The sequence below is a fragment of the Actinoplanes sp. NPDC051851 genome (assembly GCF_040681165.1).
In the GTDB taxonomy this organism is placed as follows: domain Bacteria; phylum Actinomycetota; class Actinomycetes; order Mycobacteriales; family Micromonosporaceae; genus Actinoplanes.
In genome coordinates, this window is the sequence record NZ_JBFAYF010000019.1 from 1 (window position 1) to 114,456 (window position 114,456).

Annotated in this window: 99 protein-coding genes and 5 pseudogenes; 53 read left to right on the forward strand and 51 right to left on the reverse strand. The window is 71.6% G+C overall.

Annotated features, from left to right (window positions below):
* Window positions 1-89: 89 nt before the first annotated feature.
* Complete coding sequence (locus tag AB0M08_RS19620; RefSeq protein ID WP_364494882.1) at window positions 90-755, reverse strand: TasA family protein; 666 nt, start codon at window positions 753-755, stop codon at window positions 90-92.
* Window positions 756-780: 25 nt separating this feature from the next.
* Window positions 781-1,464 carry a signal peptidase I gene (locus AB0M08_RS19625; RefSeq protein ID WP_364494885.1) on the reverse strand — a complete coding sequence of 228 codons (684 nt, stop codon included), beginning with the start codon at window positions 1,462-1,464 and terminating at the stop codon, window positions 781-783.
* A 95-nt stretch (window positions 1,465-1,559) separates the two neighbouring features.
* Between AB0M08_RS19625 and AB0M08_RS19630 the strand changes: the two genes are divergently transcribed.
* The 8 genes and pseudogenes from AB0M08_RS19630 to AB0M08_RS19665 all read left to right on the forward strand — a co-directional run bounded on the left by AB0M08_RS19630 (window position 1,560) and on the right by AB0M08_RS19665 (window position 9,476).
* The gene (locus tag AB0M08_RS19630; RefSeq protein WP_364494888.1) at window positions 1,560-3,785 is read left to right on the forward strand and encodes a LamG domain-containing protein; all 2,226 of its coding nucleotides are present in this window, start codon (window positions 1,560-1,562) and stop codon (window positions 3,783-3,785) included.
* 53 nt (window positions 3,786-3,838) lie between these two features.
* A pseudogene (locus AB0M08_RS19635) lies at window positions 3,839-3,958 on the forward strand (response regulator transcription factor); the annotation flags it as partial.
* A complete protein-coding gene (locus AB0M08_RS19640; protein ID WP_364495168.1) occupies window positions 3,959-4,813 on the forward strand; it encodes a HAMP domain-containing protein in 855 nt (284 codons plus the stop codon). It begins immediately after the preceding pseudogene.
* A gap of 55 nt (window positions 4,814-4,868) precedes the next feature.
* Complete coding sequence (locus AB0M08_RS19645) at window positions 4,869-6,278, forward strand: DUF2079 domain-containing protein (protein WP_364494891.1); 1,410 nt, start codon at window positions 4,869-4,871, stop codon at window positions 6,276-6,278.
* A gap of 35 nt (window positions 6,279-6,313) precedes the next feature.
* Window positions 6,314-7,084: an ATP-binding cassette domain-containing protein gene (locus AB0M08_RS19650; protein WP_364494894.1), complete on the forward strand. Its 771-nt coding sequence runs from the start codon at window positions 6,314-6,316 to the stop codon at window positions 7,082-7,084.
* Window positions 7,081-7,827, forward strand: coding sequence for an ABC transporter permease (locus AB0M08_RS19655; protein ID WP_364494897.1), 747 nt, complete (start codon window positions 7,081-7,083; stop codon window positions 7,825-7,827). Before AB0M08_RS19650 ends, AB0M08_RS19655 begins: the two co-directional genes overlap by 4 nt.
* A gap of 13 nt (window positions 7,828-7,840) precedes the next feature.
* Window positions 7,841-8,605 carry a MerR family transcriptional regulator gene (locus tag AB0M08_RS19660; protein WP_364494899.1) on the forward strand — a complete coding sequence of 255 codons (765 nt, stop codon included), beginning with the start codon at window positions 7,841-7,843 and terminating at the stop codon, window positions 8,603-8,605.
* A 112-nt stretch (window positions 8,606-8,717) separates the two neighbouring features.
* On the forward strand, window positions 8,718-9,476 hold the full coding sequence (locus AB0M08_RS19665; protein WP_364494902.1) for a glycerophosphodiester phosphodiesterase family protein: 759 nt from the start codon (window positions 8,718-8,720) through the stop codon (window positions 9,474-9,476).
* Here AB0M08_RS19665 and AB0M08_RS19670 read toward each other — a convergent pair.
* The 3 genes from AB0M08_RS19670 to AB0M08_RS19680 are packed head-to-tail and all read right to left on the reverse strand — an operon-like array spanning window position 9,449 to window position 11,531.
* The gene (locus AB0M08_RS19670; RefSeq protein ID WP_364494905.1) at window positions 9,449-10,150 is read right to left on the reverse strand and encodes a response regulator transcription factor; all 702 of its coding nucleotides are present in this window, start codon (window positions 10,148-10,150) and stop codon (window positions 9,449-9,451) included. The genes AB0M08_RS19665 and AB0M08_RS19670 overlap by 28 nt on opposite strands.
* The gene (locus AB0M08_RS19675) at window positions 10,150-11,340 is read right to left on the reverse strand and encodes a histidine kinase (RefSeq protein WP_364494908.1); all 1,191 of its coding nucleotides are present in this window, start codon (window positions 11,338-11,340) and stop codon (window positions 10,150-10,152) included. The genes AB0M08_RS19670 and AB0M08_RS19675 overlap by 1 nt, the downstream gene beginning before the upstream one ends.
* The gene (locus tag AB0M08_RS19680) at window positions 11,337-11,531 is read right to left on the reverse strand and encodes a hypothetical protein (protein ID WP_364494911.1); all 195 of its coding nucleotides are present in this window, start codon (window positions 11,529-11,531) and stop codon (window positions 11,337-11,339) included. The genes AB0M08_RS19675 and AB0M08_RS19680 overlap by 4 nt, the downstream gene beginning before the upstream one ends.
* 243 nt (window positions 11,532-11,774) lie before the next feature.
* On the opposite strand from AB0M08_RS19680, the gene AB0M08_RS19685 reads away from it, so the two are divergent.
* The 3 genes from AB0M08_RS19685 (at window position 11,775) to AB0M08_RS19695 (ending at window position 15,581) form a co-directional block, all read left to right on the forward strand.
* Complete coding sequence (locus AB0M08_RS19685) at window positions 11,775-12,476, forward strand: HAMP domain-containing sensor histidine kinase (protein WP_364494912.1); 702 nt, start codon at window positions 11,775-11,777, stop codon at window positions 12,474-12,476.
* Between the two features lie 169 nt (window positions 12,477-12,645).
* Window positions 12,646-13,815: a P-loop NTPase fold protein gene (locus tag AB0M08_RS19690; protein ID WP_364494915.1), complete on the forward strand. Its 1,170-nt coding sequence runs from the start codon at window positions 12,646-12,648 to the stop codon at window positions 13,813-13,815.
* Window positions 13,812-15,581, forward strand: a complete 1,770-nt coding sequence (locus tag AB0M08_RS19695; RefSeq protein ID WP_364494918.1) for a hypothetical protein — start codon at window positions 13,812-13,814, stop codon at window positions 15,579-15,581. Before AB0M08_RS19690 ends, AB0M08_RS19695 begins: the two co-directional genes overlap by 4 nt.
* A 110-nt stretch (window positions 15,582-15,691) precedes the next feature.
* Here AB0M08_RS19695 and AB0M08_RS19700 read toward each other — a convergent pair whose 3' ends face one another.
* From AB0M08_RS19700 to AB0M08_RS19710, 3 genes are all read right to left on the reverse strand, one after another.
* Complete coding sequence (locus tag AB0M08_RS19700) at window positions 15,692-17,782, reverse strand: hypothetical protein (protein ID WP_364494920.1); 2,091 nt, start codon at window positions 17,780-17,782, stop codon at window positions 15,692-15,694.
* A 233-nt stretch (window positions 17,783-18,015) separates the two neighbouring features.
* Entirely contained in the window at window positions 18,016-18,219 is a 204-nt protein-coding gene (locus tag AB0M08_RS19705) for a cold-shock protein (RefSeq protein ID WP_184995226.1), read from the reverse strand.
* A gap of 216 nt (window positions 18,220-18,435) precedes the next feature.
* Window positions 18,436-18,990, reverse strand: a complete 555-nt coding sequence (locus AB0M08_RS19710) for a HutD family protein (protein ID WP_364494922.1) — start codon at window positions 18,988-18,990, stop codon at window positions 18,436-18,438.
* A gap of 188 nt (window positions 18,991-19,178) precedes the next feature.
* Between AB0M08_RS19710 and AB0M08_RS19715 the strand changes: the two genes are divergently transcribed.
* From AB0M08_RS19715 to AB0M08_RS19725, 3 genes are all read left to right on the forward strand, one after another.
* Window positions 19,179-20,093 (forward strand): phosphotransferase, encoded by a 915-nt coding sequence (locus AB0M08_RS19715; protein ID WP_364494925.1) that lies wholly within the window; start codon window positions 19,179-19,181, stop codon window positions 20,091-20,093.
* 92 nt (window positions 20,094-20,185) lie between these two features.
* The gene (locus tag AB0M08_RS19720) at window positions 20,186-22,060 is read left to right on the forward strand and encodes an ABC transporter ATP-binding protein (protein WP_364495171.1); all 1,875 of its coding nucleotides are present in this window, start codon (window positions 20,186-20,188) and stop codon (window positions 22,058-22,060) included.
* Between the two features lie 32 nt (window positions 22,061-22,092).
* A complete protein-coding gene (locus AB0M08_RS19725; protein WP_364494927.1) occupies window positions 22,093-22,575 on the forward strand; it encodes a GNAT family N-acetyltransferase in 483 nt (160 codons plus the stop codon).
* 600 nt (window positions 22,576-23,175) lie between these two features.
* On the opposite strand, the gene AB0M08_RS19730 is transcribed toward AB0M08_RS19725, so the two are convergent.
* Entirely contained in the window at window positions 23,176-24,099 is a 924-nt protein-coding gene (locus AB0M08_RS19730; protein WP_364494930.1) for a hypothetical protein, read from the reverse strand.
* Window positions 24,096-25,142, reverse strand: coding sequence for an FAD-binding oxidoreductase (locus AB0M08_RS19735; RefSeq protein ID WP_364494932.1), 1,047 nt, complete (start codon window positions 25,140-25,142; stop codon window positions 24,096-24,098). The genes AB0M08_RS19730 and AB0M08_RS19735 overlap by 4 nt, the downstream gene beginning before the upstream one ends.
* A gap of 154 nt (window positions 25,143-25,296) precedes the next feature.
* On the opposite strand from AB0M08_RS19735, the gene coaD reads away from it, so the two are divergent.
* Window positions 25,297-25,728 (forward strand): pantetheine-phosphate adenylyltransferase, encoded by a 432-nt coding sequence (gene coaD / locus AB0M08_RS19740; RefSeq protein WP_364494934.1) that lies wholly within the window; start codon window positions 25,297-25,299, stop codon window positions 25,726-25,728.
* Here coaD and AB0M08_RS19745 read toward each other — a convergent pair.
* Entirely contained in the window at window positions 25,719-26,309 is a 591-nt protein-coding gene (locus AB0M08_RS19745; protein ID WP_364494937.1) for a WHG domain-containing protein, read from the reverse strand. The two genes, coaD and AB0M08_RS19745, sit on opposite strands and share 10 nt — an antisense overlap.
* A complete protein-coding gene (locus tag AB0M08_RS19750) occupies window positions 26,302-27,132 on the reverse strand; it encodes an alpha/beta hydrolase (RefSeq protein WP_364494940.1) in 831 nt (276 codons plus the stop codon). Before AB0M08_RS19750 ends, AB0M08_RS19745 begins: the two co-directional genes overlap by 8 nt.
* Before the next feature lie 312 nt (window positions 27,133-27,444).
* Between AB0M08_RS19750 and AB0M08_RS19755 the strand changes: the two genes are divergently transcribed.
* Genes AB0M08_RS19755 through AB0M08_RS19765 form a run of 3 tightly spaced genes read left to right on the forward strand, consistent with a single transcriptional unit; the run spans window position 27,445 to window position 30,822 of the window.
* Entirely contained in the window at window positions 27,445-27,819 is a 375-nt protein-coding gene (locus tag AB0M08_RS19755; RefSeq protein WP_364494942.1) for a PadR family transcriptional regulator, read from the forward strand.
* A gap of 2 nt (window positions 27,820-27,821) precedes the next feature.
* Window positions 27,822-29,177 carry a permease prefix domain 1-containing protein gene (locus tag AB0M08_RS19760; protein WP_364495174.1) on the forward strand — a complete coding sequence of 452 codons (1,356 nt, stop codon included), beginning with the start codon at window positions 27,822-27,824 and terminating at the stop codon, window positions 29,175-29,177.
* Window positions 29,178-29,226: 49 nt separating this feature from the next.
* On the forward strand, window positions 29,227-30,822 hold the full coding sequence (locus tag AB0M08_RS19765; RefSeq protein ID WP_364494944.1) for a phospholipase D-like domain-containing protein: 1,596 nt from the start codon (window positions 29,227-29,229) through the stop codon (window positions 30,820-30,822).
* Between the two features lie 89 nt (window positions 30,823-30,911).
* Here AB0M08_RS19765 and AB0M08_RS19770 read toward each other — a convergent pair.
* The 4 genes and pseudogenes from AB0M08_RS19770 to AB0M08_RS19785 all read right to left on the reverse strand — a co-directional run.
* Window positions 30,912-31,688, reverse strand: a pseudogene (locus AB0M08_RS19770) (class I SAM-dependent methyltransferase); the annotation flags it as partial.
* A 72-nt stretch (window positions 31,689-31,760) separates the two neighbouring features.
* Complete coding sequence (locus tag AB0M08_RS19775; protein ID WP_364494947.1) at window positions 31,761-32,744, reverse strand: LacI family DNA-binding transcriptional regulator; 984 nt, start codon at window positions 32,742-32,744, stop codon at window positions 31,761-31,763.
* Window positions 32,745-32,911: 167 nt separating this feature from the next.
* Window positions 32,912-33,664, reverse strand: a complete 753-nt coding sequence (locus tag AB0M08_RS19780; RefSeq protein WP_364494950.1) for a phosphatase PAP2 family protein — start codon at window positions 33,662-33,664, stop codon at window positions 32,912-32,914.
* 19 nt (window positions 33,665-33,683) lie between these two features.
* Window positions 33,684-34,157, reverse strand: a complete 474-nt coding sequence (locus AB0M08_RS19785) for a hypothetical protein (RefSeq protein WP_364494953.1) — start codon at window positions 34,155-34,157, stop codon at window positions 33,684-33,686.
* 154 nt (window positions 34,158-34,311) lie between these two features.
* Between AB0M08_RS19785 and AB0M08_RS19790 the strand changes: the two genes are divergently transcribed.
* Window positions 34,312-34,902, forward strand: coding sequence for a DUF4291 domain-containing protein (locus AB0M08_RS19790; protein WP_364494955.1), 591 nt, complete (start codon window positions 34,312-34,314; stop codon window positions 34,900-34,902).
* Window positions 34,903-34,942: 40 nt separating this feature from the next.
* Here the strand turns inward: AB0M08_RS19790 and AB0M08_RS19795 are convergent, their stop codons facing one another.
* From AB0M08_RS19795 to AB0M08_RS19820, 6 genes and pseudogenes are all read right to left on the reverse strand, one after another.
* Window positions 34,943-35,821 carry a hypothetical protein gene (locus AB0M08_RS19795; RefSeq protein ID WP_364494958.1) on the reverse strand — a complete coding sequence of 293 codons (879 nt, stop codon included), beginning with the start codon at window positions 35,819-35,821 and terminating at the stop codon, window positions 34,943-34,945.
* 128 nt (window positions 35,822-35,949) lie between these two features.
* Window positions 35,950-36,396 carry a hypothetical protein gene (locus tag AB0M08_RS19800; RefSeq protein ID WP_364495176.1) on the reverse strand — a complete coding sequence of 149 codons (447 nt, stop codon included), beginning with the start codon at window positions 36,394-36,396 and terminating at the stop codon, window positions 35,950-35,952.
* Between the two features lie 7 nt (window positions 36,397-36,403).
* Window positions 36,404-36,706 (reverse strand): annotated as a pseudogene (locus tag AB0M08_RS19805) (LLM class flavin-dependent oxidoreductase); the annotation flags it as partial.
* 112 nt (window positions 36,707-36,818) lie between these two features.
* Window positions 36,819-36,965, reverse strand: coding sequence for a hypothetical protein (locus tag AB0M08_RS19810; protein WP_364495191.1), 147 nt, complete (start codon window positions 36,963-36,965; stop codon window positions 36,819-36,821).
* A gap of 88 nt (window positions 36,966-37,053) precedes the next feature.
* Window positions 37,054-37,386, reverse strand: a pseudogene (locus AB0M08_RS19815) (ABC transporter permease subunit); the annotation flags it as partial.
* Complete coding sequence (locus AB0M08_RS19820) at window positions 37,313-38,368, reverse strand: ROK family protein (RefSeq protein ID WP_364494961.1); 1,056 nt, start codon at window positions 38,366-38,368, stop codon at window positions 37,313-37,315. The pseudogene AB0M08_RS19815 and the gene AB0M08_RS19820, both read right to left, overlap by 74 nt.
* 150 nt (window positions 38,369-38,518) lie before the next feature.
* On the opposite strand from AB0M08_RS19820, the gene AB0M08_RS19825 reads away from it, so the two are divergent.
* The 3 genes from AB0M08_RS19825 to AB0M08_RS19835 are packed head-to-tail and all read left to right on the forward strand — an operon-like array spanning window position 38,519 to window position 39,941.
* Complete coding sequence (locus AB0M08_RS19825; protein ID WP_364494963.1) at window positions 38,519-38,854, forward strand: hypothetical protein; 336 nt, start codon at window positions 38,519-38,521, stop codon at window positions 38,852-38,854.
* A gap of 12 nt (window positions 38,855-38,866) precedes the next feature.
* Window positions 38,867-39,409 carry a hypothetical protein gene (locus AB0M08_RS19830; protein WP_364494966.1) on the forward strand — a complete coding sequence of 181 codons (543 nt, stop codon included), beginning with the start codon at window positions 38,867-38,869 and terminating at the stop codon, window positions 39,407-39,409.
* Window positions 39,402-39,941, forward strand: coding sequence for a hypothetical protein (locus tag AB0M08_RS19835; RefSeq protein WP_364494969.1), 540 nt, complete (start codon window positions 39,402-39,404; stop codon window positions 39,939-39,941). The genes AB0M08_RS19830 and AB0M08_RS19835 overlap by 8 nt, the downstream gene beginning before the upstream one ends.
* Here the strand turns inward: AB0M08_RS19835 and AB0M08_RS19840 are convergent.
* Window positions 39,919-43,428 (reverse strand): trypsin-like peptidase domain-containing protein, encoded by a 3,510-nt coding sequence (locus tag AB0M08_RS19840; protein ID WP_364494972.1) that lies wholly within the window; start codon window positions 43,426-43,428, stop codon window positions 39,919-39,921. The genes AB0M08_RS19835 and AB0M08_RS19840 overlap by 23 nt on opposite strands.
* A 179-nt stretch (window positions 43,429-43,607) precedes the next feature.
* Here AB0M08_RS19840 and AB0M08_RS19845 point away from each other — a divergent pair, with 179 nt between their 5' ends.
* Together AB0M08_RS19845 and AB0M08_RS19850 are read left to right on the forward strand one after the other, a co-directional pair.
* Window positions 43,608-44,117 (forward strand): flavin reductase family protein, encoded by a 510-nt coding sequence (locus tag AB0M08_RS19845; protein WP_364494975.1) that lies wholly within the window; start codon window positions 43,608-43,610, stop codon window positions 44,115-44,117.
* A gap of 81 nt (window positions 44,118-44,198) precedes the next feature.
* On the forward strand, window positions 44,199-50,837 hold the full coding sequence (locus tag AB0M08_RS19850) for a hypothetical protein (RefSeq protein ID WP_364494978.1): 6,639 nt from the start codon (window positions 44,199-44,201) through the stop codon (window positions 50,835-50,837).
* On the opposite strand, the gene AB0M08_RS19855 is transcribed toward AB0M08_RS19850, so the two are convergent.
* A complete protein-coding gene (locus AB0M08_RS19855) occupies window positions 50,825-54,583 on the reverse strand; it encodes a CHAT domain-containing protein (protein WP_364494980.1) in 3,759 nt (1,252 codons plus the stop codon). The two genes, AB0M08_RS19850 and AB0M08_RS19855, sit on opposite strands and share 13 nt — an antisense overlap.
* 528 nt (window positions 54,584-55,111) lie before the next feature.
* On the opposite strand from AB0M08_RS19855, the gene AB0M08_RS19860 reads away from it, so the two are divergent.
* The 3 genes from AB0M08_RS19860 to AB0M08_RS19870 are packed head-to-tail and all read left to right on the forward strand — an operon-like array spanning window position 55,112 to window position 60,160.
* Window positions 55,112-55,840: an HAD family phosphatase gene (locus tag AB0M08_RS19860; protein WP_364494983.1), complete on the forward strand. Its 729-nt coding sequence runs from the start codon at window positions 55,112-55,114 to the stop codon at window positions 55,838-55,840.
* Window positions 55,841-55,851: 11 nt separating this feature from the next.
* Window positions 55,852-59,862: a SpoIIE family protein phosphatase gene (locus AB0M08_RS19865; protein WP_364494986.1), complete on the forward strand. Its 4,011-nt coding sequence runs from the start codon at window positions 55,852-55,854 to the stop codon at window positions 59,860-59,862.
* Window position 59,863: 1 nt separating this feature from the next.
* The gene (locus AB0M08_RS19870) at window positions 59,864-60,160 is read left to right on the forward strand and encodes an STAS domain-containing protein (protein ID WP_364494989.1); all 297 of its coding nucleotides are present in this window, start codon (window positions 59,864-59,866) and stop codon (window positions 60,158-60,160) included.
* A gap of 102 nt (window positions 60,161-60,262) precedes the next feature.
* On the opposite strand, the gene AB0M08_RS19875 is transcribed toward AB0M08_RS19870, so the two are convergent.
* Both AB0M08_RS19875 and AB0M08_RS19880 read right to left on the reverse strand, forming a co-directional pair.
* Window positions 60,263-60,967 carry a helix-turn-helix domain-containing protein gene (locus AB0M08_RS19875; RefSeq protein ID WP_364494991.1) on the reverse strand — a complete coding sequence of 235 codons (705 nt, stop codon included), beginning with the start codon at window positions 60,965-60,967 and terminating at the stop codon, window positions 60,263-60,265.
* A 58-nt stretch (window positions 60,968-61,025) separates the two neighbouring features.
* Window positions 61,026-62,564, reverse strand: coding sequence for an amino acid permease (locus AB0M08_RS19880; RefSeq protein ID WP_364494993.1), 1,539 nt, complete (start codon window positions 62,562-62,564; stop codon window positions 61,026-61,028).
* A gap of 413 nt (window positions 62,565-62,977) precedes the next feature.
* On the opposite strand from AB0M08_RS19880, the gene AB0M08_RS19885 reads away from it, so the two are divergent.
* Window positions 62,978-65,029 (forward strand): translation factor GTPase family protein, encoded by a 2,052-nt coding sequence (locus AB0M08_RS19885; protein ID WP_364494996.1) that lies wholly within the window; start codon window positions 62,978-62,980, stop codon window positions 65,027-65,029.
* Window position 65,030: 1 nt separating this feature from the next.
* Here AB0M08_RS19885 and AB0M08_RS19890 read toward each other — a convergent pair whose 3' ends face one another.
* Window positions 65,031-65,636 carry a hypothetical protein gene (locus AB0M08_RS19890; protein WP_364494999.1) on the reverse strand — a complete coding sequence of 202 codons (606 nt, stop codon included), beginning with the start codon at window positions 65,634-65,636 and terminating at the stop codon, window positions 65,031-65,033.
* Between the two features lie 347 nt (window positions 65,637-65,983).
* Entirely contained in the window at window positions 65,984-66,499 is a 516-nt protein-coding gene (locus AB0M08_RS19895) for a hypothetical protein (protein WP_364495001.1), read from the reverse strand.
* Window positions 66,500-66,556: 57 nt separating this feature from the next.
* Between AB0M08_RS19895 and AB0M08_RS19900 the strand changes: the two genes are divergently transcribed.
* Window positions 66,557-67,900, forward strand: coding sequence for a BTAD domain-containing putative transcriptional regulator (locus AB0M08_RS19900; protein WP_364495179.1), 1,344 nt, complete (start codon window positions 66,557-66,559; stop codon window positions 67,898-67,900).
* A 112-nt stretch (window positions 67,901-68,012) separates the two neighbouring features.
* Here AB0M08_RS19900 and AB0M08_RS19905 read toward each other — a convergent pair whose 3' ends face one another.
* The 5 genes and pseudogenes from AB0M08_RS19905 to AB0M08_RS19925 all read right to left on the reverse strand — a co-directional run bounded on the left by AB0M08_RS19905 (window position 68,013) and on the right by AB0M08_RS19925 (window position 71,820).
* Window positions 68,013-68,159: a hypothetical protein gene (locus AB0M08_RS19905; RefSeq protein ID WP_364495003.1), complete on the reverse strand. Its 147-nt coding sequence runs from the start codon at window positions 68,157-68,159 to the stop codon at window positions 68,013-68,015.
* 2 nt (window positions 68,160-68,161) lie between these two features.
* The gene (locus AB0M08_RS19910; RefSeq protein ID WP_364495005.1) at window positions 68,162-69,289 is read right to left on the reverse strand and encodes an LLM class flavin-dependent oxidoreductase; all 1,128 of its coding nucleotides are present in this window, start codon (window positions 69,287-69,289) and stop codon (window positions 68,162-68,164) included.
* Window positions 69,290-69,377: 88 nt separating this feature from the next.
* Window positions 69,378-69,593, reverse strand: a complete 216-nt coding sequence (locus AB0M08_RS19915) for a LysR substrate-binding domain-containing protein (RefSeq protein WP_364495182.1) — start codon at window positions 69,591-69,593, stop codon at window positions 69,378-69,380.
* Between the two features lie 259 nt (window positions 69,594-69,852).
* Window positions 69,853-69,978, reverse strand: a pseudogene (locus AB0M08_RS19920) (LysR family transcriptional regulator); the annotation flags it as partial.
* A gap of 96 nt (window positions 69,979-70,074) precedes the next feature.
* Window positions 70,075-71,820, reverse strand: coding sequence for a DUF5605 domain-containing protein (locus AB0M08_RS19925; protein ID WP_364495007.1), 1,746 nt, complete (start codon window positions 71,818-71,820; stop codon window positions 70,075-70,077).
* 86 nt (window positions 71,821-71,906) lie between these two features.
* Between AB0M08_RS19925 and AB0M08_RS19930 the strand changes: the two genes are divergently transcribed.
* The gene (locus tag AB0M08_RS19930; RefSeq protein ID WP_364495010.1) at window positions 71,907-73,100 is read left to right on the forward strand and encodes a serine hydrolase domain-containing protein; all 1,194 of its coding nucleotides are present in this window, start codon (window positions 71,907-71,909) and stop codon (window positions 73,098-73,100) included.
* Here AB0M08_RS19930 and AB0M08_RS19935 read toward each other — a convergent pair.
* On the reverse strand, window positions 73,072-73,692 hold the full coding sequence (locus AB0M08_RS19935) for a TetR/AcrR family transcriptional regulator (RefSeq protein ID WP_364495012.1): 621 nt from the start codon (window positions 73,690-73,692) through the stop codon (window positions 73,072-73,074). The two genes, AB0M08_RS19930 and AB0M08_RS19935, sit on opposite strands and share 29 nt — an antisense overlap.
* A 32-nt stretch (window positions 73,693-73,724) precedes the next feature.
* Window positions 73,725-74,159 carry a hypothetical protein gene (locus AB0M08_RS19940; RefSeq protein WP_364495015.1) on the reverse strand — a complete coding sequence of 145 codons (435 nt, stop codon included), beginning with the start codon at window positions 74,157-74,159 and terminating at the stop codon, window positions 73,725-73,727.
* 134 nt (window positions 74,160-74,293) lie between these two features.
* Between AB0M08_RS19940 and AB0M08_RS19945 the strand changes: the two genes are divergently transcribed.
* The 4 genes from AB0M08_RS19945 to katG all read left to right on the forward strand — a co-directional run bounded on the left by AB0M08_RS19945 (window position 74,294) and on the right by katG (window position 78,248).
* The gene (locus AB0M08_RS19945; RefSeq protein ID WP_364495018.1) at window positions 74,294-74,692 is read left to right on the forward strand and encodes an ester cyclase; all 399 of its coding nucleotides are present in this window, start codon (window positions 74,294-74,296) and stop codon (window positions 74,690-74,692) included.
* A 23-nt stretch (window positions 74,693-74,715) separates the two neighbouring features.
* Window positions 74,716-75,465 (forward strand): hypothetical protein, encoded by a 750-nt coding sequence (locus tag AB0M08_RS19950; RefSeq protein WP_364495021.1) that lies wholly within the window; start codon window positions 74,716-74,718, stop codon window positions 75,463-75,465.
* A gap of 111 nt (window positions 75,466-75,576) precedes the next feature.
* Window positions 75,577-76,035 carry a Fur family transcriptional regulator gene (locus AB0M08_RS19955; RefSeq protein ID WP_364495023.1) on the forward strand — a complete coding sequence of 153 codons (459 nt, stop codon included), beginning with the start codon at window positions 75,577-75,579 and terminating at the stop codon, window positions 76,033-76,035.
* Window positions 76,032-78,248, forward strand: coding sequence for a catalase/peroxidase HPI (gene katG / locus AB0M08_RS19960; RefSeq protein WP_364495025.1), 2,217 nt, complete (start codon window positions 76,032-76,034; stop codon window positions 78,246-78,248). The genes AB0M08_RS19955 and katG overlap by 4 nt, the downstream gene beginning before the upstream one ends.
* A gap of 80 nt (window positions 78,249-78,328) precedes the next feature.
* Here the strand turns inward: katG and AB0M08_RS19965 are convergent, their stop codons facing one another.
* Window positions 78,329-79,093: an endo alpha-1,4 polygalactosaminidase gene (locus AB0M08_RS19965; protein ID WP_364495185.1), complete on the reverse strand. Its 765-nt coding sequence runs from the start codon at window positions 79,091-79,093 to the stop codon at window positions 78,329-78,331.
* Between the two features lie 269 nt (window positions 79,094-79,362).
* On the opposite strand from AB0M08_RS19965, the gene AB0M08_RS19970 reads away from it, so the two are divergent.
* Together AB0M08_RS19970 and AB0M08_RS19975 are read left to right on the forward strand one after the other, a co-directional pair.
* Window positions 79,363-80,961, forward strand: a complete 1,599-nt coding sequence (locus tag AB0M08_RS19970; protein WP_364495028.1) for a hypothetical protein — start codon at window positions 79,363-79,365, stop codon at window positions 80,959-80,961.
* Between the two features lie 25 nt (window positions 80,962-80,986).
* Window positions 80,987-82,306, forward strand: coding sequence for a right-handed parallel beta-helix repeat-containing protein (locus AB0M08_RS19975; protein WP_364495030.1), 1,320 nt, complete (start codon window positions 80,987-80,989; stop codon window positions 82,304-82,306).
* 55 nt (window positions 82,307-82,361) lie between these two features.
* Here AB0M08_RS19975 and AB0M08_RS19980 read toward each other — a convergent pair whose 3' ends face one another.
* The gene (locus tag AB0M08_RS19980) at window positions 82,362-82,757 is read right to left on the reverse strand and encodes a hypothetical protein (RefSeq protein ID WP_364495032.1); all 396 of its coding nucleotides are present in this window, start codon (window positions 82,755-82,757) and stop codon (window positions 82,362-82,364) included.
* 188 nt (window positions 82,758-82,945) lie between these two features.
* Here AB0M08_RS19980 and AB0M08_RS19985 point away from each other — a divergent pair, with 188 nt between their 5' ends.
* Complete coding sequence (locus AB0M08_RS19985) at window positions 82,946-84,031, forward strand: hypothetical protein (RefSeq protein WP_364495035.1); 1,086 nt, start codon at window positions 82,946-82,948, stop codon at window positions 84,029-84,031.
* A gap of 154 nt (window positions 84,032-84,185) precedes the next feature.
* Complete coding sequence (locus AB0M08_RS19990; protein ID WP_364495037.1) at window positions 84,186-84,926, forward strand: methyltransferase domain-containing protein; 741 nt, start codon at window positions 84,186-84,188, stop codon at window positions 84,924-84,926.
* A 41-nt stretch (window positions 84,927-84,967) separates the two neighbouring features.
* Here AB0M08_RS19990 and AB0M08_RS19995 read toward each other — a convergent pair whose 3' ends face one another.
* Window positions 84,968-86,119: a transposase gene (locus AB0M08_RS19995; protein WP_364495040.1), complete on the reverse strand. Its 1,152-nt coding sequence runs from the start codon at window positions 86,117-86,119 to the stop codon at window positions 84,968-84,970.
* A 23-nt stretch (window positions 86,120-86,142) separates the two neighbouring features.
* On the opposite strand from AB0M08_RS19995, the gene tnpA reads away from it, so the two are divergent.
* The gene (tnpA, locus tag AB0M08_RS20000; protein ID WP_364495043.1) at window positions 86,143-86,574 is read left to right on the forward strand and encodes an IS200/IS605 family transposase; all 432 of its coding nucleotides are present in this window, start codon (window positions 86,143-86,145) and stop codon (window positions 86,572-86,574) included.
* A gap of 187 nt (window positions 86,575-86,761) precedes the next feature.
* Here the strand turns inward: tnpA and AB0M08_RS20005 are convergent, their stop codons facing one another.
* The gene (locus tag AB0M08_RS20005; protein WP_364495046.1) at window positions 86,762-87,562 is read right to left on the reverse strand and encodes an LPXTG cell wall anchor domain-containing protein; all 801 of its coding nucleotides are present in this window, start codon (window positions 87,560-87,562) and stop codon (window positions 86,762-86,764) included.
* A gap of 139 nt (window positions 87,563-87,701) precedes the next feature.
* On the opposite strand from AB0M08_RS20005, the gene AB0M08_RS20010 reads away from it, so the two are divergent.
* Window positions 87,702-88,085 carry a hypothetical protein gene (locus AB0M08_RS20010; RefSeq protein ID WP_364495048.1) on the forward strand — a complete coding sequence of 128 codons (384 nt, stop codon included), beginning with the start codon at window positions 87,702-87,704 and terminating at the stop codon, window positions 88,083-88,085.
* Here the strand turns inward: AB0M08_RS20010 and AB0M08_RS20015 are convergent.
* Window positions 88,072-88,323, reverse strand: a complete 252-nt coding sequence (locus tag AB0M08_RS20015) for a hypothetical protein (protein ID WP_364495051.1) — start codon at window positions 88,321-88,323, stop codon at window positions 88,072-88,074. The genes AB0M08_RS20010 and AB0M08_RS20015 overlap by 14 nt on opposite strands.
* Window positions 88,324-88,744: 421 nt before the next feature.
* Between AB0M08_RS20015 and AB0M08_RS20020 the strand changes: the two genes are divergently transcribed.
* A complete protein-coding gene (locus AB0M08_RS20020) occupies window positions 88,745-89,173 on the forward strand; it encodes a DUF6174 domain-containing protein (RefSeq protein WP_364495054.1) in 429 nt (142 codons plus the stop codon).
* Between the two features lie 69 nt (window positions 89,174-89,242).
* Here AB0M08_RS20020 and AB0M08_RS20025 read toward each other — a convergent pair whose 3' ends face one another.
* Entirely contained in the window at window positions 89,243-89,749 is a 507-nt protein-coding gene (locus tag AB0M08_RS20025; protein WP_364495057.1) for a hypothetical protein, read from the reverse strand.
* An 86-nt stretch (window positions 89,750-89,835) separates the two neighbouring features.
* On the opposite strand from AB0M08_RS20025, the gene AB0M08_RS20030 reads away from it, so the two are divergent.
* Window positions 89,836-90,822, forward strand: a complete 987-nt coding sequence (locus tag AB0M08_RS20030) for a WYL domain-containing protein (RefSeq protein ID WP_364495060.1) — start codon at window positions 89,836-89,838, stop codon at window positions 90,820-90,822.
* 89 nt (window positions 90,823-90,911) lie between these two features.
* Here AB0M08_RS20030 and AB0M08_RS20035 read toward each other — a convergent pair whose 3' ends face one another.
* Window positions 90,912-92,462, reverse strand: coding sequence for a helix-turn-helix domain-containing protein (locus AB0M08_RS20035; protein WP_364495062.1), 1,551 nt, complete (start codon window positions 92,460-92,462; stop codon window positions 90,912-90,914).
* Window positions 92,463-92,555: 93 nt separating this feature from the next.
* Between AB0M08_RS20035 and AB0M08_RS20040 the strand changes: the two genes are divergently transcribed.
* From AB0M08_RS20040 to AB0M08_RS20070, 7 genes are all read left to right on the forward strand, one after another.
* Entirely contained in the window at window positions 92,556-94,424 is a 1,869-nt protein-coding gene (locus tag AB0M08_RS20040) for a siderophore-interacting protein (protein WP_364495065.1), read from the forward strand.
* Between the two features lie 8 nt (window positions 94,425-94,432).
* Window positions 94,433-95,419 (forward strand): ABC transporter substrate-binding protein, encoded by a 987-nt coding sequence (locus tag AB0M08_RS20045; protein ID WP_364495068.1) that lies wholly within the window; start codon window positions 94,433-94,435, stop codon window positions 95,417-95,419.
* Complete coding sequence (locus tag AB0M08_RS20050) at window positions 95,416-96,462, forward strand: iron chelate uptake ABC transporter family permease subunit (protein ID WP_364495071.1); 1,047 nt, start codon at window positions 95,416-95,418, stop codon at window positions 96,460-96,462. Before AB0M08_RS20045 ends, AB0M08_RS20050 begins: the two co-directional genes overlap by 4 nt.
* Window positions 96,459-97,502 (forward strand): iron chelate uptake ABC transporter family permease subunit, encoded by a 1,044-nt coding sequence (locus AB0M08_RS20055; RefSeq protein ID WP_364495074.1) that lies wholly within the window; start codon window positions 96,459-96,461, stop codon window positions 97,500-97,502. Before AB0M08_RS20050 ends, AB0M08_RS20055 begins: the two co-directional genes overlap by 4 nt.
* 61 nt (window positions 97,503-97,563) lie before the next feature.
* On the forward strand, window positions 97,564-98,763 hold the full coding sequence (locus AB0M08_RS20060; protein WP_364495077.1) for an alpha/beta hydrolase-fold protein: 1,200 nt from the start codon (window positions 97,564-97,566) through the stop codon (window positions 98,761-98,763).
* A complete protein-coding gene (locus tag AB0M08_RS20065; protein ID WP_364495080.1) occupies window positions 98,760-100,493 on the forward strand; it encodes an ABC transporter ATP-binding protein in 1,734 nt (577 codons plus the stop codon). The genes AB0M08_RS20060 and AB0M08_RS20065 overlap by 4 nt, the downstream gene beginning before the upstream one ends.
* Window positions 100,490-102,235, forward strand: a complete 1,746-nt coding sequence (locus tag AB0M08_RS20070) for an ABC transporter ATP-binding protein (RefSeq protein WP_364495082.1) — start codon at window positions 100,490-100,492, stop codon at window positions 102,233-102,235. The genes AB0M08_RS20065 and AB0M08_RS20070 overlap by 4 nt, the downstream gene beginning before the upstream one ends.
* Before the next feature lie 3 nt (window positions 102,236-102,238).
* On the opposite strand, the gene AB0M08_RS20075 is transcribed toward AB0M08_RS20070, so the two are convergent.
* The 5 genes from AB0M08_RS20075 to AB0M08_RS20095 form a co-directional block, all read right to left on the reverse strand.
* On the reverse strand, window positions 102,239-102,712 hold the full coding sequence (locus AB0M08_RS20075) for a hypothetical protein (RefSeq protein WP_364495084.1): 474 nt from the start codon (window positions 102,710-102,712) through the stop codon (window positions 102,239-102,241).
* A gap of 40 nt (window positions 102,713-102,752) precedes the next feature.
* The gene (locus AB0M08_RS20080) at window positions 102,753-103,262 is read right to left on the reverse strand and encodes a GNAT family protein (protein WP_364495086.1); all 510 of its coding nucleotides are present in this window, start codon (window positions 103,260-103,262) and stop codon (window positions 102,753-102,755) included.
* Window positions 103,263-103,374: 112 nt separating this feature from the next.
* Complete coding sequence (locus tag AB0M08_RS20085; protein ID WP_364495088.1) at window positions 103,375-103,869, reverse strand: hypothetical protein; 495 nt, start codon at window positions 103,867-103,869, stop codon at window positions 103,375-103,377.
* 74 nt (window positions 103,870-103,943) lie between these two features.
* Complete coding sequence (locus AB0M08_RS20090) at window positions 103,944-104,813, reverse strand: helix-turn-helix transcriptional regulator (RefSeq protein ID WP_364495090.1); 870 nt, start codon at window positions 104,811-104,813, stop codon at window positions 103,944-103,946.
* A gap of 48 nt (window positions 104,814-104,861) precedes the next feature.
* Complete coding sequence (locus AB0M08_RS20095) at window positions 104,862-105,125, reverse strand: hypothetical protein (RefSeq protein WP_364495092.1); 264 nt, start codon at window positions 105,123-105,125, stop codon at window positions 104,862-104,864.
* A gap of 214 nt (window positions 105,126-105,339) precedes the next feature.
* Here AB0M08_RS20095 and AB0M08_RS20100 point away from each other — a divergent pair, with 214 nt between their 5' ends.
* Both AB0M08_RS20100 and AB0M08_RS20105 read left to right on the forward strand, forming a co-directional pair.
* Window positions 105,340-105,567 (forward strand): hypothetical protein, encoded by a 228-nt coding sequence (locus AB0M08_RS20100; protein ID WP_364495094.1) that lies wholly within the window; start codon window positions 105,340-105,342, stop codon window positions 105,565-105,567.
* An 81-nt stretch (window positions 105,568-105,648) separates the two neighbouring features.
* Entirely contained in the window at window positions 105,649-106,416 is a 768-nt protein-coding gene (locus AB0M08_RS20105; RefSeq protein ID WP_364495097.1) for an SIMPL domain-containing protein, read from the forward strand.
* A gap of 9 nt (window positions 106,417-106,425) precedes the next feature.
* On the opposite strand, the gene AB0M08_RS20110 is transcribed toward AB0M08_RS20105, so the two are convergent.
* The 4 genes from AB0M08_RS20110 to AB0M08_RS20125 form a co-directional block, all read right to left on the reverse strand.
* Window positions 106,426-108,474 carry a cyclic nucleotide-binding domain-containing protein gene (locus tag AB0M08_RS20110; RefSeq protein ID WP_364495099.1) on the reverse strand — a complete coding sequence of 683 codons (2,049 nt, stop codon included), beginning with the start codon at window positions 108,472-108,474 and terminating at the stop codon, window positions 106,426-106,428.
* A gap of 301 nt (window positions 108,475-108,775) precedes the next feature.
* A complete protein-coding gene (locus tag AB0M08_RS20115; RefSeq protein ID WP_364495101.1) occupies window positions 108,776-110,734 on the reverse strand; it encodes a S53 family peptidase in 1,959 nt (652 codons plus the stop codon).
* Window positions 110,735-110,998: 264 nt separating this feature from the next.
* Entirely contained in the window at window positions 110,999-111,511 is a 513-nt protein-coding gene (locus AB0M08_RS20120; protein WP_364495103.1) for an SRPBCC domain-containing protein, read from the reverse strand.
* A gap of 192 nt (window positions 111,512-111,703) precedes the next feature.
* A complete protein-coding gene (locus AB0M08_RS20125; protein ID WP_364495106.1) occupies window positions 111,704-112,435 on the reverse strand; it encodes a haloacid dehalogenase type II in 732 nt (243 codons plus the stop codon).
* Window positions 112,436-112,538: 103 nt separating this feature from the next.
* On the opposite strand from AB0M08_RS20125, the gene AB0M08_RS20130 reads away from it, so the two are divergent.
* Both AB0M08_RS20130 and AB0M08_RS20135 read left to right on the forward strand, forming a co-directional pair.
* Complete coding sequence (locus AB0M08_RS20130) at window positions 112,539-113,432, forward strand: alpha/beta hydrolase fold domain-containing protein (RefSeq protein WP_364495108.1); 894 nt, start codon at window positions 112,539-112,541, stop codon at window positions 113,430-113,432.
* 371 nt (window positions 113,433-113,803) lie between these two features.
* Window positions 113,804-114,253 carry a DUF6232 family protein gene (locus AB0M08_RS20135; RefSeq protein ID WP_364495111.1) on the forward strand — a complete coding sequence of 150 codons (450 nt, stop codon included), beginning with the start codon at window positions 113,804-113,806 and terminating at the stop codon, window positions 114,251-114,253.
* The last annotated feature ends 203 nt before the right edge of the window (window positions 114,254-114,456 follow it).

The window sequence follows — 114,456 nt, forward strand, 5'->3', positions numbered from 1 at the left end:
CCCTTGCCCCGGCCGCGTCGGCCCGGGGTCCCGGCCCGGGGTGGGCAACCCTCCTCCCGGGGGCGCCGGCTGCCGGGGTCATCGATCGATCAGCGCTGGGCCTCCCAGGTGACGCCGAACTTGATGCCGTCGCCCTGCACCGAGTCGGTCACGCCGGACGGGAGCGCGTAGGTGAACCGGAAGACGCGCCACTTGTCCTTGCCGATGGCCGGCGCGCTGAGCGTGGTGGTGGCGTATGCGTTGTTCCCGCTGATCAGGGACCGGATGCTGGCCGCCGCCGTGACGTCGCTGAACGTGCCGACGCTGGCCGGCGCGCAGCTGTTGCCGGGGTCGCTGCTCAGGTCGGCGCTGTTCACCTCGACCTGCAGCGTGGTGTAGTCGTCCATCTCCGCCGCGGTGCTGTCCGCCCAGGTGGTGTAGGCGGCGCCGGCCAGGCTCTCCTGCGCCTGTGCGGTCGGGAAGTACATCTTGATCGCGGTCGGCGTGAGCGTTCCGGTGTACGTGACACCCATACAGACCGTCGCGGTATCGCCCGGAGCCAGGTTCGACGCGTTGAACATCGCGGTCGCGGCGTCGTTGTCGGAGATCGCGACGGTACCGGCGCCGAGCGTGTTGCCGTTGTTGACGGTGGACGCGGTGAACGTCGCGTGCGAGGAGGACCAGACCAGCGCCGAGCAGACGCCCAGCCCGGCGACGGTGGCCACGCCACGGCCCAGGCGAGCCGTCATCCCGGCCGATCGGGCGACCTTGGTCATGTATCCGAGCATGCTGCTGTCCCCTTCAACGTTCCCCCGTGGAAACCGCGACGGCGGCTTCGGGGGTCCAGTTCGGTTGAAGGGCGGCGGGCTTCGAGTCGCGGAGCAGTGCAGCTCCGGTGCGGATGGGTGTGCGGTGCGCCCCCGCGGGCCGGCTCGACGGCCGTACGGGGAAAGGCTTCTGATCCTTCTTGTGATCCTTGTGGCGGGGCGGCGGGCGCCAGAGGAGGAGGGCGATCACCATGATGGCGGTGGCGATCACCGGGGTGAGGTTGCGCTGGGTGATCCAGAGATAGGGCAGCCCGATGTACGGCACCCGGAGGCGCGGGACGCCGACCATGTTCGCCCTCGGCACCGGCGTGGTGTCCTCCGACGCGTTCGCGTCACCCTTGGTGATCATGGCGCCGGAGTCGTCGAAGCGGATCACCCGGTGCATGAGCAGCTCGTCGGGGCGTGCCGGGTTGTGGACCAGGACGATCGTGCCGAGCTCGACCTTCTTCGCGGTCGGCGCGGCGGAGACGACGTCGCCGGGACGGATGCCGGGCATCATCGAACCGGAGACCACCACGGTGGTCTTCCACCCCATCAGCCCCGGGCAGACCGCGATCAGGAACATGCCGACCAGACAGGCGATCGTCGCGTCCCGGACCTCGATCAGGAACCAGCGGACCAGCGACCGGTCTCTCCGGGTTTGTGAGTGCCTGCCCACGGCGCGCATCTCCCTGTCATCCTTCCTGTCCCATCGGCGCGGCCCGGGGACGGCTGAGCGCTCAGTTTCCGGACGGTTGCGCCGACGGGGGAACCATGGGGCGAACGCGGTGGGGGATCGCCCTGGCGGTCGTGGCCGCCGGGCTGGTCGCCCTACTCCTGCTGCCGCCCTCGTCGGCGACCTTCACCTCGACGGTCACCGTCCCGGCGACGATCGCGGCGTCGGCCGGCTTCCCCGGCGTGCCCAGGCTGATCAGCGACAAGGCGCCGGTCTTCTACCACCGGATGGAGGAGCCGCAGACGGCGACGGCCGGGTCGGCGGCGGCGGACACCATGGCGTCCAGCGCGGGCGTCTACGGCCCGGCGACGAACGGACCGTCCCTGTGGTGGCGCTTCGACGAGACCGCCGGGGCGACCTCGTTCAGCGACGTCTCCGGGGCGGCCGGCACCGGCTCCCTCACGGGTACGGCCACCGCGGGCGGCGCCGGTCCGATGGGCGGCGCGGTCACCCTCGGCAACGGGAGCTACCTGTCGTCGGCCGGTTCACCGTTCCGCGCCGATCGCAGTTTCACCATGTCGTCCTGGTTCAACGTCGGGTCCACGGTGCCGTCGGCGAGCCGGTTCGGCGTCCTCAGCATGACCGGGAGCGCGACGACCAGCGACGCGATGATCTACGCCGAACAGCCCTCCGGGTGCGCCGGTACCTGCTGGGGGTTCGCCATGGGCACCGGGAGCGGCGGGTTCGACCACGCCCGCGGCACCAGCGCGGTGGCCGCGAACACGTGGGTGCACCTCGCGGCGGTCTTCGACAAGACGACCACGACGATGTCGCTCTACGTCAACGGGTCGCTGGAGTCCTCCAGGGCGCACACGGTCCCGGCGAGCGCGTCCACCGGCGCCGGGCTGACCGCGGGACGGTACCGGGACGGCTCCTGGCTGGGCACCACCGGCGGGACCGCGCAGCTCGGCGAGGTCCGGACCTGGCGGCGCGCCCTGACCGCCGCGGAGATCACCCAGCTCACCGTCCGGCCCACCGCCCGCTACGCCTTCACCGAGACCGGATCCGGTACGACGTACACGACCGTCGCCTCCAGCACCGGCGCCCCGGGAGCGGTCAGCCGGTCCGCCGCGATCAGCCCGGCCGGCGGCGCCGCGCTCTCCACCGGGCGCGAGGGCAACGCGCTCACCATGGCCGACCCGAGCGTCAGCGGATGGCTCACCGGCCCCAACGCCCAGCTCGGCACCGGCAGCTTCACCCTCTCCGCCTGGGTACGCCTGACCGACGGTTCGGCCGACCGGACGTACTTCTCGGCGAACACCGGCCTCGGCAGCGTCGCCTCCTTCGGGTACAGCGCGAGCGCCAACCGCTGGGTGGCGAGCGTGTTCACCACCGTGCTCACCACCGTGACGATGCAGGGCGACGTGACCACGCCGGTGCTGAACCAGTGGACGCACCTGATCATGGTCCACGACGACTTCAACAACCTCTTGCGGATGTACGTCGACGGGACGGCCCAGACGCCGGTGGCCTTCGCCTACACGCCGGCCAGCGGCACCTCCGCGGTCGAGATCAGCGGCCGGCTGAACCTGAACCTGCTGATCACCGACGTCTGGGCCGGGCAGATCGACGACCTGCGGATCTACAACGGGTACCCGCTCAACGCGGCGAGCACCACGGCGACCACGCTGCAGACCTTCGTCGCGCTGCTGAATCCCGGGCTCTCCGCGGAGGCGCCCGGGGGCCTGCAGGGCAGCACGAAGACCGGGCACTCCGGGTCGACGGCGGTGGCCTTCGGCGGTACCGGCAACGGGTACGACGACAAGTACGCGGTCAGCGCCGCCACCGGCGCGTTCACCGTGGAGTGCCTGGTCCGGGTGGGTGCCGGGCAGAGCGGGGTGATCGCGGGGTTGGTGAACACGGGGAGCACCGACCGGCTCCTCTACGTCGACGCGGCGGGGAAGCTGCGCTTCGGGGTGCTCCAGTCCGGCACCGCGGTCACCGTGGTCAGCGCCGCGAGCGTCGACGACGGAGCCTGGCACCACGTGACCGCGAGCGTGGGACCGATCACCGGCTCCGGCACGATCGCGGCCGGGGGACTCCGCTTGTCGCTGGACGGGACGGTGACCTCGAACAACACGGTGACGACGGCCGCCGCGTCGACCGGGGTGTGGCGGTGGGGCGGCGCACCCGTGCTCCCGCTGAACACCTGGCCGTCCGCGCCCGCCAACCCCTACCTGACCGGGACCCTCGACGAACTCGCCGTCTACGACAGGCAGCTCACCGACCAGGACGACCTCTGGCGCGTCTACGCCAACTACTGACCAGCTGAAACGAGTTTCATGATCGCACGGGTGGGTGCTGTCAGGATGTGCTGGTGCGGCTGCTGGTGGTGGAAGACGAACGTGAACTGGCCGAGTCCCTGCGCCGTGGCCTGGTCGCGGAGGGGTACACCGTCGACGTGGCCCATGACGGGGACACCGGGCTCGACCTCGCGCTGACCGCCAAGCAGTTCGCGGTGCTGGCCTGCCTGGCGCGCCGGGCGGGCACCGTGGTGAGCAAGGTGGAGATCCTGGACGAGGTGTGGGACGAGGCGTACGAGTTCCCCTACTACGGCATGGGGATCAACTTCGCGGTGGTCGACCGGCACGGCACGGTGCTGCTGGCCCAGGCCGAGCTGGCCTGGTACGTACGGGAGAGTGGTCTGACCTTCCCCACATCCCCGCCCGAGCCGGACGAGGGCAACACATCGTTCGGTCACATCGAGGTCCTGCTGCGGCCCGCCCGCGACGGTGAGCGGGCGCCGCACGACGGCCGCGAGGTCACCCTGGTGACCTACAACGTCAACCCGACGGGCGGCGAGGACGCCGCGGACATCGAGGCGACCGTCTACATGCTCATCTCGCCGATCGACGCGGAGACCGCGGTGGCCCCGGTCGACTACTGGCTGCTGCGCGGTCTCCCGGTCGCGGTGCTCTTCGTCGCCGCGATCGCCTGGTGGGCCGCCGGCCGGGCGCTGAAACCGGTGGAGAGGATGCGGTCCGAGCTGGCCCGGATCACCGCCGCGGAGATGAGCAGCCGGGTGCCCGAGCCGACGACCGGGGACGAGCTCACCCGGCTGGCCGTCACCATGAACGCGACCCTGGACCGGCTCGCCGACGCGGCCGAGCGGCAGCGCCGTTTCGTCGCCGACGCGGCTCGCGACCGCGGCCACGGCGGCGCCGGGCTGGGCCTGGCCATCGCCCGTGACATCGCCGTGCGCCACGGCGGCCGCCTCTACCTGGCCGACTCGGACGACGGTGCCTGCTTGACGGCTGAGATCCCGGCTGTCTCTCCCGCGTCGCCCGGCTGAATGATCTTCAGCTTGATTCAGTCGTGGTTCAGCCGCGGCCCGGCACGCTCGCCGCATGTCCGTCACCGCTCTCCGCCACCCCGGTACGCAGGCACGACACGCCGCCCTGCGCGCCGTCGTGGCTCCCTGGCCGCTCGCCGCCGCGCTGTTCGCCGTCTACGCCTGCTGGTCGATCCACCGGCATCTGCGGCTGCGGACCAGCGGGTACGACCTCGGCATCTTCGAGCAGGCGGTACGCGGATACGCCCACCTCGGCGCGCCCGAGGCGACCATCAAGGGACCCGGCTTCAACCTGCTCGGCGACCACTTCCACCCGATCCTGATCCTGCTCGCCCCGGTGTACCGGCTCTTCCCCGGCCCGATCACGCTGCTCGTCGCCCAGGCCGCGCTGATCGCCGTCTCGTCGATACCGATCACCCGGCTCGCCACCCGGGTAGCCGGTCCGGGTGCTGGTCCGGGTGCCGGGGCGAGCGCCGCGGTGGCGTACGGAACGTCCTGGGGTCTGCAAGCGACGGTCGACTTCGACTTCCACGAGGTGGCCTTCGCCGTGCCGCTGCTGGCGTTCGGCCTGACCGCGCTGGTGGAGCGCCGCTGGACCGCCGCCGCGGCGTGGACGCTGCCGCTGATCGCGGTCAAGGAGGACCTGCCGGCCACGGTGGCGGTCATCGGACTGCTGGTGGCGGTGCGCGGCCGCACGCGCCTGGGCGTGGCGATGATCGTGACGGCGATCGGCGCGGGCGCCGTCATCGTCGGCGTCGTCCTGCCCGCCCTGAACCCGGCCCACGTCTACCTCTACGCGGCGAGCGCGGCCCCCGACGGCCAGGACGTCCTGCACCGCCTCTTCCTGCCCGCCGGCAAGTTCCGCACCCTGCTGTGGCTGCTCGCCCCGACCCTCTCCCTCGCGGTACGGTCCCCGCTGCTGCTGGTCGCGCTCCCGACCCTGGCCTGGCGCTTCTGGTCGACGAACCACCTGTACTGGGGAACCGGCTTCCAGTACAGCGCCGTCCTGATGCCGATCGTCTTCGTGGCGTTCCTCGACACGCTCGCCACCCGGGCCACCGCCCGCCGGGCGCGGGTGGCGCTCCACACCGCGTGCGCGCTCGCCCTCGCCGCGACGATGCTGAAGCCGATGCCGTTCCGCGGCTTCACCGAGCCGGGCGACTGGACGCCCGACGCCCAGTCCGAGCAGGTACGCGCGGCACTCACCCGGATCCCGGACGGCGCCCGGGTCGCCGCCGACAACCGCCTGGCGCCACACCTGACCTCCCGCTGCACCGTCTACATCTTCCCCACCTACCCCCGGGCCACCGTCCGACCGGAATGGATCGCACTCAGCACCCCACCCGACACCAGCATCGCCTCCCGGCCCACGATGAACGCCGCCCTTGCGCGCCTACCGGCCTCCGGCTACCGGCTCACGCTCCGGACCGGAGACCTCCTCATCTACCGCAGCGCGGCGGGTTGACCCTGACGCTGCGTCAACCCCGGATGCTGACGTGCATGAGTGTGATGTCGGGGACGGCGGCGATACGCGTACGCGGGCTGGAGAAGTCCTTCAAGAAGTTGAGTGTGTTGCGGGGGGTGGACATCGAGGTGGCGCGGGGCAGCATCTTCGCGCTGCTCGGGTCGAACGGGGCCGGGAAGACGACCCTCGTGAAGATACTGTCCACGCTGCTCAAAGCGGATGCCGGGAGTGCCGAGGTGAACGGCTTCGACGTCGCCGGGGACGCGGCCGGGGTGCGGCGGTCGATCAGTCTGACCGGGCAGTTCGCGGCGGTGGACGAGATCCTGACCGGGCGGGAGAACCTCGTCATGGTCGCCCGGCTGCGGCATCTCGGGGACGCCGGTGCGGTCGCGGACGGGCTGCTGCGCCGGTTCGGGCTCGGTGAGGCCGGCGGGCGGCGCGTGGGAACGTACTCCGGAGGGATGCGCCGCAGGCTGGACATCGCGATGAGCCTGGTCGGCGAGCCGCCGGTGATCTTCCTGGACGAACCGACCACCGGGCTCGATCCGGAGGCGCGGCTCGACGTGTGGCGGGCGGTCAAGGAGCTCGCCGCGGGTGGCACGACCGTGCTGCTCACCACGCAGTATCTCGACGAGGCCGAGCAGCTCGCCGACCGGATCGCGATCCTGCACGAGGGGCGGATCCTGGTGGACGGGACACTCGACGAGCTGCGGAAGCTGCTGCCGCCGGCGAAGGTCGAGTACGTCGAGAAGCAGCCCACCCTCGAGGACGTCTTCCTCACGCTGGTGAACGGGGGAGACCGGTGAACGACACCGTCGTCCTGCTTGGCCGTTCGCTGCGGCACATCGCCCGCAGCCCGGACACCATCATCACCACGGTGCTCACCCCGATCGCCATGATGCTGCTCTTCGTGTACGTCCTCGGCGGCGCGATCCGGACCGGAACCGGTTCGTACGTGAACTATCTGCTGCCCGGCATCCTGATCGTCACGGTCGCGTCGGGGATCTCCTACACCGCGTACCGGCTCTTCCTGGACCTGCAGAGCGGGATCTTCGAGCGGTTCCAGTCGATGCCGATCGCGCGTTCCGCCGTACTGTGGGCGCACGTCCTGACCTCGGTGGTGGCGAACCTGATCTCGCTCGTGGTGGTCCTGCTGGTCGCGCTGATCATGGGGTTCCGGAGCGGCGCCGGGGTGCTGGGCTGGCTCGTCGTCGCGGGCATCCTGGTCCTGTTCACACTGGCGCTGACCTGGCTCGCGGTCATCCCCGGGCTCGCCGCGAGCTCGGTGGACGGTGCCAGCGCGTTCGCCTACCCGCTGGTCTTCCTGCCCTTCGTCAGCTCGGCGTTCGTACCCACCGGCTCGATGCCCGGGCCGGTCCGCGCGTTCGCCGAGAACCAGCCGGTCACCTCGATCGTGAACAGCCTCCGGGCCCTCTTCGCCGGGCAGCCGGTCGGCTCGGGCATCTGGATCGCTCTCGCCTGGTGCGCCGGCATCCTCGTCGTCGCTGTCGTCTTCGCGCGGCTGGCCTACCGCCGACGCGTCGGCTGAGCCAGGATGGGCCATGCTGACGATCGGGCAACTGGCCGGGTACGCCGGTGTCACCGTGCGGGCCGTCCGCCACTACCACCAGATCGGACTGCTGCCGGAGCCGTCCCGGGACGCCTCGGGCTACCGGCGGTACGGCGCCCCGGCCGTGGTGGCGCTCATCAAGATCCGTACGCTCGCCGACGCGGGCGTGCCGCTGGGCCGGATCGCCCGGATGCTGGAGGCCGGCGAGACCGACTTCGCCGCGGCGGCCGAGCGGATCGACACCCGGCTGCGCGACGAGATCGAGCGCCTGGAGACCAGTCGTAAGCAGGTCGCGCAGCTCACCGCCGGGGACAGCCTGGTGCTCCCGCCGCCGGTCGTCGCGTACCTGGACCGGCTGCGGGAGCTGGGCGTGTCGGAGCGGATGCTCGCCGGCGAGCGGGACGGCTGGATCCTGGTCGCGGCCCGCTGGCCGGAGCAGGTCCTGGAATGGCTGCCCGGCAAGTTCGCGCAGCTCGAGGACCCGCGGATCGTCCGGCTCTACCGGGTGCTGTCGGCGCTGACGGAGACCGAGGGCACGGACGATCCGCTGCTCCGGGAGGCCGCCGACCTCCTGGTCGAGCTGGCCGAGGAGGCCGAGGCCGCGGGCGGCTGGGACTTCGCCGAGCAGGAGGGCGACGACGTGTCGTTCGCGCTGCTGGACGACCTCGCCGACGCCTCCGACGACCGGGCCCGACGGTTGCGCGCGATGATGCGCGAGCGCGGCTGGGACGGCTGGACCCGGATGCAGCGCATGTGAGCGCCACATAGGATCAGCGATTTGATCATGTGTCGGCGGGGGAACGATGGGCGAGCACGGGGGACGGTCGGCGGTTCGGTGTCTGGCGGCGGGGGTGGCGGCCGGGGCCGTCATGATAGGGGCGGGGGCCTGGGCGGTCGCGAAGGTGACCGGGGCGGCGAGCTTCGCGGCGCTGCCCGGGCTGGTGATGGACGCGCACCGCGGTGGTGCGGGTGAGCCCGGCGTACGGGAGAACAGCATCTCCGGGGCGAACGCGATGCTCGCCGCCGGGACCGTGGACGTGCTCGACGTGGACACGCGGCAGCTCGCGGACGGGACGCCGGTGCTGATGCACGACGGGCGGGTCGACCGGACCACGGACCACACCGGGGTGGTCTCCGGCTTCACCCGGGCGCAGTGGGCGGAGGTCCGCCTCGACACCGGGGACCAGCCGGTGGAGGCGGCACCGACGCTGGCCGCGTACCTCGACGAGATCGGTGGGAAGGCGGTCATCACGGTCGAGGCCAAGGACGCGGCCGAGGTGCCGCGGCTCGCCCGGATGATCGAGAAGCGGGAACTGCGGGATTCCGTGCTGGTCAACACCAACGATCCGGCGGTGGCGCGCCGGATCCACGACGCCGGCCTGCTCACCCACCTGTGGCGGAGCGTGGATCAGCTCGCCGGGGACGATCCGCGCGCGTGGGCCGGGTACGTGGACGTGCTCGACATCGACTACCGGGCCACCGACGCCCGGATCGAGGCGGCCGTCGGGTCGGGGATCCCGCGGGTGTGGGCGCATACCGTGCAGACGTCCGCGCAGCGCGATCGCGTGGTCGGGCTCGGCGTGACCGGCGTGATCACCGACTACCCGCTGTCCCTCTCGGGGCGCTGACCACCGGGGACGACGAGCTTGTTCTGGTACGCCACCACGACGGCCTGCGTGCGGTCGTGCACCTCGAGCCGCATGATCACCCGGCAGACGTGCGTCTTCACCGTGGCCATCGCCAGGTGCAGCCGGGTGGCGATCTCCTCGTTGGTGAGGCCGTGCGCCATCAGGACGAGGATCTCGCGTTCCCGCGCGGTGAGCCGGTCCAGGACGCCCGCCACCGGTCCGGTGGCGGGCGTCGGCCGGGTCACGATGCCGGCGATGACGCCCGGGGTGACCGCCGGGGCGAGGTACCCGTTGCCCCGGGCCACGCAGCCGATCGCCTCGGTCAGCTCGGTCGGCGCGGCATCCTTGAGCACGAAGCCCGAGGCACCGGCGCGCAACGCCGAGAAGACGTGCTCGTCGTCGCCGAGCCCGGTCAGGACCAGCACCTTCACCGTGTAGTCGGGATCGGCGGTGAAGTCGTCGGCGGTGAGCCGCCCGGTCGCCTCGACGCCGTCCATCACCGGCATGTCGAGGTCCATCAGCACCACGTCCGGGGTCAGCTCGCGGGCCAGCGTGACGGCCTCGGCGCCGTTGCTCGCCTCGCCGATCACCTCGAGATCCGGATGGACCGAGAGCATCATCCGCAGTCCGCTGCGGACCAGTACCTGATCGTCCACGAGCAGCAGGGTGGTCATCAGCCGACGACCCTCTCCGTGATGGGCGGCACGGCGGCCGGTGCGGGGCGGACCGCCACCGGGAGGACGGCGTCGACCTCGAAGCCGGTCGCGGTCGGGCCGGTCTCCAGGGTGCCGCCGACGGTCTGCACCCGCTCCCGGAGCCCGAGTAGCCCCAGTCCGCTGGAGAGCTGGGCCGCGCCGCTGGTCCGGCGGCCGGGGCGGGGCGCGTCGTTGCGTACCGTAAGAAGCAGTCGATGTTCCTCCCAGGCCAGCTCCACCTGGACGGTCGTCCCCGGACCGGCGTGCTTGAGGGCGTTGGTGAGTGACTCCTGCACGATCCGGTACGCGGTCAGCCCCACACTGGGGTCGAGCGCCCCGGCCATACCCCGCTCCTGCTTGGATACGGTCAGCCCGGCACCTCGGGCATGATCGAGCAGCTGCTCCAGCCCGTCCAGATCCGGCTGCTGCTCGACGGAGGTGCCGTCCCCGTCGCCGGCCGCGGACCGGAGCAGACCGAGAAGCCGGCGCAGCTCGTTCATGGACTGCCGCCCGACGTCCTGGACCACGTCGAGGGCGGCCTCGGCGCCCTTCGGGTCGACGGCGAGCACCGCCCGGGCCCCCGCCGACTGGATCATCATCACGCTCACCGCGTGGGCGACGATGTCGTGCAGCTCCCGGGCTATCCGCAGCCGCTCGGCCCGCAACGCCTCCGCGGCGGCCGTCTCCCGTTCGGCGGAGGAGCGGTCGGCGAGCCAGGCACGGTATCCCAGCAGCCAGGCGCCCCCGGCCACCAGCATGAGAACGATCAGCCCGGTGACAGTCCACAGCGCCCCGCTGTCCAGCCCCAGGGCGTAGGTGAGAAAGGGCAACGCGCACCCTGCCCACCACGGCAGCGACCGGGCCGGTGGACTCTGCCGGGCGAGGGCGTGGAGCGCGATGAGGATGCCCAAGGTGGGCGTGTAATCCTCGAACAGCGAGCCGACCGCGGAGGCCCAGACCAATTGCACGACGAGCACCAGTGGCGGATATCGATGCCGTAGCGACAATGACGCCAGGGTCGCGGCGCTACCGACCGGAACGACCCAGGAGGGCGACGACCCGCCGCCATCCAGGCCGTTGTCGTCGGACCAGATGAGCAGGTCCACGGTGAAGGCCCCGGCTATCAGCAGCAGCTCCGCGGCCAGGTGACGGCGAGTCGGCGTCTTCATTTCTGGGGCTTCGTCGTCGTCTTCTTCGGAATGAGGGCCTTGAGGATGTTCTCGCTGTCGGAGCAGGTGCGGGTGCCGTCCTCGTCGGCCGGGCCGGCGCAGTCCGGTTCCGCCCCGGCGACCGGGCTCAGGACGGCCTGCGTGGCGACGTCGAGGTGCGTTTCGTCCCAAAGGAATTTTTTGTCAGTCATGTCGTTAATGTTCTACCCTGACGAGCCGCCCGGCGACCGACTGTGGCGGTAACTTCACCCGACCCGCCTACCGTCGCGGGTGTCATCCCACAGCGGTATATGGGCTGGTCAGAGCCGTCCGGCACCTTATCGGCAACTCACCGCTGCGGGACGATGCGCGGTCCGGCCCGCAGCGGTGAGGATTCATCCGTCCGGCGAAACCAGAACGGCCGGCGAACACGACCGAGAACACCGGGAGGACTCATGAACGCGACCGCGTTCGCCGACCGCGAGACCGAACTGCGCGACCTGCTGGCCATGGCCTCGCACGACCTGCGGAGCCCGCTGACCAGCGTCACCGCCCACGTGGAGATGCTCCGCGCCGACTACGTGACCGTTCTGGGCGACGATTTCGCCCGGGACATCGCCGCCATCGAGCGCGGGCTCCGCCGGATGACACGATTGACCCAGGACCTTTTCGAGTACGCCCGGGCGGGCCACGAGCTCGACCTGGCCCCGACCTCGCTGGCCGAGATGGTCGCCGACGTGATCTCGGACCACGTGACCGGAACCGACCAGGGTTCGGTGACGGTGACCGGTGCGCTGCCGCGGGTGTACGCCGACGCTGCTCTGCTGCGGCACGTGCTGGACAACCTGATCGGCAACGCCGTCAAGTACACCCGCCCGGGCGTACCGGCGCAGGTCGAGATCGGCGCCCACGGCATGCCGGACGGCGCCGTGCTGATCGCGGTCACCGACCGGGGCATCGGCATCCCGGCGGCGGACCGGGCCGGGGTCTTCGAGCCGTACCGCCGCGGCGCGAACAGCGGCGGCTACACGGGGACCGGCCTCGGCCTGGCCATCTGCCGTCGCATCGTCGAGCGCCACGGCGGTCACATCGGCGTCGACGAGAACCCGGCAGGGGGGAGCCGATTCTGGTTCACCCTCCCGGCTGTCCGGGACTGACGACGGCCCGCATTCCGCGAACACCCTCCACCGGACCGCCGTATCCTCGGCGATAGGAACGTCTCCGGAGCCTCTCATGCATGATGTCGCTGGTCCGCCCTTGCTCTTGACCGACAATCCGATCACCGGGCGTGGGGACGATCAATTCGGATTCGGTACGCATGGCCGCGTGCTCTGCGACGCCATCGAGGCGACCGTTCATCTGCCCCTGACCGTCGGTGTCTTCGGGCCGTGGGGAACCGGCAAGTCCAGCTTCCTGAACATCTGCCGCGAGATGCTGGACCGGCGCGGCATCCCCGCGATCGCCTTCAACCCGTGGAAGTACGACGACAAGGAGGCGATCTGGCACGCCCTGATCCAGACGATCCTCACCGAGATCGCCGGGGAGCCGGACGGACGGCGCCAGGACCTGGTGGCCAAGGCCCGGCGGCTGAGCAGCACCGCCACCTGGCTCCTGCTGCGCCACGCCGCCGGGCCGCTGACCGCGGGCTTCGTCGACGGCGACGACCTGACGGCGGCGCGGGACGCCTGGCAGACCGGGGGCGTCGAGAACTACCGGCACATCAACCACTTCGAGGCGGACTTCGCCGAGCTGGTGCGGACCTTCGTCGGCGACCGGGGGCGCCTCGTGGTGTTCGTCGACGACCTCGACCGGTGCCACGGCGACACCGCCATCGCGGTTCTCGACGCGCTCAAACTCTTTCTCGGCGAGGCCTCCTGCGTCTTCGTCCTCGCGATGGATCTCGACGTGATCTCGGCGGCGGCCGCGAAACGCGTCGACGGCGATCACGCGCGCGGCCGGGAGTACCTGGAAAAGCTCATTCATTTCCCCTATCACCTTCCCGAGGTGCGTTTCGAAGCGGTATTCCGGCAATTGCAGGACTCCGTGGTCGAGGAGCTCAGCGGCGACCCGGCGCTGTGGCAGCTCGCGGAGGACGCCTTCGGCGACAATCCGCGCCGGATACGCCGTTTCGTCTCGGCACTCAACCTGACGACGGCGACGCTCCGGCTGCACTCGCGGCCCAGCCGGGACCGGCTGATGCAGGCGGCGATCCTGCTGGCCCTGCGGATGCGTTTCCCCGACTTCTTCCGCCGGGTCCAGGCGAACCCGGCGGTTTGGGTACGCCTCGACGAGGCCGCCCGCACCCAGAACAATGCCGGACTGCGCCAGGACGAGGTCGAGCTGGCCGCCGCCGAACCCGCGCTCGCCGACCTCCTGCTGACCGTCACCCCGGGCGACCGGGCCGGCTGCTCGTTCCCGGCCATCCCGACGAAGGCCCAGATCGAGGTCGTCACCCAGGTCCTGACGGTGACCGGCGGATCGGGGGACCCGTCGTGAACGCCGAGGCCCGCTACGCGATCGGGCTGGACATCGGCGACGGCGAGAGCTGCCTCGGCTGGGCGCCGCTCGACCGCTCCGAGCCGACCCGGATCTACGCGCGGCCCCGCTCCGGGGAGCGCAGCATCGTGACGGCCCTGGCGCAGCCGCCGTCCGGCACGGGGTCCCGCCTGCTCGGCGACGAGGCGGTGATCAGCCGCGACGCCACGCACTTCAGCGTCACCTTCAAAGGGGTACCGGACGTGCTCGCCGCCCGTACGCCGGACGCCGTCGTCTTCGCGGAGTCCCTGATGGCGGAGTTCCGGGAGTGTCACCCGGAGGTCGTCCGGGAGGGCATGGCGTTCGTCGGGCACCCCTCGGGCTGGCCGCCCGAGGCCGTCGCCGCGTACGGGCGGCACCTCGCGGCGCTGGACCTGCCGGTGCGGCTGGTACCGGAGTCACAGTCGGCCCTGCTGCACGTCCGGGACCGTGGCCGTACCGAAGGGCAGCTCGAACGGGCCCTGATCATCGACATCGGCTCGTCCACGACGGACTTCACGATCGTCGAGGACCTCTCGCCGCGGAACCTGCCGGTCGGTGCCAGCCTCGGCTGCCGGCGGATCGACGAGCAGCTCGCCGCGCTGGTCCGGGACGCGCTGCACCACGACGCGGCGCTGATGGAGGCGCTGGACGTCGACGGCGGCCCGGACTTCCTGCTCCTCGCCTGCCGATGGGCCAAGGAGGCGCAGTTCTCCGGCGTACCCCGGCGGATCATGAGCCTGCGGGAGTCGTGCGCGGAGCGCTTCCGGCCGATCGTCGCCTCCGCGTGGACCTGGCTGCTCGACCTGGAGATCCCGCAGCTGGTGGCGGCGCCCGGCGGCTGGGGCGAGGACTTCCGCGCGGTGCTCACCGAGGTGGCCGACCTGCTCGGCGACGGCCGTCCGCATCTGATCGTGCTCACCGGCGGTGGGTCGCGCATGCCGCTCACCGACAGCCTCTGCCGCGAGATCTTCCCGCACTGCCTCCTCGCGTACGACGAGGACCCGGCGTTCGCCGTCGCCCGGGGCCTGGTGAGCAACGGGCAGCACCGGGCCGCCGTCGCTCGTTTCCGGCGCGACGTGTCCGACCTGATCGGGGCGCCGGAGACCGCGGAGGTGGTCCGGACCGAGGCGGCGCTGGCGCTGGACACGATGAAGGACCGGGTCGCCGCCCAGATGCTGGAGGCGCGCGGCTCGGCGGCCACGCTGGCGAACCACATCAGGTTCGGCATGTACGAGGCGGAGTGCGCGCTGGCCGAGGCGCTCGTCTACTACCTGTCGATGCGGGTGGAGCGGATCTGCCGCCGTCACGGTGTCCCCATCCGTCATCTGGCGCTCGACCTGACGCTCCCGGACCTGTTCACCGATCGCCTCGACCAGGTCCTCGACCGTGCCGCCGAGGTCGAGCAGCTCACCGAGCTCAGCGCCCCGGCGGCGCTGGGCCAGCTCGGTTTCCACCCGGGTGCCGTCCACGGGCTTCTCCACACGGCGGTCGAGGCCGCGCTCGAACGGGTCCGCGCACGGCTTCCGCAGCCCGTGATCCCGAACGTGGCGGCGTTCGCGATGGGGGTCGTCGCGGGCGGCTCGGGCCTGGCCGCCGACCACGTCGCGCGAGCATGGATCCTGCGCGTGCTCCGCCTCGGCGAGTACACCCCGGACGAGCTCGACCGGATCACCGTCCAGGTGCTGGCGTCGATCACCGAGCAGACCAGCGCACGGGCCCGCGCCCTGGAACGCTGGCTGGCCTGAGCCGCCCGAACGCCGCAGATGCGCCCGCGGCCCGGTCCGCGCTGCTCGGGCGCGGTGCCGCCCGGCCCGCGCCGTCCGTGCCGCGCGTCGCCTCGCCGATTGCATCGACGTCACAGCCCGTTCGCGACCTCGCGAAGTTCGCGCAGCAACCGCTCGTCGCGGTCGACCGGGGTGCCCCAGCCATTGCGCTCGGGGCGGGCCAGCTCCGCGTGGATCTGTGGCAGTGCCGGTGCGGCGGCCGGGCCCATCCGCCGCAGGCAGGGCACCACGTGATCGGCGGTCACCGGGTTCACCCGCCACGCCTCGAGCAGGACGTCGAGGGCGCCGGAAGCGTCCCCGGTGATGTCCCAGAGGGCCGCGGCGGCGTGGACGCGGTTCCACTCGTATCGGTCCGTCATCAGCTCGCGCAGGCGGGGGAGTGCCGCGGCCGCGGGCGGGCCGATGCGGCCGAGCACATCGGCGGCCTCCCGGACCGCGTAGGTGCCGAGTAGGGCCAGCGCGTGCGGCAGAACCTCGGCGTGATCGGCGTCGGTGGCGGCGAGCGCGGCGACCGCGGCCGACCGGGTCCACACGTCGTCGACGGCGAGCGCCGACCGGATCGCCGGGAGCGCGGACCGGGCCGCCGGGAGCGCGGACCGGGCCGCCGGGAGCGTGGACCGGGCCGCCGGGAGCGGGGGTGCCGCCGATGGGCCGAGTGTCCGCAGCGTTGCCAGGGCGGACTTCGCCGTGTCCCAGTCCCGCCGCTCGACGGCGGCGGCGAGCGTCGCGGCGAGCGCCGGCACCGCGCCGGTGTCGCCGAGCTTCGCCAGCGCGGCGAGCACCGCCGACGGCTTCACCGGCGGGCCGGCCGTGTGCAGCCGGGGAACCAGCAGGTTCGCGGACCGTGGCAGGCAGCCCGCCACGCCGACGGCGAGGTACGCGTCGACGCCGGTGTCCAGTGCGAGCAGCAGGCTGGGGAGCGCTCGGTCGTCGCCGAGCCGGGCCAGCGCCAGCACCGCCCGCTGGTGTGCGCGGCGCAGGTGCCGTCCCGGGGACGTCCACCCGTCCGGTCCGTGCGCGGCGACTAGGGCGGCCAGGGCGTCGCGGGCCGGGCCGGCCAGGACGTGGTACCTCTCCAGCTGCGTCGCCGCCTCCGCCGCGACCTCCGGGTCGGCCGCGGTGAGCTGCCCGGCGATGCGGCGGATCAGGGCTTCGTGGTCGCCGCGGAAGGAGCCGATAAGGTCGCCCACCATCCGGATCGCGTCCAGGCGTACGCCCGGATCGGGGCTGCTCAGCTGCTCGGCCAGCAGCTCCGTGCGCTCGGCGACGCGGGCATCCAGCAGCCGGTGGAGCGTACGCAGAGGGTCTGTGGTCAGAGAGAAGCGCCGGCTCGCCCTGTCCAGGTGCTCGAACGCCGCGGCGACGAACGGGGGCACGCCCTCGGCCGGCGGCTGGACCGGCGGTGGCTCCGGCCAGGGCTGCTCGGGCGGAGCGGCGGCGGCGATCTCGCGCAGCAGGGCGGTCGCGGTCGGCACGGTGTCGTCGCCGATCCGGTCCGGCGCGCACCGGGCATGCTGGATCAGCGCGGCCAGACGATACTCCGGCTCAGCGGCCGGCGCGCCGATGGTCTCCCCGACGGGTGAGCCGGCGGCCTGTTCGGCGAGCCAGGTGCGCGCGGCGGGTGTGATCGCCGGGATTCGCCGGGCGAGGGTGGCCGTCGTCTCCGTGACCCGGAGGCGCTCGAGTAGGCAGCCGCCGTGGTCGCGGAGCAGTCCGAGCGCCCGGTCGGCGTCGTCGAGCAGGAGGCCCAGGGCGGGCAGGGCCGCGGTGCGCACCGGGCAGGAGGCGTCGCCGGTCAGCTCGACGAACCGTTCCGCCTGTGTGCGCAGGTAGGCCGTGGCACCGGCGAAGTCCGCACCCTCGTACGCCGTCTCGCCGCGCCCGACCGCCTCCTCGGCGATGCTGACCAGCAGCCCGACGATGCCGGCGCGGTCAGGTGTGGCCGGGTCGGCGGCGAGCGCGAGCAGGAACGGCAGGATCGCCGTGGTGCTCGGATAGACGTCGCCCTGGTGGTGTACCGAGCTGTAGAGGTCGCCGAGCGCCCGGTCCCGCACCTCGGCGCCGGGGGAGCGCAGCGCCTCCAGCATCGCCGGGACGTCGTCGGCCGGACCATAGGCGTGCTGCATCGACGCCCAGTCGACGTCGTGGATTCCGCTGACCATGCCCGCCACTATGCCGGTACCCACCGACATCTTTCCCGAGCTCGGCCGGCGTTCCTCGTCATCGGCGAGGCCGGAATCGTCACGGCCAACCGGAGCAGCCGGGACCGGAACGCCGTGCCGGTGTCACTGATCCGGCTGGCGTTCCCGTCCCGGCGCAGACTTCCACGCCGAGGTCAGTGGACCGGCGCCGCGGGGCATGATGTCATCGCCCCGCGTTGAAGCTCATCGTCGGATCAGAGCGGACGGATGTTCTCCGCCTGCGGGCCCTTCTGGCCCTGGGTGATGTCGAACTCGACCTTCTGGTTCTCGTCCAGGCTCCGATATCCGCTGGTCGCGATCGCGGAGAAGTGGGCGAAGACGTCCGCGCCACCGTCATCCGGGGTGATGAAGCCGAAGCCCTTGTCGGCGTTGAACCACTTCACGGTACCGGTGGTCATTTTTTCTCCTGCCAAGATCATTGTGATAACGCGGTTAAAGATATCACAATCAACCGCAAACCCGATTCCCGTGTACGGCCAGTCGCCGCGTCGTGTCCACCGGTTCGGTCCCTGTATCGACATCATTGGATGGGCGAGCTTGACGGACGGTGCTGGCGGGGTCACCGTACCGCGCTCCGGCAGGAAGCGATCTTTCTGGCCCGGGCCGCCGGCTCATCAGGCGCGGCCCCGGTCCATCGGGTGGAAATCGACGACGGCGAACGCCCCCGTCGCCTCGATCTGGACGGAATCGGTCGGTGACAGCAGGGTGTCGAGCGGCGCGAGGACCGTGCCGTCGACGGTGGCCGTGCCGGTGAGCACGATGACGGCGCCGCTCCGGCCGGTGATCTCGACGGGTCCGCTGCCGTGGCGCACCGTCACCGTGTGCTGGACGCGGCCGCGGCGGGTCATCACGTTCAGGGCGCGGACGGGCCGCACCGGTTCGACCGTGGCGACCGGCTGCTCGCCGGGGAAGGCCAGGGTGGCGAGCGGTGTGAGGTGATGGGTGGCCGCCGGGATGGCCAGGTGGAGGTCGTGCGGGCCGAGCGCGACGAGCGTACGGTCGATCCCCGGAAGCGGGCTGAACGGCCCGGCCCGGTCGATCGCGGCGACGCTGAGCCGCCACCCGAACTCCCCGCCGTCCCCGGGATAGCGCGCGATCTCGTAGGTGACGCCCGCCCCGTTGGCCCACGGCGACGGATCCAGCCCCGCGAAACGCATGATCGTCGTCATCCGGGCCATCATCGCCGATGCGGGCCGGGCCCGAGCGATGCGGGCCGGGCCGTATGGACGCGGCGCGGGCCGGGCAGCGCCTGGCGGCGAGGATGCGAGCACCGCGGGAGGCGACGGCGGGGAGTGCGGCGGGGAGTGCGGCGGGAAGTCATTGGCCCGGTGGGGCGGTGGCTGGTTGACTGCTCGGCGTGATCGGTGAGGGGCGGCTGCGGGAAGTCCTGGCGGACCGATGGGGGCTGCGCGGGCCGGCGATCGAGGTGCACAACGGCGGGATGAACTCCGCGACCTGGTTCGTCACGGCCCGGGGCGAGCGGTGGGTGGCCAAGGCGGTCGTCCCGGCGGCGTGGCGGGCTTTCACCGGCGGCCTCGCGGTGGCGACCGCGGTCGAGCGGTCGGGTATCCCGGCCGGGGCACCCCGCCCGACCCGGGACGGCGGGCTGGCCGTCGACGTCGAGGGTGTCCCGCTGGCCCTGCTGACCTGGGTGCCCGGCGAGGAGACCGCGGACCAGCGCCTGATCGGGTCCACGCTCGCCCGGGTGCACCGGGCCCTTCAGGACGTGTCGATGTCCGATGCGGATCAGTTTCACTGGCTCCACCCCCACGCCCGGCACCTTCGGGTACGCCCGTGGCTCCGAGCAGCCGTCGCCGCGGCCGTGGCGGACTACGAGCGGCTCGGCCCGGGGACGCTCTCCCGCGGCCTGCTGCACACCGACCCCGCGCCGGAGGCGTTCCGGGTGGACCGGCGGCGCAACGTCTGCGGGGTGATCGACTGGAGCACGGCCATGGTCGGCCCGCTCCTCTACGACCTGGCGTCGGCCGTCATGTACGCGGGCGGCCTGGACCGGTCCGGCCCGCTGATCGAGGCCTACCTGGCCCGGGGCCCGGTGCCGCGCGCCGAGGCCGGGCGGGCGCTCGGGGTGATGCTGCGGTTCCGCTGGGCCGTGCAGGCCGACTACTTCGCGCGCCGCATCGCGAACCACGACCTGACCGGCATCGACGGGCCCGCGGAGAACGAGCGTGGCCTCGCGGACGCGCATGCCGGGCTCACCGGCCAGCACCGGCTGTCGGCCAGACGACAGCACCGGCCCGGCGACGTTCGGTAGTCGTAGGAGGTGAGCCCGGACCGGCGGAGAGGGATCCCCAGGTGAGTGCGACCACCGACGACGTCCGTGACGGTGCGACGGTCCCCCCGCCGATGGTGTTACCGGAGTTCCGGCCGAGCTGGTGGGAGACGGGTCTGCGGGCGCGGGCCGACGCGGGCGTGCTCGGTGTCTTCCGGGAGCTGCCCGGTCTGGTCCGCAAGGCCGTGCGGGTCGCCTGGCGGGCTGATCGGCTTCGGACAGGGCTGGTGACCGGCGCGACGGTGGTCGCCGGGGTGATGGCCGCGTTCGGGCTGCTCGCCACCCAGCGGGTGCTGATCGAGCTCTTCGCCGGCGGGCCGACCCCGGACCGGGTGCGCGCCGCGCTGCCCGCGCTCGCCTGGCTGGCCGCCGCGACGGCGATCCGCGGTGGACTGGGGATGGTCGTCGGGTACGGCCTCAACGGGCTGACACCCCGCGTGCACCTGGCCGTGGAGCGGGAACTGTTCGAGCACACCACCGCCGTCGAGCTGCGGGCCTTCGACGACGACGGGTTCTCCGAGGGGATGGAGCGGGCGACCCGGGGCACCGAGGCCACGATCGAGCTGGTGCAGAACACGATGAACCTGTTCGCCGGGGTGGTCAGCCTGCTCGCGGTCACCGTCGCGGTGGTGACGATCCACCCGCTGCTGCTCGCGGCGCTGGTGGTGGCGACCGTGCCGACCGGGTTCGCCGCGCTGCGCGCCGGGCACGTCCGGTTCCAGAGCTATCTGGCCAGCTCGACACGGCGGCGCCGGCAGTGGGTGCTGCAGCGTCTGATGGCCGAGCGCGACTCCGCGGCGGAGCTCCGATCGTACGGATTGCGGAACTTTCTTCTTCGTCTTTACGACCAGGTGATGGGGGCGCAGATCCGCGAGGAGCTCGCCGTGGCCATCCGGGTGACCAGGACCACCAGCGTCGGCGCGGCGATCGGTGGATGCGCGCTGGCCGGCGTCTATGTGCTGCTCGGACTGCTGCTGCTCGACGGCCGGATCCCGCTCGCGGCGGCGGCGACCTGCGTGATCGCCGTGCAGGCGGCGCAGCGGGCGCTCGCGCTGGTCACGTTCCAGGTCGACCGGGTCTACGCCTCCGGGCAGTTCTTCAACGAGTACGTCCGCTTCCTGGACACCGCGAACGGCTATCTCCCCGTGACCGGCGGCGCCGCGCGCTCCGGCCCGGACGGGTTCACCGAGCTGGCCCTGCGCGAGGTCAGCCTCCGCTATCCGGACCGCGACCGGCCCGCCGTCGACGCGGTCACCATGACCATCCGGGCCGGACAGACGATCGCGCTGGTCGGGGAGAACGGCTCGGGTAAGTCCACGCTCGCCGCGATGATCGCCGGACTCCGCGAACCGACCGGCGGGACTCTGATCTGGAACGGACACCCGTACGCTGAATGGAACCGTGACGAGCTGCGCGAGCGGATCGCGGTCGCCCGGCAGGACCACTACCGGTGGCCGTTCAGCGCGGGCACCAACATCGCGATGGGCGGCATCGGCCCGGGCAGCGCCCCGGACGCGGACGCCGCGCGGATCGAGGCCGCGGCGCGCCTCGCCGCCGCGCACGAGATGATCGGTGAGCTCCCGTACGGCTACGACACCCTGCTCGACCGCACGTTCAAGGAGGGCCAGGACCTGTCCGGCGGCCAGTGGCAGCGGATCACCGCGGCGCGCGCGTTCTACCGCGACGTGCCACTGCTGATCATGGACGAGCCCTCCTCGGCGCTCGATCCGCGGGCCGAGGACGCGCTGTTCCAGGCGTTGCGGGCCCGCCAGGGCGTCACCACCACCATCCTGATCACCCACCGCCTCGCCAACATCACCCACGCCGACCAGATCGTGGTGCTGGACCGCGGTGCCGTGGTCGAGGCCGGCACCCACCGTGAGCTGATCGCGGCGGGCGGCCTCTACCAGCAGTTGTTCACCCTGCAGGCGTCCGGCTACGCGGCCTGACGCCCGACCGCACATGACATGGGGGAGTTTCCGTGACCGACGTGGTGCTACGACCGATCGAGGACGCCGATCTGGACGCGCTCTTCGAGCAGATGCGGGACCCGGAGTCGGTCCGGATGGCCGCTTTCACCGCCAAGGACCCCAGCGACCGTACGGCCTTCGACGCGCACCTCGCCACGATCAGGTCGGCGCCGGACGTCACCCACCGGGCGATCACCGTCGACGGCCGTTTCGCCGGCACCATCGCCAGCTTCGTGATCGAGGGCGACACCGAGGTCACATACTGGATCGGCCGGGAGTTCTGGGGCCGGGGAATCGCGTCCCGGGCCCTGGCCGCGCTGCTGGAGATCGTCCGGGTCCGGCCGCTGTACGCCCGTGCGGCGAGCGACAACGCGGCCTCGCTGCGGGTACTGGAACGGGCCGGCTTCGTGATCACCGGCACCGACACGGGCTTCGCCAACGGCCGCGGCACCGACACCGAGGAGACGATCCTGCGCCTCGACGCCACCCCCTGACACCTCTCACCGCCCGCGCACTCTCACCGCCCGCGCACTCTCACCGGCCGCGCACTCTCACCGCCCGCGCATCTCTCACCGCCCGCGCAGCCGGTCCCTCTCGTCCGGCTGGCGCTCAGGCCTGACCCCGCTGGCCGATTCCAGCGGGATCGTCACCGGCGGGGTTCGTGGCTGGCGTTCACGGGTGTCCCTGCTGGTCAATTCCGGCGGGATTCGGTGGTAGGCGTTCTCGGTCATGGTCCGGGCTGGGCCCTGCTGGCCGAGTTTGATCGACATTTCATGATCACCCGCGGGGGTGATCATCGTGGCTGGCGTTGAGGGGTGTGTCGGCGGGCTTGAGGGACCTCTGGGTGCCAGCTCTTCGGGCGTGGCTGGCGTTCACGGGTCTCTCGGAGCGCCTGAGACACCCCGGATCGCCAGCCGACGGGCCCGAGGCACCCCGGATCGCCAGCCGATCGGCCGAGACACCCCTGGGCCGCCGGCTCACCGCCCGTGGTGTACCGCCCGGCCGGTCCACGAACGAACAGATTTGACCAGCAGGGGCTGGGGTGTCTCGCAGGGCCTGAGACATCCCTGACGACCAGCCAGAAAGGCCCGGGGCTAACCCGTCGTGAGGTCGGTGAGCAGCGTGCGTAGCCAGGGCCGGCGGATCGCCGGGTCGCGGCCGGCGGCGCGGGCGATCGCCCGGCGTCCGGTGCCGCTGCGGCCGTAGGCGACCAGCGCGGCGGCCTCGGCCAGGGCGTTCCGGGTCTGCTCGTCGCGGCCGGGGCCGTCGGCCTCGGCGGCCCACAGGGGCGGGCGGAAGGAGCGGGTCAGCTTCGCCTGCTGCTCTCCGAGGTACGTCCAGACCCACGGCGTCAGCGAGACGTTGACCACGGCGGTCGCGGGCAGCTCCCGGGTCCAGGCGGCGTGCTGCTGCCAGCGGTACGCGTTCGGGCTGGTTTTACTCCTGCTGGTGACGCCGATGAAGCGGAGCTTGCGCCGGATCACCGGCCACGGCTCGCGCTCCTCGTCGACCCAGTCCCGCAGCAGGGTGAACAGGTCGGTGAAGGTGTCCCCGGCGTGCACCACGTCGACCATCACCGCCGGTCGTTCCCGCCGGGCCAGCGCCCGCGGCGTCAGCCCGGCCTCGGTGAGGAACCCGCGGCCCTGCTCCACCTCCGCCGGGGTCAGCGGCGGCCGCCGCCACCGCGATCGCCGCCAGCTGCCGCTCCGGACCGCGAACCGCGCGAACGACAGCGGCAGCCGGTAGAGCCGGGGCGCCTCGGCGCGGGCGGCGCGGGCCTCGGGGCGGGCGGCGGCGCGTGTCTCGGGGCGGGCCGCGAGCGCGCCGCCGAGCAGGTCGAACATCGAGTCCAGCGAACGGCCGACGAAGTACAGGTCGCCGTGTCCGCTGCGGGCCAGTACCTTCCCGGTGCACGCGACCAGGTCGTCGAGGAACCACAGGTCCGGCGGCGCGGCGCCGTCGAGCAGCGAGCCCAGTTGATCCGGTGTGACCAGGTCCCACCGGAACGGTGCACTCACGCGGTGGCCTCGTGCCGGGGCGGGCCCGCGTTCGCCGGAGTGGAACCGTCGGCGGCGGCCTGAGCCAGCGTCGCGCCGAGGAGAGGAGCGAACTTCATCAGATTCTCACCGTACGTGGCGAGGACGCGGCCTCGGCGTACGAAATGCAGCCCGTCCTCGAGGTCCGGGTTGTGGGTGCAGTGCACCCGGGCGATCGGGCGCGGCTCGACGAACGGCAGGTGCTCGCTGACGTAGGCGGTCAGTAGCTCCAGCGATGCCTGCTCCGCCGCCTCGCGGCCACCCGCCCAGCTGACCAGCGACGAGTCGACGTCGCCGCCGACCGCCCAGGTGCCGGGGGCGGCCAGGTGCTGGTAGGTGCCGAGCTCGCCGTCCGCCGGCTTGGTGATCCAGCACTGGAACGGCTCCGGAGCGCCCGGGCGGATCGGGTAGCTGACCCGCAGGTGGTGCTCCAGCGCGGACGGGATGTCGATCAGGGCGGACGTGCCCTCGCCCGCGCAGATCACCGCGGCGTCGAAGGTGGACGCGTCGGGGCCCGCGGTGACGCGTACCCCGGAAGGGGTTTCCTCAACGGCATCCACGTGAGCCGGGCGCAGGCGGGTGCCGATCGCGCCGACCAGGAACGTGCGGATCCGGTCGACACGGATCACGCCACCGGCCGGATCGATCAGCGCCGGACCGCTGAAGTCGCGGGCCGGGAGCCGCAGCAGCGGGGAGCCCGCCTCGACCACCTCGTGCGCGGCACCGGCCGTGGCCATCGCGGTCGCCCACTCGGCGGCGTGCGCGCCACTGACCACGGTGCCGACGTCCTCGACGAGCGGGGTACCGGCCAGCTCGCTCCACTCGGCGAACAGCGTCCGGGACCGGGCGGCCAGCTCGACCATGTCGGGGAACGCGTGCGCCAGCCGGAAGATCCGCGTGTCCCCGGCGGAGCGTTCGCCCATCGGCTCGCCGGCCTCGTAACACTGGACGTCGATACCCTGCCGGAGCAACGCGACAGCCGTCGACAGCCCGACGACCCCACCACCGATCACCGCGATCTTCATGCCCGCCGACGCTATCAGCGCTCATCGCCGCCTTCTATGCGTCGGGCGTCATACCGCAGAGGCGCAGGGTGCTGTCCGGCACAGCGCCTCCGCCTCCGCCTCCGCCTCCGCCGGGCTGAGGCCGCGGCAGGGCTGAGTCGACTAATCTGAGTCGGTGTCCGATCCGCCGTGGAACCGCGGTGCGCATGCGGTCTATCCGGGGAGCTTCGACCCTTTCACCGAGGGGCATGCGGACGTCGTGGCGCGGGTCCGGTGCCTCTTCGACCGCGTCACCGTGCTCGTGGCCGTGAACGGGGAGAAGCAACCGGCCGTCACGATCGAGCAGCGTTCGGCGGACCTGCGCCGCTCGCTCCCGGCGGACTGGGACGATGTGACGGTGGTGGCGTGGTCGGGGCTGACGGCCGAGTTCTGTCGTCGGTACCGGGCGGGCGTGATCGTCCGCGGCGTCCGGAACACCACCGATCTGCAGCAGGAGAGCCGGCTCGCGGCGATGAACGAGGGCCTGGGGATCGCGACGTTGCTGATCCCGGCGCGCCCCGGGCTGGCGGTGGTCTCCTCCACGGCGGTGCGCGCTCGTCACGCCTGACCGGCCCGGTTCCCGGTGACACCGCGCTCGTCCGCCGACAGGCCGGTGACCAGGGTGTCCACCAGCAGGGTGAAGCTGTCATCGAGGTCGTCGGGGAGACCGAATCCGCCGGCGGACTCCAGCGCGGCGAAGCCGTGCAGTGCCGAGCGCACCACCCGGGCGGCGTCGACGCTGCGGGAGTGACCGAAACCGGCCAGCACGTCGTACAGGATCTGCAGGGCGTCGGTGCTCACCCGGAGGTCCTCCTCGTCGCCGGGTTCGGGTGCCCGGATCGAGGCGGCGTAGCGGCCCGGGTGGTCGAGCGCCCAGCGCCGGTACGCGTCGGCGAAGGCGCGGACCGCGGCCGGGCCGGAGAGCCCGACGGCGGCCCGGGACAGCGTGGCGCCCAGCTCCCGTTTGGCCTGGACGGCGATGCCGCGGCGGAGTGCTTCGAGGGAGGCGACGTGCTTGTAGAGCGACGGCGTGCGCACGCCGAGGCGTTCGGCGAGCAGGCCCATGCTCAGGTTGGCGAAGCCGATCTCGTCGGCGAGTGCGGCCCCGGCGGCGATGACGGCAGCGGGGTCGAGGCCGGCCCTAGGCATCGGCGTACGCCCGGAGGAAGGTCAGGATCAGCGCGGTGGTCTCCTCCGGGTACTGCGCGTGCGGGTAGTGCCCGGCGCCCTCGACCATCGCGAGACTGCCCCGGCCGTCCGGCAGTTCGGCCACGATCGCGGTGCCCTCGGCGCGCGGGTCGGCCCAGTCCGGGTCCAGCGTGCCCTCGATGATCAGGACCGGGCACTGGACGTTGCCGAGCTGGGCGCCGGCGTCGGCGGGGGAGGCCTGCATCATCTTCTGCAGCGCCTTCATCCGCCCGGGCTCGCTCAGCATGGCCGCGGTCCCGGCGATCTGCGCGTCCCAGTCGGCGGGCTTGCGGCCGGGATAGGCCAGGTCGAGGTAGCTCTTCCACGAGTTCAGGCTGCCCAGCATCGTGCCGGCAATGCGCATGAAGCCTTTCCGGTACGCACGGTGCCGCAGATCGCCGAGTGTGACCCCCTGTGCCCGGGTGAACGGCGCCAGCTCGACGACTCCGGTGATCAGGCCGGGCGCGGTGGCCGCCGCGATGGTGGCCGCGCCGCCGGAGATCGAGTGCCCGACGAGAACCGCCGGCCCGCCGAGGTGCCGGATCAGCGCGACGAGGTCCCCGGCGATGTCGGTCCGGCTGTAGGACGCCCACCCCGCGCTCGACTCACCGGCGCCGCGCAGGTCGGTCGTGGCCACCCGGTACCCGGCCGCGACCAGCGCCGGCGCCACGAACCGGTACGCGTCCCGCCCGTTCCCCATCCCGGGCGCGAGCACCACCAGCGGCCCTTCCCCGGCCACGTCGTACGCGATCGTCCCACCGTCGACACTCAGCTGCTCGGTCATCTCGTTCCCTCCAGGCGCTCCGGCTAACCTCGTTAGCTAAGAAGCTAATGGCATTAGCCAGCCCCGTCAAGCGACGTTCAGCCCCGTCAAGCGACGTTCCAGTGCGCCGGCAGCGGGCTCTCACCGATCGTGCAGACCGAAGTCGCCGTCCCGGACCGCGTTGCGCTCCCGGCAGCACGGGCGCCGGCGTTGGGTCGACGCCGTCGACGAGCTCGGCGCCTTCCTGGGCGGAGTGCTGATTGCGCGCGCTTGATACCTAGAACTACTATGCCTCACAGTCCTAGGTATTGCAGTTCTCGGTGAGGAGGGCTTGTGCGGATCACCAAAGACCTTGTCGCGGCCTCGGCGACGCCCCTTGTGCTGGGGATTCTCGCCGAGGGGGAGAGCTACGGGTACGCGATCCTCAAGCAGATCAACGAGCTCTCCGGTGGCGAGCTGGAGTGGACCGAGGGGCTGCTCTATCCGCTGCTGCACCGGCTGGAACGACTCGGCTACGTGGAGGCGTACTGGGAGAACCCGCCGGAGGGCCGTAAGCGCAAGTACTACCGGATCACCGACCCGGGCCGCGCCGAGCTCGCCGAGCAGCGGCGGCAGTGGGCCACGGTGGTCGACACCCTGCGCGGTGTCTGGAGCACGGCACAGCAGATCAGGCCGATCGCGGCACCGGTATGGGAGGCAGGGCTTTGACCGTGGAGAGTGACCACGACAGTGATCTGGAACGCCAGATCGCCGAGTGGCGGGCGTACATGCAGCGCCGCCCCGAGCTGCACGACAACGACGCGGCCGAGCTGGAGGACCACCTCCGCGAGCGGATCGGCGACCTGACCGACGCGGGCCTGCACACCGACGAGGCGTTCCTGATCGCGGTCAAGCGGATGGGCAGCCTCGACGAACTCTCCCGGGAGTTCGCCCGGGAGCACTCCGAACGCCTCTGGAAGCAGCTGGTGCTCCCCGGCGACCAGGGCGCGCCGGCGACCGCGAAGTCCCGCCGCGAACTGCCGGTCATGATCCTCTTCGCGGTGCTCTCGGCGATCGCCATCAAGATCCCGAACCTGTTCCAGGCGGAGCACACGTTCTACGAGACCAACGTCGGCCTCTTCGCGCTGATCCCGCTGGCCGGCTACTTCGTCTGGCGGCGGCAGGCGAGCATGCGCGTCGCCGGGGTGCTCGCCGCGCTGTTCGCCCTCGCCGCGGTCGCCGCGAACGTGTACCGGCTCGCCGACGACTCGTTCTCGATCGTGCTCACCGGCATCCACCTGCCGATCGCGTCGTGGCTGGTCGTCGGCCTCGCGTACACCGGGGGAGACTGGCGGTCGAGCAGGCGGCGGATGGACTTCATCCGGTTCACCGGCGAGTGGTTCATCTACGTCGTGCTGATCTGCCTCGGCGGCGGCGTGCTGACCGCGTTCACCGCCGGCACGTTCAGCGCGATCGGCCTCGACGCCGAGGACTTCATCTCCACCTACATGATCCCGTGCGGCGGGATGGCCGCGGTGATCGTGGCGGCCTGGCTGGTCGAGGCGAAGCAGAGCGTCATCGAGAACATGGCGCCGGTGCTGACCCGGGTCTTCACCCCGCTCTTCGCCGTCACCCTGCTGGCCTTCCTGATCGCCGCGATCTGGACCAACCACGGCGTGGACGTCGACCGCGACGCGCTGATCCTCTTCGACCTGCTCCTGGTGGTCGTCCTCGGCCTTCTCCTGTACGCGATCTCGTCGCGCGACCTCACGGCGAAGCCGGGTGTCTTCGACCGGCTGCAGCTCGGGCTGGTGGTCTGTGCCCTGCTGATCGACGTCCTGGTGCTGATCGCGATCACCGGGCGGATCACCGGGTTCGGCTTCACCCCGAACAAGACCGCGGCCCTCGGCGAGAACCTGATCCTGCTCACCAACCTGGCGTGGTCGGCCTGGCTCTTCGTCGGCTTCCTGCGGGACCGGATGCCCTTCGCCAAACTGGAGAACTGGCAGACCGGCTACCTGGCGGTGTACTTCGCCTGGTCCTGGGTGGTGGTGCTGGCCTTCCCGCCGATCTTCAACTTCGCCTGATCACCTCACGGAGGTAGACTCCCGCCTCGGTCGAACGAGGCGGGAGTCGATGGGCGTACGAACGGTGGCGGATCTGGCCGCCCGATTCTTCCCGGCGCCGGACGACACCTGCCCGACCTATCTCGAGGACTCCCACTGGGAGCCGATCGTCGACGGGGTCGCCTACTTCCGGGAGCTGGCCGGGCTGCTCGACCGGGTCGGGCGGGGCGACGCGGTCTACATCGCCGGATTCCAGGCCGACCCGCGGATGGACCTGACCGGGCGGGAACCGGGCGACCCGGAGCACCGGCCGTTCACCGACATCCTGGCCGAGAAGGCCGTCGACGGGGCCGACGTGCGGGTGGTGCTCAGCGCGGCCGAGTTCTCCGGCGGCGTACCGTGGCTGCCCTTCGGGCCGTTCCGGGCCAATGTGGCGGCCGCGCGCGTGATGCGGGCCTGGCTGCCCACCACCCGGGACGCCGGCCAGGCGCCGCTGCGGGACCGGATCCTGCTGGACTGGTCCGGCCCGGCGATCGGCTCCAACCACCAGAAGATGGTCATCTTCACCATCGACGGCACGGTGACCGCGTTCGCCGGTGGCATCGACCTGTCGCCCAACCGCTGGGACACCGCGCCGCACAACCGGCTCCGGCTCGGCCCGCACCGGTGGGGCTGGCACGACGCCGCCGCGCGGCTGCACGGCCCGGCCGCCGGGCGCGTCTGGCAGACCTTCCGGATGCGCTGGGAGAACGCCGCCCAGCTGCCGCCGCGCCGGATCGCCCGGCACCTGCCGCGTAACCCGGTCACCCTGCTGCGGGAGGGCCTCACCACGGTCAACCCGCCGGACACACCGGTCGAGGTGCCGCCGATCCCCTCGCAGGCGGCGCGACCGGGCACCGGTGTCGCGGTGCGGGTGCTGCGGTCGTACCGGCCGTGGAGCGTACGCCGGAAAGGCTGGTGGTGGGACCGGTCGGCCCGGCTCCGGCGGCCCGCCGCGCACGAGGTCTACAACACGCTCACCGCCGGTATCCGGGCCGCCCGGCGCTACATCTACGTCGAGGACCAGTACTTCTACGAGTCGCTCGGCGGCGACCGGCACTACGAGCTGTACGGCGATCTCCGGGCCGCGGCCGCCCGCGGGGTGAAGGTGATCCTGGTCGGATCAGGGCGCCGCGACCCCGCCGACGGCGGCGACAGCACGGTCGCCCCGGTCCTCACCGGCGACCTGCGCCGCCACGTGATCGACCCGCTCCCCGCCCGGGACCGGCTCAACGTGGTGATGTACCGGATCCGCGACATGACGGTGCACAGCAAGCTGATGCTGATCGACGACGTCTTCGCCAGCATCGGCTCGGCCAACTTCTTCAGCCGCTCGATGGTCGGCACCGACAGCGAGCTGACCTGCGCCATCGTCACGGCCGGCGACGCGGTGACGAACCTGCGGGTCACCCTCTGGGCCGAACACCTGCGCACCCCGGTCACCGACGAGCTGCGCCCGCACCTGACCGACCTGGACACCGCCCTCGGCATCTGGCACGACGGCTGGTCATCCACCGACGGCGCCCCGGGCATCTGGCGCAGCGCCGGTTCCCCGGCCGGATTCGTCCCGTCCGAGCAGGTCCTGATCCGAGCCCGATACTCCCGCCGTTTCGACCAGCTCACCTGACGGACGCCGGCCGGTCGGCTGGGCCTCAGGGGTGCCTCGGGCATGATCAGGCACCCCTGGTCGCCAGCCGGGACCGTGCGCGGTGCGGGTCAGGCGATCAGGAGGCGGAGGCCGAGGTCGGCGGCGTCGAGAGTGGTCAGGTCGCGGTTGCGCTCGGACCAGCGGCCCGAGGCCAGGTCGTCGCGGAGGGTGGTCACCACGCGGTGCTCGACGGCCGGGCCCAGGCGGGTCCAGACCGAGACCGCGCGGCGGACCCGCTCGTCCAGGTAGGACCCGGGACGGCGCCAGTACGCCTCGAGGAGGCCGTCGGCGCAGTCCCACGGGATGAGGACCGGCTCGGTGCGGGCGCCGATCGCGTCGACCAGGGCCGAGAAGGTGGGCAGGCCGGTGAAGAGGCCGGTGAACTCCGGCAGGTAGTCGCGGGTCAGCCAGAAACGGTCGAGCCAGCCGGGCGTCTCCGCGTCGAAGGTGAGGACCACCACCCGGCGGGCCACCCGGCGCAGCTCGCGGAGGCCGGCGACCGGGTCCGGCCAGTGGTGCAGGGTGCTGATCGCCATCGCGGCGTCGAAGGAACCGTCCGGGAAGGGCAGGTGCTGCGCGGCGGCGGCCACGCACCGGGCGGTGCCGGCGGGACGGCGGGCGCGCATCACCCCGGACGGCTCCACCGCGGTGACCTCCCGGTCCGGTGGCTCGTAGGAACCGGTGCCCGCGCCGACGTTGAGCACCGTGCGGGCGTCGCCCAGCGCGTCCCAGATCTGGGCGGCGATGCGCGGCTCGGTCCGGCGGGTGGCGGGATAGGCGGAGCCGATGGTGTCGTACAGCTGCGTCGCGGGTGTGGGCCGGATCGTCATCGACCGTGCCTCCAGGTGGGTGAGGGCCGCGGCCGGGCGGCGGGCGCGGGCCGGGTGACGGGTACGGGCAGGGCGGCGCGTGCGGGGTCAGGTGGACGAGCGGGTGACCAGTTCGGTGCCGGCCGCGGCGGTGGGTGCCGGGGGAGCCGGGCTGCCGGTGAGGCCGGCGACGATCAGCTCGGCGCGGCGGCGGGCCACCGCGTGCAGGTCGAAGCGGACGGTGGTGAGCGGCGGGGTGACGACCGGGGCGACCGGGATGTCGTCGACGCCGATGACCGCCAGGTCGGTGGGGACGGTCAGGCCCCGGGCACGGGCACCGGCGAGGACGGCGACGGCGGTCTCGTCGTTGAAGGCGCAGACGCCGGTGACCTGCGCGGCGGTCCAGAGGTCCACGGCGGAGGCGGCGCTCTCCGGGTCGAGGCCGACGGTCGCGGTCACCGGGGCGGGCAGACCGGCGGTGGCGCAGGACCGTTCGACGCCGTGCAGCCGCTCGCCGGTCATCGCGGTGAAGCGCGGGTGGGCGGGTAGCGCGTACCCGAGGCGGCGGTGTCCGCGACTGATCAGGTGGTCGGCCTGCAGGCGGCCGACCGGGAGCATGGGTTCGGTCTCGTCGGGAGCGGTGAGCGGCAGGATCACCTCGGCGCCGGCGCGCTGGAGGGCGCGCACCGTCTCCGCCGGGAACGGGGTGAAGCCGGTCACCGCCGTCGCGCCGACCGTGGCGCAGACGTCCGGCAGCGGGCGCCCGCGCGCCGAGGCGAGGTGGGTGACCAGGGCGAGGCCGTTCTCGGCGAGGGCGGCGGCGAGTTCCTCGGTGAACCGGCTGATGCTCGCGCCGATCGGCAGGTCGGGGACGGAGAGCAGCACGATGTCGCTGCGCCCGGCGGCGAGCGAGCGGGCCGTGCCGTGGGGACGGTACTCCAGGCGTTCGGCGACCTCGAGGATCCGGCGCCGGGTGGCCTCGGGGATCGACTGGCCCGGCCGGTTGTTGAGCACGTAGCTGACGGTGGCGCGCGAGACACCGGCCTCCCGGGCGACGTCCGCACTGGTGGTGCGTTTGGCGGGGCGGGTCATGGACTCCGATGGTAGTGGGCACCCTCGTTACACAGCTGTTACGAAACGAGGTCCAGATCCCGTGGCGGCTTGCTTGCGCGCGTCAGTGAAGGACGGGGGCCGGGCGCCCCTCACGCGGGACGGACTGCCGGCATGCGGGTACCGACTGCCGGCATGCGGGTACCGAATCAGCCGGCAGGATCACCCCTCAGCACCAGCCGGGAACCCCGTTCGGCGAGGGCGGCGGCGGCCAGCAGGAGGACGCTGCCGACGATGTCGAGGACGTAGTGGTTTCCGGTGGCGAGCACGTCCGCCGCCATGACCAGCGGGAACAGCCAGGCGACCGGTGCCAGGCGCGGATGGGCGACCGCGATCGCGTACGCGCACCAGAGCGCCCACCCCACGTGCATACTCGGCATCGCCGTGAAGTGGTGCGGGCTCGTCCAGCTCTCCCGGGCAGCCTGCCCGGCGATATCGTACCGGGCGACCACGTCGACGACCCCCACCAGCGCGAACCGGGGCGGCGACATCGGCACGGCCCAGTAGACAAGCAGCACGAGGGCCATCATCGCCACCATGGTCCGCCGCACCCGCCGGTACACCTCGGCACGCCGGACGAACACCCACAGCAGCACACCGAGAACCACGACGTAGTAGAGCCGATACAGGTAGACGCCCGCCCGCCCGAGGGCGGGACGGCCGACCAGCCAGGCGTTCGCACTCCGCTCGACGTCGACGTGCAGCACCTGTTCCAGCTCCTGAAGCCGTAGCGCATCGGTGTGCGCCGCGACCGCGTCCGTGCCGACGAGCCCATCGAGCTTGATGAAGACCAGAAACCAGAGAAGCAGAAAGACCAGTTCCTTGAGTACGCCGACCCGGCCCGCTCTCCCCGCCCGCGCCTCACCGTCGTGATCGGATACTGCCCGGCATCTGGAGTTCACCCGCTCCTTGTAGCAGATCTCAGCCCGACGGTGGGGTCAGCGGCGCGGTGGAGCCGGTGGCGAGGGCCTCGCGGACGCTGGTCAGCGCGGCGCGGATCATCGTGCCGTAGTCATCGGTGGGGAGGACGTCGACGGCCGCCTCCGCCGCGGCCAGGTGCTGCCGGGCCTCGTCCGGGTGGCCGGCCCGGCGGTGGACGTCGGCCAGGTTCAGGTGCAGGGACGGGAGGAAGGCGCGGGCCTGCCATGAGGCGTCGTAGGAGCGGGCGCGTTCGTCGGTCAGGCCGGGGAACGCGGACAGGGCCAGCGTGTCCCAGTGCAACTCGTCCTCGACCGAGTCCTGCAGGTCGGCCAGGTAGTGGGCGATCGTGCACCGGTGCAGTGCGTCCCCGGTGCTCGCCCAGAGGCGCTCCAGGATCACGCGTGCGCCGGCCCGGTCGCCGGCGACGGCCGTCTCCTGTGCCCCGCGTACCTCGTCCATCACGGTGTCGGTCACTGCTCCTCCTCCGAAGTGTTCCCAGCGGTCGGAGCACGAGCATGGGTGCTCGACCAGGTCGAGGGTCAAGCCCTTCCACGCGTACGGAAAACGGCTGGTTCGGGTCGGGTGGGTGTGGCACGGTGGCGCGGCCGGAGTGTGGGGGAGGGGTGTCGTGCACCGGGAGATCCGGGCGGACTTCGACGCGGAGACGATCGTGATGTATCAGGCGTATTCGCCGGTGATCGCGGATGCGGCGCTGGCCGCCGGGCGGTTCGTGGAGCCGTTCTCGCTGCGGCGGATGACCTGGATCAAGCCGTCGCTGCCCTGGCTGATGCACCGCAGCAACTGGGGTGCGAAGGCCGGGCAGGAGCGCATCCTGGCCGTGCGGATCACCCGGGTGGGCTGGGAGAAGGCGCTGTCCCGGGCCGTGCTCACCGCGCCCGAACCGGCCGTGCACGGCAGTGCCGCGGCCTGGAGTGCCGCGTTCGCCGGGGCCGCGGTGCACGTCCAGTGGGATCCGGAGCGGTCGCTGCGGGGTGCGGCGCTCAACCACTACAGCATTCAGGTCGGGGTGGGCCGCGAGCTGATCCGGGAGTACGCCGACGAGTGGGTGGTCGGGCTGACCGATCTCACGACGACCGTACAGAAAGTCGCGAAGTTGATCCGGAGCGGTCAGGGTGACCGGGGCCGGAAGCTGTTGCCGCCGGAGCGTCCCTATCCGGTGAGCCAGGAGGTCGCCCGGCGGATCGGAGCCGGCCGGTGACGGCGGGGAACACCGTCACCGGCACGGTTTTCCGGTGCCGCTATTCGGTGAAGGCCTTCACCGAATCGGCGACGCCGCCGTTGCGGTTGATGCCCACGAAGAAATCACTGCCGATGTGCGTGATGTCCTCGATCTCGTCGGCCAGCCCGTTTCCCGGAATACCGATGTCGCTCTCCACGTCGGTGCCGGACCAGTTGTACTGGTAGACCCAGTTCCACGCGGTCTCCGGATTGGTGTCCATGATGATGGACTTGGTGTTCCAGATGTAGTTCGCCGAGCAGTCGATACCCTGGTCGGAACGGCTGTCGTGAATCGTCAGGTCGCTGCTGACCAGCGTCCAGCCGCTGGTCAGCGCGCCGGAACCGGCGTGCGTCCACAGCTTGTTCAGCCGTCGGGCGGCGTACTTCCCGGCACCGTCGGCGGCCGTCGCGCTGTAGCAGAAGCCGCTGATGTTGCCGGTCGGCAGGGTGACCTCCTCGGTGTCGCCGAAGGTGCCGTCGGAGTTGAGGTGGACGATCGTCACCTCATCGCTCGGAAAGGCGGACTGGCTGCCCTGCGCGGCGATCAGGGCCGGCCCGCCGCCCCGGTAGTCCGCGTTGTAGGCGAGGTCGTTGCCGTGGCCGAGCTCCGGCATCGAGGTCGGCGCCCCGGTGCAGGTCCAGGTGCTGCCGCTGCGGGCCCACCGGGAGAGGACCGGCTCGCCGTTGCTCCCCCTGGAGAAGATGATGTACAGCGTGCCGCCCGCGCCGGTCACCATGCCCTCCAGGACCGTCCGCCCGGCCCGGCAGGTGCTGCTGTTCGGGATGTTCAACACCTCCGCACCGCTCCGGTCGGTGGCGGCGTAGGCGGGCGCCGTCCAGGTGATGGCGATTCCCGCCGAGAGTGCGAGCACGGCGGCGGCACTCGATATCTTCGTCAATTCTGCCTCTTTCTCAGGTTGGGCGGAGGCAGCGTAACAACCAGTGTCCACCGTCTATTCGTGTGCTATTCAGTCGATATTCACCAGAATTCGGTAGTGCGAACAACCGTCATCGGTCCTGTGCGACGTCATTCGCAGGAGATGGAGTTGCGAAGGACCTCGGCGAGGTCCTTCCGATCGATGCGGTCCAGGGCTGCGGGTAGCTCGGGCAGCCGGTCGCGGACCTCCAGCCATTCCCAGAGAGCGCGGGCCGGGACTTCGGCACGGAACTGAGCCTTGGTGTGTGGTGGGATGTCCAGCAGGTCGGCCAACTCCTCCCAATCATTTGCGAGCTTCCTGATGAAGGCGACTTTGGCAGTTCCCGGAAACGTCGGCCGTACCCTCGCGGGCCTTTCCGTCCGGGGAGCGGGTGACGGCGTGATCGTTGGGGCCTCGCCGGATAGCCCTGCCGATGTCGTCCGAAGGCTGGGCGTGCGGACATGGGAGGGCGGTGTCGCCTGATGCCTGGCGCCGGGATTTGCGTACCCACGGGCGGCGAGGGCTGCGACTTCGAAGAACCACCACCGGTCAGCCAGAGCGTGATCAGTGTCGGCGGTGGTGCGGAGGGCGGAGGCCGTACGCCTGCGGGGAGCGGGGCAGGTTGAGCGGGCCGTCGACGCGGAAGAACTCGCCCCGGTGGTCGATCGGGCGCACCCGGTCCTTGCGTGCGTGGATTCCGGCCGCCTTGTCGGCGATGATCGCGTCGTCGGTCCAGCTGTCCCAGAGCTTCGTGGCGACCTGCAGGAACTCGTCGGCGCGCTGGTAGCGCGTACGGTGAAGCGGCTGGTCCTGAAGTCCGAAGTTGCGGGCCGCGTCGTCGCCGGCGGTGGTGACGATGTTCCAGCCGGCGCGGCCAGGTCCAGGCCGTTGAGGACGCCGCCCTTGCCGCTGAAGGCGCGGTGCAGGTTGCGTACCCGGACCGCGGGCCCGGGCCCGGTTTCGGTGCCGGTGCCGGTGGTCAGTCCTTGAGCGTCCGTCGCCACGACAGCACCCTCCGTCCGATCAGGCGTACCGCGGTGTCGGCCAGGTAGCCGAAGACGCCGTAGATGACCAGGCCGACGACGATCACGTCGGTCTGGCCGTACTGCTCGGCGAGGGTGATCATGTGGCCGATGCCGCTGACCTCGTCGCTGCTCGACCACGACCAGTCCGAGCAGCGACGAGGTGACCGCGAACCGCATGCCGGGCAGGAAGCCGGGCTGTGCGCCGGGCAGCACCACGTGCCGGACGAACTCGCCGCGCCCGATGGCGATCGTCTCGGCGAGTTCGGCGTACTTCCCGTCGATGCTGCGCAGCCCGTTGTGCGTGTGCACGTAGATCGGCGCCAGGCTGATCAGCGCGATGGTTACGATCTTCATCTCCTCGCCGATCCCGAACCACGCGATGAAGAGCGGGATCAGTGCGAGCGTGGGGATCGAGCGTTTGATCTGGATCGGTCCGTCGAAGATCGACTCACCGGCCCGGGACAGACCCGAGACCACGGCCAGGAGCACCCCCGCGAGTACGCCGAACCCCAGGCCGAGCACGGCCCGCCGCAGCGACGAGAGGATGTTGCCGAGCAGATCGTGGTCGGTCCACTGCTTGCTGACCCAGCGGCGCCACGTCGACGGCCCTGGTGCCCAGCGAGGTCACGTACGAGTCCCCGGTGCTGGTCAGCTCGACGAGCTGGACGTCCTTGCGGGTCAGCCCGGCCTTCTGCAGCACCCGGAGCACCAGCGCGCCCTGTGCCTGGCCCGCGCTGTAGGCGATCTTCTTGCCGCGTAGGTCGGCGAGCGAGTTCACGGTGACGCCGGGCGCGACGCCGAGCCGGTAGACCGGGTTCTCCAGCGGGTCGATGGTGACCGACTGGAAGACGATCTTCGTGGCGGTTCCGGTCCAGGCCGCGAAGAGTGACGGGATGTCGGCGACCGCGCTGCAGTCCAGCTTGTCGGCCCGGAACGCCTGGATGCTCTGCGGCCCGCCGCTGATGTTGGCCCACGCGACGGTCACTCCGGCCGCGGAGAGCTCCGCCGAGCGCGGCCCCTCGTGGACCACGCCGCCGGTGGCGAACGCGACGTCGACCACGTTGCCCGCGAACAGGTGCACCGCGCTCTCCCGGGCCTGCGCGGCGGCCTCCCCGAAGAGCTGCTCGGCGCGGAGCAGCGCCTGAGAGTTGGTGTCCGCCCAGACCGGCAGCCCGGTGGCCGCGGCGAGCAGGGCGCCCATCGGCACGTCCCGCCAGCCCAGGAAGGGGTGCTCGACGACGGTGCCGTCCGCGGTGTCCACCCAACCGCCGGTCGCCAGGCCCAGCCCGACGATCCGCCGGGTCCCCTGATGCTCCCGCCGGATCGCGGCGATGCCGCCGGTCACCGTCGCCGCGGACAGGCGGGTCACCCGGGCGATCGAACTGCGCGCGATCGGCCCGTGGTGGAGCAGCGCCCGCAGCACGACCGCGGCGGACTCCGGCCCCCGCCGCGGATCCGGTACGGGCAGATCGATGCGCCGTCGACGAACCGGCCGGGGGATCATTTGTCGAGGCTAACCGGGTTTCGTCGCCTTTCGGCGCCCGGTTGCCGGACGTTTCACGGTCGGCAGCGAACCGAGGGGCGTCGATCGGCTCGCTCCGGTCCACTCAGGTCGTATGCTGCTGCCACCGGACGTGTGCGGGCGGGAGGCCGGATGATCCAGGGATTTGTCCCCACGCTGCTGGCCGGCATCGCCGGAGCGTTCCTGGCGGAGGTGATCCGGGCGCTCCCGGCGATCCGCAAGGGCAAACCGCCGCGGGGCTGGGAGCTGGTCGCGTCGCTCTTCCAGGTGGTGCTCGGCGGTGGCGCGGTCCTCTTCGGATGGGACGGGGAGCAGTCGGCCCTGCAGGTGGCGGTGATGGGTGCCGCGTTCCCGCTGCTCTTCGCCGCGGCGGTGGACGGTGCCACGCCGCCGTCCGGTGGCCGGACCGGTCGCGACGTGGCCCGGGGCGGGCGGTCCGTCATCGACTATCTGGCGGGCCGGTTCTGAGCGGAGGCGTCGGTGCTGCTTCCGGGCGACGAGAACAATCCGGTCCTGTACATCGAGGAGCTGCCGCGCTTCCCCGGGCACCGGCCGCTGCGCGTACCGGGGGCGGTGCACGTCTACCTGACCCGGGGGGACCGGCTCTTCCAGCCGGCGGGTGGCTTCACGCTCGGCGAGCTGTGGCTGATCCGGCCGAGCCGGTTGTACGTCGTGGACGTGTCGCCCCACGACGGGCAGGTGTCGCACGACGTGACCAGCGTGTCCGGCGCGGTCACCGCCAGCCTGGTCGTCACGTTCCACTGGCAGGTCGTCGATCCGCGGCTCGTGGTCGCGTCGCACCTGGTCGACGTGATGGCCGTGATCCCGCACCATCTGGGCGCCGCCCTCGACGCCGCGGTCGCGGGGCTCTCCTGGTCGGACGTGGCGGAGCTCAACGTGGCGCTGACGCCGGGTGTGCTGCCGGAGGGTGTCCGCGGCGACGGGCTGGAGATCTTCATGATCCGGGCGGCGGTCGTCTCCCTCGGCGAGGACGCTCCGGCGATGGTGGGCGACGATGCCTGACGACGCGGCGGCCTGGATCGTCGCGTGGTGGTCGAGCCGTACCGCCGACGACTGGCGCCGCTACGCCTGGTTCGCGACGGTGCTGGTGGTCCTCTACTACACGCTCCGGTGGGCCGTGCGCCGGTTCGCGCCGTGGCTGATCGGCCGGGTCCTCACCCCGATCGCCGGTGGACTGGTGCTTGCCGTGTGCGGGTCGCTGATCCTCGCCGCGGCGGTGGTGGCGCTGCCGTTCCGGCCGGTGCGCGTACGGCCACCCGGGCTGCTCTTCTGGGTGGGCGACACGTCCGCGGCCGCGGGGAGCGCGACGAGGCGGGCGGTCCGCCGGCGCGTCGGCGGGCCCACCGCGCTGCGGCGCACCCCTCGGCTGGTGATCTGGGCGCTGTTCGCCGGGATCGCCTGGGCGGGACACGAGGTCGCCTGCGATCAGGATCCCGCGTCGCTGTGGTGCACCCGCCCGCTGAGCGCCGTCACCGTGATCCGCGCCGACCTCTGGGAGTCCGGAACCGATCTCATTCTCGGTCGTTCCTCCTGACGATCCTGCCCCACAGGTCCTCCAGGGGCTCACGGACGTACCGTTCGATGCTCTCGGTCAGCCGCGTCCCGTCGGTGAGATGCCGGGTGACCGGCGCCAGGAACAGACCGGCCCGGCCCACCCCGGCCGCCAGCCGGGCACCACCGCCGACCCCGGGATCCCGGGCGAGTTCCCGGAGGATCGCCCGTGCCGGCCCGCGCTGATCGCGCTGCCCGCCCAGGGCCACCGCCGCCTCGACCCGGAACCGTGGCTCGACCGCCGGGTCCCGCGCGACGGAGACCAGGAACGCGTGGCCCGCGGCGCCCCGGGTGGCCAGCACGCCCAGGGCGCAGGACCGGGCCTCCGGGGCGATCCGGCGATCGTGCACCAGGGACCGCAGCAGACCGTCCGCTCCCGCCGGGTCGTGCACCCGCCGTTTCACGTACCACGCCATCAGGCGCTGGGTCGCGGGCCGCTCGGCGTCGTCCAGCAACTGATCGGATCCGGCGTGACTCAGCCCGGCCCCCTCCAGGGAGCGGGCCGCGAACTGGCGTACGTCCCAGCTGATCGACCGGTCGTGCATGAGGGCGGAGACCGCCGCCTCGATCCGGTCGGGCCGGACCCGGCCGGTCAGCCGGGTCGCGGCGCCGGCCAGGGCGAGCATCGCCTCGGACTTCTCGCGCCGCTCGCTCCGGGTGAGGGCCTCCCTCGGCGCCGACCAGACCCGGGCGATCGCCGGCCGCCGGCTGCGCACGGGTTCGGCGTCCGGCTGCGTCGCCGTGGTGTTCAGCCACTCGTCGGTCAGGTCCCTGAGGGCGTCGACCTCGCTGGTCATCGAGAGGAGCCGGCTGCCCGCCAGACGCGGGTCGACCAGCCGGCCGGCCATCGCCGTCAGCGCGTCGGCGGGCTCGTCCAGGTAGACCTGGGTGGCCATGGTGGCGACCCGGACGTGCGCCGCCGGGCCGCTGCGCGCGATGGCGGCGATGTGCTGCAGAGCGCTGCGGCGTTCGCGGTCGTCACCGGCCTCGGCCAGCGCGCGCAACGCCCGCAGCCGGTCCTCCGCGGAGCGCCGCCCGCCGTACGCGAGCCGGGACAGCACCCGCCGCCCGTGCCCGCGCGCCTCCGTGTCCCCGTCGGCGAGCAGCACCGTGGCGACCTCGATGCGCTTGGCCTCCGGGGTCGCCGGGTTCTCGATCAGCTCGACGAGCCGGGTGGTGTCCGGGGACCGGTGCAGCACCGCCCGGGCCGCCTGGCCGACCGCGCGCAGCGTGCGGGGCGGGGCCGCCGCGGCCAGTTCGACCGCCTCCATGGTGAGATCGGCCAGCACCCGGCCGCCCGGTTCCTCCGCGGAGCCGTCGGCGAGGACCGCGGCGAGCTCCGCGAGCTGGGGGTACTGGCGGTTCCGTCCCGGCTCGGCGAGCGCCCGGACCATCGGTACCGGGTCGTGCCCGGCGTCGGTGTAGGCGCCGAGCGCGAAGAGGGCGGTGCTCGACGCGCCGTGCGCCCTGACCTGGCCGAGCCACCACTCCCCGTCGAGGTCCCGCGCCTGTTCGAGGCCGAAGAGGTACTCGGCGATGCTCTGGTGGGTGAACTCCAGCCCGTCGCCGCGGTGCACGATCAGCCCGGTGCTGAGGATCGCGTCGGTGAGGTGCTGGTCGGTGACGTCCTCGGGGACCGGTACGCCCCGGGCGGCGAGCCACGACCGGACCGCCGGGATGCTGGGGTGCCGGTCGTGCTGGAGCCGCTCGACGGCCAGGTGGGTGACGCACTGCCGCCGGAGCGAGAACAGGGTCTCGCCGAACGCCTCCGCCTCGGCGCCGAGGTCGTGCAGCTGCTGGCGCACCTTGGTGCGTACGTCCGGAAAGGTCTGCCGCCCCTTGAGGAGGGTGTCGACGAAGCGCCGGTAGAGACCGGTGCGCCCCTTGGGCAGCTCGTCGTCGGGGTAGTGCTGATGCACGTCGGCCGCGATCGTGCAGAGCAGCGGGATCCGGACGACGGGCATCATCCGGTGCGCGTCGACCTGCCGCAGGAAGCTGTCCCGGCGCTGCTCGGCGACGGCCGGGTCGCGGAGCTGGTACCAGCGGTGCGCGAACGTCTCCACGGCCGGGCGGTCGAACGGCCGCAGGTTGTACTCACCGAGCCGGTGTGCCTGGTCCACGCCGTGGGCCAGGGACCGCAGGTCGCCGAACTCGGCCGCGCTCAGGACCCGGCTGGAGACCACGAACCGGGCCTGCCCGCCGTAGGTGGCGATGTGCTCGGCGAGGATCCGGATCAGCCGGGCCCGCTTGCGCGGGTCGAAGACCTCGTCCAGACCGTCGATCAGGATCAGCCAGTCGACACCGGGCGCGGGTGGCTTCTCGAACAGCGCCGCGGTGACCGACGAGGCCAGGAAGCCGTGCAGGTCCGCGGTGACCGCCTGGGCCACCGCGTCGAACCAGCCGGCGCCGGTGAGCAGGCGGGTCGCCGCGCAGCGGAGCGCCACCACCGGCCCGATCGGCGGCTCCTCGCCCTCGCCCGGCTGCTCCGGCTGCAACCACCAGGCGGCCGACTCGGCGACCAGGTGCTGGAGCAGGGTCGACTTGCCGCCGCCCGGGCCGCTGACCACGAGGGCGTTGCGATGCCGGTTGAGCATCTCGGTGGCCGGGATGGCGGACGGCTCCAGCGGCGTGGTGCCGCCCCGGACCTGGGCCCGGCTGCGTTCCGTACGGTACGACTCGGCGCGCTGCTCGACGAAGACGGTGGAGAGCGGGACCTCGCCGTCGACCACCTGGTACGGCAGCTCCTCGGCGGCCCGGCGCTGCGCGACCAGCATCCGGTGCAGCGGGCTGCCGTGCTCCGGAAGGTAGAGCATCGGCTTGCGCGGGGTGAACCGGCCGAGGACGCCGCGGACGTGGTCCAGTCGTTTGCCGAAGTCGAGCGCGTCGATCAGCCAGGCGGCCTCCTGCTCGAAGTCGTAGTACTTGAGCATCCCGCAGACCAGGCCGGTGGACTGGTCCACGACCGGGGCCCCGCTCATCCCGGGCACGACACCGGTCTCGACGCTCACCTTGACGAACGGCCCGCTCGGCCCCTCGACCGCCATCCGGACCACGTCGACGGCGGCGCTGCCGACCGGACCACTGTGGTTGAAGCCGTACGCGATGAGCTCGGCGTCCCTGTTCTGCTTGTGCTTGAGCAGCAGTGACCGGGTCTCGGCGATCGGATGGTCGACGTTGGCGTCCAGGCCGATGAACGCCAGGTCGGGGAAGGGGTAGGCGGCGTCACCGCCGTGGTCCGTCGGATAGCGGTCCAGGACCACGCCGGAGACGTCCCGGTCGCCGATCCGGATGCCGACCTCGAGCCGGTTCGCGCCGTCGCGCCGCCGCCGTTTCGCGCCGCCGACCACGTGTGCGCAGGTCAGGATGATGTTCCGGTCGATGAAGAAACCGGTCCCGGTGTGCCGGCCCGACGTGATGTGCACGGTGGCCTGACTCACCCGGTCGAGGGCGGTGGTCGCCGGATAGGACATGAGCCACCTCGTGCCGTAAACCCGTGCGGACGGTCCGAGGCCATCGTATCGAGGAAATTCCCTGGTGTGGCGGGCGTCCCACCTGCGCCGGACGAGCCTCAATCCCTAGTAATTCAGTAGGCTATTTGTTAGCGTCCCGGATATGGCGTCACCGCCTCGCTGACACTGGAGGAATTGCCATGACCGATCTGGCCCAGCCGACCTTCCCGACCAATCAAGACCTCGATCCGGTACGTCTCCGTCAGGCGTTCGGCATCTTCCCCAGTGGCGTGGTGGCGGTCGCCGCCCAGGTCGACGGCGTGCTGGTCGGTCTCGCGGCCAGCTCGTTCACCTCGGTCAGCCTCGACCCGCCGCTGGTCTCGTTCTCCATCGCGACCACCTCCAGGACCTGGCCGGACCTGCGGCGCTCGGCGCACCTCGGGATCACCATCCTGGCCGAGGGGCACGGCACCCTGGCCCGCCAGCTCGCCGGGCCGCCGGAGTCCCGCTTCAGCGACGTCGAGGTGGCGCTCAGCGCGGACGGCGCGGTGACCCTGCCGGACGGGCTGGCCCAGTTCGACACCACCATCTACCGCGAGGTGGAGGCCGGCGACCACACGATCGTCCTGCTCCGGCTGCACGCGGTCCAGCACGCCGACCACTCGCTGCCCCTGGTCTTCCACCGCAGCGCCTTCGGCCTGCGCGCCTGACCGGGGTGGCCGGCCCGGGCTCCCTTCTGCTCCGGCGACAGCCATTGACCTTGACCCAAGGGCAAGTCCCAGGATTACGCCATGACGATGACGGGTGACCACGCTCCGCGGCCCGCGGAGGATTCGCGGGAGCGGTGGCTGCGCTGGGTGCTGCTGCCGGAGCAGTTGCGCTGGGTGCCGTTCCCGCGGACGCCGGCCGATCACGACGCGGTCCGGGCCGGTTCCGGGCTGGCCGGCGGTCTCACCGGGGAGCAGCTGGACGTGCTCGCCTCCTGGTGGCTGCGGCTGCCCGCGGAGACCCCGGCGGCGCGGTCGATGCTCGGGGCGCTCGGGTCAGTGGCGGAGGCGCCCGAGGGGACGCCGCTCCATCTGCTCGGGGAGCTCGCCGCCGGGCGGCTGGAGCGGACCATCGCCGTGGTCACCGTGGACGGGACCGTGGCGCACTTTCAGCGGCCCGGCGGGTTCGAGGACCCGGCGGTGGTGCTGGTGCAGGTGGGCGACGGGTTCGTGGCGGCCGAGCGGATTCCGGAGGCCGAGCGGTTCGTCACGCCGGGCAGGCCGGCGCGTGCCGGGGAGTTCCTGCCGGTCTGGTGGCTCAACCAGGGCGGGCCGGAGCGGGCCGTGCGGGTCGGCGACCTCGGGGAGCAGGACCTGACGCGGCTCGGCGACTTCCTGGTGCGGTATGGCGGTGGCCCGGCGGCCGACGTGGACGCGTGGGCGCTGCGGGAGCTGGCCGGCCGGACCACGGGGCGCGTCGCGCAGGTCACCGGCGTACCCGAGGATCTGGAACCGGGAAGCAGGCTGCGCCTCACCCGAAGTGGGGAGACCTTCGCCGCGCTGGTCCTGGACGGTGGCGCGTTCCGGCTGTATGCGCGGGATGAGATCCGGCAGCTGAGCGGGGACGAGTTCCGGCGGTTCTTCGGGGCGCCGGGCCGGACCGTGGTGCAGACGGCGGGGCCGGTCGACGTCGCGCGGCCCGGGGCGACCGAGCCGGCGCCGGTGAACGAGTCCCTCGCACCGCGGATGCTGCCGGTGCCGATCCAGCGTGAGCTGGCACGACGGGCGGCCGGGACGGCACCGCAGGACTTCAGCTGGGGCGAGTGGGGGCAGATCGCCGGGCTCCACGGGGTCTCGACGGCCCGGGCCGAGGAGTTCGCCGACGCCGTGGTGCGCGGCTGGCCGGACCGGAACCTCGCCGACCGGGTCCGCGCCGAGGTGGTGGCGGCGTATGGCCGGGTGGGCGAGCGCGACACCACCCGGGAACTGATCAGTCCCGGTCTGCGGGTCGGCGCGGTGCTGGTGACGATCGACGTGGGCGACCTGGCGGACGCCCGGCACCGGCTCGCCTCCGAGGTGGAGCGGGTGTCGCTCGGGTCGGTGGCACACGCGCCCTTCGACCACTACTACGCGTCGCGGCGGATCACCTCGGGCGGCCTGGCGAACGGGCGTTCGCTCACGCTGCCGGGCACCACGGTGGCGATCGACGGCCTCTACATCAAGGGCGTCCCGATCGTGGTGATCGCCGGGCTGCCGCTGACCGGGGGCTCGTCACAATCGGTCTACGCGTCGAGCGCGCGGGAGGCGATGACCTGGCGGCAGCTCTACCACACCGGCACGCTCTCCTACTTCGCGTCGCCGGGCGCGAGCGTCCGGGTGCTGGACGCCGCGCGGGCCGAACTGCACCGGCAACCGGCGGAGCTGGTGCTCAGCTTCCCGATCGACGACGCGCCGCTGGTCTCCCGGCCGCCGCGGACCGGACCGCTGATCGCCCTGCCGGACGGTGCGACGCGACAGCAGCGGGACGCGTTCGCCCAGGCCATGTGGCATACGTACTTCACACCGGCGGGGTTCCCGCGGCCCACCGCGCTGATCGACCGGGTCACCGCGATGGCGCCGCAGGTGGCGGGCGAGGTGCACGACCTGTTGCGGGAGCGGATGCTGCTCGCGGTCGCGCAGGAGGTGTTCGGCCCGGCCTGGCTGCCGCGCGACCTCAAGCCGAGCGTCACGTCGGACAGGTCGGTCGCTCTGGAGGTCCAGGCCGTGCCGTACGCCGTCCAGGAGGTCAACCAGCAGGCGTACTACTTCCAGCTGGACCGGCGGAACCTGCAGATGCTCGGCAGCGGCGGCGGCTCCGGGGGCAGCTTCGGTGGATCGGTGATGGGCAAGGTGGCGCTGGACCTGCGCACCAAGCGGGTCAACGTCGCCCCGCTGACCGTCGCGGGTGGGCTCTTCCGGTCGACGGCCCGCGGCCCGGAGAACTACCACGGCGCCGGGGCGTGGTACTGGCTCGCCGAGCAGCAGGAGAAGAGCCGCCTCTACGAGTTCAGCACGAACCTGACCATCCGGCTGGACTCCTCGCTCCCGCTGACGCTCGCGCCGGGCCAGGAACCCGTGGTCACCGGCCGGGTGGTGACGTACTTCCAGGTGTCGCAGCACGACATCGCCCGCTTCGAGCACCTGCTGCGCACCGCGGTGGCGGACGGGATCGTCGCCCGCCCGCAGAGCGACAGCGGGCCGCTGCGGCACCCGCCGGCGTTCCTCTCCCAGGGGATCGGCGCGTCGCAGCCGGACGTGGTCAGCGCCTCGTCCCGTCTCGCCCCGGCGGTGTGGCGGGCGATGCGGGACGAGGGGGTGATCGGTAGCGGGCAGGCGTTCAAGCGCGAGGTCTGGACGACGTACGGGCCGGCCCAGGTGCTCTCCGACATCAGCGCGCTGCGGAGCGACAAGGGGCTGCCGATGGCCGCCCTGCACCGGATCGGGGACGACCGGTGGGAGCTGGTCAACGCGGTCGTGCACCTGCACAACGGCACCGACCGGCCGGCGGCCAACCGGCGGGAACGGGAACGCTCGGACCACTATCCGATCTCGTACACCGGACACGGGTTCGGGCAGCACCTCGCGCCGGGCGTCGCGGGCCGGGTCCGCGAGGACGTCAGCGTCAACTACGGCGACGACGGGAAGAACTACGGCGAGCGCGGCCAGTACGACTACAGCCGCACCACGGGCCGTGACCTGGGTGTCTACAGCAACGCCTGGCGGACCAACGGCTGGATCTACGACGGCGCGCACTGGGCCTTCACGTACGACGGCCGGTTCAGCATCGCCGTACAGCGGACCGTGATCGTCGGCCTGCCCACCGGCGGGGTGGTCACGGGGCTGCTCAAGGCCGGGACCGTGGCCGCGGTGAACCTGGCGGCGCGCCTGGGTCGTGAACAGGAGACGCCACCGGCGGGCCCGGCGGCGCCGGTGATCCTGCCGACCGACGTCCGCTACCACGTCGCCGAGCCGCTGACCAGCGCGACGCCGGTCGCCACGCCGCCCCGGCCGGGGGCGCTGGTCCGGGTGGTCCGGGAGCCGCGCCCGCCGGGCGGCACCAGGCTGGAGAAGCGATCCGGGTACCGGGTGCACCGGGCACCCCTGCGCGAGACCGAGCTGGGGCCGAGGTCGGCGTACGACACCCGGGACCTGTTCGTCGAGGCGTACCGGTTCGACGAACTGGAGAAGCAGATCTGGCGGATGGCCCGGTCCGCGAAGGTCGACCCGATGGCGGTCGGCGCGTTCCACGTGCGGATGTTCAACCAGGAGTTCACCGTCGAACTGCTCCGCGGCCAGGACCGGACCCGGTACGTGATCCACGAGGGCGGCATCCTCGCCGACAAGGAGATCACCGCGGCGCTGCGGTTGACCCTGCACGGCGCGGCACCGGAGCCGGGCGTCGCACCGATCACCCTGCAGCCCCTGATCGGCGCGGACAGCGAGCCGTCCATCGGCGGGGCGGTCACCCGCTCCCGGGCACACAACCTGATGCTCAAGGCGGGCGAGTTCGGCGGGCCGTCCGGGCCGGACGGCGGGATGAGCGGCGGCGCCGGATTCACCCGGACGATCAGCGCCCGGTCCCTGGGCGAGGCGCTCAGCAGCACCCCGATGATGGGCGTCTGGCTGGTGCAGGAGGCCTGGCCGTACCGGATGTACAAGGCCACCGCCCGGTGGGACATCACGCTGCAGCACCGGTTCGTCAACCTGGTCGGCGGGACCCCGATCCAGCTGGCGATGAGCCAGATGGTCGTCGAGCCGGGCGTCCGGTTCTTCCGGCCCGAGCCGCGCGCCCTGCCGGCGGCGCCGCCCGACGGCGTGCCGGCCGTGCTGCACCGGGACCAGATCCGGCCGTTCGCCGGGACCGAGGACATCCTTCTCGCCCGGCCGGACACCCTCACCGCGCCCGCGTTGCGGCTGCTCAACCAGCACGCCCGGTTCGCGCTCGGGAAGGACTGGGAGCTCGTCAACGTCGACGGGACGCCGCGGCTCGCCCAGCAGCGCGCGCTGCCCGAGGCCCTGGAGGCCCTGATCAGCCGGGACGTCCTGGTCGGCGAGGGCACCACGCTGGGCTCGACCGGGCTCGGCTACCGGGCGGCCAAGGAGGTGCCCACCGGCGTACGCCTGGCCCTGCTGATCCTCAAGGGCACGCGTGACCCGGACGGGGAAGGGTTCGCCTACCGGTACACCGGCAGCGGCGAGCAGGCCGCACGGTACCGGGTGCTGTTCGCGTCGCAGGTCCAGCGCGCGGTGAAGACGAGCACGGCGGGGTACCGGCTCTGGTCCAACCCGTACGGGAGCGCGGGCGGCACCGAGGTCGATCAGTTCAACCAGGGCGGCGCGGACCGGTCCAACGCGTACATGACCGGCGAGGGCGAGCTGCGGACGGTCCGCGTGTTCATGTTCCCCAAGGCCGACCGGAACCACCACTACGGCGCCCCGATGGACGTCGAATTCCGGCTCTACACCGCGTTCCTGCCGTCGGCGACGCTGACCAGCCTCACCCTCGGCGGCGCGAACCTGATCACCAACGCGCTGGAGGGGCCCGCCGACGCCCGGAACCCGGTGGCGGTCGAGAACGCCCGGGTGACCGAGCACGTCATGATCCCGGACCAGGTCGTGCCCCGCGACGGCGACCGGCGGCCGGAGGCCCGGTTCGTGCCGCGGGCGTGGCCGGCCGCCGGCGGGACGATCGACGCGGTGCTCGGCGCGATGAACGTCGTCCCGTTCCCGCTCACCCCGGAGGACGTCGCCCGGCAGAACGTGTCGATGCCGCTGCCGGTGGCCGCGCCACTCGGGGAGGCGTACGAGTGGGTGCAGGCAGCGGCGGTCGGCGCGCTGCCCGACCGGAGACTCGACAGCCACGCGGTCAAGCGGCTGCTCTCCTGGCAGGGCAGCGCCTCGGACGCGCTGCGGGCCGTGCTCACCCCGGCCTCGGTCTCGCTGCACCTCGACCGTCTGGTCGGCAGGGACGGGTTCGACGTGGCCGACCTCTGGGTGAACGGGAAGGCGTTCACCGACAACCGGGGCGAACTCCAGATGTGGGTACGCGCGTACGACGCGCTGCCCCGGGGACACCTCACCGCCAGCGTCGCCGGCGAGCACCTGACGAGCCGGCTTCTCCTGGGCAGCAACGCCAACAGCGAGCACGCCGGGGCGTTCGCGGGGGCCGGGCCGCAGATGCAGACCGGGAACGATCAGGTCGTCGACCAGGTCTACGTCACCCCGCAGGCGGACCGGTCGGTCAGCCACAGCCGGGGGACCCGGGAGCGGCTCCAGCACGACGACACCCGGAGGTGGGTCGACCAGAACTATCACCTGGTGGACGCGAGCCTGCTGGTCGCGATCAGGATCTCCGCGTCGAACGAGCGGCGGGCGTTGCGCGTACCGGAGAACTGGCCGGGACCGGTCTTCACCTGGATGCGGGGCGGGCACACCTACGCGCTCTTCTCGTTGGAGCGGGGCCTCGACATGGCGGTGCACCCGCAGAAGGCGGTCGAGGCGAGGCTGGCCGATCCGGCCGGTCAGCTGCTGCCCCGGGGGATCCGGATGCCACTGTTCTCCGGGGACGTCGCGGCCGACGTGGCGCGGACCCGGGCGGCGTACTCGATGCCGACCTTCGACGGGTGGCAGACGTTCTCCGTGGACGCCTACGACCCGGTGACCCGGACGGTCTCGCGGAGCGTGACCCGGGAGGCCGGCGGACGGCCACGGACCGGCACCGAGACGATGACCGAGAAGGAACTGCTCGACTGGTTCGCGCGGCACCGTTCCCGGCGGGACGAGCCGCTGATCCTCACCGGACGTGCGCCGGCCGAGCGGTTCGTCGAGCGGTTCGGGCACGGCGTCGTGGCGAGCATGGACGACGTCGTCCACGACCGGGAGAACCGGCTGCGGGCGGCGCGGGTGGGGCACCGCATGGACGGCACGGTGGAGATCAAGCCCAGCACGTGGGTCTACCACGCGCCGGACGGCTCGAAGGTCCCGCTCGGCGCCGACCTGGCGACGGCGATCGCGACGATGGTGCCGCCGCATCTGCGCCGGGCCGCGCAGGAGCCACCCGGCGCGTCCCGCCCGCCCGAGCCGATCATCTGGTCCGCCGCCGCGCCGAGCGCCTCCACCGCGGACCGCGCCACCCCGGTTCCGAGCACGTCCGCGCCTGTTCCTCCGGGCACGTCCGTACCTGTTCCTCCGGGCATGTCCGTGCCTGTTGCTCCGGGCACGTCCGTGCCTGCTTCGAGCGCGCCTGTTCCCGATCCGAGCGTGCCTGTCCCGAATCCGTTCTCCGCCGCGGCGCGACGTCAGTCGGAGGTGGCGCCCTCCGGGTCTCAGCAGGCCCGCCCGGCGCAACCGGCGTCGCCGCCGAGCGCCGGAGGCGGGCCCGCCGTGACACCTCAACGCGGATGAACACCGCTCGGTTCCACCGGTGCCCCGACGTGGATGAACGGGGCCCAGAAGGACGGGTGGCCGGCTCCGGCGGTGATCGGTTCCGGCCGGGAGCCGCCGAGGTCCCGTCGGTACGGGGACGCCTCGCGGGCCGACAGCTCGTGGTAGCGGTCCCGGAGTTCGTCCCCGGACAGCACCCGGACCTCGCGCTGGGCCCGGGACAGGGCGATCGCGGCCGGACACCCGGTGAGCAGTTCACGGTGCAGCGCGACCATGGTCAGGCAGGCCACCTGGTCGTGGACCGGCCAGAGGGAGACGACCAGTTCGCGCACCCCGGCGCCGAGGAACGCCCGGGTCAGCCCGACGACGTCGCCCGCCGCTCCGGCCCGGCCGCGGCCGCTGTTGCAGGCGCTGAGGATGGCCAGATCGATGCCGGCGGGGAGTCCGGTGAGATCGGGAACGGTCAGGCTCTCGGTTCCGGCCAGGGCGAGCTCGGCGCTGTAGGGTGCGCCCTCGACCAGGGATCCGTGCGTGGCGAGATGCGCGATCCGGGCGCGGGGCAGGCGGTCGAGGACGGCTTCGCGGGTGGCCGCGCTGCCACACAGGGCTTCCCGGGTACGCAGGCGAGCGACCGCCTCCGCTTCGACCTCCGCCCCGGGCAGCCGGGCCAGGCCCCGCTCCGGGGCATAGGCCGGATTCCCGACGATCAGGCAGTCCCCGGCACCACCCGTCGTGGTCCGGTGCCTCCCGGAGTAGTGGGCATTCTCGCCGGGCCGGACGTCTCCCTCATACCCCGCCGAGTCGGCGTTCCCCGGGCGGCGGAGCAGGGCGGCGGCGGGCAGGTAGGAGACGTCGTGGTCGTCGAAGAGCAGGCCGCCGCCGAAGGGGAGCACGTGCACCGGCAGGGCGGAGAGCCCGCCGTAGGGCACGAAGACCACCCGCCGGTGATCACGCAGTTCGGCGGCGAACGGGTCGAGCAGGAGTTCCGCCAGGGGACGGGCGGCTTCGCGATGGGCGGCTTCGGAGGTCGTACTGTCGGAGACGGCCCGGTGGAAGAGCCGGACCGCCGCGGTCAACCCGGGTGTCGGGGCGTCGCGGCTCACCATGCGCGCGTTGTCGCGGGTGACCGCCCAGCAGGTCAGCGCGTCGTCGAAGGCGTGCGTCTGGATCAGCAGGGTGTCCTCCGGCAGCCGCTCCCGGATCTTCCCGAGCTCCGGTGTTTCGGGCAGCACCCGGCGTCTGCGCAGGTGCGGCGCGGCCCGGATCATCCGGGCCTCGGCCCGGTCGAGTGCGCGTTCGGCCTCGACCATCGCGCTCCGGACATCCTGCGGCGAATCCCTCTCCTTCCCGCTCGCCGACGGCGCCCGCGTCCCGCGGGTTCGGGCGAGCCCCTCGACCGCGCGGGCGAGAGAGGCTCCCGCCCGTTGCCAGCCCCGCACCGCCGCGGCCGCTTCGCCCACCGTTCCGGCTCCGGCGGCGGCGTCGCTCACCGTTCCGGCTTCGACGGCGGCGTCGCCCACCGTTCCGGCTCCGGCGGTGGCGGCGCCCAGCGCTTCGTCTGCGGTGCCGGCCGGTGCTTCGTCGTCGGTGGGTGCTTCGTCGTCGGTGGGTGCCTCGTGGCGGGTGGTGCCGGACGTGATGAGGTCGGTCAACGAAGCGGCGCGGCAGCGGTCGGCGAAGCGGAACGCCTGGTCCAGGTGGTGGGCGGAGCCCTGCGCGGCCAGGGCGGTGTGGGCGCGGACGGCCGTGGCGTAGAGGCCCGCCACGGTGTTGTCGTCCGTGGCGGTCACCCGGAGTACGTCGCGGGAGAGCCGGCCGAGATGCTGTTCGAAGAGGGCGATCGCCGCGGCGGCGCGTTCCGCGGCGGGGGCGGGACGGCCCGCGCCGAGCAGCGCCTCGGCGTGCCGGGCCGCAGGCTCCCAGGGGCGGTCGAGGGTGCCGGGATCGACGGGCGGGGACCGGTCGATGACGGCGAGGGCACGGTCGTACCGGTGCAGGCGGACCAGGATGTTCGCGGCGATGTCGGGGTGGACGCCGCCGAGGAACGGCTCCAGGATCGCGGCGGCCTCGTCCCGGCGGTGCATCGTTCCCAGCACGGTGGCCCGGTGCAGCGGGGTGCGCGCCACGTCCAGAGCCTGACCGAAAAGGGACGCCGCCTCGTCCGGGTCGCCGCGCAGTCGGGCGGCGACGCCGTCGTAGAGCGGGATCAGCACCTCGGTCTCGGCGAAGGCCTCCCGGACCGCGGCGAGCGCGTCCTCGGGGAGCCCGTCGGGGACACCGGCCAGGAGCCACTCCAGATGGGCGCGCACGTCACGCAGGGTCACCGGATCGCTGGCCGCCGCCGCGTCCCGGTCGGCCCGCAACACCCGTTCAGCGAACGTCGCCCATTCCCGTACGTCCTTCCTCAGGTCCGTCCGCGCGCTCTCCCGTCCGCCTTCGCCCACGTTCGCCAGCCCGGCTCCCTGTGCGTTCTCCCGCCCGGCTCCCTGCGTGTGCTCGTGTTCGGCTTCCTGGGCGTCCTGCTGTTCGCCGGGCGTGTCCTCCTCGGTCGCCGTGCGGGAAGCGGAGATGCCGAGCATGGTCCAGACCAGGGCGGCCTTGCGGTAGTTCGCGCCCACGTACAGCTCGCCGCGCTCCCGGTCGAACGTGGCCGCCTCCGCCGTCGCGCCGACCTGGCTCCCGATCGCCTCCGCGAGACCCAGCGCCGCCTCACCGCGCGGTACGTCGTCGGCCCGCCACCGTGCCGCCTTGGCATAGCAGAGGCGGGCCAGGCCACGGGCGTACGAGAAGCTTCCGGAAGTGGTGGCCCAGGTGCCGATGCGCCCGGCGATCCGGTCCCGGTCGATGGACTGATCGGCGCCGATGTGGGCGAGTGCGTGATGCACCGCGATCAGCATGCCGAGCGCGCCGTCCGCCCCGTCCTCGGCGTGGACCGCCGCCGTCTCGAGCAGCGCGATCGCCTGATGCGGCCGACCGGCGGCGAACGCGAGCCGCGCCCGGCGGACACCGACGGCGGCGAGGCCCCGGGCCGAACCCGTGCTCCGCCCCGCGGCACTCGCCGTCGTGGCGTAGAGCCGTTCCGCCATGGCGTAGTGACGCTCGGCGGCTACCGGGTCCAGCAGCGGACCGAGCGGTCCACCCGTGCCCGGCTCCAGACGTTCGTCGAGCAGTTCGGGGTGCCGCAGCGGGTGGGCGGCCCAGTCCCCGGCGGCCAGCAGGCAGGCGGCCTGGCCCGGTCGGTCCGGATAGTGGGCCCGCCCGAGCATCGCGCGGCCCTGATCGGTGAAGCCCGCCCGGGTCAGCAGGTCCGCGAGGGCGAACATCGTGCTCGCGAGCACCCGCGGCTGGTCGGCGGGGACCTGGGTGGCGATGCGCTGAACCTCGGCCACCATCGGTACGGCGAGTCCCCGGCTCACGGCGATGACGCTGCGCCGGCTCGGCAGCGCGGCGGCGAACCGGACCAGCAGGTGAGCCGGGCTGCCCGGCGGCGCGTCCACCGCCTCGTCCGGGATCTCCAGGCGGTCGACGTCGAGGTCGTCGAGCCCGGACGCGCCGGTCCCGCCGGGGAACCAGTTGCGGTCGTACACCTCGGCCAGGTGCCGGAGCGCCCCCGCCACCGGCGACGCTTCCACCTCCGAGAGCAGGCCCAGCGCCCGTCTCGGTTCCCCGGCGTTGACCGCCGCGGCCGCCCTGACCAGCGGATCAGCCGACCGCAGATATCTCGATAAATCAACCCACTCTTCGCGAAGCACAAGCGACAGCAGCATCGACCCTCCCTGCCCCTGCCTGACGGACGCGCTCGTCCGTCCGCGTGCCCGTTCGTCCGCGTGCCCGTTCGTCCGCGCGCTCGCCCGTCTGCGTGCTCGCCCGTCTGCGTGCTCGTTCGTCCGCGCGCGCCCACCCGAACGCGCCCGCCCGAACATGCCCGCGCAGAGGTGCTCATCGCGGTCTGCGGCGTTGCGGTCCAGCGAATCTGGGGCGGTGCGTGTGCACGAACGGTGCGGGCTGGACCGATGGGCGCACATGAACGGTGCGGGCTGGGCGGTGCGGGCTGGGCTGGGCGGTGCGGGCTGGGCGGTGCGGGCTGGGCGGTGTGTGTGCACGAACGGTGCGGGCCGGGCCGCGGGTGCACACGATCAACCCGGAACAGGGGCGGTGGGCGGACTTGATCCGTGATCGTGTGCGTGGGCAGCCGTCAGGGGGCGGGTGCGCCTGTCGGGGCGGGCGGGAGCGGGGGAGATCACCGGAGGTGTTCGTCACACTGGGTGAAGGGTGGGCGTCGGTAGGGTTGGCGCATGGTGCTGATGTACGAAGCCGTGCTGTTCGACTGTGACGGGGTGCTGGTCGACTCGGAGAAGATCACCAACGGGGTGCTCCGGGGGATGCTGCACGAGCTCGGCTGGGCCGTCTCCGCCCAGGAGTGCTTCCGGCTCTTCGTCGGGCGGGCGCTCGTCGACGAGGTGCACGTGATCGCGGCGCACACCGGGTTCACCGTGACCGGCGCGTGGATCGCGGAGTTCCGGCGGCGGCGTAACGACGCGCTCGCCCTCGATCTGGAGGCGATTCCCGGTGCGGTGGCCGCGGTGACCGAGATCGATCGGCTCTTCGGTGGCAACGTGGCCTGTGCCAGCGGCGCGGACCGGCCCAAGATCGAGCTGCAGCTGACCAAGGTCGGGCTGCGCGGTGTCTTCGGGGGCAAGATCTTCAGCGGGATGGAGATGCCCCGCAGCAAGCCGGCCCCGGACGTGTACCTCGCCGCCGCGGCGGCCCTCGGGGTCGACCCGGCGCGGACCGCTGTCATCGAGGACACCCCGACCGGGGTACGCGCCGGGGTCGCCGCGGGCGCGACCGTCTTCGGCTACTGTCCGCCGGGCAGCCCGGCGCACAGCGAGCCGGAGGTGCTGCTCGCCGCCGGGGCCACGCACATCTTCACCAGCATGGCGGACCTGCCCGGGCTTCTATCAGAATCGGACACGACCGGATTCACCGCCCTCAGCGAAGGCGGCGCGGCGCTCCCTCTGTAAAACTGCTCAACGTGCACGAAGCTATGGGGGACGGGGAGGTCGGCCGGGACCTGGCGGCGGTGGACTGGTCCTCGACGCCGCTGGGGCCGCCGGGGGAGTGGCCGCAGAGTCTGCAGACCGCGGTCGGCATCCTGCTCACCTCGAAGTTTCCGATGTGGATGGCGTGGGGGCCGCGGCTGACCTTTTTCTGCAACGCTGCATACCGGACGGTCACGCTCGGCAGCAAGTATCCGTGGGCACTGGGGCAGCCGGCGAGCGCGGTCTGGGCGGAGATCTGGGACGACATCGGGCCGCGGATCGAGGGGGTGCTCGCCACCGGGGAGGCCACCTGGGACGAGGGGCTGCTGCTCTTCGTGGAGCGTTCCGGGTACCGGGAGGAGTCGTACCACACCTTCTCCTACAGCCCGCTGCGGGACGACGACGGGGCGCTGGTCGGCATGCTCTGCGTGGTCAGTGAGGAGACCGACCGGATCCTCGGCGAGCGCCGGATGTCGACACTCCGGGATCTCGGATCGGATCCCAGCATCGTGCGTACGGAGGAGGAGACGCTCGCGTTCGCGGCACGACAGCTGGAACGCAACGCCAAGGATCTGCCCTTCACGCTGGTCTACCTCGACGAGCCGGACGGCGGGGCGCGACTGGCCGCCGCGACCGGTATCGACGCCGGTCATCCGATCGTGGCGGCGCTGGCGACCGCCGAGCCGGGGCTGGTCGACCTGGCGGGCGAGGGGCCGGCGGGCGAGGGGCCGGCGGGCGAAAGGCTGCCGACCGGTGACTGGCCGGAGCCGCCGGTGCGGGCGCTGACCGTGCCGATGCCGCCGTACGGGTTCCTGGTCGCCGGCCTGAACCGGTACCGGGAGCTCGACGAGACGTACCGCGGCTTCGTCGAGCTGGCCGCCGGGCACGTGGCCACCGGGATCGCCGCCGCCCGCAGCTACCAGGCCCAGCAGCGGCGCGCCGAGGAGCTGGCCGAGCTGGACCGGGCCAAGACCACCTTCTTCTCCAACATCAGCCACGAGTTCCGTACGCCGTTGACCCTGATCATGGGCCCGGTGGAGGAGCTGCGGGAACGGCTGAGCGGCGGGGACGACCGGGTCCGCGAGGAGCTCGACGTCATCCACCGCAACGGGCTGCGGCTGGGCAAGCTGGTCACCACGCTGCTCGACTTCTCCCGGATCGAGGCCGGGCGGATGCAGGCCCGCTACGAGCCGGTCGACCTGGCGCTGACCACCGGGGAGCTGGCCAGCGTGTTCCGGTCGGCGATCGAGCGCGCCGGGCTGGCGTTCACCGTGGACTGCCCGCCGCTGCCGGAGCCGGTGCACGTCGACCGCGGCATGTGGGAGAAGGTGATCCTCAACCTGCTCAGCAACGCGCTGAAGTTCACCTTCGACGGCGGGATCCACGTGCGGGTCACCCGGGAGGACGACGAGGCCGTGGTCACCGTCGCGGACACCGGCGTCGGCGTCGACGAGCGGGAGATGCCCCGGCTCTTCGAGCGCTTCCACCGGATCGAGAACGCGCGGTCCCGCTCCAACGAGGGCAGCGGCATCGGCCTGGCCCTGGTCAAGGAGCTGGTCGGCCTCCAGGGCGGCACCATCACCGCGGCGAGCACACCGGGCTCGGGCACGAGCTTCACCATCAGGCTTCCTCTGGGTACGGGCGACCTGCCCGCCGACTCGGGCTCCCCGCTCTCACCCGCGGGTGACTCGTACCTCCAGGAGGCTCTTCGATGGCTGCCGGGTGAGCCCGCGGAGGTGCCGAGCGGCTCGGGTGACGGCTCGCGGGTGCTGGTCGCGGACGACAATGCCGACATGCGCGACTATCTGACCCGGCTGCTGCGCGGCGCCGGGCATCAGGTGCACGCCGTTCACGACGGGCAGGAGGCGCTCGACACCCTGCGGACCGGCGTGTTCGACCTGGTGGTCAGCGACGTGATGATGCCCCGGCTGGACGGGTTGCAGCTGGTTGCGGCCCTGCGCGCGGACTCGCGGACGGCGAGCACCCCGGTCCTGCTGCTCTCCGCGCGGGCCGGCCAGGAGGAGTCGATCGAGGGCCTGGAGGCGGGCGCGGACGACTACCTGGTCAAGCCGTTCAGCGCGGCCGAGCTGCTGGCCCGGGTCCGCGCGAACGTCGAGCTGGCCCGGTTACGCACGCATCACACGCGCTGGCGGACCGCGCTGATCGACTCGCTGCAGGAGGCCTTCTTCGTCTGTGACGAGGCCGGCGCGGTCATCGAGATCAACGCCGCCTTCACCGACATCCTCGGGTACGGGCCGGAGGGGCTGCCCTACCAGCCGGTACACCCGTGGTGGCCCCGGGAGGAGACCGACGCGGAGGCGTACCGGCAGGTGGCCGCCGCGTTCGCGACCCTGCTCGACCAGGACCGGGGTGCCTACACCATCCCGGTCCGGCACCAGGACGGGCACCGCCTCTGGGTGGCCGCCGCGTTCAACCAGGTCGTCGACCCGGACACCGGGCGCCGGGTGATCGTCGGCACCGTCCGCGACGTCACCGACGAGCACTACGCGATCCAGCGGGAGAGCGCCCTGGCCGGTCTCGGTCTGCGCCTCTCCCAGGCCGACGACCTGCCGGGCGCGCTGCACGGCGTCCTCGAGGAGTTGCGGTCGCTGTGGCAGGCGGAGTACACCGCGGCCGCCGTCTTCGCCGCCGGCGCGGCCGTTCCGGAGATCACCGCGGTCGGCGCCCCGGTACCGGTGGCCCGGGTGCGGACGCTGGCCGAGCTGCGGGACCAGCCGCTGCTCACCCCGGTCACCCGGCCCGCCGAGGGCACCGGGATCGTGATCGAGCACCCCGAGGGCACCATGGTCCTCTGGCTGGAGCTGGGCGAACGCCGGCCCTTCACCGAGCAGGACCAGACGCTGCTCGCCCTGCTCGCCGGGCACATCGGCCAGGGCCTCACCCGGCTGCACCAGATCGACGAGCAGCGCGAGACCGCCCTCGCCCTGCAGCGCGCCATCCTCGGCCCGGCACAGCTCCCGGCCGGTTTCGCGGTCCGGTACGCCCCGGCGACCCGCCCGCTCAAGGTCGGCGGCGACTGGTACGACACCGTCCCGCTCCCGGACGGCCGGATCGGCATCGTGGTCGGCGACTGCGTCGGGCACGGGCTCGGCGCCGCCACCGTGATGGGTCAGCTCCGCAGCGCCTGCCGCGCCCTGCTGCTCCAGCACTCCAGCCCCGCGCAGACGCTGACCGCGCTGGACCGGTTCGCGGAACTGCTGCCCGGGGCCGCCTGCGCCACGGTGTTCTGCGGCGTCCTCGACCCGGAGAGCGGTGAGCTGGTCTACTCCAGCGCCGGTCATCCGCCCGCGGTCGCCGTCGCCGCCGACGGCTCCAGCCACCTGCTCGATCAGGGCAGATCCAGGCCCATCGGGGTACGGTCCGGGGGCCCACGCACCGAGGCGGGCTTCACCGTCTCCGCCCGGGCCACGCTGATGCTCTACACCGACGGCCTGGTCGAGCGCCGCCGCAAGCCGCTGACCGAGGGCATCGCGCGGGCCACCGCGGCGATCCAGGACGGCCGCCGCTCCCCGGTCGAGGAGCTGGCCACCGACGTGATGGACCGGCTCGCCCCGGCCGACGGGTACGACGACGACGTCGCGCTGCTGCTCTACCGCCATCCGGGCCCGCTCGACGTGGAGTTCCCGGCCGAGGCGACCCGGCTCGCCCCGGTGCGCCAGGTGCTGCGGGGGTGGCTCGACCGGGTCGGGGTGGACCGTACCGTCGCCCAGAACGTCCTGGTCGCCGCCGGGGAGGCGTGCGCCAACGCGATCGAACACGGCCACCGCGACGCGCCGGGCGGCCGGATCCGGCTGCAGGCCGCCGCCACGGTCGAGGAGCTCCGCCTGATCGTCACGGACAGTGGCCACTGGCGCGTACCCCAGCCCGCCGATCAGGCCCACCGGGGCCGCGGCCTGAAGCTGATGCGTGCCCTGATGAACGAGATCACCGTGACCACGACCATCACCGGCACCATCGTCGAGATGCAGGTAGGGATCCTCTGAGATGACGACCCAGCTCAGCCTCACGACCACGCGCCGCGCCGACGGGACCCCGGTCCTGACCGCCACCGGCGAGATCGACATGAGCAACGCGGCGGACTTCGCCGCGGCGCTGGCGGGGGCGCTCGACGGCGACACTCCACTGCTGGTGGACCTGACAGCCGTCGAGTACATCGACAGCGCGGGGCTCGCGTCCCTCTTCGAGCACGTGGAGCGGATCCGGTTGCTGGCCGGACCGCTGCTGGCCCCGGTGCTGACCATCTCCGGCCTGGCCGACCTGACCACGGTCGACGGTTCCTGACCGCGCCGACGGTTCCTGACCGCGCAGGAACGGCGGGTTGTGGTCGGCCTCACGCCGGGGTGATGGGCATTCCCGGTCCGGGGCCGTACACCGGGGATGTTTCTATGGAGTATCGATATCGATATCGAGGTCGACGGTGAGGGCATCGGCCCGGACGCTGTCCAGCATGGCGCGGTCCACCAGGAGCGAGGAGAGCGTGGTCGTGGCGCTGTGGTGGGCCACCGCGTCGACGCTGTCGAACGGGGACGCCGGGACGAGCGGGCCGGTGCGGTGGCGGTGCAGCTTCTGCAGGCCCTCGTCGAGGGTGAGCGCGGCCACCGCGGCGGCCGGTGGGTCGCACGGGCGGAAGCGCAGGGACGCCACCCCGGCCTCCACCAGCGCGACCACCCCGTCGAACAGCGCCCGGTAGTCCGCCCAGAAGCCGCCGAACTCGTCCGGGCGCTGGTACGCCACGCTCTCCACCTGGTGGTAGTCGAGCGGACCGAGCAGGCACAGGTGCTTGGTGTCCTCGAAGAGCAGGCGGTAGAGCTTCTGCGGCGCGCCCGCCCCGGACGAGGCGAGCGCGGCGACCACCTCGGCGGGGAACCGGTTGACCGAGGAGGTCGCGTGCAGCAGCTCCTCCTTGTTGCGGAAGTAGTAGTAGAGCGAGGGCTGTCGCAGACCGGCGGCCTTCGCCACCAGGGTCATCGTGGTGCCCGCGTACCCCCGCTCGGCGAAGAGGCGGGCCGCCACCCGGATGATCTCGTCGCGGGCGCTCTCCGGCCGGCTGCCGTCCGCGCGCCGCCGGCCACCGGTTCCACCCGCCACGTCATCCCTCCCGCCACGTCGTCCCTCCCGCACTCGTGAAGGCAAACCTATCGGAGCCTCAGACGGCCTCCGTCTGCGGGAAGAAGGGCATCGCCTGCTTGGCGCCCTCCCGTCGCTCATTCCGCTGGTGTACGGCGAACCCCACGACCAGCGAGAGTCCCACGAAGATCGGCGCGCTCCACTGCAGCCACCACGTCCCGCCGGTGAGGTCGTAGACGGCGGCCCGGGGCCAGAGCAGGTTGACCACCATCACCACCTGGAAGGCGACCGCGAGCGCGTTGAGCAGGATGCCCCAGCGGCCCAGCCCGAACAGCGGCTTGCCGTGCTCGTCCACGCCGCCCAGGACCACGCCGTCGCGCCGGTGCCGGATCCGCTCGATCAGCAGCGGGACGGTCACCCCGAGGTAGGCCAGGTAGAGCATGCCGATGCAGAGGCTGGCCAGCGCCGTGAAGACGGCGCTCTGCTCGATGTTGACCAGCAGGACCAGGGCCGCGCCGACCCCGACGACCAGGGTGGCCACGATCGGGGTGCCGTTCTTCGTGGAGACCTTCGACAGCGCGCCGGAGAAGGGCAGCGCGCGTTCCCGGGCCATCGAGAAGACCATCCGGCTGCCCGCGGTCTGGATCGCCAGGGTGCAGACGAAGACCGCGACGGCGACGTCGGCCAGCACGATCCGGCCGGCGACCGGGCCGAAGACCGCGTCGATCACGGCGGGCAGGCCGATGCTGGAGAGGGTGCCGTCGGTCAGGCTGGGCGCCGCCAGGATGCCGCCGAGCAGCAGGAGCATGCCGAGCACGCCGGAGGTGGTCAGCGCGCGGACGATGGTGCGCGGCGTGGTGGCGCGCGGCGCGTGGGTCTCCTCGGAGAGCTCGCCGGCCGAGTCGAAACCGACCATCACGTACGCCGCCATCAGCGCGGACGCGGCCCAGGCGAAGGCGTACGAGGAGCTCGGGTCGGCGGTGCTGCCGGTCGAGTGCAGCACCGCGCCGAACCCGCGCTGCGTGTGGGTGAAGAGCATGACCAGCACGACCGCGACACCGATCAGCTCCAGGACCACGCCGATCGTGTTGAGCAGCGACATCAGCCGTACGCTCAAGGCGTTGACCGCCGTGGTCACCGCGAGCAGGAGGATGCCGAGCAGGACCGCGTTCGCCGCGCCGGTGGGTGAGGTGGGTGTGCTGTCCGCGCCCGAGCCGCCGACGAGCTGGAAACCGGTCCAGATCGCCGGCAGGATCGCCTGCAGCGCGATCGCCGCGGCGGCTGTGGTCAGCACCTGCGCGATGATCATGAGCCAGCCGGTGAACCATCCGAACGTCGGCCCGGCCAGCCGGCTCGACCACTGGTAGATCGCCCCGGAGATCGGGAAGCGCGCCGCGAGCGTGGCGAAGTTGTACGCCACCAGCAGCTGGCCGAGGAAGACGACCGGCCAGGTCCAGAAGAACGCGGCCCCGCCGAACCCGAAGCCGATGAAGAAGAACTGGTCGACGGTGGTCAGGATCGACACGAACGAGAACCCGGCCGCGAACGAGGCGAACGTGCCGACCCCGCGATGCAGTTCCTGCCGGTAGGCACCGGGTTTCAACTCAGCGATGGACATACTTCGAGTTCTCCTTCACGGCCACGCCCCGCGCTCTATGAGGTATAGAAACGCTCGGGCACGGCCGTTTCTGCGGAGAACTACCGCGGTAAATTCCCGGTTTCCGTCCCCTCACCACGCCCGCCGGACGCTGCCGCCGCTTGGCCGGTTTTGATCAACATTTCATGATCAACCATGGGGATGATCTTCGTGGCTGGTGTTCAGGGGTCTCTCGGGGCGCCTGAGACACCCCGGATCGCCAGGTGACCGGCCGACCGATAAATCGGTGGCGCGGCGGCGGGGGCCGTGACAGGTTGAGCGGGACCGGGCATCCACACGCTGACGAGGAGTGACCATGCGAGCGACCACCACGCTTCGGACCCCTTTCCGTCCTATCGTGGAGCCTCGCTTTGTCATTGTTGAACTCGGCATCGTTGAACCTCGGGATCGTCGCGCATGTCGACGCCGGTAAGACCAGCCTGACCGAACGCCTCCTGTACGAGGCCGGGGCCGTGTCCCGGCTGGGGAGCGTCGACGACGGCACCACCCGCACCGACTCGATGGAGTTGGAGCGCCGCCGCGGCATCACCATCCGGGCCGCGGTCACCTCGATCCGGCTCGGCGAGCTGACCGTCAACCTGCTGGACACGCCCGGCCACCCGGACTTCATCGCGGAGGTGGAGCGGTCCCTCGCCGTGCTGGACGCCGCCGTGCTGGTGGTCTCCGGCGTGGAGGGGGTGCAGCCGCAGACCGTGGCGATCTGGCGGGCGCTGCGCCGCATCGGCGTACCCACCCTGGTCTTCGTGAACAAGGTGGACCGCCGCGGCGCGGACGCCGGGCGGGTGGTCACCCAGCTGCGACAGCGGTTCGGGGCGTGTCCGGTTCCGCTCACCGCGGTCACCGGCGAGGGCGGCCGGGCGGCCCGGGTGTCCGCGATCGGCCTGGAGACCGAGCCCGTGGTGGCGGCGGTGGCCGAGGCGGACGACGCCGTCGCCGAGCGGTGGCTGACCGGTGCGCGGGTCCGCACCCGCGACGTGCGCCGGGCGATCCGGCAGGGCGTGCGCCGCGGCCGGCTCACCCCGGTGGTGTACGGCTCGGCGATCACCGGCACCGGCGTACCGGAGCTGCGCCTTTCTCTTTCCGCCCTGTTGCCGCGCAGCATCGGAAGCCCGCCGAGCGGTGCCGCCGGTCTTCCGGGCGCTGCCGGTCTTCCGGGCGCTGCCGGTCTTCCGGGCGCCGCCGGTCTTCCCGGTGCCGCCGGTCTTCCGGGCGCCGCTGGGAGCGACGGTCCGCCGGTCGGCACGGTGTTCGCCGTCGACCGGGACGAGCACGGGCGGCGGGTCTGGATGCGGTTGTGGTCCGGGCGGCTCAGCGTCCGCGACCGGGTACGCCTCTCCGGCGCCGCCCCGCAGACCGTCACCCAGATCGCGGTCAGCGAACCCGGCGGCGTGCTGGTCCGCCCGTCCGCCGGGCCCGGCCAGATCGCCGCCGTCCGGGGCCTCTCCGCCCGGATCGGCCAGCACGTCGGCGACCCGCCCCGCCGGCACCTGTACCGCTTCCCGCCGCCGACCCGTCAGGTCCTCGTCGAACCGGTCGACCCGGCCCGGCGGCTGGCCATGTTCGCCGGACTCTCCGAGCTGGCCGACGAGGACCCGCTCGTCGACCTGCACCTCGACGAGCAGCAGGCACAGGCCGCGATCCGGCTGCACGGCGAGGTGCAGAAGGAGGTGATCGCGGCGTTGCTGGAGGAGCGGTACGACGTGAAGGTCCGCTTCTCCGGCACCCTGACCGCCTGCATCGAGCGGGTCGCCGGCAGCGGCGAGGCGGTGGACCGGATCCGGGAGCGCGGCAACCCGTACCTGGCCGGAATCGGTCTGCGGATCGAGCCGGGCGACGGCTTCCGCTTCGATCCGGGCATCGAGCCGGGCCGGCTGCCCCCGGCCTTCGTCGCCGCCACCGAGCAGGGCGTGCGCGCCGCCCTCCGCCAGGGACTGAACGGCTGGCCGGTCACCGACTGCACGGTCACCATGACGTCGTCGCAGTACTGTCCCCGGCAGAGCCGCCCGCACCAGAAGTTCGACAAGTCGATCTCCAGTGTGGCCGCCGACTTCCGTCACCTGGCACAGGTGGTGGTGACCGCCGCCCTGCGCCGGGCCGGTACCCGGGTGTGCGAGCCGATCGAGCGCTTCGACCTGAACCTGCCCCAGCACCAGGTCGACACGGTGACCGCGCTGCTCGGCCGCCTGGGCGCGGTGGTCCACGACACCACGGCGGCGTCGGGCTATCTGGAGCTGACCGGCGCGCTGCCGTCCGCCCGGATCCCACCGGTGGTGGCCGCCCTGCCCGACCTGACCGGCGGCGAGGCGGTGCTGACCGCCCGGTTCGACCACTACGCCCCGGTCACCACGGCCACGCCGCCCGAGATGCCCCGCCGCGGCCCCGACCCCGGCGACCGGGAGGAGTGGTTCCGTGCGGTACCGCGATGAATCAGTTCTCGACGTACGGCCGGAGGGCTGCGTAGACGTCGTCGGCGGCGGGGAGGGCGTAGAGGGTGCCGCCGTGGCCGCTCCGGAAGGTGGGACAGTCGTATTCGCTGCCGGTGACCTGGACCGTGGCCATCTCGGCGCGGGTCCGGATCTCACGGATGACGATCTCGTAGACGCCGGCCTTCACCGGGACGCTCCCGCCGCCTTCGTACGAGCAGCTGGAGATCTTGGTGCTGTCGTCCGAACGCTCCATGCACCCGACCAGCTCGACGTTGACCGGGTCGGGCGACCATGCGCGCCGGGCCTGGTCCTCCGAGATCTCGTCTGCCGCCGTCAGCCACAGGGTCAGCGGCGAGCCGGATCCGTCCACCCAGAAGAGCAGCAGCGGATGCGGCGGTAGCGCGGTTCGTTCGTGTCCGTCCGGATAGTAGGTCTTGTGGCAGACCTCGCTGAGCTGCTCCTCCGCGACGAGCGCGTCGTGACTGCCGTGGTCGGGCGCGACGGCGTCCCACACCCAGAGCGCGCCCTGCCAGAGACCCCAGGCCGCTATTCCGATCAATACCAGCGTGCCGAAGCACCCGATGCCACCCCGTTGCCGGTAAGCCATGTCCCCTCCGCGTACGGCTGCCGTGGCACCGATCGTGCAGGGCGTCGGGTGCGACAGCCATAGCTATCTGTCCCGGTTCTGTGGCGATCCGTGCCCCGGGACAGATAGCCGCGGCGGTTGGCGGATCGTCGCCTACGACCTCACCCTTGTGGACCGCGACGGCCCTCTCGGTCTACGAGCCGCGGCGGTACCCCATGGACGCGGAGTCAGCCGTCGTAACCCTGGGCTCGTTTGCTCAGGTGGTCGACGGCCACCAGCGCGATTTTGAGATCGATAAGTAACGATGCATCGTCATGCTGTCATCGTCGCTGGCGGACTGCGCCGATGTCCATCACACTTCCGGCCCACTAGACGAGGTCCGCGCAGACGTCGTGCAGACGGCCGTACCGGAGGGTGATGGTCTTGAAGTTGGTGGGGCTGAAGTCGATGTCGTAGACGCCGTGGATGGTCCAGATGCCGCGCGGGATGTTGGAGGTGCCCTCGCGCAGTGGGGCGAGCACCGGGCCGATGACGTGCCAGACGCGGGAGCCGTCCGGGTGGAGCTCGAAGACGGCGCTGCCGCCCGCGTCGGCGTCGGTCGTCGTGCCGGTGGCGAGGTTGGTCAGACGGAAGACCAGCGGGCCCTTGGCGAGCTGCACCTTCGGCGAGCCGTCCGGGTAGGTGGCCACCGTCTTGACCACCACCTCGTCGACGATCGGGTCGCCGTGCACCGCGAAGTCGCAGGTCTCCCCGGCGGCCAGGTCGAGCGTCGGGGACGGCAACGGCTCCCACGGCGACGAGGCGTTCGCCGGGACGGCCGCGGTGACGGAGACGGTGACGACCGCGGTGACGGCGGTCAGTGCGATGACAGGGAGTCTGTGCATGCGCCGATCGTGGGCGGCACCCCTCACCAGAACCTGACCACTACAGTGCGGGGAGTGATGGACTTCCATCTGCTCGGTACGTTCGAGCCGGCCGCCGGTCTCCGGCGTCAGGAGCGCCTGCTGCTGGCGGCCCTGCTGCTCGACGCCGGTCACGCGGTCCCCGTCGACCGGCTGGCCCGCCTGCTCTGGCATGACGATCCGCCCCGGTCGGCGCGGGGGACCCTCCACACGTACGTCGGACGGCTCCGCCGGGCTCTCGGCCCACACGACGTCGTCATCACCACCCGGGGCGGGGGTTACCTGGTCGAACCCGGCGGGCACACGGTCGACGCGCACCAGTTCGCCGAGCGGGCCCGCGCGGCCGCGGCCGAGCTCGACCAGGGTGAACGGGTGCGCCTGCTGGAGGCGGCCCTGGCGATGTGGCGGGGACCGCTGCTCGCCGGCGTCGCCGACGACGAGGCCCGCCACCGGCTCGGCGCCGAGCTGATCGAGCTGCGGCTGGCGACCTGCGAACTGCTGGCCGAGCTGCGGCTGCGGATGGGCCACCACGACCGGGCGATCGCCGGCCTGCGCGGGCCCGCCGCCGAGCACCCCACCCGCGAGCGGCTGGTCGCGCTGCTGATGACCGCGCTCTACCGGGCGCACCGGCAGGCCGAGGCTATCGAGCTCTACCGGGTCACCCGGGAACTGCTCGCCACGTCGCTCGGGGTCGAGCCCGGTGCCGAGCTGCGGGCGCTGCACGGACGGATCCTGCGCAACGACCCCGGCCTCGAGCGTCCCCCGATGCCGGCGTACGCGGTCCGGGTCCACGACCAGTGGCTGCCCTGGAGATCCAGCGGGCACCCGGCGCTGGAGTTCTGCAACACGTACGCCGGATGGAACGCGCCCCGCTCACCCCGCGGAGAATGGCTGCGCGCCTACGCCACGTTCGCCGTCTGGTCCGGGTACGTCGACCTCGTCGACCAGACGACCGTGCACCGGCTCGTCGAACGCGGCAGGGCGGAGACCGCGGCTGCCGGGGAGGTCCTCGCCGAGGCCCGGAACCTGCGCACTCACCTGTACGCCTGCCTCACCACCCCGGACGCGCCGGTCTCGTTCGGGATCGTCGCCGGGTACGCCGAGGCCGCCGCCCGGCACTCCCGTTTCGGCCGCGACGACGTGGGCCTGGGCCGCTGGTCGGTCGCCGGCTCGGCGGGCCTGCGCCTTCCGCTGTACGCGGCCGCCCGCGCCGCCGCCGACCTGCTCGCCGACCCACGGCGGTTCACCGTCCGCCGCTGTCCCGCGGCCGACTGCGGCTGGTTGTACCTGGACCCGAGCGGCATGCGACAGTGGTGCACGATGGGCCTCTGCGCCCCGTCGGAGAGCCGCCACCCCGGCGCGGCCCGTGTCCTCTGCGCCTGATCCCCATGCCGGCGCCGATGATCAACTCGAGGCCTCCCCTCGGCGGCGTGGTGTTCCTGCTCGCGGGGGCACTCACCCTGCTCACGGCTGGGTGCGCGGGCCGGCAGAGCGCCTACTCGAAGCCGGCCTGTTCGGCGAGCCGGGCGAGCGTGAGGTTGTACTCGTAGGACCAGTCGGTGCGCTGTTCGATGGTGCTGGTGACGAGCCCGCCGCTGACGTTGGGCACCCAGTGCGCGAACCGGAGGGGATCGGTGGTCAAGCTCAAACCTCCAAGGAACGGGGCGAGTCGAGCAGCCCCCGGGTACGCAGGACGGGGATCACCCCCTCGCCGACGCGGTAGGCCTCTTCCAGGTGCGGGTATCCGGAGAGGATGAACTCGTCGATGCCGAGGTCGTGGTATTCGGCGATCCGGTCGGCGACCTCCTCGTGGCTGCCGACCAGCGCGGTGCCGGCGCCGCCGCGGACCAGGCCGACCCCGGCCCACAGGTTGGGGGAGACCTCCAGCGCGTCGGTACGCCCGCCGTGCAGCGCGGTCATCCGGCGCTGTCCCTCGGACCCGGACGCCCGCTGGATCTCCTGGGCGCGTGCGATCGCCGCCTCGTCCAGCCCGTCGAGCAGCCGGTCGGCCTGTGCCCACGCCTCCGCGGCGGTGTCCCGGGCGATCACGTGCAGCCGGATGCCGAACCGCAGCTCCCGGCCGGTCTCCTTGGCCCGCCGCCGGACCTGCTCGATCTTCTCGGCGACCGCGGCGGGTGGCTCACCCCAGGTCAGGTAGACGTCGGCGTACGCGGCGGCCACGTCCAGGGCGGCGGGGGAGGAGCCGCCGAGGTAGATCTCCGGCCGGACCGGCGCCGGGATGATCCGGGCGTCCCGGATGTCGTAGTGCTCACCGGTGAAGTCGACGCTCCCGCCCTCCCACAGCTCGCGGAAGACGTGCAGGAACTCGCCGGCCCGGGCGTACCGTCCGGCCTTGCTCAGGTGGTCGCCGAAGCGGCGCTGCTCGGCGTCGTCGCCACCGGTCACGATGTTGAGCAGCAGCCGCCCGCCGGAGATCCGCTGGTAGGTCGCGGCCATGTGCGCGGCGACGGTGGGCGACATCAGCCCGGGGCGGGCGGCGACCAGGAACCGGAACGTCGAGGTGACCTGGGTCAGCCCGGCGGTGATCACCCAGGCGTCCTCGCACCACGAGCTGGTCGGCGTCAGCGCCCCGGTGAAGCCGAGCTGCTCGGCGGAGCGGGCGATCTGGCCGATGTAGCCGATCGAGGGCGCCCGTTCGGCGCCGCCGCTCGCGGTCACCCGGCTGCCCGCCGATCCGACCGCGTTGCCGAGGCTGAGATCGGTGCTGGAATCCCCGTTGGTGGGCAGAAACCAGTGCAGCACTACTCCCATTGACCCTCCCGTTGAAGAACCCCAGAATGGGCGACGCTGCGGCGGGGCGTCCAATACCGTTTGCCTACCCGGTGATCGGAAAAACCTATCACCCCGATGGGTTTTGCAGGTAGCGGATCATGTCCTGGACCATGGTGGGTGTCCGTGGCTGGCGGCGCCGGATCGCGACCATGGTGACGGCCGTGCGGTCCCCTGCGATCGGGCGCGCGACGATGAGGCCGGACTTCTCCAGGGGGTCGCCGGTCACGCTGTAATCGGGGAGAAGTGTTATCCCTATTCCCTGGGCGACCATTATCTTGCCCATTCTGCTGCAGGTTGCACACCTCGACGGTCGAGCTGGGATGCCGCGCCTGGAACGCGCGCAACGCCGGGAGCAGCAGGTTCACTGTCCCGGCGTTGACCGTCCCGACGCGCAGCAGCCGCCGCGAGGCGAGCTGGTCGCCGGCGGCGGCGCGTACCCGGGCGACCGCGTCGAGCACCTCACCCATCGGCGGCAGCAGGTCCCGCCCGGCCGGGCTGATCCGCGCCCCGGAGCGCCGCCGGTCGAGCAGCGTCACGCCGAGCTCCCGCTCCAGCTTGGCGATCGCCTCGCTCAGTGCCGGCTGCGAGACGTGCAGGTGCTCGCTCGCGCGGCGCAGCGACCCGTGCCTGCTGACCGCGACGAGATACTCGATCTGTTCCAGGCGCATCGACTCTCCGGGTGATCGGTGGGGCCTCTCACCCAAAATCTACCCGACCTATTTGTCAGATAGGAATGGCCGGTTGTCGGACGGGAGCAGCCGGGGTCAGTCGACGCGGACCAGGCGGATCGCCATGAACTGCCGGGCCGGGAGCGGGACCAGCACCGCGCTCTCGTAGGTGCCCGGAAGGGATTCCACCGTCATGTTCCAGGTGTCGACGACGTCCACCCGGAACCGGCCCTCGGGCAGGAACACGTTGCGGTGGCGGGGACGGCTGAAGCCCACGTAACCCACCAGGTACCGGCCGGGAACGCCGCCCCACGGCAGATCCCAATCGGACGGGAGGGGGTCCAGTACGCCGGTCGGGGACTCGGCGACGATCGTCTCCAGGAAGGCGTACCGCGCCGGGCTGCCGCCGGTCAGCGCACCGCCCTTCGACCACCACAGCTCCTCGCGCTCATTGATGTACGTCTCCCCGTGCCCGACGTAACCACCGCGGACCGCGCCCTCCCAGATCCGGCGGACCATCTCCTCGCCGGTCAGGTTGCCCCAGCCGTACTCGACGTCGCCCTCGTACCCGCACTCGTCGATCACGACCGGTTTCGCCCACTGGTCGCGCCACTGGTCGGTGTTCTCCGCGGTCCGGTAGACGTCGACGCGCTGCAGTGAGCTGTGCGTGATCCAGGGGCGGGAGTTGTCGTAGAAGCCGAAGCACTGGTGGATCGAGCGCAGGTGGTCGTGCGGGTCCTCGCGGACCACGACCTCGGCGATCCGCTCCCAGTCGCCGACCGTCTTCGCCATCACCAGGTCGTACTCGTTGGAGAGCGACCACCAGACGTTGGCGTGCGCGGCGAGCCGCCGGACCGTGTAGGTGACCAGGCGCTCGTCGACGGCGGGTCCGAGATCGGCCAGGCCCCAGCGATCGTACGGGTGGAAGAGGATCAGGTCGGCCTCGATACCCCGGTCGGCGAGGTCGGCCACCCGCCGCTCCAGATTGCGGAACGACTCGACGTCGAATCGGGTGACGTCAAACCCTTCTCCGGTACGCGTGAACGGCAGGCGATCGGGCTCCTCGGTGTTGTAGAGGAACGATTTCGGGTTCACGCACATGCGGATCTTGTTGAACGGGGACGCGGCGAGCGTGTCCAGGGTCTGCCGTTGCAGCTCCGGGGACTGGTGCGTCCACGCGTAGGCGGTCGTCCCCCACGGGCGGTACCGGGTGCCGTCGGCGTACCGGAAATGCATTCCCTCGACCCGGACCGGACCGTGCCGGCCGGCCTGAGCGGCACCCACCCGGAATTCGCCCTCGATCCCGTCCAGGGACCGGGCGGTGGAGCCGGTGACGAAACGCCAAACGCCCTCCTGCCCGGCGAGCATCCGGATCCGGTAGACGCCGTCGCCGTCGTAGAAGCCGCCACAGCGGATCTCCCGGTCGCCGTCGGTGAAGGTCGCCCAGACGTCCACGTCGACGAAGGGGTTGCCGTGCGACGGCCCGCGCAGCTCGATCTCGGCGACGCCCCACCGCGGCACCTCGGCCGGCACCACGCAGGCGGCGGATCCGCGGGTGACCGAGTCGTCCTCGTAGCGCGGGTCGGGGGTGATGGCCGGGCCGTGCACGCGCGGCGCGGCCTCGAAGTCGAGATCGGACAGCTCGGCCCAGAACGCGGCGGCGCGCTCGGCGTCGTCGCGCAGCGCCGGCACGGTGCGGGCGATCACGCCCAGCGGGAACGGCCCCAGCTGACCGGCCTGCGGGGTGCCGGCGAAGCCCGGCAGGTAGCGGTCGAGTACGGCGCGGGCGCCGTCGTGCGCGACGGCGTCGGCGAACGTGGTGGTGTGATCCAGCATGCCCATGCGGTGAAAAGTTAGCAGGCATTTACTTTTAGTCAATTGTATCTAGGTGTTTACTTTTCGAGGTCGGCGGCGTTACGGTCCCGGCCATGGCGCTCGAGGAACTCACCGGTCCTGTCCACGGCTCCGCCGCACCCTGGCTCGGCGCGATCGTCACCGAGCTCTCCGGCTACGCCGCCCGCGATCCCCTCCTGGCGTTCCAGGCGGCGGCCTACGCGGACGGCGAGCTCATCCTCGACGTCCGCAGCGGCCTCGGCGAGGACGCGCTGCTCGTCCCGTACTCCGTCTCCAAGAACATCATCGGCGTGAGCGTCGGTCTCCTGATCGAACGCGGACTCCTGGATCTCGACGCCCCGGTGGCGGACGTGTGGCCCGAGTTCGCCGCCGCGGGCAAGGCCCGGGTGACGGTCCGGCAGCTCCTGTCCCACCAGGCCGGCCTCCCGGACGCCTCACCCGTACTGAGCTGGGACGAACTGCTCGACCATCACCGCGCTGCCGAGCGCCTCGCCGCGACCCGGCCGCTCTGGCATCCCGGCTCGGCCTTCGGCTACCACGGCATCACCATCGGCAACCTCGGCGACGAGCTGGTCTTCCGGGTCACCGGCCAGACCCTGCACGAGTTCTACGAGAGCCAGATCCGCAAGCCGGTCGACGCCGACGCCTACCTCGGCCTGCCGTCGTCGCTCGACCACAGCCTGGTCCCGCTGCTGCCGATGGCGCCGCCGCTCGGCGAGCGCCCGCCGATGCCCGACCACCCGCTGATGGCGACCGTCTTCGGTCCGCGCCCCGGTGAGCAGGTCGACCTGGCCGGCAGCGAGCGCTCCTGGCGCTTCGGCCACGCCGCCGGTTCGGCGGTCATCTCCGCGCGCGGGATCGCCGGGGTGCTCGCCCACGCGGTGACCGGCGTCGACGGTGGGGCGCCGCTGCTCTCCGCGGACACCGTCGCGCAGATCGGCCAGCAGCAGGTCCGCGGCTACGACGAGGTGCTCGACCAGCAGGACCGCGCGCACGCCATCGTCTTCCAGAAGCCGTCGAAGCAACTCGCCTGGGGCGGCCCGCGCAGTTTCGGTCACGACGGCGCGGCGGGCGCGGTGGCCTGCGTCGACCCGGACACCGGTGTGGCCTTCGGATGGACCGTGCGGCGCGGCCCGTGGCCGGGCGGGGGCGACCCGCGGGGCATCGCGCTGGCCCGCAAGATCGGCGCTGCCGTCACGGCTTCCGCTGCTACGGCTTCTTCCGCTACGGCTTCCGCTGCTACGGCTTCTGCTGCCACCGGGCGATAGTCGCGTCCAGCAACTGCCGGTAGACGCCCGGCAGATCGACGGACGGATCCAGCAGCCACTGCAGTTCCAGCCCGTCCATCAGCGCGATGAAACCCCGGGCCTCGGCGTGCACCCGCTCGGGGGTCATCGGCGCGATCTCCCCGGCGGCGATCGCCTGATCGACGGCGCGGGCGATCACCGAGACCACCGTCGTGTACCGGCGCGTCATGAACGGCCGGGCGGGGTGATCGGGATCGGTCGCCTCGCCCGCCACGGTGAGCAGCAGCTCGACCATGCCCCGGTTCCGGGTGTTCGCCTCGATCACGTCACCCCAGGTCCGCAGGAACGCGAGCCCGTCCACACCGGTCAGCCGATCCGCCGCATTCCGCAGATCAGACCTTTCCAGTACGGCGGCGAAGAGCGCCTCCTTGCTCCCGAAATGCCGCACGAGCGCCGCCGGCGTCACCCCGATCTCCTCGGCGATCCGCCGCAGCGACCCACCGGCGTACCCGTGCTTGGCGAATACCTCGGTCGCGGCCTCGAGGATCTGCTCCCGCCGCCGGATGCCGACACGATAGGGCCCGCGCGGGCCACGGGGGGTCGGCGTGGACATATGACCAGTATGAGCCTCGATGCTCGCGTCCCTCAGCCGGCATCCACCGCCGGGCTCGCGAAGATCCAGGTCTCGTACTCCTCGCTCGTCACCGCACAGTGGGCCCGCCCGTCCACCGCGATCGCCACGAACTCGGGTTCGAACCCGTCGAGGCTGAGCCTTCCCACGTCCGGATCCTCCGCGCCGATCGTCACCCACAGCCACGGCAGCTCTCCGGCACCTCCGACGGAGAGCAGCAGGGCACCGTCCGCTCCGATCGTCCCGTTGCCCCGGGCAAGCCGCAGCCAGGTCGTGCCGATCCGGTCGTCCGCGCTGTCGGGAATGCGAACCGAGGGCTCGGCACCGATCCGGATGATCGGCTTCCACACCGCCATCGGCGTGGGGACATCCTCCGGGCGGACGAACTCGCCAGCCACGAAGCCGGCCGCCGCTGCCCGCTGTTCGACCTGTCGCGGTTCTGCCGTCATCAGCCGCTCTCGTCGTGGTGGTGGTGTTCCGCAGTGATCTGGTTATACCGTCCGATGCGGTCACCACCACCGATCGGGGGCCGGTGTGGTCGCGGTCGCTGCGCTGGGGCGGGAGTGGTGCGAGAGTCTCGCGCATGATCGATGCGAACGCGACCCGGCGGGTCGTGACGGAGTTCCTCACCCAGGTCAGATCCGGGCGGGATCCGGGGCGGGCCACCGCGCTCATGGCGCCGGTGGTCCTCGCCCACCAGGTGCAGGCGGAGAACGAGGTGACGGTCGAGCGCACCCCGCAGAACTACGCCGACCACGTCCGCGAGATGCGCGACACCTGGGGCGACTACACACTCGACATCCAGGAGCTGCTGGTCGACGGCGCGAAGGCGCACGTGCGCCTGGTGCAGACCGGCCACCACGCCCCGACCGGCCGCACGGTCCGCCAGATCAACTCGGTGGTCTACCAGGTCGAGAACGGCCGCATCACCAGGTACTGGATGCAGATCGACCGGGCCGGCCTCACCGCCCAGCTCGCCTGAGAGCACGCCCTATCCTGCGCGGCATGACGCGTGATCACGACGGGCCGCTGGCGGAGGGGTTCGCGATTCTGCTGGGGCGGCCCCTCGAGGACTTCGAGCAGGACGCGACGTACGCGGTCGTCCACTCCGGCGACGATGCGGCGGACGAGCTGTTCCGCCGATCGTTCGACGTCGGGGTGCTGGCGCGCGGGGAGATCGTGCACCCGCCGTACCCGAGCTTTCCGGTCCTCGGTGATCTGCTCGTCGGCTGGGCGCCGGATCCGCCGCTCTGGAGCATCGACCTGGGGCGCTCGTTCGTCCGGGCCGGGGACCCCGGTGACGGCGCGGAGATCGGGCTGCCCGAGCTCGACACCGGGATGACCGGTGCGGAGATCGGCCGGGTACTCGCCGAACGGGGCTGGAGGCCGAAGCGGCTGCGCCGGGCGTACCCGGAGATCGAATTTCGCGTGCACACCGACGGGACGCTCGTCGGCGCGATGCGGGCCGCCACCGGAACGATGGGCACGATCGGCCACACGGGGCCGGTGCCGGGTGTCGAACCGGAGTGGGAGCGCGCGCTCGCGGCCCTTCCCGCCGAACTCCGTGACCACCTGAGCGTTTTCTGCCGGGACGAGAACTCCGTCCGGAGCAGCGGTGCCTTCTACCTCGGCGCCGAGGACCCGGGACTGCTGCGTCCCGCCCCGGTCGTCGCGGCCTGGCACTACGGCGAGTCCCAGGCCTGGACCGCGGTCGTCCGTCTCGAGGCGGGGGAGTGGCCCGGGGCGGGGGAGTAGCCCGGGGCGGGGGAGCGCCGTGGGCCGCAGGAGTCGCCGGAGGCTGTGAATCGGCGCGCCGACCCCGCAAAAACTTGAACTGATCCAGAAAAGGGGTCTATGGTCGGTCGCGTGACGTCCGGCTACGAGGCACAGCTGCGGGCGGTCTCGTTGCGGGTGACGAGGCCGCGGCTCGCCGTGCTCGCCGCGCTCAGCGGCCACCCGCACGTCGACACCGACACCGTGATCGCGCTGGTGCGCGCCGATCATCCGACCGTCTCCCACCAGGCGATCTACGATGTGCTGCGTGCGCTCACCGATGCCGGTCTGGTGCGGCGCATCCAGCCCGCGGGTGCGACCGCACGCTACGAGACCCGGGTGGGGGACAACCACCACCACGTCGTCTGCCGCTCCTGCGGCTCCATCGCCGACGTCGCGTGTGTCACCGGCGAAGCCCCCTGCCTCACCGCCTCGGACGACCACGGATATGTGGTCGACGAGGCGGAAGTCGTCTTCTGGGGCGTCTGCCCCGTCTGCGCGACGAAACACATTCCCGACTCATCCGCCAGTTCGGAAGAAGGAAGCACATGAGCGACACCCAGGCGACCGGCGGCTGTCCGGTCGCGCACGACTCCGCGACCTCGCACGGCAGCGAGAGCGAGAACCCGGCGATCGCGTCGCCGACCCCGAAGGCCCCCGGCAAGCCGCGCGGCAACCGCGACTGGTGGCCGAACCAGCTCGAGCTCTCCGTGCTGCACGCGCACTCCACCAAGGGCAACCCGCTGCCGGACTTCGACTACGCCAAGGAGTTCGAGAAGCTCGACGTCGCGGCGCTCAAGGCCGACATCACCGAGGTCCTCACCACCTCGCAGGACTGGTGGCCGGCCGACTTCGGCCACTACGGCGGCCTGATGATCCGGATGAGCTGGCACGCCGCCGGCACGTACCGGATCCACGACGGCCGTGGCGGCGCCGGTGACGGTGGCCAGCGCTTCGCCCCGCTGAACAGCTGGCCGGACAACGCGAACCTGGACAAGGCGCGCCGCCTGCTCTGGCCGGTCAAGCAGAAGTACGGCCAGAAGATCTCCTGGGCCGACCTGCTGGTGCTCGCCGGCAACGTGGCCCTGGAGTCGATGGGCTTCACCACCTTCGGCTTCGGCTTCGGCCGCCAGGACGTCTGGGAGCCGGAGGAGATCATCTGGGGTCCCGAGGACACCTGGCTGGCCGACTCGCGCTACCTCGGCGACAAGGCGATGCTCTCCGACGTCGGCGCCACCGAGATGGGCCTGATCTACGTCAACCCCGAGGGCCCGAAGGGCAGCGCCGACCCGCTCGCCGCCGCCTGGTTCATCCGGGAGACGTTCGGCCGGATGGCGATGAACGACGAGGAGACCGTGGCGCTGATCGCCGGCGGTCACACCTTCGGCAAGACGCACGGCGCGGGCGTCGCGGACGACCACGTCGGTGCCGAGCCCGAGGGCGCTCCGCTCGAGGCGCAGGGCCTGGGCTGGCTGAGCACGCACGGCAGCGGCAAGGGCGGTGACACGATCACCTCCGGTCTCGAGGTGACCTGGACCGACAAGCCCACCCAGTGGAGCAACCGCTTCTTCGAGATCCTCTTCCAGTACGAGTGGGAGCTGTCCACCAGCCCCGGCGGGGCGAAGCAGTGGGTCGCCAAGGACGCCGAGGCGATCATCCCGGACGCGCACGACCCGTCGAAGAAGCACAAGCCGACGATGCTCACCACGGACCTGTCCCTGCGCGTCGACCCGGCGTACGAGAAGATCTCCCGCCGTTTCCTGGCGAACCCGGACGAGTTCGCGCTCGCCTTCGCCAAGGCCTGGTACAAGCTGCTGCACCGCGACATGGGCCCGGTCAGCCGGTTCCTCGGCCCGTGGGTGCCCGAGGCGCAGCTCTGGCAGGACCCGGTGCCCGCCGTCGACCACGCGCTCGTGGGTGACGCGGACGTCGCCGCGCTCAAGGCGAAGGTCCTCGACTCGGGCCTGAGCACCGCGCAGCTGGTCCAGGCCGCGTGGGCGTCGGCGGCGAGCTTCCGCTCCACCGACAAGCGCGGTGGCGCCAACGGTGCCCGCATCCGCCTCGAGCCGCAGCGCAGCTGGGAGGTCAACCAGCCGGTCGCCGCGACGGTCGACGCGCTGGAGAAGATCCAGGAGGAGTTCAACGCCGCCGGTGGCGCCACGATCTCCCTCGCCGACCTGATCGTGCTGGCGGGTTCGGCCGCGGTGGAGAAGGCGGCCACGGAGGCCGGCGTGCCGGTGACCGTGCCGTTCCACGCGGGCCGTACCGACGCGACCCAGGAGCAGACCGACGTCGAGTCGTTCCGGGTGCTGGAGCCGCGGGCCGACGGTTTCCGCAACTACCTGCGGGCGGGCGAGAAGACCCAGCCCGAGGTGCTGCTCGTCGACCGGGCGTACATGCTGAACCTGACCGCGCCGGAGATGACCGTGCTGGTCGGCGGCCTGCGCGCGCTCGCCGGTGGCGAGCACGGCGTGCTCACCGACAAGCCGGGCGTGCTCACCAACGACTTCTTCGCCAACCTGCTCGCGCCCGGCGCGAAGTGGAAGGCGGCCGAGTCGGGCGAGCACGTCTACGAGATCCGCGACGTGGCGACCGACGAGCTGAAGTGGACGGCCACCGCGGTCGACCTGATCTTCGGGTCGAACTCGCAGCTGCGGGCGCTCGCCGAGGTCTACGCGAGCACGGACGCCAAGGAGAAGTTCGTCAACGACTTCGTCGCGGCGTGGACCAAGGTCATGGAGCTGGACCGCTTCGACCTGGTCTGATCCGGGCCGAGCACCGATGAACCCGGCCGGTCCCCACGACCGGCCGGGTTCGCCGTTCCCGAGGGCCGGCGGGCGTGGTGTCAGCAGGCGTTGTAGACGTAGGTGGAACTCCCGGGAGCGGTGACGTCCTCGTCGCGGCGTACCACGGAGACGGTCGCCCCGACGGCGGTGCAGGCCTTGGTGAACCCGCCGTCGGTGTACTCGATGTCGATCAGGTTGGTGCCGTAGACGCTGGTGTAGTCCCCGCACTCCTTGTACCGGCCGCACTGCTCCGCGATGGCGAAGTCCAGTCCGGCCGCCTTGCCCGCGGTGCCCAGCTCGGTGGTGTTCTTCTGGCCGATCGCGAGGTTCGCCGCGTGCGCGCGGGGCGCGAGCAGCTGCAGGTACGCGATCGCGTTCGCCTTGGTGAGCAGCGACTGCGACCGTTCGTACGAGTCGATGTTGTCGGGCTCGACGGCGTTGAACCCCGCGGTCGCGCAGCCGTCCATCCAGCCGCCGACGATGCCGGCGAGCGCCGTACGCTTGGCGGCGGTGGAGGTGTCCAGCAGGATCTCGTTCCAGCCGCTGTCCACCACGTACTTGCCCTTGCTGTTCTTGAGCAGCAGGTCGTCGTGGTTCTGCTTCCACCAGGACGCCTCGTCCGGCTGTGCCTGGAAGGCGTTGACGTAGCAGATGTTGTAGATCCCGGCCGCCGGTGCGGCCGTGCGGTCCCGGCTCACCACGGTGACGCCCGCGGGCGGCGGGTACGCCGCACCGATCTGGTAGTCGAACCCCGCGTTGACCGGGGGCAGCGTGATCGCGGTCGGCAGGGGTGCGGCGGCCCGCGCGGGCGCCGCTCCGAGCAGGGCGGACGCCGCGCAGGCGATGGCGGCCGCGCGGCGGTGGTACCTGGTCACGATGGGTCTCCCTGAATCGACGGTTCGCGGGAGATCACGGTAGACACGGCGGATCGTGGCCCGGACGCGCTTTCCGGGGATGTCCCTCCGCCGGGGACCGGACCCGTTCGCGCAACATCCAAGACATCGACGGGAAACTATTGACCGGGGCCGCGGCGCGCGGGCAGACTCCGGAATACGTTTTCACGGGTCTTGAAACGTTTCGTTGGGAGCACCGTGTGATGATCCGGCACCTGATCCCCGCGCTCGCCCTCCTGCTGGTAGCGGCCACCGGAACCCCGGCCCGGGCGGAGGCCGCCGTCTCCCTGGAACCGCGGCTGATCACCAGCGTGGACACCAGTGCCGGGGGGACCGGAGCGCGCCTCCTGCTCGGTGACGTCACCGGGGACGGGCGGCTCGACCTGGTCACCATGCAGCCGGACTACCGGGAGAGTGACGTCTACGTCGGGCATCAGGTGCAGGCGCTGACCGCGTACGACGTCGGCACCGGTGGGCAGCTCTGGCAGGTCGGCACCCCGGATCCGCGGGTCACCAGCAACGGGACGGACATCCCCGCCGAGATCTACGACCTGGACGGGGACGGCGACAACGAGGTGCTGGCCATCATGGACGGCATGTTCCGGGTGCTCGACGGGCGTACCGGAAGCCTGGTCCGGGAATTCGCCCTGCCCGGCCCGGAGGCCTGGGACACGTTCGTCATCGGGAACTTCCGCGGGCTGGACCGGCCCCGCGACCTCGTCTTCAAGAACCGGTACAGCCAGGTCTGGGTCACCGACGACCAGGGGAATCTGCTCTGGACGCACACCGGGACCACCGGGCACCGGCCCTACCCGCACGACTTCGACGACGACGGAGATCAAGAGCTCATTGCGGGGTACGACTTCGTCACCGCGGACGGCCGGCTGGTGTGGACCGCCGACATGGCCGACCACCCGGACTCGATCGGCGTGGGTGACATCGACGGCGACGGCGCGGAGGAGATCGTCTACGGCGGCGCCGGGCTCGGCGGGGACAGCACGAAGGCGTACCGGGCGGACGGCAGCCTGCTCTGGCAGAACACCGACGCGGTCGAGGCGCAGCAGGTGGGCCTCGGTGACTTCCGGCCCGACCTGCCCGGACTGGAGGTGGCCGGCCTGGACCGGGTGGACCGGACCAGCACCACCGGCAAGGACGCGCTCTACCTGGTCTCCTCCTCCGGCGCGACGCTCTGGAAGGAGGACCGGTCCACGCTGGGCTGCTGGGGGACCGTCCTGGAGCCGCTGCACAACTGGGACGGCACGTACGGCGACCTGCTCCTGTCCTGGAACCGCGGATGCGGTGAGGTGGCCGGGATCTGGGACGGCTACGGCAACCGGGTCGCGACGTTCCCGGTCGACGGCCGGATGATGCGCGGCGACGTCTGCGGGGACGACCGCGGCGAGGTGGTCGACTACGTGATGGGCGACCGCGCGTACCTCTACGCGAACGGCCCCTGCGACCTGTCCGCCAAGGTCACCGGCCGCCCGCTGCCGCAGGCCAAACGGCTCTACGACTACAGCCGGTACACCGCCGAGGAGGTCCCCGCCGACCTGTCGCAGGGCCGGGCCTGGCGCGCGGCGGGCAAGGGCGCGTGGCAGGTCGACCTGGGTCGCCTGCGCGAGCTGACCGGCCTCACCGTCGAGGTCGCGAAGAAGGTTGACGTTTCGCTCGACGGTTGCCACTGGATCACCGTGGCGAACGACGTACAGGAAAGGCGGGAATTTACTGCTTTAGCGCGATATGTCAGGATCTCCGGCACGCATCGGTCCCCCCAGACCGAGGTGCTGGGCACAAGGTGATTCCCCCATCCCCAAGGAGTCAGGAATGCGAACTCCGCGAGTGCTGCTAGCGGCGGCACTGGTCACCGCGGGCGTGGTCGTCGGCATCCCCACCGCGAGCCACGCCGCCACCTCCTACTACGTCTCACCGAGCGGCAGCGACAGTGCGGCCGGCTCGTCGAGCGCCCCGTTCAAGACGATCGCCAAGGCACAGACCGTGGCGGTGGCCGGCGACACGGTCTACTTCCGGGCCGGCACGTACAGCTACACCACCGCGACGACCAGCTGCTCCGCGACGACCTCGGTGGTCGACGCGATCACGCTGAGTAAGAGCGGTTCATCGGGCAGCCCGATCAGTTACGTCAACTATCCCGGCGAGAAGGTGCTCTTCGACTTCTCCGGGATGACCGGCGTGAACTGCCGTATCAAGGGATTCGACGTCACCGGCAGCTACCTCTACCTGCGTGGTTTCGAGATCTCCGGGGTACGCCAGAACAACAGCGACAACCACGAGTCCTGGGGTGTCTGGATCTCCGGGAGCAACAACACGTTCGAGAAGCTGAACACGCACAACAACATGGGTCCCGGCGTGTTTATCGCGAAGGGCGGGAACAACCTCGTCCTGAACTCGGACTCGCACGACAACTACGACCCGTACAGCTCGAACGGCGCGGGCGAGAACGGCGACGGATTCGGCGCGCACATCGCCGCCGGATACTCCGGCAACGTGTTCCGCGGCTGCCGGGCGTGGTGGAACTCCGACGACGGATTCGACCTGATCAACGCGTATTCCTCGGTCACCATCGAGAACTCGTGGTCCTGGCGCAACGGGTACCTCCCGCAGACCACGACCGCGGCGGGCAACGGCGCGGGCTTCAAGATGGGCGGGTACGGCGGCGTCTACGTCTCCGGCGGGGTCAAGCACACCGTACGCCAATCGGTGGCCTTCCTGAATCGTTCGCAGGGCTTCTACGCCAATCACCACACGGTCGCCAACGACTACTTCAACAACACCAGCTACAGCAACGGCGTCGACTACGACATGCTGGGCATCAACTCCAGCGGCGCGGCCGTCGGCCTCGGCACGCTGAAGAACAACATCGCGTACGGCGGCACCCTCACCGCGGACATGAGCGGCACCAGCGCCTCGTTCAATTCCTGGAACCTCAGCGTGACCATGTCCGACGCGCAGTTCCAGAGCGTCTCGACCGACGGCTGGAACGTCTCCCGGCAATCCGACGGCAGCCTGCCGGTATTGACGTCCCTGCATCTCGCGTCCGGCAGCACCCTGATCGACAAGGGCACCAACGTCGGCCTCTCCTACAGCGGATCGGCCCCGGACCTGGGCGCCTTCGAAACCTCCTGATCCGGTGCGCGCGACCCCGGCCGGATCCTCGCCGGCCGGGGCCACGCCGCTCACCTCAGCAGGCGTACGGGACGACCTTCCAGTAGTAGTACCGGCTGGTGTAATGCTGCCCGGACCCGACGTCGGAGCCGTATCGCGCCCACGAGTCCGAGGTGGTGTACCGGTACCAGACCTGCGAGCAGTACCCGCTGCCGATGTAGAACCCCTCGGTGTACGACCAGCCGAAGGCGGAACTGCTGTACCCGCCGGCCGACAGCACGACGTCGTACGACCCCTGGGTGTATGAACCGTCCCAGAGGTGCATCACACCGACGCCGATGCCGCCCCCGTTGAGGATGTAGTTGGTGCCGGCGGAGTTGGCCTGCGCGGGCGTCCCACCGAGGGCGAGGGCGCAGGCGATGGCCGCGACACCCGCCGACAGCCGTGCGAGTACGGTCCGCGAACGCGTCATCCCGATCTCCTTCACCGTTCGTCGTCCACCGGACACCTTCCGGCGAACCGTGTCGAGCGTGGCCGTGCCCGCTCTCCCCGGGCAACGCCGATCTGTCCCTGACCTGCGCCTATCCGTCCCGCCCGACAGATAGGGGCAGCTTTGCCGCGTCCTATACATTGAAATTCGACGATGGTCGGAGGTGATTGATGGAGCCGTTGTCCCCCTGGTGGCGCGAGGTCGGCGCGGCGACGGAGCTACTCGCCTCCACGCTGAACGAGGCCGTCTTCCGGGCAGCCCGGAACGGGAGTTATGCGCCGCCGGCCGGCACGCCGGAACCGCGACGGCGGCGTAAGGCGGCCTCGCTGCGGCATCTCGCCGAGGTGATCCGGGCTCACCGGCTGGCCCCGGGCATCTCCGTCGACAAGGACGCGGTCGGCGCGGTGCTCGCCGGCCGCCTTCCGCAGATCGCCGACCGGCGGCTGGTCGTCGCGGTGGCCCGGGCGGCACACCTGATCTCCGGTACGCCCTTCGGCGAGGCCGACGCCCGGCGCCTGGCGGTGGCATGCGCGCGGGTGACCGCCGCGGTGGCGGCCGCCCGTGAAGCGGACCGGCGGGCCCCGTCTCTGCTGCCGGCCCGGTTCCCGCGGGCCGCCGGGCCGTCGACCCGCCCCGGGTGGCGCTCCCGTCGGCTGCCGGTGGGCGTGCTCGTCGTCTTCATCGTGCTGGCCGGCGTCGTGCTCGTGGCCCGCCCTCCGTCGACGCGTGCCGGGTCCACAGCCTTCTCGGGCACCGATCCGGCATCACCGGTGGTGACCTCGCCGGCGCAGGCCTGCGTGCCGATGGGTACCCCGCTGCCGGAGGGAGAGGTGATCCTGGACTCGACCGGCCGGTCGGTGACCGGCGGGTGGCGTGGCGGCTCCGACGGCGTCGTCCTGACCCCCAACGGACCGACGATGGATGCCGTCGTCAAGGGCGGCACCGGTGGGCTCTGGGGCCGGGTGATCACCTGGGACGGCCTGCCGCTCGTCCGAGGTCGCAGCTATCTGCTGATCCTCGAACTCTTCTCCGATTACCCGATGACGATCGGGGTGGCCGTCCGGGACGACAGCCCGCCGTATCGGGCACCGCTCGCCAGGGAGATCCGCCTGACGCCGGCCGCCTGCCAACGGTACTTCGAGTTCACCTCCGACCTCACGATCCCGCGTGGGCAGATCGCCCTGGAGGTGGGTGGCGCGGTCCGCGACTCCCACCTCTGGCTCATACAGGCCACCCTGATCGCGCTCACGGCGTGAGGCGCACCGGTGGAAATGGTGTGCGTGGCTCGGCTACCGGGTCTACGCTGCGGGTCTTCACGTCTCTTGGGGGTGGCAAAGATGCCGGTTCGCGTCGGGACTCTTCGGATGGCTGGTCTGGAAACCCGTACTCCCGATGTGAGGAACCTCAGACATGGAACTTGCGCGCCATCACGTCATTCGTGAGCGTGACCATCGTATTCACAACCCGTTCTCCGCGGCGAAGCTCGCCACGCTCGGGGAGGCCGTCCGGCTGCGGCCGGGACTGAGCATCCTGGACCTGGCCTGCGGCAGCGGCGAGATGCTCTGCACGTGGAGCCGGGACCACGGCGTCACCGGCACCGGCGTCGACATCAGCACGCCCTTCCTCGACGGTGCGCGGGCTCGTGCCGTCGAACTGGGTGTGGCCGGGGACCTGACGTTCGTGCACGGCGACGCCGGTGCGTACGTCGCGGAGACACCGGTCGACATCGCGGCCTGCATCGGCGCGACCTGGATCGGGGACGGTCTGCCGGGCACCCTTGAGCTGCTGGAACGCAGCCTCAAGCCGGGCGGGCTGCTGCTCGTCGGCGAGCCGTTCTGGCGGGCCGACCCGCCGGAGGAGGCGAAGACCGGGGAGCACTGGCACGATCTGCCCGGGCTGTTCGCGCTCGTCGGCGCGCTCGGCTGGGACGTGGTGGAGATGGTGCTGGCCGACGAGGACAGCTGGGACCGCTACGTGGCCGCGCAGTGGTTCACCGTGCGGGCCTGGCTGGACGACAACCCGGACGACGAGCTCGCCGCGGACTTCCGCGCCGAGCTCGACACCGCCCCGTCGCGCTACGTCCGGTACCACCGGCCGTACCTGGGATGGGGTGTCTTCGTCCTTAAACGCCGGTCAACTACCCGCCTATGAATGGGCGCGCTTGTGGATCTCTGCTCCCGCTGGCTGCGAGGTCAGGCCACGTACGGACGGTTGACTGCGCCCCAACCGGCAGCACCACGTACGGCGATGTTGACGGCAGCGTTGACGTCCGCGTGGGCAACGACTCCACACGAACGGCAGATGAACGTGGCTTGGTCGGGCCGGTTCCTCTTGTCCCGGTGACCGCATTTCGAGCACGTCTGCGACGTGTATCGGGGGTCGACCTGGACCAGGGGGACACCGGCCCGGCGGGCCTTGTAGGTCAGGAACTCGCCCAGTTGGGCGAAGCTCCACGAGTGCAGTGTGGCCCGTTGGGGCTTGCGGAGCCGGACCCCGGTGCGGATACCCGTCAATTCTTCGACGGCGATTCCGCGCGAGGTGCGTTCAGCCTCGGCCACAATGCTTTTCGATATGACATGGTTGACGTTCGCGGCGTGCCGTGACTCCCGCCGGGATCGTTTGGTGAGCAGGCGGCGGGCGGACTCGGTCTTCTTGGCCTGCAACTTCGCGCGCAGCCGGATCTGCCGGCGCCGGTACCGGTTGAGCTGCTCACCGGCATACGGTCGCCCGTCGGAGTCGGTGGCGATCTGCACGATGCCCATATCGACACCAAGGAATCCCTGCGGTTCGACCAGCCTGGCCTCGGCGACGTCGACGGTCGCGTAGAGGAACCACATGCCGTCGCGGTGGATCAGGTCGGACTCGCCTACGGGCAGCTCGGCGATGGCTTCGAGCTGGTCCGGGGAGCCTGTGTACGCCACGTTCTTCATCCGGCCGGTCACGGTCCAGATCGACACGGTGCCAGCGTCATGCTGCCACGTCAGCATCCGTGCGTCGTACGGCTGGGCGGCTTGCCAGCGGAACCTGACCGGCTCGGACGCCACCCGCCGGTAGCGTTTCGACTCCGGCGCTCCGTAGTTCCCGGCCTCCAGGTTCGACGCGAGAGTCTTGTACGCGTCACAGACCTTCTTGATCACGTGCTGAGCAGCCTGCGCACCCAACCCGTGATCCGTTTTAATGCCCGCGTAGACATGCTTGCGCAACGCGTAATTGCGATACACCCGCGCGGTGCGGGCCGTCGCAGCAACCTCGTTGGCGGCGGTGTTGCAGGCCCGCAGGGTTGCTTCCAAAGCCGACGCCTGTTCAGGAGTCGGCAGCAGCTTCACCTGGACCACCAGCTTCACGCCGCCAGGATAGCAACTGGTCTATGTCACCAAGATGGACCCCGGACCCGGACGTACGCAGAGGCCGCAGCGTCGTCTACAACATGCACGTCCATCTGGTCTTCACCACGAAGTACAGGCGCGGAGCGCTCACCGATGTGATCCTCACCCGCTGCGAAGAGATCATGCGGAACGTGTGCGTCGACTTCGGTGTCGAGTTACGCGATTTCAACGGCGAGGACGACCATGTCCACCTGCTCGTACACCACCCACCGAGCGTCGCGGTGTCAAAGCTGGTCAACAGCCTCAAAGGCGTCTCGTCGCGCTACCTGCGACAAGAACACGGCACACACCTGCGCCGCTACCTGTGGGGTGACCACCTGTGGTCCCCGTCGTACTTCGCCGGATCCTGCGGCGGCGCACCACTGGCGGTCATCAAGGAGTACATCGAAAACCAGAAATGTCCTGCCGAGTGAACGGAGTTCCTCCCAGCTGTCACCCGGCGATCGACGCCTGCTCGCCTCGTCGGCGAAAGGCTTTCCCTGTCCTGTTTCGCCGGCGATCCGTTTCCTCCCGGCCGTAAACGGCCGGGGTCCCACGGGGTATCCGGCTGAACAGACCGGGGCCCCGGCTCTCTGTGCGGAGAGCCGGGGCCCCGGACGGTCAGGCGACGAAGCGGGTGCGGCGACGGCGGGCCAGGACGATGCCGATCAGACCGAGCGCCAGGATGCCCGTGCCGGCGCCGACGATCGTGGTGGTGTCGCTACCGGTGACGGGCAGGCCGCCGCCGTCCTCGCCGGACGTGGTCGCGGCGGTTGCCGTCGTGCTAGCCGAAGCCGAAGCCGAAGCCGACGCGGTCGCCGGTGACGATGCGGAGGCCGGGGCGGACGGAAGGATCAGGGTCAGGCTCGCGAAGCCGACGGTCGCGTTCTCCCGCTGGAGCGTCAGGTCGGAGACGGCCAGGGTGGTCGCCGCGCCGGTGCCGGTGACGACCGGGTTGCCCTGGCCGGCGGCGTCGGCGGCGAGTGCGTCGATCCCGCCCAGCTTCTCCGCGGTCTCCAGGGTCAGCAGCTGGAAGATGACCGGCGTGACCGTGGTGGCGGCGGCCGTGGTCGAGACCCGGAAGCCGTCGACCCGGTAGACCTTCTCCGGCGTGATGGTGGTGTCGAAGCGGCAGTACGCACCCTCGACGTTGCTGTCGATGTAGTAGCGGCAGTTGCTGAACGTCGTCGGCAGCTCGACGTCGTTCACCACCCGGATGTTGATCACGATGCCTGCGGCGTCCTGGTCGCCGACGTTAGCGACGCCGAGCGGCACCGGGACGGTCTCGCCAGGGTGGACCGGGACGCTCGCGCCGGTCTGGGCGCTGAACACCACGCCCTCGGCGGCGAACGCGGCACCGGGCAGCGCGGCGAGCCCGGCGGTCATCAGGACGGCGGCCGGTACGATGTTACGGATCTTCACGTGTGTCTCCCCCGTGGATCTAGGACCGTAGGACCGTAGGACCATAGGGATCCACGTGGTGACCCATCAATGCGTGTGTCCGCTTCGGATCGACTGTTAGCCCTGTGTTTCCACACAGGCAAACCGGGGGAGTCCCGCAGTGCCGCACCTGACCGTGCACATTCTGGAGAGCGACCTGACCGGCCGTGAACCCGCGCTGATCACCGGGCTGACCGAGGCGGTCGTCGCGGTCTACGGGGAGTGGGTGCGCGGGCACGTCGACGTACGCCTGATCGGCCTGCCGCCGCACCGCTGGGGCGTGGGCGGCGTCCCGGCGGCGTCTCCGGCGCCGAGCGTCACGTTCGGCATCCGGGAGGCGGTGTTCGCCCGCCCGGACGGCGCGGAGGTCGTGGCCCGGCTCGTCACCGGGATCACCGACGCGATCGCCGGGACGGTCGGCGAGCACGTCCGGCCCGGCGTGGCGATCGAGTTCGCCGGTCAGCGGCCGGGCCGGATGGCCGTCGGCGGCGTCATCGTCGAGTAGGGGGAGTGTGCAGGCGGCGCAGGATCCGTACGTAGCCCAGCGGGATCAAAAGGAGCGAGCCGAACACCACCCCGGTGGCGGGCAGGAGACGGGCCAGCTGCGCCACGGCCACCGCCACGAGCAGGACGACGGGAGCACCGAGCGCCAGCAGCCGGGGCGAGACGTGATCCCAGAGCAGACCCGCGAGGAACCAGCGCCGGACGAGGACGGCGACGATCGAGGGGACGGCGAGCGCCACCCCGACGGCCAGGACCGGGACGGCACCGTCCGGGATCAGCGGCAGCGCGTACGCCTCGCTCCCGCTGATCAGGATCCAGGACAGGAAGAACCAGCCCGGCGCCCAGCTCAGCAGCGCGGAGCCAGATCAAACCCGGCTTCCCCACGTACGCCGCCACGGCGACCCCGGCGACGATCGTGACGAGCCCGGCCCCCGCCCGCCCGGCGACGCCGATCACGTCGACGGGCGTCCCCGGCGGCTCGACCGGCGCATCGCTCGGCCGCCGCGGCGGCACGTAGTCCTTCGCGGACTCGGGCAGAACCGGGGGAGTCCAGGGCTCGTGCATCCGATGATCGTAATGACCGCCCGCACCCCACCCGGCGGCTGAGCAACCCGGCGGGAACCAGGAAGTACCTGATCACGTCGAAGCGGGATGACGTCTGTGACGACCCGGTGGGTCACCCTGGCCGCGGTCACCGCCGCGCTCTCCGGTTGCGGCGGGAATCCGGAGCCGACGGCAGCCGTGGCCTGGCAGGAGCCCGCCAGGTACACCTACGAACTCGAATCCTCCTGCGGGGAGCGTGCCCTCATCGGTCGTTTCCGGATCACCGTCGAGCAGGACGAGGTCACCGCGGCCGAGGGCCTCGACGAATCCGGGCGATGGTTCGTGGCGGACGCCCGCAGCGAACCGGTGCCGACGCTGGGGCAACTCCTCGACCGGGTGGACCGGGCCCGGCAGCAGGGCGCGGCCATCGCCGAGGTCACCACCGACCCGGCCGACGGTCACCCCACCAGGATCGACATCGATCCCGACGCCGGCGCGATCGATGACGAATCCTGCTTCAGCATCGCCGGCTACACCCTTGAATGAGCGAGCCGTGTCATCGCGCTCGCCGCCCTGGCGACGCGAATCGGTTCACGCGCCGGCCGTCGAGGTCGCTCAGACCTGCCCGGTGAACACCGTCTCGGCGTAGCGCCGCTTGGCCGCCGGGTCGCGGGCCGAGCGCAGGTATCGCGTCCACGCCCGGTGCTCGTACGCCACGACACCCACCTCCCAGACGCACATCACGCCGCGGTGGGTGGTCTGCGGCATCAGCGCGAACGTCCCCGGCCGCCGGGCGTCCCGGACGTAGACCGTCTCCCACATCTCGTTGTCACCGCGCCACGTGCAGACCAGCAGCAGGTGGACGTGCTCGCCGGAGAGGTGGTGGATGACGAACCCGAGGTCACCCGAGATCGGCAGCCGGCCGGCGGCGGCCTCCGCACCGACGAAGCCCCGTGCCTCCTCGGCGATCCCGGGTTCGACCACCTGGTCCGCACGGCACAGCCGATACCACTTCAGGTACGCGTCCGGCAGCACGAGCGGCGCATCCGGCGACGCGTGCTTGTCGACGTGCCGGTAGCCGTCGCCGACGACGTCACCGATCCCGTCCAGTCGATCGGTCATGCGCGGAGATCCATGTCGGTCATGGCGAGGATCCTGGTCGGCCACCCCTGACATCTTCTGTCAGGGGGTTCCGGCAGACTCGGCGGGTGCGTGCCAGCCGACTGCTCTCGCTGCTCCTGCTCCTGCAGAACCGGGGCCTGATGAGCGCTCCCCAGCTGGCGAAGGAGCTGACCGTTTCGGTACGCACGATCTACCGGGACGTCGAGGCGCTCGCCGCCGCCGGAGTGCCGGTCTACGCCGAGCCCGGCCCCGCCGGCGGCTACCGGCTGCTCGACGGCTACCGCACCCGGCTGACCGGCCTCACCCCGGACGAGGCCGAGTCGCTCTTCCTGACCGGGCTCCCGCAGCCCGCCGCCGAACTCGGTCTCGGCGCCCAGCTGGCCGCCGCCGAGCTCAAACTCACCGCCGCGCTGCCCCTCGCGTACCGGGACGCGTCGACCCGGATCCGGCAGCGCTTCCACCTCGACGCGCCGGGCTGGTACCGCGAACCGGACGACGTACCCCACCTGCTCGCCGTCGCCGAGGCGCTGTGGCAGGACCGGGTCGTCGAGATCCGGTACCGCCGCTGGTCACCCGAGCCCGGCGAGGTCACCCGGCGCCTGGACCCGCTGGGCCTGGTCCTCAAGGCCGGCGTCTGGTACCTGGTCGCGGCCGGCCGCGGCGGCCCCCGCACCTACCGCGTCTCCTCCATCGTGCGCCTGCGCGCGCTGCCCGACCGGGTCACCCGCCCGGACGGCTTCGACCTGGCCGCCTTCTGGCGGGAGCACGTCGACCGGTACGAGCGGGCCGGCACCGGCGAGACCGCCGCCGTCCGCCTGAGCCCGGACGGTGTCGCGGCGCTACCCGGTGTCTTCGGCCCGAAGGCCGCGCGCACGGCGCTCGGCACCCTCGAACCACCGGATCCGGACGGTTGGCGGCGGGCGTCGATCCCGGTGGAGAGCGTGCCGCACACGGCCACCATGCTGCTCCGCCTCGGCGCCGAGGCCCAGGTCCTCACCCCACCGGCCCTGGTCACCGAGATGACCGCCCGCGTGCACGCCCTGGCCCGCCTCTATCCGGGCACGGTCAACTGACGGATCAAGGCCTCTTCCTGTACGCCGTCGCGGCCGGCGGGTAGAAGGGCTGTCCGGGGAGGTGCGCCGGTGATCGGCTCGGCCGGTGATCAGGTAGCCGCGGTCTCGCGGTCCCGGTATTCGCGTGGCGAGAGGCCGTGGAATCGGGAGAAGGCGGCGCTGAAGGTGGGCAGGTGCGCGTAGCCGACGTGGCGGGCGACGGCGCTGGGTCTGGCGCCGCCGAGGAGCAGGTCGCGGGCGACGCGCATGCGGGCGGCGTAGCGCCAGTGGGCGAAGGTCATGCCGGTCTGCTCGCGGAAGGCCCGGCGGATGTCGGCGGGGACGTCGTCGGATGCGCCGGAGGTGCCGATGCGGCGCAGGTAGTCCATCGCCGCCGTACGCGCCCGCGGATCGGTGGGCATCGGCACCGACAGTGCTCGCTGGGCGGCGAGCTGATCCGCGAACAGGTCGAGGACGTGCCGGGGACCGTAGTCGTCGGGGTGCAGTCCGGACCGGGCGCTGATGGAGCAGAACATCAGGTAGTCGTCCCAGGCGGGCGGGAACCGCACGTGGATCGGCTCGGTCAGGGGGAGGTCGGCGGTGCCGGCCTTGCCGATCGGCAGTGAGATCGAGTTCTCGCGGAGACCGGTGACGTGGTCCACCCCGGCGGGGATCCAGGTCGCGACGCCGCGCCGCCGCTCGTACCGGTGGTCGTCGATGTCGAGGTAGCCGCTGCCGCGATACATCCAGCTGAGCACGTGCACGTCGTTGGCGTGCGGGGGTGTGCGGGCGGGAGGCAGCGGATCGGGCGCGGTCGCGAAGGCGCTGTCTCCCCGCACCATGCGTACCAGGTCGTCGGTCTGCCGTGCCACCGTGGCGCGCTGCGTCAGGTCGACGTCGGCGGAGCTCGCCGAGACGTTCCGGCTCAACTCGTACGGCGTCAGTCCGTACCGCAGTTTGAAGGCGCGGGTGAAGCCGTTGCGGCTGGCGAAGCCGACCCGCGCGGCCACCTGGTCGACGCCGTACCCGGCGGCCAGGAGTTCGACGGCCGCGATCAGCCGGTTGCGCAGTCGCCACTGCTCGAAGGTGAGGCCGGTATCGGCGAGGAAGTCGCGGCGCAGGGTCCGCGGGCTGGAGAGCGCCCTGACCGCCCACTGCTCGACGGTGAGGTCGAGCGCGGGGTCGCGGATCAACTCTTCGGCCACCCCACGGGCAGCGGTGGTGCCCGGCATCTCCGGCAGGGCCGGCGGCGGTTCCGCGCCGGGACGGCGGAGGAGGCCGGTGATCGCGTCCTGGAAGGACCCTCGACCGCTGAGCGGGGTGACCTGCAGGTTGAAGTGCTGGATCAGCCAGTCCTGCCAGCCGGCCGGAACCGCGAATCGCGTCGGTTCCGGCAGCGGCCCGGTGCCGGGATGGAGGAACAGGGGGAAGGCGACGGTGCCCGGCTCGGTGATGATCGCGCGGTGGTCCCACCCGTCGGCGGGAATCCACGCGCCCTGCCCGGCGTCGAGGCGGAAAGCCGTGTCGCCGTCGATGTGCAGGTGCGCCGTGCCGGTGCGGACCCAGATCAGCAGCGGACGGCGGGGATGCCCCGTCGAGTCCGACCGGGCTGCCGGAATCGGCGGCGGGTCGCCCGCGCCGCCGGGAATCGGGAACGTCACACCCTAAACAATATGGCAGTCTGCGCACACCATATGAAGTAAGGGTTGCCTAACCTTACGTTGCCTCTCGCCGATCGGAAGGGCTGCCCCAGCATGCCGAAGACCTCACGCCGGCTCACCGTGCGCCCACTGACCCTGCGGCAGGTCGAGGTCGTTCGGGTGACGGACCTGACGCCGGGGATGCGCCGGATAACGCTGGCCGGTGCACAGCTGCGCGCGTTCACCTCGCCGGACGGCTTCCCGCAGCCGGCGTTCGCCTCCACCGGCTTCGACGACGACATCAGCCTGCTGTTCTGCTACCCGGGACAGACCGAGCCGGTGCTGCCGGTTCAGCGGGAGAAGGGCCTGAGCACGCCGCGGAACCCGCGACCGCTGGCGAGGGAGTACACCGTCCGCGGCTGGCGCCCCGAGGCCGGCGAACTCGACGTCGACGTCGTCAAGCACGGTATCGGCGTCGGCACCACGTGGGCGTACCGCGCCCGGCCCGGCGACCGCGTCCACGTCACCGGGCCCAGCAGCTCGAAGGCGCTCCCCGCGGACGCGGACTGGCTGCTCGTCGCCGGTGACGACACGACGATCCCCGCGATCGCCCGCCTGCTCGACGAACTGCCCGGCGACGCGCGGGCGCAGGTGTTCATCGAGATCACCGAGGACGCTCACCGGCTGCGACTGCGAACCCTGCCGCACGTCGAGGTGACCTGGCTGGTGCGCGGCGGTGCCGGGGCGGGCCTGCTGGTGGACGCGGTCAGGAACGCCGGCTGGTGGGAGGGCCGGGTGTTCGCGTGGGTCGCGGGGGAGCGGACCGCCGTGCGTGACCTGCGCCGCCACCTGGTCGAGGAACGCGGAGTGCCCAAGGAGGACGTCGAGTTCGTCGGGTACTGGCGCCGCGGCGAGGTCGTCGCGCTGGAGTCCGACGGCGCGGTGCCCGATCCGGAGAAGACGAGGACCCCGTTCGAGCGGCTCCACGACCTGACCGAGCTGGTCGCGCCGATCGCGATCCGTACCGCCGTCGAGCTGGGCGTACCCGAACTGATCTCCCGCGGTGTGACCGGCGTCGAGGACCTGGCCGTCACGGCGCGCGCCGACGAGCGGGCGCTGGGCAAGCTGCTGCGCTACCTGCACGCCCTGGACGTCCTGACCGAGCCGGAACCGGGCCACTACGGCCTGACGCCGGTGGGCGAGGTGCTGACCGTCGAGTTCATGGCCGAGGCCCTGCACCCCGCCGGGGTGGGCGGGCGCGAGATGCTCGGCATCCTCGGCCTGACAGAGTCGGTCCGCACCGGCCGGTCCGCCTACGCCTCCGTCACGGGCCGGACCTTCGCCGAGGTACGGGCCGAACAGGAGTACGAGGACCGCTACCTGGAACGACTGGCGAGGTTCCAATCGGCGCTGGCCGAGTCGATCGCCACCTCCGGCGTCCTCGACGGCGTCGGGCATCTGGTGATCCACTCCGGCGGCGCCGGCACGCAGGCGCAGGAGTTCGTCGCCGCCCGTGACGACCTGCGCGTGACGATCTGCGCCCTGCCCGCCCAGGCCGACTGGCTTCGCCGCGACCTGCCGGACGCCGTCCCCGACGACCGGCAGCGCGCCCGGATCACCGTGATCGAGCAGTCGGTCTTCGAACCCGGCCCCGCCGCGGACGCCGTGTTCGTCATCCGCGCCCTCAAGGCCCTCCCCGACGCCGACGCCGCCCACGCGCTGCGCCGCGCGGCCGAGAACCTCCTGCCCGGAGGCCGGGTGCTGCTGATCGAGGAGACCTTCGGCCTCGACGAGCTGGACGAGCACGACGGTGAGGCCGACCTGCTCGCCCTCACCGTGCACGGCTCCGGTCTGCGCACCGCCGCCGAACTCGACGCCGTCATCGCCCGGGCCGGACTCGCCCGCACCCGGACGTACACCGTCGGCTGGGGCACCACCATCCACGAACTCACTCCCGCGAACCACCTCATCGACAGAGAGTAGCGATACACATGGCCATAACATCCCTGAGCCGGCGCGGCGCGGCCCTGGCCGCCGCGTTGAGCGCGGCGCTCGCCCTCACCGCCTGCGGCAGCGACGACGACACGACCGGCGACGCCACCGCCACCACCGCCACGACCCACAGCGTCACGGCCGACAACGGCACGATCGAGGTACCCGCCGCACCGCAACGGGTCGCCACGATCGGCAACACCACGCAGCCGTTCATCGACCTCGGCGGTAAGCCGGTCGCCGTCACGACGGTGCGGGACTCGACCCTCGAGCTGCTCCCCGACGACCAGCAGGCGACCTACAAGGCGGCCACGAACATCGGTGATCAGGACATCGACCTGGAGAAGCTCGCCGGCCTGAAGCCGGACCTCATCCTGGTCCAGATCGACGACGCCGGGTTCAAGGAGATCGAGAAGCAGCTGACGTCGATCGCCCCGACGGTCTCCTGGAGCCTCGACACCGAGTGGAAGGCCTTCGCCGACGCGATCGCGGCGGCCGCGAACACGGATCCCGCGCTCAGCCAGCAGAAGGCGGAGTTCGCGGCCAAGGTCACGAAGATCAAGGAGACCTACCGCACGATCATCGAGGACACCTCGTTCGTCGACGTCTCCCGCGGGCAGTTCAACGATCCCGGAACGTTCTACATCGCGGACATCGGCTGCTCCGAGATCGGCAGGGACGACGTCGGGCTGACCCTCCCGCAGGCCGACGCCGGCAAGGACCCCCTCGCCTACACCTCCCTGCCGTTCGAGCAGATCAGCCAGTTGACCGAGTACGACGTCATCACCTACCCCGTCGACGCCCAGGGCCGGCCGATGCCGGACTTCGAGCCGGTGATCGAGACCTCGACCTGGAAGGCGCTGCCCGCGGTGACCTCCGGTCGCGCGCTCGGGCTCTTCTGCCCCGGCAACAACTCCTACGGGCAGGTCATCCGGTACCTGGACTCGCTCGACAGCGCCCTGGCGAAACTCCCCGCCCAGCAGTGACATCCCTCGCCCCACGGCACGACGGCCGGGGCACCGCGACGGTGCCCCGGCCGCGCCGCCGTCGTCTCCTCGGCCTGGCCGTCGCGCTGGTGACGCTGGCCGTCCTGCTGGTGCTGAGCGTCATGATCGGGTCGACCCGGATCCCGCCGTCGGCGGTGTGGGACGCGCTCTTGCACGCCTCGGCCGACATCGACCAGTTCGCGATCCGCGACTACCGGATCCCCCGTACGATCGTGGGTCTCGTCGTCGGCGTCGCGCTCGGCCTCTCCGGCGCGCTGATCCAGGCCCTCACCCGCAATCCCCTGGCCGATCCGGGCGTTCTCGGCGTCCACGCCGGAGCGTCCTTCGCGGTGACGGTCGCGGTGGGCGTGCTCGGCATCCGTGACGTCCAGGACTACCTGTGGTTCGCGTTCGCGGGGGCACTGGCCGTCACGCTGATGGTGCTCGCACTCGGGTCGACGTGGCAGGGCTCCTCGCCGGTGGTCATGGTGCTCGCCGGGGTCTGCGTCAGCGCGGTGCTCGGCGGCGCCCGGGAGGCGCTCCAGCTGACCGACCCGGACGCCTTCGACGCGCTGCGGTCGTGGAACGCCGGTTCGACCGCGGGCCGCCCCCTGGAGGTGGTGTCGCCGATCCTGCCGTTCCTGGCGGTGGCGGTCGTGCTGGCCCTCGTGGTGGCCGGCCCGCTCAATGCGATGGCCCTGGGCAGCGAACTGGCGGTCGCCCAGGGTGTCCGCCTGGCGCGCACCCGCATCCTCGCGATCATCGCGATCACCGTGCTCGCCGGGGGCGCGACGGCCATCGCCGGACCGATCGGATTCGTCGGTCTGATGGTCCCGCACGTGGCCCGCTGGATCGTCGGCCCGCACCAGCGATGGATCTTCGCCTACAGCATCCTGCTCGCCCCGAGCCTGCTGCTGCTCTCCGACATCCTCGGCCGGGTCGTGCTCCGGCCCGGTGAGGTCCCGGTGGGTGTCGTCACCGCCTTCGTCGGCGCCCCCGTCCTCATCGTGCTGGCGCGGCGGAAGAAGGCGAGCGGGCTATGACGGTGGACTTCGGGCGGCGGGCGCTGACGGTACGGCGCGGGCGGGTCGCGGTACGCCTCGAAGGGCGCTCCATCGTCGTCTGCGCGGTGCTCGCGCTCGCCGCCGCCGGCCTGGCCGTACTCGCGCTGATGACCGGCTCGTACCCACTCGACCCCGGGCAGGTGGTCGCCGCGCTGGCCGGCGGGGAGCCGGGGATGGTGCACACCCTCGTGGTCGAGTGGCGGCTGCCACGGGTGGCCGCGGCGCTGATCTTCGGCGCCGCGCTGGGGGTCAGCGGCGCGCTCTTCCAGTCGATGCTGCGCAACCCGCTCGCGGATCCCGGCATCATCGGCTTCTCCCAGGGTTCGTACACCGGGGCTCTGATCGTGATCCTGGTCATCGACGGCAGCTATCTGCAGCTCGTCGGTGGGGCGCTGCTGGGCGGGATGGCCATCGCCCTCGCGGTGTACCTGCTCGCCAGGAGACGCGGCGTGCAGGGGTTCCGGCTGATCGTCGTCGGTATCGGCGTCTCCGCGATCCTGGAATCGCTGAACACCTGGATGATCCTGAAGGCCGACCTGAATCAGGCGATGTCCGCGGCCGCGTGGAGCGCCGGTTCCCTCAACGGCGTGTCCTGGAACCAGGTGGTCATCGGCGGTGCCGCCATCGTGGTACTGCTGGTGCCGGCGGGGATGCTGAGCCGGCCGATGCGCCAGATGGAGCTGGGCGACGACGCGGCGGCCGCCCACGGGGTACGGGTCTCGCCCACCCGGCTCGGCCTGATCGTGGTCGGGGCGGCACTGACCGCGACGGTCACGGCCGCGTCCGGGCCGATCGCGTTCATCTCCCTGGTCGCGCCGCAGATCGCCCGCCGGCTGGTCCGCACCGCGGGGATCCCGCTCGCCCCGGCGGCGTTGGCCGGCGCCCTGCTGTGCCTGGCGGCGGACTACATCGCCCAGCACGTCGCCCCGGCCCCGTTACCGGTCGGGATCATCACCGTGATGCTGGGCGGCGGCTACCTCGGCTGGCTGCTGTTCATCGAAGCGAGGAGACGGCTGTGACCATCCCCATCGACCTGGCGCCCCGAGGCCGGCGAACCGCTCTCCCGGAAGGCGAGAAGGCATGAGTACGTACGTCGAGAAGCTGTCGACCGGTGAGTGGAGTCCGGAGAGGTTCCGGCGGCACCTCGCCCGGACGGGTGCCCCACTCGTCGAACGGGCCGGCTCCGGCGAGGTGGAGGTGACGTTCGTCGACGAGCCCGGCGACGACACGACGGTCACCCTCGCGGTCGCGATCGGCCCGATCATCGGCTACAACCCGATCGACACGGATTTCACCCCGGTGGTGGGGACCCCGTTTCGCTTTCTCACCCTGCGGATGCGTTCCGACCTGCGTTTCGCGTACGTGTTCACGCGCCGAGGACCGGCGGAGAAGGTGGACCGGGTCGCGGATCCGTTCAACCCGCCGCCGAGGTTCGCCGAGTGCTCGGTGCCGAGGTTCTCCGGGGCGTCGGTCGCCGTGCTGCCCGACGCCGCGCCGACGCGGTGGCTCGATCAGGCCGCGGCAGCGCCACCCCCGGCGCTGGAGTCCGCCGTACTGGAAAGCGGGTTTCTGGGGAACGAACGCCGCGTCTGGGTCTCGATGCCCCCGGGAGAACGCCCGGACGAGGGCCCGCTCCCGTTCGTGGTCCACCTGGACGGGACGCCGGAGCACAGCGCGCCGAGCGTCCGTGACGCCCTCGTCCGTGCGGGACTGATCCGGCCCTGTGCGGTGGTCCTCGTCGATCAGCTCGGATCGCAGCGCTACACGGAGCTGACCTGTGATCCGAGGTTCTCCCGGATGCTCGCCGACGAACTGCTGCCGTGGCTCCACGACCGGTATCCCCTGTCGCGTGACCCCCGCGACGTGGCGCTCGCCGGTGAGAGTTTCGGCGGCCTGTGTGCCGGATGGACGGCCCTGCACCACCCGGCGGCGTTCGGCAACGCCATCATCCAGTCCCCGTCGTGCGGATACCACCCCGACCTCAGGTGGGGCGCCGGGACGGGTGACCTGCTGCGCCGCGTCCCCGTCCCGACGCTGATCGCCGACTTCCTGGCCGCGGAGCCGGCACCGATCCGGATCTTCCACGATGTCGGCGAGCTGGAGAGCTCGATCACCCACAGCCGCTGGCTGGACCGGGTGCTCACCGGGAAGGGCTACGACACCCGCTACCGGGAGTTCGCCGGCGGACACGACTACGCATGGTGGCGGGGGCTCTTCGCCGAGGCCCTGCAGTGGTGCTTCCCGCTCACGGCGGAACCCGGCGTGCCGGAGCACGGATGAGACGGGCCGACCCCGCAGGGCTGGGCCGTGGGCCGCTGACCCGGTGGCTGCCGGTGCTGGGACGACCGGTGCCGGACCCGCCACCGGTGCGGCCGTACCCGGCCGGCCCGGCGGACACGCCCGGCCGGTTCCTCGCGCGGGTGATCTTCTCGGTCCCGCGGATCACGGTCCCCGCCATGGTGTCGGCGATCGTGTGGCAGGTCGGCGAGTCCGCGGTGCCGGTGGTGATGGGACTCGCCATCGACCGCGCACTGGCCACCGGGAACACCGGCCAGCTGATGCTCTGGATCGGACGGCTGGTGGCCCTCTACGTCGCGTTGACGGTGGCCGCGAGGCTCAGCAACCGGCTGAACGTCCACGCGGTGCAGACGCTGCAACACCGGCTCCGGGCCACCCTCTCCCTCCGGGTGCTCCACCCCGTCCACGGTCGTGGCGATCCGGGGCGGGCTCCGGACGGCGGCGTCGTGTCGACCATGACCAACGACGTCGTCCGCCTGGCCAACGCCGTCCTGCTCACCACCATTCCGATCTCCCGAGTCGCGGCCATCGGGTTCATCGCCGCCTCCCTCCTGGTCCTCCATCAACTCCTCGGCGTCCTGGTGCTCGTCGGCGCGCCACTGGTGGTGTGGCTGATGGGAATCCTCAGCAGGCGGCTCTCCCGCAGCACCCGTGTCTATCAGGAGCTGCTGGCCGCCACCGTCGGGCGGGCCACCGACCTGGTCGCCGGCTACCGGGTGATCAAGGGAATCCGCGCCGAGACCGAGGCCGTACGCCGGTACGAACGGGCGAGCCGGGAGACCCTCGACGGCGCACGGCGCAACGCCGTACTGCTGGGCCGGTTCCAGGCGATCTCCGGCATCGTCAACGGTGTGTTCGTCGGCGCCGTGACGGGAGTGGCGGGCTGGTTCGCGGTCGACGGCCGGGTCAGCATCGGCGAACTGATCGCCATGGCCGGACTCGTCCAGGCACTGCTGCCCCAGATCCAGGGGATCGCGAGCCTGTCCATTCCCAACTTCGCCAACGCCCACGCCTCGGCGGCCCGCATCCTCGACACCCTCGGCGGCACCCGCACCGCGGAGCCCCGGTCCGGTGAGCCGGCACGACCGGGCCGCCCGGAACCGCCGGACGCCTGCCGCCTGGAGATCCGCGTGTCCGGCACGGCCGTCACGGTGGGATCCGGCGAGCTCGTCGGGATACGTACCGATGACCGGACCGCGGCCCGCATCACCGACGCCCTGCTGAACGGGGAGACCGGTGAGGTCGACATCCGGCTCGGCGGCCACCCGGCCGCCGCGCTGACCCCCGCGGAGTACCGCGCCCGGGTCACCGTCGCACCGCACCGCACCACGCTGTTCACCGGAACGATCCGCGACAACCTCACCACCCCGGCCAGTGCGCCCGACCGGCTGACCGCCGCGGTCGAGGCGGCGGCGTGCGACGACTTCGCCACCGACCTGGACACCCCGGTCGGCGAGAACGGCAACCGGCTCTCCGGCGGCCAGCGCCAGCGGATAGCGCTCGCCCGGGCACTGGCCACCGACGCACCCGTACTCGTGCTGCACGACCCGACCACCGCCGTGGACCCGGTCACCGAGCAGGCCATCGCCGACCGGCTACGCCCTCTTCGCGAGAACCGTTCGACGGTGCTGATCGCCTCGTCCCCGGCACTGCTCGGCCGCTGCGACAGGGTCATCGACATACCCGCCCCCGACCGGACGGCGACCCGGTGACCACGACATCATCGCAGGGGTACCGGTTTCCGGTCGCGTCCGGCCGGCAGACCGGTCACGAGGTCTGGCGGCTCAGCCGCGGCCACCGTGCCAGGCTCACCGCGGTGGTGGTGACGGGGATCGCCGGCACCGCCGTCAACCTGATCCCGCCGGTGGTGATCGGCATGTTCATCGACAGGGTGCGGGCCGGGACCGCCGATCTCGGCACCGTGCTCGCCGTCACCGCGGTCATCAGCGTCGCGGCGGCCCTCGGGGCCGTCGGCACCGCGGTCACGACCGTGCTGGCCACCCGGCTCTACCAGACCGTCCTCGCCGGACTCCGCGAACGGCTCGTGGGCCGGGCCCTGGCACTCCCACAGCACCTCGTGGAACGTGCCGGCACCGGCGATCTGATCTCCCGCACCAGCGACGACGTCACCGCCGTGGCCGACGCGGCCCCCGCGGTCGTCGGCCTCCTCACGACCACCGTGTTCACCATCGTCGTGTCGCTGACCGGCCTGCTCGCCCTGGAATGGCCGTACGCGGCCGCGTTCATCGTCGTGCTACCCGTGTACACGGTCGCGATGCGCTGGTATCTGCGTACCGGACCCGAGGTGTATCGCGCCGAACGGACGGCGATGAGCGCACGGGCCCAGCAGATCATCGAATCGCAACGGGGTCACGCCACCGTGCTCGGCTTCGGGCTCGGCGAGCAGCGTCACCAGAGCGTGATGCGGGCCTCCTGGGCGGTGGTCGTGCAGGCGATGCGAGCGCGGACGGTGCAGAGCATGTTCAGCGGGCGCCTCAACGTCGCCGAATGCCTGTCCCTGGTCACCGTCCTGGTGACCGGCTTCCTCCTCATCGGCCACGGCCTCTCCACCGTCGGGGCGGCCACCACCGCGATGCTGCTCGTCCTCCGGCTGCTGGACCCGATCAACCAGCTGCTGCTCGTCGTCGACACCATCCAGTCCGCCGCCGCGTCCCTGGGCCGCGTCATCGGGATCACCATCATCCCCGACCCCGGCGCCCGTGAACCGGCGACGACGGGGGACACCGCGGTCCGGCTCCGCGAGGTCACTTTCCGCTACGGCGGCGGCCCGCGCGTGCTCGACGACGTCACCCTCACCATCGCCGGCGGGGACCATGTGGCCGTCGTCGGTGCCTCCGGCGCGGGCAAGAGCACTCTCGCGGCGGTGATCGCCGGCATCCACCCACCCGGGACCGGGACCGTGGCCCGCCCCGGCCGGCCGGCGCTGATCACCCAGGAGATGCACGTCTTCGCGGAGACCCTGCGCGACAACCTCACCCTCGCCGCACCCGAGGCGACCGACCAGGACATCCGCGCGGCGCTGGAGGCCACCGGGGCCGCCGCGATCCTCGACGTCCTGCCCGACGGGCTGGACACCCCCGTGGGGGGTGGCGGACAGGTGCTCACCGACGCCCAGGCACAGCAGATCGCGCTCGCCCGCCTGATACTGGCCGATCCGGCGCTGGCGATCCTCGACGAGGCCACCGCGGAAGCCGGCTCGGCGCAGGCGGGCCTCCTGGACCGCGCCGCGGAGGCGGCCCTGCACGGGCGGACCGGGCTGGTGATCGCGCACCGGCTCTCCCAGGCAGCGGCCTGTGACCGCGTCGTGGTGATGGAGCACGGCCGGATCATCGAAACCGGAACACATGACGAACTCGTCGCCGCCGGTGGCGTCTATGCCGGGCTGTGGGCGGCGTGGGAGGCCGGGCGGCCGGTCCTGGACGCGCCGGCCTGATGGTCAGCCGAGGCTCGCGTCCGGAGCCAGAACCGCCCAGGCGCTGGTGATGTCCTCGGTCAGCGTCATGTCGACCTGGATCGGCGGGCCGGGCAGATCCGTGCCGACGCCGACGCCGGCGTAGGCGGGCGCGCCGGTGCAGTTGACCTCGAGCCGGGCGATCATGTCCTTGCCGCCCTCGCTCATGGTGAAGAAGGCCGTGCCGGTGCCGGCGCAGACGGCCTTCAGCACGTATTCGGTGTCGGCCTTCGGCTTCGTCGTGGAGTGGATGCTGTTGCTGAGCGTGCCGTCGAACTCGTAGCGGGCGAGCTCGCCCGGCACGGCCGACGGCGGCATGAGCTCGGCCGGCGCGCCGGACGGGCTCGCCGCGGGCGCCGCGGTGCTCGCGGTCGGCGCGGCCGTCTCGGCGGCGGGCTCGGCGGTGCAGCTGAACAGGGGCAGGACCAGCAGGGCGGTCGGGATCACGGCGATACGCACTTCAAGATCATCTCAGCCGCGCGCCGCTCGTGTCTGGCGGCTATCGGACAGCTGTTACCGTCGAAGGGAACACCCGCTGGCCACGCTGCTGACCGAGATCGACACCTACGCCGAAGCTCAGCTCCTCGGCGAGTAGGTCCATCAGCAGCCCGTCGTGCCAGGTCCCGTCGGGCGCGCGCTCATATCGGCGCATGATCCCGACGGGCCGGAACCCGACCTTGGTGTAGCACCTGATCGCCGCGTGGTTGTCCGCCGCCGGATCGATCACCAGCCGGTGGTGCCCGAGATCGTGGATCAGGTACCGGGCGAGCGTCCGCACCGCGTCGGTGCCGAGCCCCCGCCCGTGCACCGCCGGGTCGAGGTAGATGTCGATCCCGGCGTGCCGATACCCGGGATCGTCCTCCTCGTGCCACTGGACCGCCCCGACGACACGCCCGTCATGAACGACGGCGAGTCGCGGCGAGCCGGAGTCGTCCCCGTCGCCCCAGCGCTCGTACACCTCGGGCGTCGCCCGGATCGCCGCCAGCGCCGGCGCATCGCTCTCGGTCACCGGCCGAAGACGAACAACGGCACCGGCAAGCTCTCCCGTACGCACTCCGGGACGATACGCGCCCCGGTCGCCGGCCGGAGCGCCAGGACGAGATCCACGAGCATGCGTTCTTTCACCGTACGTCGGTGACGCGCAGCTCGAACCGGGGGTGGTCGCGGGGCTCCGTATCGTCGGAGCGGGCGGCGAGTACGAGCGGCCACTCCCGGTCGAGCCAGAGGATCATGCGGCGGGTGGTGTGCCGGGAGTAGCTCACCGCGACGCGTACGCAGGAACGTCCCGCCACGGCATCGGTGCCCGGGAGCTCGGCCGACGAGGCCTCGACCGGATCGAACCAGGCGGACGGCGCGACGATCAGCCCGGCCGGATTCTGCACCCAGCCCAGGCTCTCGTCGACCGGGCCGTCGCCGGTGCGGGTGACCGCCGTGGCGTCGCCGGCCATCAGCGGGTGGCCGACCGGCTCCTCCAGCAGCCAGCGCCCGCCCGCCTGGTGGATCAGCTGGAACGACCCCCGCTGCGGCTCCGCGACCGGCGGCCGGTTGACCCAGTATCCCCGCAGGGTCAGCGGCGGGATCCGTACGGCGGCGTCGCCGAGCACCATGTCCATCATGGACTCATCCTGGAGGGAGCCGCCGTGCCCGCGTGATGTCACCGCTGCGGGCCGGCGATCCGCGCTGACGTCCCCTAATTCACCAGATCCCGATACTGCCGGCGATACCTCTCGAGCAGTGGAGCGACCTCGGCGGCGGCCACCCCTTCCAGCGTGTCGAACACCTTTCGAAAGGCCACGATGTCGTCGTGTCCGCGACTCATCATCACCGTGTTGAAGGTGTCGACGACGACACACGCATCGTCGAGAAGTTCGAATCCGTGAATGAGGGGGAAGGGGAGATCCGCGTCCGCCGGAATGATCCGCAGGGAGATGTTCTCCTGTTTCGACAGTTGGCGGAGGCGGTCGATCTGGGCGAGCATGTGAACGGGCTCCGCGACCCGGCTGCTCAGGGCGGACTCGGCCATCAGGAAGTGGAATCGCCGGGTCGGCTCGGCGAGGACCTCCTGTCGGCGCACGCGAGCGGACACCGATTCGGCCACACTGACCACGCGGCCGGCCTCTTCTCTGCGCCCGTAAACGACGTCGATGGAGGAGATCACCGCCCGGGCGTACTCACTCGTCTGGGCCAGGCCCACGATGACGTTGGGCTGGAAGAGCCGGAATTCGTGTGTCTTGTGCTCTATGTGAGCGACCTCGGATTGAATGCCGCCCACGGATCCGGTCGTCTGTCGCCAGTCGGTCATGCGGTTGTGCGTGCTGGTGGCCTGGGCCACCAGGCGATCGGTGATCTCGCGGGAGGCCCCGAGCGCGCGGGCGAGCCGGCCGACGTCTCCCGGTGACGCGGTGGTCTGTCCGGTTTCGATGCGAGATATCTTGGCCTGGCTCATCCGTACCATCTGGCCGAGCTGCTGGCCGGTGAGGCGTGCCTCGCGGCGCATCCGGGCGATGGCCACGCCGGGCAGGTCCGGCGAATCGTGGTCGGCGTTGGGCTCCGTGCTCACCTGCGCCTCCCTGTCCGGTGTGGTCATCGGCACCGTCGAACCTGAGGATCAAGCGGAAGCGGAGTGGGCGGCCGTCAGGAGCTCAGCCGGGATCTCCACCAGCATCTCGTTCGGGGCGAGGGCCACTCCGGCTTGTTGCGCGTCGGCCACATAACCCTGGACGAGGATCGTGCCCCGGTCGGTCCGGAAGATCGTCGGGCATGTCCCGCTGGAACAGGTGGTGGCCAGCAGTTCGAGTGCCGAAGCGTCTGCCTCGCCGTCATTAGTGATCACTTTATTGACACCGCCGTTCTTCGTCGAGTGTGCGCCCATGAAGGCGCGGGATACAAATATTCCTTCGCCGTGAGGAAGCTCCCTGTCCGCAATAGGTCAGATGGTTGCGATCAGTAATATTCCTGCCCGCTACCTGGCACTTTAGCAGTGATATGTCTGCTATTCGCGTCAGATGCATATGCGCTTGCGGCGCGTTCGGGTGAGGCGCAGCGTGAGATTCACGGAACCCCTTCGCATTCACCCGGAGGCTCGCATGTTCGATCTCGGCGCAGCCGGCACTCCCGCACCGCAGGCCGCTGGACCGGTCCTCTCGGCCGCGGTGTTCTGTCTCGTCGTGGCGCTGCTCTGTGCCCGCCGCGCGCTCACCCCGATCGGCCCGCTCGTCCGGGCCTTCGCGGCCGCGATGATCGCGGCCCTCGCCGCCGGAGCCGCGCTCCTGTTACTCGTCGTCCTGATGGCGCGGGGGCTGCCGTCACCGTGACGGCTCACAAATCTGGATTACCGGGTGAGACCAGCCACTGATGCCGTAGAGAGGGGGAATACGGCTACGGGAGTGGGACAGGTGAACAAGACACGTGTGGTGACGTCGGTGGTGGCGCTGGCGAGCTGTGGAGTGCTCTCGTCGCTGGTGGCGGCCGGGAGCCCGGCCCTGGCCACCGGCAACGGCGCGGCGATGACGGCCTCGGCCGCCGCCGATCCCTGGGAGAGCGTGGCGGTCACCGGCCAGGGCGAGGTGTTCGGCGAACCGGACGTGCTGACCGCGACCTTCGCCGTCGAGACGACCGCGTCCACCGTCGACGTGGCGCTCGCACGGACCACGGCGGCGGCCACCCGGGTACGGGACATCCTGGTCAACGGGGGCGTCAGCGCCGACGACCTGCAGACGTCGAACGTCGACGTGAGTTCGTCGCGCAACGACAACGGGAAGATCACCGGGTACACCGTGACCCAGGGGCTGACCGCGGAGATGCACGATCTGCCGGGCGCCGGGGCACTCATGTCGTCGGCGATCGCGGCGGGCGGCGACGCGGCCCGGATCAACGGGGTGTCGTTCGCGATCGAGGATGACTCGGCGCTGCTCGCCGAGGCCCGGAAGGAGGCGTTCGCGGACGCCAGGGCGAAGGCCCAACTCTACGCCCGGGAGGCGGGCCGCCCGCTGGGCCGGGTCGTCAAGGTCACCGAGGCGAGCCCCGGTCTCCTGGCGAACAGCGAACAGGACCGTGCCGTGAGCGCCTCGATGTACGCCCTGACCGCGCCGCTGCCCATCGAACCGGGCCGCCAGGAGCTCACCGCGACCGTCACGGTCGAATGGATCCTCGATCCCGCCTGACGCGCCGGGTCAGGTGGCGCTGACGAACCCGCCGGGCACGTCCGGCTTCTCGGCGTATCCGTACGGCGGTTCGCGTACGCCGTCACGCAGGGCCTTGAGCTCACTGACGAGCCGGGCCATCGCGCCGGCCTCATCCCGGTCGACCTTGATCGGCGTGAACCCGCGCACGATGTCCCGATGGCTCCCGCCGGGCAGGATGACCGGGAAGACGCGGCTCTCGTCGAAGTAGTACCGGTGCGCGTTGATCTCCCGCATCACCCAGTTCTCGGCCGGCGACCGGACCATGACGTGCGGCGACACGAACGCCACGAGGGCCCGGGACTGGCGGATGGCGGCCAGCAGCCGGGACGGGAACTCCTCGCCGTGCGTCGGAACGTCGCGGAACACGTGGAGCCCCGCCTCGGTCAGCGCCCGCTGCCACCGGTCGGCGGTCTCCGTGTCGCCCGAGTTGTAGGAGAGGAACGCGTCGTACTCGAAGCAGTTCGCGGCGGCGAGCCGGAGGTCGCGGTAGAACGCGTCTCGCTGCGGCGCGTCGAGGCGTACCAGACCGCTCTCCCGCAGGTGGAGGATGGTCACCGGCTCCTTCTCGATGTGGAACTCCCACTTCGGCAGCACCACGGTGCCCGGCAGGTCCACCCAGAGCAGCGGGTAGTCCTCGCCGGCCAGCGACGATCCCGGCACCCGCGCGCCCGGCGGTTCCGATTCGGTCAGACCGCGCAGCCGCCCGCCGACCAGCAGCCAGATGCCGTGGCCGTTGGCGTCGTCGAGGTTGCGTACCCGGTCGAAGGTGAGGCGGGTGGACCCGGTCCGTTGCAGCGGCAGCAGGTCGCAGTGGTCCTCGATCTCCGCGAGGATGCGCTCCCAGGGGCGGTCGGCGCCGGTCAGCGGCCCGGACTGGTTGGCGCCGACGAGATACGGCACCCGCTGACTGACGTGTTCCAGGGTACGCGCCCGGATGAACGCGCCCACGTTCTTCCACGCGTTCCGCGGAAGCCGGCGCTCCATCTCCCGGATGTCGAAGGTGAGCAGGGTGGTGTCGGTGAGCGCGACGAGGTCGGCCGTGCGGCGCCGGGACATCGCGAACGCCAGCTCGCCGACGATCTCCCCCTCCTCGTGGGTGAAGTCCGGCTGCGCGACCCCGTCGCTCTCGGCCTGCGTGCCGGGGAGGTAGACCCCGACCTGGCCCCGCAGGATGACGAACATGGTCTCGCCCTCGTCGCCGGTACGGCAGATGTACTCGTTGTAGTCGCGTTCCACCAGGTGACCGGCGAGGATGACCTCGCGCAGATCGTTCTGGGTCAGCAACTCGAAGAAGGGGTTCGACTCGCCGCGCACCTCCTCGCGCAGATAGCCGAGCTGCCGGCGTTGCAGTCGCCCGATCGCGTCCTCCGCCTCGGCGTCGCGCCGGTTGATCTGCAGGATGCGTTTCGCCCAGTAGATCGTCTCCCAGCCCGCGCCGGCCCGTTCGGCGCTGTGCAGCCGCCGGCGGTCCTCCTCGGTGGGGGAGTCCCAGGTGGAGCGGTCGGCGCCGACGGACATCAGCTGGAGCTGCTGGGCCCGGCCGGTCTTGTCACGCAGGCTGCGGTCGCCGTCGAAGAGCACCGGGACGCCCGCGCCCGACTCCTCGATCGCCTCCCGGAACGCGCGGGAGACCAGTACCCCGGCGGCCGGTCCGCGGCTGAGCAGCCATCCGGCGGCGTTGATGCCGTCACCCACCGCCTGGGCGCGGCCGTCCGCGCCGGCGAGGAAGCGGACCCGGCCGACGTGTGCGGTCACCCGTAGGGGAACCTTTTCGGACGCCGACCAGCCACGAAGTGCGGCTACCAGGGCGAGCGCGTGGGCCGGCCAGCCGTCGCCGCGGAAGATGACGTGGCCGCCGTCCCCGCCCGAGGCCCAGACGGCGTGGCCCGCACCGGCGCCGGCGATCGCCGCGGTGACGATCCGGTTGATGGCGGTCACCCGCTGTGTCTGAACGTCGATGTCCGACTCGGCGGAGTGGCTGACGATGTCACACGAGACGATCGCCACCGTGGTCCGCCCGGCCTCTCCCGGTGCCATCACCGTCACCTCCCGGAGCCCGCCCACCCGACATGGACGACATCAACGTGTCCGATCGATGGAGCCGAGTCAATGGGATGCGTCCGCCGCGCACGACAAAGTCAAGACCGCTTTCCGCGTACGGCGAAAAGGAGCCGGGCGGGAGCGGAAAGCCCCCGCCCGGCAGATCGGCCGTCGGGTCACCGACGGCCCGTGACAGCGGCCGCCGGTGACCGGTGGCCCGGACCAGCGGTCACCGGTTCACCGGTGGCCCCGACCAGCGGTGTCGGTTCACCGGTGGCCCGTGACAGCGGCCGCCGGGCTACCAGCGGCTCGGGACGGCGGAGAAGAACTTCTCGCCCGGGACGCCGACGCCGGTCTCGGCGTCGTACCCCGGAGTGCTGTGGATCGTGCTGGTCTGCACGTCGACCTGGCGCAGCAGGTATGCCCGCCCGTCGGACGGGTCGATCGAGTTCACGTAGTTCGCCCGTGCCTCGTAGAGCGCCTTCTTCGGTGCGACGATGTCGTGCAATGCGGAGCTGCCGAGCTCGCCGTAGTACAGCGGGTTCACGAAGCCCAGCGCGTGGTGCGCCTTCTGGTTGGCGATCGCCTGGAGCCCGGCCATCAGCGGCGAGGCGAGGCTCGTCCCGCCGATACGGTACTCGTCGTAGTAGACGCCGTCCGGGAAGGTCTGGGTCTGGCCGACGCGGAAGCCGGTGTTCGGGTCACCCGGCATGGCGATGTCCGGGGTGGTCCGCATCGGGGTCGATCCCCAGTACTTCGAGATCGACGAGGGCACCCTGCCCTTCTGGTACGAGGGCTGGGTGAACAGGACGCTGGTACCGCCGCCACCGCCGGAGCTGAAGGCCGAGGGCCCCCAGAGGTTGTCCGCGAGGCTCTGGTACGCGTTCTGCCAGCCGTACTCCCAGACCCGGTTGCTGTTCCTGTCGATGCCGACGGAGGTGCCGCCGACGCTGGTCACGTACGGCAGGTCGGACGGGAAGCTGACCGTCTTCGACGCGACGTCGGTGCCGCCGGAGGTGCCGTCGCCGTCGTCGCCGCTGGAGAAGTCCACGGTGATGCCGGTGAGCGCCGCCTCGAGGGAGAAGTACGAGTAGAACTCGACCATCTCCTCGCCGAGCAGGTCGATGTCGTCGGTGCCGGAACCCCACGAGTTCGTGACGATGTCGGCCACGTGGTTGTCGATCGTCTCGGCCCACGCCTCGTCGAGCCCGCCGACGCAGTCACTGCCGCCGACGTACACGATCTTCGCGCCCGGGGCCATGGCGTGCACGGCCTCGATGTCCAGGGTCTCCTCGCCGTACCAGCCCGACGCGTCGCACTCGTCGACGTAGTCGTAGCCGTCGGCCGGCGGGGTGATCTGGGAGAACTGACCGCGTTTGAAGGCCGGAAGACCGTACTTCTTATTGTACGTGGTCACGTCCTGCACGATCGTCGGCGACGCGTACGCGTCGGTGACGGCGACCGTGACTCCGCTGCCGTCCAGCCCCTTCTTGATCTGAGCGGTCGCGCCGTACGCGTTCTGGTACTGCTTCGGCGTGTACCCGCAGCTGACGTAGGTCTCCTTCTTGCCGTCCGGTCCCTTGGGCAGGTCGGACGCGGTCTTCTGACCGTAGTACGACGAGCACGGGGTGGCCGCCCGGAAGCCGTCGCCCGGAGGCGGCAGCGTGTCGGCCGGCTCCTTGAGCGCGGAGCCCTGGTCGATGCCGACGACGCTCTTCACCGCGGCGGGCGCGCCCTCGGGCAGCGACAGGTCCGTGCTGTTCGCGTGGACCGTCCTACCGTCGTACGTGTAGTCGCGCACCGTGGTGCCGAAGGTCTTGTCCACCTGGGCGACCGTGCCGGCCACCTCCACGTAGAGGCCACCCGCGAGCGTGCCGCGGACCTGCAACCCCTGGTCCGTGAGCCAGGAGGTAACCGCCTTCACGTCGGCGCTCGCCGGAGCGTACGCCGCGGTGAACTGCGCACTGGTGAGGTACTCGCCGTAGCTCGCGCTGTCCGGGTCGGACAGGGCGGCGAGCTGCGACTCCGCCCCGGCCTGGTCGCGCATGGCGAGCAGCAGGCCGAACCGGACGGTGCTGGCGGACGCCGGGGTACCGGCGTCCTTGGCGCGACCGATCCAGCGCGGCTTGCTCCCCGAGAGGGTGTGCCGGCTGGTTCGGGCCGCTTGTGCCGGGGACGCTCCGAGGACCGACACGGTCGCTGCGCCGATGGCGACGACGGCCGTGATCCGGGCCCGCAGAGTCGAGGGGATCAACATCCAAATGTCTCCCTAGCTCTATCTGGCTGTAGAAGACACCCAACTCCTGTCCATCGACGCGGTCAAGATCTGCGATTAAGTCGCCTTTCAGCGCTCCGAGCCCGCCCGCCAGCGCTCCGAGCCCGTGCCCCAGCTCTCCGAGTTCGTCCGCCAGGCCCGTGCCCCAGCTCTCCGAGTTCGTCCGCCAGGCCCGTGCCCCAGCTCTCCGAGATCGCCCGCCGCGTCCGCGCTCCAGCTCTGGTGGCCGCTCGCAGCGTTCGCGGCTCAGCTCGGGGTGGCCGCGCGCAGTAGTCCGTCGAGCCATGCCTGATGCCCGTTGAGCATCGGGTTCGGTCGCTCGGCAGCGAGCGCGGCGGCCGGTTCCCCGATCTGTGTCTCCTGCGTGAGGATCCGCACACGCCCCCCGGACAGGTCCTCGACGAGCCAGGCATGCAGCACGTCGAGCCGGTCGGCCGGCGCTCCCTCCTGGCGCGCGGTCCAGGAGAGGCGACCGGGTGTGCCGTCGCCCGGTTCGCTGAACTCGACCACGTGCGCGTCGAGCGGCGGGAACCCGAACGTCCCGAACCGGAAGCTCACGTCGTCCGAGAGCCGGGGCCCATCACCGTTGGGGAAGCCGATGTCGGCCACGTTGTCGTAGTACGACTCCCAGGTCGAGGTGTCGACCAGATACCGCCAGACCCGGGCAGCGCTGACACCCCGGACAATCACCTCATTCGACACGAAGTTGTCCCCGGTCCCGGGAAGATACCGCTCCGGCCAATTGATCGAGTTCTGCATCGGGTACTCCCTGATCGAGATGAACGCTGGCGACGGTAGGTCGCCCGCCGACCGCCCGACCAATCCGACGACCGATCGCGGACATCCGAATCCCGATGCCGCCGTGCTGTTCGCCCCCGGTCCCGTCGCGCGGAACCCGATGGCGAGGCCCTGAGGGAGGGGATCGCGGACATCCGAAGGCCGATGGCTCGGTCAGGGCGATCGTGGGGTGAACGCGTGGTCGACGGCGTCGGCGAAAGCGGACATCGAGGGAAACTCCAGGGCGTAGCTCCAGTTCTCGCTCGGCGGCGGGGTCGCGCCCCAGCCGGGCCGATCGTGGCGCCGGTTGATCCATACCGATGGCAGGCCCTCGCGCTTGGCCGGGACGTGATCGTGGAACAGGCTCTGTGCCGCGTGAAGCAACTCGGTGCGTCGCACACCCAGCCGGGGCAGCGTCGCGTCGAGTGTCCGAAAGTGATTCTCGCTCGGCTTGTATCCGCCGACGTCCTCGGCCGTGATGATCGCCGCGAAGTCGCCCCGGAGCCGTTCGTTGCTGCCGGCGAACCCGGCCCGGTGCACGTTGGACAGGATGATCAACCGGTAGTGCCGGGCCAGCCGATCCAGAGCTTCCGCGGAGTCGGGAAAGGCGGGCCAGCCGGGCACCGACTCGCCCAGCGTCCGGGCCCAGCTCTCGCTGACCGGTACGGCGAACCTCCTGCCGGTACGACGGAACGCCTCGGCGATGACGTCCGGATACAACGTCGTCGGATGCTCCCGCTCGACGGCAGCCTCGCTCTCGGCGTACGCGAGCAGCAGTTCCTCGGTGTTGACCTTGATCTTCTGCTCCTCGGCCCACGGGGTCAGCACGGCCGCGATGCCGGTCTCCCAGTCGATGAGCGTGCCGTAGCAATCGAAGCTGACGGTCTTGAATGCGGTGAGGTCCACGGTCCGGGTCCCTTCCGGCGGCCTCTTGCGAGGGTGACCTATGGGGCGTATTGAAGGTTATGTGAGAGAACTGGAGATCGCGGGGCCACACGGACCGGTGCCGGTGCGAATCTACGGTGAGGGGTGCCCCGGCGGAGATGTGCTGGTCTGGGCGCACGGCGGCGGCTTCCGCCACGGCGATCTGGAGATGCCCGAGGCACATATGGTCGCGGCCGAGTTGGCCCGGCGGGCCGGGGTGATCGTGGTGTCCGTCGGGTACCGCCTCGCGACCGGCACCGTGCGCTATCCGGTCCCCATCGACGACGTGCACGCGGTGTGGGGATGGGTCTGCACCGGTGGCGGCCAGCCGGGCACCGTCACGAGCAGTGGGCCGGGTGACGAGCAGCGGGACCGTGCCGTGTCCGCCGTGCCGGCTGATGGGCTGCCGTGCCGTGCCGTGTCCGCCGTGCCGGGTGACGAGCAGCGGGGCCGTGCCCTGTCCGCCGGGTTGGGTGATGGGCTGCCGGGCCGTGTTGCCATCGGAGGGGCGAGCGCGGGCGCGGCGCTGGCGCTGGCCACGGCGATGCGTGCTCGGGACGCGGGAGAGAGGACGGCTGACCTGCTGGTGTTGGCCTATCCGTTCGTCCACTATCCGTCGCCCGGAGCCGGGGACCGCGCGGACATCGAGGACGTCGAGGACATGGTGCGGAACTACGTGGGCCGGATCAGCGACGTGCCGCCGGACGCGCTGCCCGGGATGGCGCGGCTCGACGGTCTGCCGCCGGTGACGGTGGTGCTGTCCGAGGATGATTACCTGAGGCCGTCCGGCGAACTGCTGGAGCGGCAGCTGCGTGAGGTCGGCGTCCCGGTGGAGACCATGCTGGCCGCGGGCACCACACACGGACACCTGAACCGCCCCGCCGACCATCCGGACGGAGTGGAGGACTCCCTCACGTTCTTCGCGAAGGCCTTGGCGACGATGAAGCCCACGGAGGGGCGTGGGGCACCTGCTGCGTAGCGGTCGTGCCGGTGCACGAGTCGCTGGTCGTTTGAACATGGGCCCAGTCTCGCCGCGGATCCGGCGTCGTGCATCAGTCCCGGGAACCAGTACCGCGGTATGAACGAGGCCCCGAAAGGCCCTACCACGGGATGATGCGTAGCCCTGGTTCCATGCCTAATGTCGAGTCCACCTCCGGTTTGGACTGCACGGCGGTGCCGGAGTTCGTGAGGGTTCCGGGAGGTGTCGACAGCCCAGGGTCACGGCGGTCCCGGGTCGTGGCGGTCCCGGGTCGTGGCGGCGTCGTGGCGGCGACGGGTCGCGGCAAGTGAGGGAGGCCTCAGTGCGGGGTGGAGAAAGGAGGTGCGGAAGGGACATACGCTGATGGATCCATGAGGGACTCCTCGGCGGGAGCGGGTGGCGCGGTGCGGACGTACTACCGGGGACCGGATGCGCTTGTGACCGGGGAGCAGTTCATCAGGGTGGAGCGGCCGGCGGTTAGCTTCACGATTCGGGAGCTGCGGGACGTGCGAGTGGTGCTGGCGCCCGAGGAGGTCTCGACGTACCAGCATCGGGTGGCGGCGCTCGTGATCGTGCCGTGCGTGCTGGTGGTCGCGGGCGCGGTGTGGATCGGGCGGGTTCAGGTCTGGGCGATCGCCGGGGTGCTGGTGATGCTGCTCGGTTACACCATGCTGCGGATCCTGCGGCCCCGGCGGCGGTGGGAGATGCGGGCCACGTATTACGGGCTCGAGGTGCTGATCTATCACAGCCGCGACACGCAGGTCTTCAACCAGGTGAAGAGGGGTCTCCGCCGGGCGCTGGAGGACCGATCGGACAGATGACGAGGCGAGGCACGGCAGCCTGGACCGCTCGGACCACAGGGGGTTACCCCTCCCGCAGCGGGTTGCCCGGATTGTTGGGGTTTCCTGAACCGCTGGGTTGTCCGGACCGCTGGGTTGTCCGGACCGCTGGGTTGTCCGGACCGCTGGGTTGTCCGGACCGCTGGGTTGTCCGGACCGCTGGGTTGTCCGGACCGCTGGGTTGT

Bases quoted from the DNA above. Each gene is read 5' to 3' on its own strand.
- AB0M08_RS19620 (WP_364494882.1), bottom strand. From the start codon at position 755: ATGACCAAGGTCGCCCGATCGGCCGGGATGACGGCTCGCCTGGGCCGT.
- AB0M08_RS19630 (WP_364494888.1), top strand. From the start codon at position 1,560: ATGGGGCGAACGCGGTGGGGGATCGCCCTGGCGGTCGTGGCCGCCGGG.
- AB0M08_RS19645 (WP_364494891.1), top strand. From the start codon at position 4,869: ATGTCCGTCACCGCTCTCCGCCACCCCGGTACGCAGGCACGACACGCC.
- AB0M08_RS19650 (WP_364494894.1), top strand. From the start codon at position 6,314: ATGAGTGTGATGTCGGGGACGGCGGCGATACGCGTACGCGGGCTGGAG.
- AB0M08_RS19660 (WP_364494899.1), top strand. From the start codon at position 7,841: ATGCTGACGATCGGGCAACTGGCCGGGTACGCCGGTGTCACCGTGCGG.
- AB0M08_RS19665 (WP_364494902.1), top strand. From the start codon at position 8,718: ATGATAGGGGCGGGGGCCTGGGCGGTCGCGAAGGTGACCGGGGCGGCG.
- AB0M08_RS19670 (WP_364494905.1), bottom strand. From the start codon at position 10,150: ATGACCACCCTGCTGCTCGTGGACGATCAGGTACTGGTCCGCAGCGGA.
- AB0M08_RS19675 (WP_364494908.1), bottom strand. From the start codon at position 11,340: ATGAAGACGCCGACTCGCCGTCACCTGGCCGCGGAGCTGCTGCTGATA.
- AB0M08_RS19680 (WP_364494911.1), bottom strand. From the start codon at position 11,531: ATGACTGACAAAAAATTCCTTTGGGACGAAACGCACCTCGACGTCGCC.
- AB0M08_RS19685 (WP_364494912.1), top strand. From the start codon at position 11,775: ATGAACGCGACCGCGTTCGCCGACCGCGAGACCGAACTGCGCGACCTG.
- AB0M08_RS19700 (WP_364494920.1), bottom strand. From the start codon at position 17,782: ATGGTCAGCGGAATCCACGACGTCGACTGGGCGTCGATGCAGCACGCC.
- AB0M08_RS19705 (WP_184995226.1), bottom strand. From the start codon at position 18,219: ATGACCACCGGTACCGTGAAGTGGTTCAACGCCGACAAGGGCTTCGGC.
- AB0M08_RS19710 (WP_364494922.1), bottom strand. From the start codon at position 18,990: ATGACGACGATCATGCGTTTCGCGGGGCTGGATCCGTCGCCGTGGGCC.
- AB0M08_RS19720 (WP_364495171.1), top strand. From the start codon at position 20,186: ATGGTGTTACCGGAGTTCCGGCCGAGCTGGTGGGAGACGGGTCTGCGG.
- AB0M08_RS19735 (WP_364494932.1), bottom strand. From the start codon at position 25,142: ATGAAGATCGCGGTGATCGGTGGTGGGGTCGTCGGGCTGTCGACGGCT.
- AB0M08_RS19745 (WP_364494937.1), bottom strand. From the start codon at position 26,309: ATGCCTAGGGCCGGCCTCGACCCCGCTGCCGTCATCGCCGCCGGGGCC.
- AB0M08_RS19750 (WP_364494940.1), bottom strand. From the start codon at position 27,132: ATGACCGAGCAGCTGAGTGTCGACGGTGGGACGATCGCGTACGACGTG.
- AB0M08_RS19765 (WP_364494944.1), top strand. From the start codon at position 29,227: ATGGGCGTACGAACGGTGGCGGATCTGGCCGCCCGATTCTTCCCGGCG.
- AB0M08_RS19775 (WP_364494947.1), bottom strand. From the start codon at position 32,744: ATGACCCGCCCCGCCAAACGCACCACCAGTGCGGACGTCGCCCGGGAG.
- AB0M08_RS19810 (WP_364495191.1), bottom strand. From the start codon at position 36,965: ATGATCACCCTCGCCGAGCAGTACGGCCAGACCGACGTGATCGTCGTC.
- AB0M08_RS19820 (WP_364494961.1), bottom strand. From the start codon at position 38,368: ATGATCCCCCGGCCGGTTCGTCGACGGCGCATCGATCTGCCCGTACCG.
- AB0M08_RS19825 (WP_364494963.1), top strand. From the start codon at position 38,519: ATGATCCAGGGATTTGTCCCCACGCTGCTGGCCGGCATCGCCGGAGCG.
- AB0M08_RS19835 (WP_364494969.1), top strand. From the start codon at position 39,402: ATGCCTGACGACGCGGCGGCCTGGATCGTCGCGTGGTGGTCGAGCCGT.
- AB0M08_RS19840 (WP_364494972.1), bottom strand. From the start codon at position 43,428: ATGTCCTATCCGGCGACCACCGCCCTCGACCGGGTGAGTCAGGCCACC.
- AB0M08_RS19845 (WP_364494975.1), top strand. From the start codon at position 43,608: ATGACCGATCTGGCCCAGCCGACCTTCCCGACCAATCAAGACCTCGAT.
- AB0M08_RS19850 (WP_364494978.1), top strand. From the start codon at position 44,199: ATGACGATGACGGGTGACCACGCTCCGCGGCCCGCGGAGGATTCGCGG.
- AB0M08_RS19855 (WP_364494980.1), bottom strand. From the start codon at position 54,583: ATGCTGCTGTCGCTTGTGCTTCGCGAAGAGTGGGTTGATTTATCGAGA.
- AB0M08_RS19860 (WP_364494983.1), top strand. From the start codon at position 55,112: ATGGTGCTGATGTACGAAGCCGTGCTGTTCGACTGTGACGGGGTGCTG.
- AB0M08_RS19870 (WP_364494989.1), top strand. From the start codon at position 59,864: ATGACGACCCAGCTCAGCCTCACGACCACGCGCCGCGCCGACGGGACC.
- AB0M08_RS19880 (WP_364494993.1), bottom strand. From the start codon at position 62,564: ATGTCCATCGCTGAGTTGAAACCCGGTGCCTACCGGCAGGAACTGCAT.
- AB0M08_RS19890 (WP_364494999.1), bottom strand. From the start codon at position 65,636: ATGGCTTACCGGCAACGGGGTGGCATCGGGTGCTTCGGCACGCTGGTA.
- AB0M08_RS19895 (WP_364495001.1), bottom strand. From the start codon at position 66,499: ATGCACAGACTCCCTGTCATCGCACTGACCGCCGTCACCGCGGTCGTC.
- AB0M08_RS19900 (WP_364495179.1), top strand. From the start codon at position 66,557: ATGGACTTCCATCTGCTCGGTACGTTCGAGCCGGCCGCCGGTCTCCGG.
- AB0M08_RS19910 (WP_364495005.1), bottom strand. From the start codon at position 69,289: ATGGGAGTAGTGCTGCACTGGTTTCTGCCCACCAACGGGGATTCCAGC.
- AB0M08_RS19915 (WP_364495182.1), bottom strand. From the start codon at position 69,593: ATGGGCAAGATAATGGTCGCCCAGGGAATAGGGATAACACTTCTCCCC.
- AB0M08_RS19925 (WP_364495007.1), bottom strand. From the start codon at position 71,820: ATGGGCATGCTGGATCACACCACCACGTTCGCCGACGCCGTCGCGCAC.
- AB0M08_RS19930 (WP_364495010.1), top strand. From the start codon at position 71,907: ATGGCGCTCGAGGAACTCACCGGTCCTGTCCACGGCTCCGCCGCACCC.
- AB0M08_RS19935 (WP_364495012.1), bottom strand. From the start codon at position 73,692: ATGTCCACGCCGACCCCCCGTGGCCCGCGCGGGCCCTATCGTGTCGGC.
- AB0M08_RS19940 (WP_364495015.1), bottom strand. From the start codon at position 74,159: ATGACGGCAGAACCGCGACAGGTCGAACAGCGGGCAGCGGCGGCCGGC.
- AB0M08_RS19945 (WP_364495018.1), top strand. From the start codon at position 74,294: ATGATCGATGCGAACGCGACCCGGCGGGTCGTGACGGAGTTCCTCACC.
- AB0M08_RS19950 (WP_364495021.1), top strand. From the start codon at position 74,716: ATGACGCGTGATCACGACGGGCCGCTGGCGGAGGGGTTCGCGATTCTG.
- katG (WP_364495025.1), top strand. From the start codon at position 76,032: ATGAGCGACACCCAGGCGACCGGCGGCTGTCCGGTCGCGCACGACTCC.
- AB0M08_RS19975 (WP_364495030.1), top strand. From the start codon at position 80,987: ATGCGAACTCCGCGAGTGCTGCTAGCGGCGGCACTGGTCACCGCGGGC.
- AB0M08_RS19980 (WP_364495032.1), bottom strand. From the start codon at position 82,757: ATGACGCGTTCGCGGACCGTACTCGCACGGCTGTCGGCGGGTGTCGCG.
- AB0M08_RS19985 (WP_364495035.1), top strand. From the start codon at position 82,946: ATGGAGCCGTTGTCCCCCTGGTGGCGCGAGGTCGGCGCGGCGACGGAG.
- AB0M08_RS19990 (WP_364495037.1), top strand. From the start codon at position 84,186: ATGGAACTTGCGCGCCATCACGTCATTCGTGAGCGTGACCATCGTATT.
- tnpA (WP_364495043.1), top strand. From the start codon at position 86,143: ATGTCACCAAGATGGACCCCGGACCCGGACGTACGCAGAGGCCGCAGC.
- AB0M08_RS20025 (WP_364495057.1), bottom strand. From the start codon at position 89,749: ATGACCGATCGACTGGACGGGATCGGTGACGTCGTCGGCGACGGCTAC.
- AB0M08_RS20040 (WP_364495065.1), top strand. From the start codon at position 92,556: ATGCCGAAGACCTCACGCCGGCTCACCGTGCGCCCACTGACCCTGCGG.
- AB0M08_RS20045 (WP_364495068.1), top strand. From the start codon at position 94,433: ATGGCCATAACATCCCTGAGCCGGCGCGGCGCGGCCCTGGCCGCCGCG.
- AB0M08_RS20055 (WP_364495074.1), top strand. From the start codon at position 96,459: ATGACGGTGGACTTCGGGCGGCGGGCGCTGACGGTACGGCGCGGGCGG.
- AB0M08_RS20060 (WP_364495077.1), top strand. From the start codon at position 97,564: ATGAGTACGTACGTCGAGAAGCTGTCGACCGGTGAGTGGAGTCCGGAG.
- AB0M08_RS20065 (WP_364495080.1), top strand. From the start codon at position 98,760: ATGAGACGGGCCGACCCCGCAGGGCTGGGCCGTGGGCCGCTGACCCGG.
- AB0M08_RS20085 (WP_364495088.1), bottom strand. From the start codon at position 103,869: ATGATGGACATGGTGCTCGGCGACGCCGCCGTACGGATCCCGCCGCTG.
- AB0M08_RS20095 (WP_364495092.1), bottom strand. From the start codon at position 105,125: ATGGGCGCACACTCGACGAAGAACGGCGGTGTCAATAAAGTGATCACT.
- AB0M08_RS20100 (WP_364495094.1), top strand. From the start codon at position 105,340: ATGTTCGATCTCGGCGCAGCCGGCACTCCCGCACCGCAGGCCGCTGGA.
- AB0M08_RS20110 (WP_364495099.1), bottom strand. From the start codon at position 108,474: ATGGCACCGGGAGAGGCCGGGCGGACCACGGTGGCGATCGTCTCGTGT.
- AB0M08_RS20115 (WP_364495101.1), bottom strand. From the start codon at position 110,734: ATGTTGATCCCCTCGACTCTGCGGGCCCGGATCACGGCCGTCGTCGCC.
- AB0M08_RS20120 (WP_364495103.1), bottom strand. From the start codon at position 111,511: ATGCAGAACTCGATCAATTGGCCGGAGCGGTATCTTCCCGGGACCGGG.
- AB0M08_RS20135 (WP_364495111.1), top strand. From the start codon at position 113,804: ATGAGGGACTCCTCGGCGGGAGCGGGTGGCGCGGTGCGGACGTACTAC.